General features: G+C 68.9%; 79 protein-coding genes, 3 tRNA genes and 27 pseudogenes (1 of these 109 only partly in view). 58 read left to right on the top strand and 51 right to left on the bottom strand.

Annotation, left to right across the window (positions count from 1 at the left end):
- Positions 1-24: 24 nt before the first annotated feature.
- From ACFJGX_RS10970 to hrcA, 3 genes are all read right to left on the bottom strand, one after another.
- Positions 25-101, bottom strand: a tRNA-Arg gene (locus tag ACFJGX_RS10970).
- Between the two features lie 28 nt (positions 102-129).
- Positions 130-206, bottom strand: a tRNA-Ile gene (locus ACFJGX_RS10965).
- A gap of 21 nt (positions 207-227) precedes the next feature.
- Positions 228-1,247: a heat-inducible transcriptional repressor HrcA gene (gene hrcA / locus ACFJGX_RS10960; protein WP_382155312.1), complete on the bottom strand. Its 1,020-nt coding sequence runs from the start codon at positions 1,245-1,247 to the stop codon at positions 228-230.
- A 94-nt stretch (positions 1,248-1,341) separates the two neighbouring features.
- Here hrcA and ACFJGX_RS10955 point away from each other — a divergent pair, with 94 nt between their 5' ends.
- The 3 genes and pseudogenes from ACFJGX_RS10955 to rapZ all read left to right on the top strand — a co-directional run bounded on the left by ACFJGX_RS10955 (position 1,342) and on the right by rapZ (position 4,905).
- Complete coding sequence (locus ACFJGX_RS10955; RefSeq protein WP_291113963.1) at positions 1,342-2,259, top strand: NAD kinase; 918 nt, start codon at positions 1,342-1,344, stop codon at positions 2,257-2,259.
- Between the two features lie 59 nt (positions 2,260-2,318).
- Positions 2,319-3,963: pseudogene (recN, locus tag ACFJGX_RS10950) on the top strand (DNA repair protein RecN).
- 17 nt (positions 3,964-3,980) lie between these two features.
- Positions 3,981-4,905, top strand: a pseudogene (gene rapZ / locus ACFJGX_RS10945) (RNase adapter RapZ).
- Here the strand turns inward: rapZ and mutY are convergent.
- The 3 genes from mutY to mutM all read right to left on the bottom strand — a co-directional run bounded on the left by mutY (position 4,902) and on the right by mutM (position 8,871).
- Positions 4,902-5,951, bottom strand: a complete 1,050-nt coding sequence (gene mutY, locus ACFJGX_RS10940; protein ID WP_382321380.1) for an A/G-specific adenine glycosylase — start codon at positions 5,949-5,951, stop codon at positions 4,902-4,904. The pseudogene rapZ and the gene mutY overlap by 4 nt on opposite strands.
- A 44-nt stretch (positions 5,952-5,995) precedes the next feature.
- Positions 5,996-7,942, bottom strand: a complete 1,947-nt coding sequence (locus ACFJGX_RS10935) for a dynamin family protein (protein ID WP_382155301.1) — start codon at positions 7,940-7,942, stop codon at positions 5,996-5,998.
- 113 nt (positions 7,943-8,055) lie between these two features.
- Entirely contained in the window at positions 8,056-8,871 is an 816-nt protein-coding gene (gene mutM / locus ACFJGX_RS10930) for a bifunctional DNA-formamidopyrimidine glycosylase/DNA-(apurinic or apyrimidinic site) lyase (protein ID WP_382155298.1), read from the bottom strand.
- Between the two features lie 218 nt (positions 8,872-9,089).
- Here mutM and ACFJGX_RS10925 point away from each other — a divergent pair, with 218 nt between their 5' ends.
- From ACFJGX_RS10925 to pth, 7 genes and pseudogenes are all read left to right on the top strand, one after another.
- Positions 9,090-10,739 carry a tetratricopeptide repeat protein gene (locus tag ACFJGX_RS10925; RefSeq protein ID WP_382321382.1) on the top strand — a complete coding sequence of 550 codons (1,650 nt, stop codon included), beginning with the start codon at positions 9,090-9,092 and terminating at the stop codon, positions 10,737-10,739.
- A 249-nt stretch (positions 10,740-10,988) separates the two neighbouring features.
- Positions 10,989-11,243 (top strand): lipoprotein insertase outer membrane protein LolB, encoded by a 255-nt coding sequence (locus tag ACFJGX_RS10920; protein ID WP_382328370.1) that lies wholly within the window; start codon positions 10,989-10,991, stop codon positions 11,241-11,243.
- A 14-nt stretch (positions 11,244-11,257) separates the two neighbouring features.
- Positions 11,258-12,136: a 4-(cytidine 5'-diphospho)-2-C-methyl-D-erythritol kinase gene (gene ispE / locus ACFJGX_RS10915; protein WP_382325703.1), complete on the top strand. Its 879-nt coding sequence runs from the start codon at positions 11,258-11,260 to the stop codon at positions 12,134-12,136.
- Between the two features lie 90 nt (positions 12,137-12,226).
- A tRNA-Gln gene (locus ACFJGX_RS10910) sits at positions 12,227-12,303 on the top strand.
- Between the two features lie 97 nt (positions 12,304-12,400).
- Positions 12,401-13,376 (top strand): annotated as a pseudogene (locus tag ACFJGX_RS10905) (ribose-phosphate pyrophosphokinase).
- A gap of 99 nt (positions 13,377-13,475) precedes the next feature.
- A pseudogene (locus tag ACFJGX_RS10900) lies at positions 13,476-14,109 on the top strand (50S ribosomal protein L25/general stress protein Ctc).
- Between the two features lie 71 nt (positions 14,110-14,180).
- Positions 14,181-14,850, top strand: a pseudogene (pth, locus tag ACFJGX_RS10895) (aminoacyl-tRNA hydrolase).
- Here pth and ACFJGX_RS10890 read toward each other — a convergent pair.
- The 5 genes and pseudogenes from ACFJGX_RS10890 to ACFJGX_RS10870 all read right to left on the bottom strand — a co-directional run bounded on the left by ACFJGX_RS10890 (position 14,796) and on the right by ACFJGX_RS10870 (position 19,153).
- Complete coding sequence (locus ACFJGX_RS10890) at positions 14,796-15,098, bottom strand: YfhL family 4Fe-4S dicluster ferredoxin (RefSeq protein WP_291113989.1); 303 nt, start codon at positions 15,096-15,098, stop codon at positions 14,796-14,798. The pseudogene pth and the gene ACFJGX_RS10890 overlap by 55 nt on opposite strands.
- A 92-nt stretch (positions 15,099-15,190) precedes the next feature.
- Positions 15,191-15,709, bottom strand: coding sequence for a pantetheine-phosphate adenylyltransferase (gene coaD / locus ACFJGX_RS10885; protein ID WP_382321386.1), 519 nt, complete (start codon positions 15,707-15,709; stop codon positions 15,191-15,193).
- Between the two features lie 36 nt (positions 15,710-15,745).
- Positions 15,746-16,360, bottom strand: a complete 615-nt coding sequence (gene rsmD, locus ACFJGX_RS10880; protein ID WP_382321388.1) for a 16S rRNA (guanine(966)-N(2))-methyltransferase RsmD — start codon at positions 16,358-16,360, stop codon at positions 15,746-15,748.
- A gap of 20 nt (positions 16,361-16,380) precedes the next feature.
- Positions 16,381-17,718, bottom strand: coding sequence for a M16 family metallopeptidase (locus tag ACFJGX_RS10875; protein ID WP_382328368.1), 1,338 nt, complete (start codon positions 17,716-17,718; stop codon positions 16,381-16,383).
- Between the two features lie 17 nt (positions 17,719-17,735).
- Positions 17,736-19,153: pseudogene (locus ACFJGX_RS10870) on the bottom strand (M16 family metallopeptidase).
- Between the two features lie 89 nt (positions 19,154-19,242).
- On the opposite strand from ACFJGX_RS10870, the pseudogene ftsY reads away from it, so the two are divergent.
- The 4 genes and pseudogenes from ftsY to ACFJGX_RS10850 all read left to right on the top strand — a co-directional run bounded on the left by ftsY (position 19,243) and on the right by ACFJGX_RS10850 (position 23,533).
- Positions 19,243-20,270: pseudogene (ftsY, locus tag ACFJGX_RS10865) on the top strand (signal recognition particle-docking protein FtsY).
- A gap of 59 nt (positions 20,271-20,329) precedes the next feature.
- A complete protein-coding gene (gene uppP, locus ACFJGX_RS10860; protein WP_382328367.1) occupies positions 20,330-21,487 on the top strand; it encodes an undecaprenyl-diphosphatase UppP in 1,158 nt (385 codons plus the stop codon).
- Between the two features lie 7 nt (positions 21,488-21,494).
- On the top strand, positions 21,495-22,634 hold the full coding sequence (locus ACFJGX_RS10855; protein WP_382321396.1) for an FAD-dependent oxidoreductase: 1,140 nt from the start codon (positions 21,495-21,497) through the stop codon (positions 22,632-22,634).
- A gap of 110 nt (positions 22,635-22,744) precedes the next feature.
- Positions 22,745-23,533 (top strand): DUF4399 domain-containing protein, encoded by a 789-nt coding sequence (locus ACFJGX_RS10850; RefSeq protein WP_382321398.1) that lies wholly within the window; start codon positions 22,745-22,747, stop codon positions 23,531-23,533.
- A 4-nt stretch (positions 23,534-23,537) separates the two neighbouring features.
- Here ACFJGX_RS10850 and ACFJGX_RS10845 read toward each other — a convergent pair whose 3' ends face one another.
- The 9 genes and pseudogenes from ACFJGX_RS10845 to ACFJGX_RS10805 all read right to left on the bottom strand — a co-directional run bounded on the left by ACFJGX_RS10845 (position 23,538) and on the right by ACFJGX_RS10805 (position 31,739).
- Positions 23,538-24,245 (bottom strand): haloacid dehalogenase type II, encoded by a 708-nt coding sequence (locus ACFJGX_RS10845; RefSeq protein WP_382321400.1) that lies wholly within the window; start codon positions 24,243-24,245, stop codon positions 23,538-23,540.
- 5 nt (positions 24,246-24,250) lie between these two features.
- On the bottom strand, positions 24,251-24,634 hold the full coding sequence (locus ACFJGX_RS10840; protein ID WP_382321402.1) for a RidA family protein: 384 nt from the start codon (positions 24,632-24,634) through the stop codon (positions 24,251-24,253).
- Between the two features lie 21 nt (positions 24,635-24,655).
- Positions 24,656-25,731: pseudogene (gene selD / locus ACFJGX_RS10835) on the bottom strand (selenide, water dikinase SelD).
- 50 nt (positions 25,732-25,781) lie between these two features.
- Positions 25,782-26,783 (bottom strand): L-histidine N(alpha)-methyltransferase, encoded by a 1,002-nt coding sequence (gene egtD / locus ACFJGX_RS10830; RefSeq protein ID WP_382321406.1) that lies wholly within the window; start codon positions 26,781-26,783, stop codon positions 25,782-25,784.
- 10 nt (positions 26,784-26,793) lie between these two features.
- Entirely contained in the window at positions 26,794-28,122 is a 1,329-nt protein-coding gene (gene egtB / locus ACFJGX_RS10825) for an ergothioneine biosynthesis protein EgtB (RefSeq protein ID WP_382321408.1), read from the bottom strand.
- A 4-nt stretch (positions 28,123-28,126) separates the two neighbouring features.
- Positions 28,127-29,260: a PQQ-dependent sugar dehydrogenase gene (locus ACFJGX_RS10820; protein WP_382155238.1), complete on the bottom strand. Its 1,134-nt coding sequence runs from the start codon at positions 29,258-29,260 to the stop codon at positions 28,127-28,129.
- Positions 29,261-29,333: 73 nt separating this feature from the next.
- Positions 29,334-29,921, bottom strand: coding sequence for an NnrU family protein (locus ACFJGX_RS10815; RefSeq protein ID WP_382321410.1), 588 nt, complete (start codon positions 29,919-29,921; stop codon positions 29,334-29,336).
- Positions 29,922-30,003: 82 nt separating this feature from the next.
- Positions 30,004-30,972: a DMT family transporter gene (locus tag ACFJGX_RS10810; RefSeq protein ID WP_382321412.1), complete on the bottom strand. Its 969-nt coding sequence runs from the start codon at positions 30,970-30,972 to the stop codon at positions 30,004-30,006.
- Complete coding sequence (locus ACFJGX_RS10805; RefSeq protein WP_382321414.1) at positions 30,969-31,739, bottom strand: FadR/GntR family transcriptional regulator; 771 nt, start codon at positions 31,737-31,739, stop codon at positions 30,969-30,971. The genes ACFJGX_RS10810 and ACFJGX_RS10805 overlap by 4 nt, the downstream gene beginning before the upstream one ends.
- A gap of 141 nt (positions 31,740-31,880) precedes the next feature.
- Here ACFJGX_RS10805 and ACFJGX_RS10800 point away from each other — a divergent pair, with 141 nt between their 5' ends.
- The 9 genes and pseudogenes from ACFJGX_RS10800 (at position 31,881) to ACFJGX_RS10760 (ending at position 39,477) form a co-directional block, all read left to right on the top strand.
- Positions 31,881-32,690: an NAD-dependent epimerase/dehydratase family protein gene (locus tag ACFJGX_RS10800; RefSeq protein ID WP_382321416.1), complete on the top strand. Its 810-nt coding sequence runs from the start codon at positions 31,881-31,883 to the stop codon at positions 32,688-32,690.
- Between the two features lie 14 nt (positions 32,691-32,704).
- The gene (locus ACFJGX_RS10795) at positions 32,705-33,610 is read left to right on the top strand and encodes an SMP-30/gluconolactonase/LRE family protein (RefSeq protein WP_382321419.1); all 906 of its coding nucleotides are present in this window, start codon (positions 32,705-32,707) and stop codon (positions 33,608-33,610) included.
- A 76-nt stretch (positions 33,611-33,686) separates the two neighbouring features.
- Complete coding sequence (locus tag ACFJGX_RS10790) at positions 33,687-34,649, top strand: TRAP transporter substrate-binding protein (protein ID WP_382321422.1); 963 nt, start codon at positions 33,687-33,689, stop codon at positions 34,647-34,649.
- Between the two features lie 72 nt (positions 34,650-34,721).
- Positions 34,722-35,210, top strand: coding sequence for a TRAP transporter small permease (locus tag ACFJGX_RS10785; protein WP_382321425.1), 489 nt, complete (start codon positions 34,722-34,724; stop codon positions 35,208-35,210).
- Positions 35,201-36,491, top strand: a pseudogene (locus ACFJGX_RS10780) (TRAP transporter large permease). Before ACFJGX_RS10785 ends, ACFJGX_RS10780 begins: the two are co-directional and overlap by 10 nt.
- A gap of 22 nt (positions 36,492-36,513) precedes the next feature.
- Positions 36,514-37,485: a Bug family tripartite tricarboxylate transporter substrate binding protein gene (locus ACFJGX_RS10775; protein WP_382321427.1), complete on the top strand. Its 972-nt coding sequence runs from the start codon at positions 36,514-36,516 to the stop codon at positions 37,483-37,485.
- 8 nt (positions 37,486-37,493) lie between these two features.
- A complete protein-coding gene (kdgD, locus tag ACFJGX_RS10770; protein WP_382321429.1) occupies positions 37,494-38,405 on the top strand; it encodes a 5-dehydro-4-deoxyglucarate dehydratase in 912 nt (303 codons plus the stop codon).
- A gap of 108 nt (positions 38,406-38,513) precedes the next feature.
- Positions 38,514-39,140, top strand: coding sequence for a hypothetical protein (locus ACFJGX_RS10765; RefSeq protein ID WP_382328365.1), 627 nt, complete (start codon positions 38,514-38,516; stop codon positions 39,138-39,140).
- Complete coding sequence (locus tag ACFJGX_RS10760) at positions 39,070-39,477, top strand: hypothetical protein (protein ID WP_382328667.1); 408 nt, start codon at positions 39,070-39,072, stop codon at positions 39,475-39,477. Before ACFJGX_RS10765 ends, ACFJGX_RS10760 begins: the two co-directional genes overlap by 71 nt.
- Here the strand turns inward: ACFJGX_RS10760 and ACFJGX_RS10755 are convergent.
- Positions 39,467-39,955, bottom strand: coding sequence for a hypothetical protein (locus ACFJGX_RS10755; RefSeq protein WP_382321433.1), 489 nt, complete (start codon positions 39,953-39,955; stop codon positions 39,467-39,469). The genes ACFJGX_RS10760 and ACFJGX_RS10755 overlap by 11 nt on opposite strands.
- 64 nt (positions 39,956-40,019) lie before the next feature.
- Positions 40,020-40,898 carry an NUDIX hydrolase gene (locus ACFJGX_RS10750; RefSeq protein WP_382321435.1) on the bottom strand — a complete coding sequence of 293 codons (879 nt, stop codon included), beginning with the start codon at positions 40,896-40,898 and terminating at the stop codon, positions 40,020-40,022.
- A gap of 189 nt (positions 40,899-41,087) precedes the next feature.
- On the opposite strand from ACFJGX_RS10750, the gene rpoH reads away from it, so the two are divergent.
- The 3 genes from rpoH to ACFJGX_RS10735 all read left to right on the top strand — a co-directional run bounded on the left by rpoH (position 41,088) and on the right by ACFJGX_RS10735 (position 43,932).
- Positions 41,088-42,035, top strand: a complete 948-nt coding sequence (gene rpoH, locus ACFJGX_RS10745) for an RNA polymerase sigma factor RpoH (RefSeq protein WP_382328363.1) — start codon at positions 41,088-41,090, stop codon at positions 42,033-42,035.
- A gap of 125 nt (positions 42,036-42,160) precedes the next feature.
- Positions 42,161-42,982 carry a 7TM-DISM domain-containing protein gene (locus ACFJGX_RS10740; protein WP_382328361.1) on the top strand — a complete coding sequence of 274 codons (822 nt, stop codon included), beginning with the start codon at positions 42,161-42,163 and terminating at the stop codon, positions 42,980-42,982.
- Positions 42,901-43,932, top strand: a complete 1,032-nt coding sequence (locus ACFJGX_RS10735) for a 7TM diverse intracellular signaling domain-containing protein (protein ID WP_382321439.1) — start codon at positions 42,901-42,903, stop codon at positions 43,930-43,932. Before ACFJGX_RS10740 ends, ACFJGX_RS10735 begins: the two co-directional genes overlap by 82 nt.
- Here ACFJGX_RS10735 and lysS read toward each other — a convergent pair whose 3' ends face one another.
- The 9 genes and pseudogenes from lysS to ACFJGX_RS10690 form a co-directional block, all read right to left on the bottom strand.
- Positions 43,933-45,498 carry a lysine--tRNA ligase gene (gene lysS, locus ACFJGX_RS10730; protein ID WP_382321441.1) on the bottom strand — a complete coding sequence of 522 codons (1,566 nt, stop codon included), beginning with the start codon at positions 45,496-45,498 and terminating at the stop codon, positions 43,933-43,935.
- Positions 45,499-45,574: 76 nt separating this feature from the next.
- Positions 45,575-46,290: pseudogene (locus tag ACFJGX_RS10725) on the bottom strand (ABC transporter ATP-binding protein).
- A 16-nt stretch (positions 46,291-46,306) separates the two neighbouring features.
- Positions 46,307-47,077: an ABC transporter ATP-binding protein gene (locus tag ACFJGX_RS10720; RefSeq protein WP_291121139.1), complete on the bottom strand. Its 771-nt coding sequence runs from the start codon at positions 47,075-47,077 to the stop codon at positions 46,307-46,309.
- A gap of 13 nt (positions 47,078-47,090) precedes the next feature.
- Entirely contained in the window at positions 47,091-48,176 is a 1,086-nt protein-coding gene (locus tag ACFJGX_RS10715; RefSeq protein WP_291121141.1) for an ABC transporter ATP-binding protein, read from the bottom strand.
- Between the two features lie 18 nt (positions 48,177-48,194).
- A pseudogene (locus ACFJGX_RS10710) lies at positions 48,195-49,125 on the bottom strand (branched-chain amino acid ABC transporter permease).
- Between the two features lie 233 nt (positions 49,126-49,358).
- Complete coding sequence (locus ACFJGX_RS10705; protein WP_382321445.1) at positions 49,359-50,651, bottom strand: replication-associated recombination protein A; 1,293 nt, start codon at positions 50,649-50,651, stop codon at positions 49,359-49,361.
- A 10-nt stretch (positions 50,652-50,661) separates the two neighbouring features.
- The gene (gene lolA, locus ACFJGX_RS10700) at positions 50,662-51,297 is read right to left on the bottom strand and encodes an outer membrane lipoprotein chaperone LolA (protein WP_382163881.1); all 636 of its coding nucleotides are present in this window, start codon (positions 51,295-51,297) and stop codon (positions 50,662-50,664) included.
- A gap of 50 nt (positions 51,298-51,347) precedes the next feature.
- Positions 51,348-53,704 (bottom strand): annotated as a pseudogene (locus ACFJGX_RS10695) (DNA translocase FtsK).
- Positions 53,705-53,784: 80 nt separating this feature from the next.
- Positions 53,785-54,459, bottom strand: coding sequence for a Crp/Fnr family transcriptional regulator (locus ACFJGX_RS10690; RefSeq protein WP_382321449.1), 675 nt, complete (start codon positions 54,457-54,459; stop codon positions 53,785-53,787).
- A 155-nt stretch (positions 54,460-54,614) separates the two neighbouring features.
- Between ACFJGX_RS10690 and trxB the strand changes: the two genes are divergently transcribed.
- The 3 genes from trxB to rpmG all read left to right on the top strand — a co-directional run bounded on the left by trxB (position 54,615) and on the right by rpmG (position 56,181).
- Positions 54,615-55,562: a thioredoxin-disulfide reductase gene (trxB, locus tag ACFJGX_RS10685; protein ID WP_382328359.1), complete on the top strand. Its 948-nt coding sequence runs from the start codon at positions 54,615-54,617 to the stop codon at positions 55,560-55,562.
- A gap of 202 nt (positions 55,563-55,764) precedes the next feature.
- The gene (rpmB, locus tag ACFJGX_RS10680; protein ID WP_056269541.1) at positions 55,765-55,998 is read left to right on the top strand and encodes a 50S ribosomal protein L28; all 234 of its coding nucleotides are present in this window, start codon (positions 55,765-55,767) and stop codon (positions 55,996-55,998) included.
- A gap of 12 nt (positions 55,999-56,010) precedes the next feature.
- The gene (gene rpmG, locus ACFJGX_RS10675; protein WP_056269543.1) at positions 56,011-56,181 is read left to right on the top strand and encodes a 50S ribosomal protein L33; all 171 of its coding nucleotides are present in this window, start codon (positions 56,011-56,013) and stop codon (positions 56,179-56,181) included.
- A gap of 148 nt (positions 56,182-56,329) precedes the next feature.
- Here rpmG and ACFJGX_RS10670 read toward each other — a convergent pair whose 3' ends face one another.
- Both ACFJGX_RS10670 and ACFJGX_RS10665 read right to left on the bottom strand, forming a co-directional pair.
- Positions 56,330-57,556 carry a fatty acid desaturase gene (locus ACFJGX_RS10670; RefSeq protein WP_382321454.1) on the bottom strand — a complete coding sequence of 409 codons (1,227 nt, stop codon included), beginning with the start codon at positions 57,554-57,556 and terminating at the stop codon, positions 56,330-56,332.
- 167 nt (positions 57,557-57,723) lie between these two features.
- Positions 57,724-58,994, bottom strand: a pseudogene (locus ACFJGX_RS10665) (RsmB/NOP family class I SAM-dependent RNA methyltransferase).
- Between the two features lie 34 nt (positions 58,995-59,028).
- On the opposite strand from ACFJGX_RS10665, the gene ACFJGX_RS10660 reads away from it, so the two are divergent.
- Entirely contained in the window at positions 59,029-60,648 is a 1,620-nt protein-coding gene (locus tag ACFJGX_RS10660) for a peptide chain release factor 3 (RefSeq protein ID WP_382328357.1), read from the top strand.
- On the opposite strand, the gene purN is transcribed toward ACFJGX_RS10660, so the two are convergent.
- Complete coding sequence (gene purN, locus ACFJGX_RS10655) at positions 60,649-61,242, bottom strand: phosphoribosylglycinamide formyltransferase (RefSeq protein ID WP_382321456.1); 594 nt, start codon at positions 61,240-61,242, stop codon at positions 60,649-60,651.
- A 14-nt stretch (positions 61,243-61,256) separates the two neighbouring features.
- On the opposite strand from purN, the pseudogene ACFJGX_RS10650 reads away from it, so the two are divergent.
- The 4 genes and pseudogenes from ACFJGX_RS10650 (at position 61,257) to ACFJGX_RS10635 (ending at position 65,820) form a co-directional block, all read left to right on the top strand.
- A pseudogene (locus ACFJGX_RS10650) lies at positions 61,257-61,989 on the top strand (YceH family protein).
- A gap of 79 nt (positions 61,990-62,068) precedes the next feature.
- The gene (locus tag ACFJGX_RS10645) at positions 62,069-63,250 is read left to right on the top strand and encodes an acyl-CoA dehydrogenase family protein (protein ID WP_382321461.1); all 1,182 of its coding nucleotides are present in this window, start codon (positions 62,069-62,071) and stop codon (positions 63,248-63,250) included.
- 10 nt (positions 63,251-63,260) lie between these two features.
- Positions 63,261-64,377, top strand: a pseudogene (locus ACFJGX_RS10640) (acyl-CoA dehydrogenase family protein).
- 66 nt (positions 64,378-64,443) lie between these two features.
- Positions 64,444-65,820 carry an alpha/beta fold hydrolase gene (locus ACFJGX_RS10635; RefSeq protein WP_382321463.1) on the top strand — a complete coding sequence of 459 codons (1,377 nt, stop codon included), beginning with the start codon at positions 64,444-64,446 and terminating at the stop codon, positions 65,818-65,820.
- An 89-nt stretch (positions 65,821-65,909) separates the two neighbouring features.
- Here the strand turns inward: ACFJGX_RS10635 and ACFJGX_RS10630 are convergent, their stop codons facing one another.
- Positions 65,910-66,467, bottom strand: a complete 558-nt coding sequence (locus tag ACFJGX_RS10630; RefSeq protein WP_382155149.1) for an HNH endonuclease — start codon at positions 66,465-66,467, stop codon at positions 65,910-65,912.
- 204 nt (positions 66,468-66,671) lie between these two features.
- Between ACFJGX_RS10630 and ACFJGX_RS10625 the strand changes: the two genes are divergently transcribed.
- The 6 genes and pseudogenes from ACFJGX_RS10625 (at position 66,672) to ACFJGX_RS10600 (ending at position 74,192) form a co-directional block, all read left to right on the top strand.
- On the top strand, positions 66,672-67,736 hold the full coding sequence (locus ACFJGX_RS10625) for a bifunctional riboflavin kinase/FAD synthetase (protein ID WP_382321465.1): 1,065 nt from the start codon (positions 66,672-66,674) through the stop codon (positions 67,734-67,736).
- A gap of 121 nt (positions 67,737-67,857) precedes the next feature.
- A pseudogene (ileS, locus tag ACFJGX_RS10620) lies at positions 67,858-70,406 on the top strand (isoleucine--tRNA ligase); the annotation flags it as partial.
- Positions 70,383-70,718 carry a zinc finger domain-containing protein gene (locus tag ACFJGX_RS10615; RefSeq protein WP_382328665.1) on the top strand — a complete coding sequence of 112 codons (336 nt, stop codon included), beginning with the start codon at positions 70,383-70,385 and terminating at the stop codon, positions 70,716-70,718. The pseudogene ileS and the gene ACFJGX_RS10615, both read left to right, overlap by 24 nt.
- Entirely contained in the window at positions 70,718-71,230 is a 513-nt protein-coding gene (lspA, locus tag ACFJGX_RS10610) for a signal peptidase II (protein ID WP_382321468.1), read from the top strand. Before ACFJGX_RS10615 ends, lspA begins: the two co-directional genes overlap by 1 nt.
- Positions 71,231-71,300: 70 nt before the next feature.
- Positions 71,301-72,966 (top strand): annotated as a pseudogene (locus ACFJGX_RS10605) (Na/Pi cotransporter family protein).
- 76 nt (positions 72,967-73,042) lie between these two features.
- A pseudogene (locus tag ACFJGX_RS10600) lies at positions 73,043-74,192 on the top strand (aminotransferase class V-fold PLP-dependent enzyme).
- 27 nt (positions 74,193-74,219) lie between these two features.
- Here ACFJGX_RS10600 and ACFJGX_RS10595 read toward each other — a convergent pair.
- Positions 74,220-75,215 (bottom strand): quinone oxidoreductase family protein, encoded by a 996-nt coding sequence (locus ACFJGX_RS10595; RefSeq protein WP_382321472.1) that lies wholly within the window; start codon positions 75,213-75,215, stop codon positions 74,220-74,222.
- A 121-nt stretch (positions 75,216-75,336) separates the two neighbouring features.
- Here ACFJGX_RS10595 and ACFJGX_RS10590 point away from each other — a divergent pair.
- Positions 75,337-76,279, top strand: a pseudogene (locus ACFJGX_RS10590) (DMT family transporter).
- Here ACFJGX_RS10590 and ACFJGX_RS10585 read toward each other — a convergent pair.
- From ACFJGX_RS10585 to ACFJGX_RS10545, 9 genes and pseudogenes are all read right to left on the bottom strand, one after another.
- On the bottom strand, positions 76,280-78,208 hold the full coding sequence (locus ACFJGX_RS10585) for a methyl-accepting chemotaxis protein (RefSeq protein WP_382328355.1): 1,929 nt from the start codon (positions 78,206-78,208) through the stop codon (positions 76,280-76,282).
- 202 nt (positions 78,209-78,410) lie between these two features.
- Positions 78,411-79,208: an SDR family oxidoreductase gene (locus ACFJGX_RS10580; protein WP_382328353.1), complete on the bottom strand. Its 798-nt coding sequence runs from the start codon at positions 79,206-79,208 to the stop codon at positions 78,411-78,413.
- A gap of 15 nt (positions 79,209-79,223) precedes the next feature.
- Complete coding sequence (locus ACFJGX_RS10575) at positions 79,224-80,162, bottom strand: DMT family transporter (protein WP_382328351.1); 939 nt, start codon at positions 80,160-80,162, stop codon at positions 79,224-79,226.
- Positions 80,163-80,234: 72 nt separating this feature from the next.
- A pseudogene (locus ACFJGX_RS10570) lies at positions 80,235-81,803 on the bottom strand (tripartite tricarboxylate transporter permease).
- A gap of 21 nt (positions 81,804-81,824) precedes the next feature.
- Positions 81,825-82,331 carry a hypothetical protein gene (locus ACFJGX_RS10565; protein ID WP_382321476.1) on the bottom strand — a complete coding sequence of 169 codons (507 nt, stop codon included), beginning with the start codon at positions 82,329-82,331 and terminating at the stop codon, positions 81,825-81,827.
- A gap of 25 nt (positions 82,332-82,356) precedes the next feature.
- Positions 82,357-84,175, bottom strand: a pseudogene (locus tag ACFJGX_RS10560) (GspE/PulE family protein).
- 7 nt (positions 84,176-84,182) lie between these two features.
- The gene (locus ACFJGX_RS10555) at positions 84,183-84,965 is read right to left on the bottom strand and encodes a spermidine synthase (protein WP_382321478.1); all 783 of its coding nucleotides are present in this window, start codon (positions 84,963-84,965) and stop codon (positions 84,183-84,185) included.
- 393 nt (positions 84,966-85,358) lie between these two features.
- A complete protein-coding gene (locus ACFJGX_RS10550; protein WP_382321480.1) occupies positions 85,359-85,856 on the bottom strand; it encodes a DNA-deoxyinosine glycosylase in 498 nt (165 codons plus the stop codon).
- Positions 85,853-86,686, bottom strand: coding sequence for a TatD family hydrolase (locus tag ACFJGX_RS10545; RefSeq protein ID WP_382321482.1), 834 nt, complete (start codon positions 86,684-86,686; stop codon positions 85,853-85,855). Before ACFJGX_RS10545 ends, ACFJGX_RS10550 begins: the two co-directional genes overlap by 4 nt.
- Before the next feature lie 80 nt (positions 86,687-86,766).
- On the opposite strand from ACFJGX_RS10545, the gene ACFJGX_RS10540 reads away from it, so the two are divergent.
- Positions 86,767-87,192: an META domain-containing protein gene (locus ACFJGX_RS10540; RefSeq protein ID WP_382321485.1), complete on the top strand. Its 426-nt coding sequence runs from the start codon at positions 86,767-86,769 to the stop codon at positions 87,190-87,192.
- On the opposite strand, the gene lolD is transcribed toward ACFJGX_RS10540, so the two are convergent.
- Together lolD and ACFJGX_RS10530 are read right to left on the bottom strand one after the other, a co-directional pair.
- Positions 87,189-87,863, bottom strand: a complete 675-nt coding sequence (gene lolD, locus ACFJGX_RS10535) for a lipoprotein-releasing ABC transporter ATP-binding protein LolD (protein WP_382321488.1) — start codon at positions 87,861-87,863, stop codon at positions 87,189-87,191. The two genes, ACFJGX_RS10540 and lolD, sit on opposite strands and share 4 nt — an antisense overlap.
- Positions 87,856-89,112, bottom strand: a complete 1,257-nt coding sequence (locus ACFJGX_RS10530; protein ID WP_382321490.1) for a lipoprotein-releasing ABC transporter permease subunit — start codon at positions 89,110-89,112, stop codon at positions 87,856-87,858. The genes lolD and ACFJGX_RS10530 overlap by 8 nt, the downstream gene beginning before the upstream one ends.
- Positions 89,113-89,164: 52 nt before the next feature.
- On the opposite strand from ACFJGX_RS10530, the gene ACFJGX_RS10525 reads away from it, so the two are divergent.
- Positions 89,165-90,160 (top strand): phosphoglycerate mutase, encoded by a 996-nt coding sequence (locus ACFJGX_RS10525; protein ID WP_382321492.1) that lies wholly within the window; start codon positions 89,165-89,167, stop codon positions 90,158-90,160.
- Positions 90,157-91,894, top strand: a pseudogene (recJ, locus tag ACFJGX_RS10520) (single-stranded-DNA-specific exonuclease RecJ). The gene ACFJGX_RS10525 and the pseudogene recJ overlap by 4 nt, the downstream one beginning before the upstream one ends.
- A gap of 305 nt (positions 91,895-92,199) precedes the next feature.
- On the opposite strand, the gene ACFJGX_RS10515 reads toward recJ, so the two are convergent.
- Both ACFJGX_RS10515 and ACFJGX_RS10510 read right to left on the bottom strand, forming a co-directional pair.
- Entirely contained in the window at positions 92,200-92,940 is a 741-nt protein-coding gene (locus ACFJGX_RS10515) for a LytTR family DNA-binding domain-containing protein (RefSeq protein ID WP_291121688.1), read from the bottom strand.
- Positions 92,941-92,988: 48 nt separating this feature from the next.
- On the bottom strand, positions 92,989-94,050 hold the full coding sequence (locus ACFJGX_RS10510; protein WP_382155057.1) for a sensor histidine kinase: 1,062 nt from the start codon (positions 94,048-94,050) through the stop codon (positions 92,989-92,991).
- Positions 94,051-94,197: 147 nt separating this feature from the next.
- Here ACFJGX_RS10510 and argH point away from each other — a divergent pair, with 147 nt between their 5' ends.
- The 6 genes and pseudogenes from argH to ACFJGX_RS10480 all read left to right on the top strand — a co-directional run bounded on the left by argH (position 94,198) and on the right by ACFJGX_RS10480 (position 106,998).
- Positions 94,198-95,649 carry an argininosuccinate lyase gene (gene argH, locus ACFJGX_RS10505; RefSeq protein ID WP_382321496.1) on the top strand — a complete coding sequence of 484 codons (1,452 nt, stop codon included), beginning with the start codon at positions 94,198-94,200 and terminating at the stop codon, positions 95,647-95,649.
- Positions 95,650-95,716: 67 nt separating this feature from the next.
- Positions 95,717-101,667 (top strand): annotated as a pseudogene (locus ACFJGX_RS10500) (alpha-2-macroglobulin).
- Between the two features lie 2 nt (positions 101,668-101,669).
- Positions 101,670-103,821, top strand: a pseudogene (gene pbpC, locus ACFJGX_RS10495) (penicillin-binding protein 1C).
- Positions 103,805-104,695, top strand: a complete 891-nt coding sequence (locus ACFJGX_RS10490) for a LysR substrate-binding domain-containing protein (RefSeq protein ID WP_382321498.1) — start codon at positions 103,805-103,807, stop codon at positions 104,693-104,695. The pseudogene pbpC and the gene ACFJGX_RS10490 overlap by 17 nt, the downstream one beginning before the upstream one ends.
- Positions 104,696-104,822: 127 nt before the next feature.
- Positions 104,823-105,977 (top strand): mandelate racemase/muconate lactonizing enzyme family protein, encoded by a 1,155-nt coding sequence (locus ACFJGX_RS10485; protein WP_382321501.1) that lies wholly within the window; start codon positions 104,823-104,825, stop codon positions 105,975-105,977.
- A gap of 34 nt (positions 105,978-106,011) precedes the next feature.
- Positions 106,012-106,998 (top strand): Bug family tripartite tricarboxylate transporter substrate binding protein, encoded by a 987-nt coding sequence (locus ACFJGX_RS10480; protein ID WP_382321503.1) that lies wholly within the window; start codon positions 106,012-106,014, stop codon positions 106,996-106,998.
- 26 nt (positions 106,999-107,024) lie between these two features.
- Here the strand turns inward: ACFJGX_RS10480 and ACFJGX_RS10475 are convergent, their stop codons facing one another.
- On the bottom strand, positions 107,025-107,336 hold the full coding sequence (locus tag ACFJGX_RS10475) for a DUF4124 domain-containing protein (RefSeq protein WP_382321505.1): 312 nt from the start codon (positions 107,334-107,336) through the stop codon (positions 107,025-107,027).
- A gap of 162 nt (positions 107,337-107,498) precedes the next feature.
- Here ACFJGX_RS10475 and ACFJGX_RS10470 point away from each other — a divergent pair, with 162 nt between their 5' ends.
- The 4 genes and pseudogenes from ACFJGX_RS10470 (at position 107,499) to ACFJGX_RS10455 (ending at position 111,213) form a co-directional block, all read left to right on the top strand.
- Positions 107,499-108,650 carry an L-lactate dehydrogenase gene (locus ACFJGX_RS10470; protein ID WP_382321507.1) on the top strand — a complete coding sequence of 384 codons (1,152 nt, stop codon included), beginning with the start codon at positions 107,499-107,501 and terminating at the stop codon, positions 108,648-108,650.
- A 25-nt stretch (positions 108,651-108,675) separates the two neighbouring features.
- A pseudogene (locus ACFJGX_RS10465) lies at positions 108,676-109,918 on the top strand (Y-family DNA polymerase).
- Positions 109,919-110,004: 86 nt separating this feature from the next.
- Positions 110,005-110,283: a hypothetical protein gene (locus ACFJGX_RS10460; RefSeq protein WP_382155032.1), complete on the top strand. Its 279-nt coding sequence runs from the start codon at positions 110,005-110,007 to the stop codon at positions 110,281-110,283.
- A gap of 87 nt (positions 110,284-110,370) precedes the next feature.
- Positions 110,371-111,213, top strand: coding sequence for an enoyl-CoA hydratase-related protein (locus ACFJGX_RS10455; protein ID WP_382321511.1), 843 nt, complete (start codon positions 110,371-110,373; stop codon positions 111,211-111,213).
- On the opposite strand, the gene ACFJGX_RS10450 is transcribed toward ACFJGX_RS10455, so the two are convergent.
- Entirely contained in the window at positions 111,210-111,635 is a 426-nt protein-coding gene (locus ACFJGX_RS10450) for an Lrp/AsnC family transcriptional regulator (protein WP_382321513.1), read from the bottom strand. The two genes, ACFJGX_RS10455 and ACFJGX_RS10450, sit on opposite strands and share 4 nt — an antisense overlap.
- 121 nt (positions 111,636-111,756) lie before the next feature.
- Between ACFJGX_RS10450 and ACFJGX_RS10445 the strand changes: the two are divergent.
- The 4 genes and pseudogenes from ACFJGX_RS10445 to ACFJGX_RS10430 form a co-directional block, all read left to right on the top strand.
- Positions 111,757-112,838: pseudogene (locus tag ACFJGX_RS10445) on the top strand (ornithine cyclodeaminase).
- 47 nt (positions 112,839-112,885) lie between these two features.
- Positions 112,886-113,948 (top strand): annotated as a pseudogene (locus tag ACFJGX_RS10440) (histone deacetylase family protein).
- A gap of 176 nt (positions 113,949-114,124) precedes the next feature.
- Positions 114,125-114,697 carry an RNA polymerase sigma factor gene (locus ACFJGX_RS10435; protein ID WP_382155019.1) on the top strand — a complete coding sequence of 191 codons (573 nt, stop codon included), beginning with the start codon at positions 114,125-114,127 and terminating at the stop codon, positions 114,695-114,697.
- A 10-nt stretch (positions 114,698-114,707) separates the two neighbouring features.
- On the top strand, positions 114,708-115,343 hold the 5' portion of the coding sequence (locus tag ACFJGX_RS10430; protein ID WP_382321515.1) for an anti-sigma factor domain-containing protein. It continues 141 nt past the right edge of the window; 636 of the gene's 777 nt are visible here — the first part of the coding sequence; it begins with the start codon at positions 114,708-114,710; its stop codon lies off the right edge, out of view.

The raw sequence follows: 115,343 nt of genomic DNA, 5'->3' as shown, positions 1-115,343 counted from the left end.
AGCTTTTGGCTGCGGGCTTCCATATGGTGCGGCTGGCAGGAATTGAACCCACGACCCCTTGGTTCGTAGCCAAGTACTCTATCCAACTGAGCTACAGCCGCGAAGCCTCGAATTATAGCAGCATTTTTTTGGTAGGCCGTGTTGGACTTGAACCAACGACCAAAGGATTATGAGTCCTCTGCTCTAACCAACTGAGCTAACGGCCCGCCCAAGGATTGTAGGGGGGCTTATTTGTGGTGGCTGAGCGCGTTACCAACCAGCTTGGCCGTGACATCAACAATCTGGATCATGCGCTCGTACGACATGCGCTGGGGGCCGATCACACCCAGCGTGCCCACCACCTGGCCGTCCACCTCATAAGGGGCAGTCACCACGGACAGGTCTTCGTAGGGCACGACCTGGCTTTCACCACCGATGTAGATGCGCACGCCATCGGCCTGGGCCGACACATCGAGCAAACGGATCAGCTGGGTCTTCTGCTCGAACAGGTCGAACATGCGGCGCAGGTTGCCCATGTCGCTGGAGAACTCGCTGACGGAGAGCAGGTTTCGTTCGCCCGACACCACCACCTCGTCCTGGGCCTCGCTGGCCTCGGCTCCGATATCGACCGCCGCCTTCATGAGATCGGCGATCTCGCCGCGCAGGGCGTCCACCTCGGTCTTGAGGCGCTCGCGCACCGCCTCCATGGTGAGACCGGAGTAATGGGCATTGAGAAAGTTGGCGGCTTCCAGCAGTTGTGGCTGGGTGAAGTTGACCTGCGTGTGGATGATGCGGTTCTGCACGTCGCCCTCGGGCGACACGATGATCACGAGCACGCGCCGTTCGGACAGGCTGAGGAATTCGATGTGGCGGAACACCGAGGCGCGCCGGGGTGCCATGACCACGCCCACGAACTGCGACAGGTTGGACAGCATCTGCGCGGCATTGCTGATGACACGATGCGGCTGCCCCGCCTCGATGCCCGGGGCACCCATGTCGCTCACCGTAGGCAGGCTTTCGCGGCGCACCGTGAGCATGGTGTCCACAAACAGCCGGTAGCCACGGGCCGTGGGAATGCGGCCGGCCGAGGTGTGCGGGCTCGCGATCAGCCCAAGCTCCTCGAGATCGCTCATCACGTTGCGGATGGTGGCCGGCGACAGCTCCATGCCGGCGGCCCTGGCGAGCGTGCGCGAGCCCACGGGCTGGCCGTCGGCGATGTAACGCTCGACGAGGGCTTTGAGCAACAACTTGGCGCGGTCATCCAACATGGCTTCATTCTAAGGACGGATGCCCCCGACGGTACCGCCGACGCACAGGGTTTTATGCCATTCCGCCACAGGAAAGCTGTGTTGTAATTTCCGAATGAGCATGTCAACCGACACCCGGTCCACGACCGCCCGATGGAACCGGCCCCTGCGTTTTGCGCATGTCGTCATTGTGGGCAAGTACCACGCACCCGGTGCGCGCAATGCGGTGGACGAGATCGCGCACTTCCTGCACGACGAAGGCTGCGACGTTTCGCTGGAAAAGGAAACCGCCGCCAACACGGGCTTGCTGCAGTATCCGGCGCTCGACGTGCCGGCCATGGGCAAGGCTTGCGACCTCGCCCTGGTGGTCGGCGGCGACGGCACCATGCTCGGCATCGGGCGCCAGCTCGCGCGTTATGGCGTGCCACTGGTGGGCATCAACCAGGGTCGGCTGGGCTTCATCACCGACATTCCTTTTGACAGCTACCAGGAAAAGCTGCGCCCCATGCTGCGCGGCGAGTTCGAGGAAGACGCGCGCGCGCTGATGGCGGCCACGGTCTGGCGCGATGGCCGTTGCGTGTTCGAGGCCACGGCGCTCAACGACGTGGTGGTCAACCGGGGCGGCGTGGCGAGCATGATCGAGTTGCGCGTGGAGGTGGACGGCCATTTCGTGGCGAACCAGCGCGCCGACGGCCTCATCATCGCGTCGCCCACCGGCTCTACCGCCTATGCCCTGTCGGCCGGTGGCCCCCTGCTCCACCCCGGCATCGGCGGCTGGGTGATGGTGCCGATCGCGCCACACACGCTGTCCAACCGGCCGGTGGTGATTCCTTCGCACAGCGAGATCGCGGTGGAGATCGTCTCGGGTCGCGACGCCAGCGCCAACTTCGACATGCAGACGCTCACCAGCCTGCTGCATGGCGACCGCATCGTGGTGCGCCGCTCCGAACATGCGCTGCGCTTGCTGCACCCGGTGGGCTGGACCTACTTCGACACCTTGCGCAAAAAGCTGCACTGGAACGAAGGGGCCTGAAAGCCCGGTCAGAATAGCGGCTGCGCTCCCATTTCATCAACGCCGCGCCTCTTACACCCATGAGCCTCAGACGCATCGTTTTGCGCGACTTCGTCATCGTGCAGTCCCTCGAACTGGAGCTCGGCTCCGGCTTTGGTGTGCTCACCGGGGAAACGGGCGCCGGCAAGTCCATCCTGATCGACGCCCTGCAACTCGCGCTGGGCGCGCGCGCGGAAAGTGGCGTGGTGCGCGAAGGTGCGGCGCGCTGCGACATCGCGGCCGAGTTCGATGCCCCCGCTTCGCTCACGCCGTGGCTGGAGGAACAGGGATTTCCCGTCGAAGACGGCCTGCTGCTGCGCCGCACCGTGGACACCGAGGGCCGCAGTCGGGCCTGGATCAATGGCAGCGCGGCCACCGTGACCCAGCTCAAGGCCCTGGCCGATGGCCTGGTGGACATTCACGGCCAGCACGCCTGGCAAAGCCTCACGCGCGCCGATGCGGTGCGCGACCTGCTCGACGCCTACGCCGGCATCGACACCGCGCCGGCGGCCCGGGCCTGGGCACAGTGGCGCCAACGCCGCAAGGCGCTGGAAGCCGCCACCGAAAAACAGGCCACGCTGCAGCAGGAAAGCGAACGCCTTGCCTGGCAGATCGCGGAACTCGACAAGCTGAGCCCTCAGCCGGGTGAATGGGAAGAGCTCAATACCCAGCACAGCCGGCTGCGCCAACGCCCAGGGCTTGCTGGACGCAGCCCAGGTCGCCGCGAACGCGCTGGACGAAGACGATACCAACGCCGCCGCCCTGATCCACCGCGCACTCTCGGCCCTTCAGGCACAGGCCCACATCGAACCGCAGTTCGCCAGCGCCATCGAAGCGCTGGAGGCCGCGCTCGCTCAGGTGCAGGACACCGTGCACAGCCTGCACCAGTACAGCCGCCACACCGAACAGGACCCCGCCAGCCTGGAGGCGCTGGACCAGCGCCTGTCGCTCTGGGTCTCGCTGGCGCGGCGCTACCGCCGCACCCCGGAAGAGCTGGCCGAGGTGCACGCGCAATGGAAGGCCGAACTCGCCCAGGTGGATCAGGCGCTGGACATCGAAGCCCTGCAACGCGCCGAGCGCGCCGACTGGAAGACCTTTGGCACCGCCTTGCAGGCCATCAGCAAGGAACGGCAGAAGGCCGCCCCCAAGCTGTCCAAGGCCGTCACCGCCACCATGCAGACGCTGGGCATGCAGGGCGGGGTGTTCGAAGTGGCCTTGCTGCCGCTGGAAGAACCCCAGGCCCAGGGCGCGGAGCAGGTCGAGTTCCGCGTCGCCGGCCACGCGGGCGCCACACCCAAGCCGGTCGGCAAGGTGGCTTCGGGCGGTGAGCTGTCTCGCATCGCTTTGCGCATCTCGGTCGTCACCAGCCGCTTGGGCCAGGCGCCCACGCTGATCTTCGACGAGGTGGACTCGGGCATCGGTGGGGCCGTGGCCCACACCGTGGGCCAGTTGCTGCGCCAACTCGGCAAGGACCGCCAGGTGCTCGCCGTGACCCACCTGCCCCAGGTGGCCGCTTGCGCCGACCACCACCTGCTCGTGAGCAAGCAGGCCGTGGGTCGCCAGACCCAGAGCACCGTGGAGCCCATCGCCACCGACGCGCGCGTGCGCGAACTCGCCCGCATGCTGGGCGGTGGCGAACAGTCCGAAATCTCGCTGGCGCATGCCCGCGAAATGCTGGCCGTGTGAAGAACGCAGCCGCTGCCATGAACCCGATTGACGACACCCCGATCCACCTGGTCCTGATCACCGGCATGTCCGGCTCAGGCAAATCGGTGGCGCTCACCGCGCTCGAAGACGTGGGCTTCTACTGCGTGGACAACCTGCCACCCGAATTGCTCGAGTCCTTCATCGAACTGGAGCAGAGCAACCAGGCACCCCGGGGTGGCGATCGCCATGGATGTGCGCAGTGCCGCCTCGCTGCCGGGCCTGCCCAAACGCCTGGCCCAGCTGCAGCGCCGCGCCCACCGGCCGGTGCACCTCACCACGGTGTTCCTGGACGCCACCACCGACACGCTGGTGCGCCGCTTCTCGGAAACGCGCCGCCTGCACCCCCTCTCGCTCAAGCAGGCCCACGACCAGCACCGCGCGCTGACCGACGCGATCGAACACGAACGCGAGCTGCTGGCCGAATTGCGAGAGCAGGCGCTCGTGCTCGACACCAGCCTGATCCGTCCCACGCGCCTGCGCAGCCAGATCAAGGACCTGCTCGGTGCGACGCAGGCGCCCCTGACGCTGGTGTTCGAGTCCTTCGCGTTCAAGCGCGGCATTCCCATGGACGCCGACTTCGTGTTCGACGTGCGCATGCTGCCCAACCCGCACTACGAACCCGAACTCAAACCCTTGAGCGGGCTCGATGCCCCGGTGGCCGCGTACCTCGCGGCCCAGCCCGAGGTGGGACAGATGGAAGAGCAGATCACCGCCTTCCTGCGCCACTGGCTGCCACAGATGCTGCGCGACCACCGCAGCTACGTGACGGTGGCGATCGGCTGCACCGGCGGCCAGCACCGCTCGGTGTACCTGGTGGAGCGGCTGGCCGACACCTTCGCGCCCGACTGGTTCACGCGCGTGCGCCACCGCGAAGACGACAACTGGCCCGGGCCGGCGAGCCAGGCGGCCGAGCTGAGTTAACTCAAGGCCGACAACAGCTGGCGCACAGGCGTCGGCAGACCGTGGTCGATCAAGGCGCCTGCGGGCACCCATTGGCCTTCGGGCAAACCGTCAGACCCTTGACCTTCCCGCAGATCCAGCAGCAAGGGGTGCAGGCGCAACTCCCGGTGGGTCAGGCTGTGCGACACCGGCTCGAGCGGCTGCAGCCGCCGGGCAAACCCGGATGACAGCGACGCCTGCAAGGCCGGCTCATCGGCGAACACGGGCGGGCAGTACAGCCCGGCCCAGATGCCCGGTGCGGGCCGGCGCTCCAGCCAGAAGGCTTGTTGCCCATCGGCACCGGTGCCCCGCACCAGCAACAGCCACCAGTTCTCGAAACGGCGTGCCACACGGCGGGTCTTGACCGGGAAGCGCGAAATCTGATCCGTCCCGTGCGCGCGGCACACCATCTGCACCGGGCAGCGCCCGCACAGCGGCTTGGTGCGCTGACACACCGTCGCGCCCAGGTCCATCAAACCCTGCGTGTAGGCCGTCATGTCCTCGCGCGTGGGGGCGTCCGGCAACAAGGCCTGGGCGAGCGACCAGAGTTCGCGCTGCGGCCCGGCCTGCGCCAAGTCACCTTCGAAGGCAAGCAGGCGCGACAACACCCGGCGCACATTGCCATCGAGGATGGAGATGCGCTCGCCGTGGCAGAACGCCGCGATCGCCGCGGCGGTGGAGGCACCGATGCCCGGCAGGGTCTCGAGTTGCTCGGCCGTGTCGGGGAACACGCCCTGGTGGTCCTTCACCACCGCCTGCGCGCAGCGGTGCAGGTTGCGCGCCCTGCTGTAGTAGCCCAGGCCGCTCCACAAGGCCATCACGTCATCGGGCAAGGCCGCGGCCAAGGCACGCACGTCCGGGAAACGCTCCAGGAAACGGGGGTAATAGGACAGCACGGTGCTGACCTGGGTTTGCTGCAGCATGACCTCCGACAGCCACACCCGGTAGGGATCGCGGGTGTTCTGCCAGGGCAGGCCACTGCGGCCCGAGTGGCGCTGCCATTCAATGAGCCGGGGCGCAAAAGTCATGGGCAGTGCAGTCCCCACGGGGTTCACCGAAATCGCCTCGGCGCTCATGCCGCGAGCGCTTCGTCGGAGGGTTCTTCTTCGGGTGCGGCCAGCAGGTGGTCGGTGAGCTCGGCCAGTTTGACGTCGAGCTGATTCAGCTCGGCCTGGTGCGATTGCAGCTCCCGGATGCGTTCGTCCAGACCACCAGCGGCCTGCTGGATGCGCGACACGGCCTCGATGCGCCGGCTGAAATTGCGGCGGCGCTCGCGCAACTGCGCGTCGAGCTGGGCGGCGGCGGATTTGTTCCACAGCTCCACCTCGTTGACCGCGGTGTCGTACACCACGCGCAGCCGGCTCATGAGCGCACGCGCCAGGCGCTCGGCAAACTCGGGCTGCGCCAGGCGCAGCGCGTTGCCCAGGCTGAGGTACTGCAGGTGGCTTTTCTCGATCAGGTCGAGGTCCTTCACGTACTGTCCCAGGCGCGGCGGCGTGGGCGCCTGCAGCGAGAAACCGTACTCGGCATTGAGGTTCTTGAAGCTGCCTTCCAGCATGGACTGGATGTCACCCGCCATGCGATCGGCCTTGCCCATGTCGGTGCGCAGGCGGTCGAAGGTGTGGTCGTAGGCGCGGCGCACGCCCAGCTTGATGCCGGGCTGCTTCAAGGCCTTGCCCAGGGTCGCCACCTCGGCCTTGAGATGGGAAGAGCTGAGCATGGCGAACAGGTCCTTGAGCAGGCGCAGGTGCACCGAGCGCACCGCCTGGATCTTGGCACCGCTCGCATCGAAGTCGGCCTGCTCCTGCTCGATGCGCAGGCGCATCTGCTTGATCACACCGGTGTTCTTGCCGCGCAAGCCTTCGAGTTCCTGGATCTGCTCCACCAGATCGCGCGCTCGGGTGTGCACCATGCGGCCGGTTTCCGAGCGAAGCGCCTGGATGCCATTGGCCACGGCCGCGCCCAGGATCTTGCGGCGCTGACCCAGCAGATCCACGCCCAGAGCGGTCTCCAGCTCCATCAGGTTGCTGGCGGCCAGCAGCTTCTTGTCGCGGTGCACCTTGGCCAGCAGGCCCTTCTGCGCCGACACCGCCAGCACCTGGCGCGGCGACAGGCCAAGGATCTCGGCCGAGTCGGTGCGCTGCGAAGCGATCTGCAACTGCACCTGCTCGGGCGAGCTCAGTGCGTCCCACATGGTGTCGATCTTGTTGAGCACCACCAGCCGGGACTCGCGCCCCTCGCCCAACACCGCAAGGTGCTGGCGCCAGATGGTCAGGTCGGACTTGGTCACGCCGGTGTCGGCCGCGAGGATGAACACCACCGCGTGCGCCTGCGGCAGCAGGCTCACGGTGAGCTCCGGTTCGGCGCCGATGGCGTTGAGGCCCGGGGTATCAAGAATCACCAGGCCTTGCTTGAGCAAGGGGTGCGCCATGTTGATCAAGGCATGCCGCCATTTCGGCACCTCGATCAGGCCGTCCGGGCCAGGCAAGGGGTTGTCTTCGGGCACCTCGTCGTGCCAGAACCCCAGCGCCGCCGCTTCCGCCTGCGTCACGCGGCGCACCTCGGCCACCTTCTGGATCGCGCGCGCCAGCTGCTTGGGGTCGTTCACGTCGAGATCGACCCGCTCCCACTTCTCCAGCGCATTGCGCCAGTCCAGCAAAGATTGCGGTTGCAGGCGGGTTTCGATGGGCAGCAGGCGCAGGCACGGCGGCACTTCCGCGTCATAGCCCAGCTCGGTGGGGCACATGGTGGTGCGCCCGGCGCTGGCGGGCATGATGCGACGGCCATAACCGGCGAAGAACACCGCGTTGATCAGCTCGGACTTGCCACGCGAGAACTCGGCCACGAAGGCCACCATGATCTTGTCGTTCTTGACCTGCGCATGCAGCTGGTCGAGGCGCTCTCGCACGCCAGACTCCATGAGGTCGTGGTCGGTCAACCATTCGGACAACAGCTTCAGGCGCAAGGCAAACTGCTTGCGCCACACACCGTGCTGATCGAATTCCTGGTTGAAGCTCATGGGCCTTGTGTCTCTGTCAATAGGTCAATATAGCATCGGCACACAGGAGAAAGCTGACCGGTCGGAAAGACCGACAGCCGGGCGCCCGGGCACAAAACCGCACCGCTGGCGCGTCACTTTTTCTGACACACGGGGCAGAAGAATGTGGACCGTTGGCCCTGCCGCATCGCCTTGACCGGCGTCCCGCAGACCCGGCAGGGCTGGCCCTCGCGGCCATAGACCATGGCATCGAGCTGGAAGTAGCCGCTCTGCCCTTCGGCACTGGAGAAGTCGCGCAAGGTGCTGCCTCCCAACGCCACCGCTCGCTGCAGCACCGACACAATGGCCGCGTGCAGCCGCGCCGCGCGGGGCTTGCTCAGGCGATCGGCGCGCAGCGCGGGGTGAATGCCCGACATGAACAGCGCCTCCGACGCATAGATGTTGCCCACGCCCACGACGATGTCGCCCGCCATCAGCACCTGCTTGATGGCGGAGCGCCGCAGCTTCAGGGCCCGGTGGAAACTCACTGCATCGAAGCCGATCTCCAGGGGCTCGACCCCCAGGCCGCCCAACAGCTTGAGCACCCGGGCGTCCTCCAGAGACGGGGCATAGACCACCGCACCAAAGCGGCGCGGGTCGTGCAGGCGCAGCACCCCGTGGCTGGTCAACAGTTCGAAGTGGTCGTGCACGCCGCGCGGCGGCAGGCTGGGGGCGAACTGCAGGCTGCCCGACATGCCCAGGTGCAACAGCAACACCCCCTCGTCCAGATGCACCAGAAGGTACTTGCCGCGCCGCGCCACCGAGCGCACCTGGCGCCCGGCCAGGCTCGAAGGCTCACAGCCCAGAGGCCAGCGCAGCGGCTTGCCCAGGGACAGCGCACGCACCTGGGCGCCCGCGATGCGGTCGGCAAAGCTGCGGCGCGTGACTTCGACTTCGGGCAATTCGGGCATGGCGGGTGGTTTTTCTGCAGGGGTCCGGAACGCCGGTGCGGTCTTGGGGTCACACCCCCGTGCCCCTGAACCCTTCCCATTATCATGACCCGATGAACACCTTGCACCGCACCGCGACCCTGGTTCTCTTGGGCTTGGCTTTTGGCGCGGCCGCGCAGCCTGCCCCACCGGCCGCGCCACCCGCAGCCGCCGCCCAGCCCCCCGCAAGCGAGCCTGCCGTGGTCAATTCGGCCCTCAACGCGCCCCTCTTCTACCAACTGCTGCTGGGCGAACTCAATGTCAGCGCGGGTGAGCCGGGCACGGGCTATTCGCTCATCCTGGACGCGGCACGCCGCCAGAAGGATCCGGAGCTGTACCGGCGCGCGGTGGATGTGGCCTTGCAGGCCCGTTCGGGCGAGGCCGCGCTGACCGCGGCGCGCGCCTGGGCTCAGGAAATTCCGAACAGCCCGGAAGCCAACCGCTTCGTGCTGCAGATCCTGCTGGCGCTCAACCGCGTGGGCGAGACCGGCCCAGTGCTGCAGGCCATCCTGCAAGCCAGCCCGGTGACCGAGCGCAACGACACCATCAACGCCATTCCGCAAACCTACGGGCGCATTGCCGACAAGGCCCTGGCCGCGACCGTGGTGCGCGAGGCCCTGGCACCCTCGCTCAAACAACCCTTCCATGCCGCGGCGGCCTGGACCACCGTGGGCCGCATGGAGCTGGCGCAGGACCAGTTGCCCCCGGCCCTCGCGGCGGCGCGCGAAGGCCATGCGATCGATCCTGCATCGCCCTACCCGGCCCTGCTCGCGCTGGAATTGATGGAGCGCGGGCAGAACGACGCCGAGGCCATCGTGCGGCAACAGCTGCAGACCGGCAATGCCGCCACGCCGGGCGACACCGCCGTGGCACTGGCCTATGCCCGCATCCTGGTGGATCTGCAACGCAACAGCGAAGCGCGTGCGCAACTCGAAGCGCTCACTGCGCGCCAACCCGACCAGGCCGAACCCTGGTTGCTGCTGGCTTCGCTGCAGGCACAAGACAACGCGTTGGCGCCCGCCACGGCGTCGCTGCAGAAGTACATGGCACTGGCGCGCCAGTCGGGCGACGAGCGCACCGCGCGCGGCCTGACGCAGGCCTACCTGCTGATGGCGCAGATCGCGGAAAAGCAGAACGACTTTCCCGCCGCCAATGCCTGGCTGGACCGCATCGAGAACGCCGACGACATCATGGCCGCCCAGATGCGGCGCGCCTCGCTGCTGGCCCGCCAGGGCCAGTTGCCCCAGGCCCGCGCGCTGTTGCGCGGCCAGCCCGAGCGCCGGCCCGAAGACGTGCGCCTCAAGCTGGTCGCCGAAGCGCAGTTGCTGCGCGACTTCAAGGCCTACCAGCAGTCCTACGAGGTCTACAACGAGGCCGCCACCCGCTTCCCTGAAGACACCGACTTGATCTACGACCAGGCCATGATGGCCGAGAAGGCCGGGAAACTGGCCGACATGGAGCGCCTGCTGCGCCAGCTGATCGCCCTCAAGCCCGACTACCACCACGCCTACAACGCGCTGGGCTATTCGCTGGCCGAGCGCAACATGCGCCTGCCGGAAGCCAAACAACTGATCGAGAAGGCGGTCTCGCTCGCGCCGGGCGATGCCTACATCCAGGACAGCCTGGGCTGGGTCGAGTTCCGCATGGGCAACAACGCGCGCGCGCTGTCCATCCTGCAGGCCGCCTACGGCAAACGGCCCGACCCGGAAATCGCCGCGCACCTGGGTGAGGTGCTGTGGGTGCAAGGCCAGCGCGAGCAGGCGCTGAAGATCTGGCGCGAAGGCCTGCTTCTCGCGGCCGACAACGAAACCCTGCAGGCCACCCTCAAACGCCTGCAAGTCAAACCATGACCGTGCGGGCTTTCCCCTGGCCCAGGCTGCAGGGCCGCTTGGCCGTGCTGGCCTTGGCCGCCGTGCTCTCGGCTTGCGCCACACCGCCTCGCTCGGCACTGCCTGGCGAAACGGTGTGGAGCGGCCGCCTGTCCCTTCAAGTCGACAGCGCGCCACCCCAGTCGTTTTCCGCCGCTTTCGACCTGCGCGGCGCCCCCCGCCGAAGGCGAGCTGCAACTCACCTCGCCCCTGGGCAACACGCTGGCGACCGTGGTGTGGACGCCCCAGAGCGCCGAGTTGCGCCAGGGCGGCCAGGTCACCCGGCGCGGCAACCTGGACGAGCTCACCACCGAACTCAGCGGCACGGCGGTGCCGGTCGCGGCGCTGTTCGGCTGGCTGCGCGGCGAGCAAGGCGATGTGCCCGGTTGGCAGGCCGATCTGTCGCGTCAGGCCGAAGGCCGCATCACGGCACGCCGCTCCACCCCCTTGCCCACCGCCGAACTGCGCGTCGTCTTCCAGCCATGACCTCCCACGCCCCCGTGCGGCGCCTGCTGGACGTGCCTGCGCCCGCCAAGCTCAACCTCTTTCTGCACATCACCGGCCGCCGAGCCGACGGTTACCACCTGTTGCAGTCCATCTTCATGCTGGTGGACTGGTGCGACCACCTGCATTTCGAGCGCCGGGCCGATGGCGCGATCAGCCGCGAGGACCTCACGCCCGGCCACCTGCCGGCCGAAGACCTGTCTGTGCGGGCCGCAAGGGCCCTGCAACAGGCCACCGGCTGTGCTCACGGCGTGCACATCGGCCTGGAAAAACGCCTGCCCGCCGAGGCCGGCATGGGCGGCGGCTCCTCGGACGCGGCCACAACCCTGCTGGCCCTGAACCGGCTCTGGGGGCTGGGGTTGAAGCGGTCGCAGCTGGCGGCGATCGGTTTGCAACTGGGCGCCGACGTGCCGTTTTTCATCGGCGGGCGCAACGCCTGGGTGGAAGGCGTGGGCGAGCAGCTCACCCCCGTGGCCCTGCCGCCCACCCGCTTCCTCGTGGTCAAGCCACCCACGGGCGCCTCCACCCAACGCATCTTTGGCTCGCCTGAGCTCAAACGCGACACAAAAACTGCTACAATCCAAGGCTTTGCTGCAAATGACTCGCGTGAAGGCGCGGTGATCGATCTCCAGAAAGTTCTGGCCTTCGGACACAACGATCTTCAACCCGTGGCGCAGGCGCTCTGTCCCGATGTGGGGCATTGCATTCGATGGCTCGACAGCCATGGATTGCAAGGGCGAATGACCGGATCGGGAACCGCGGTGTTTGCACAGCTGCCGCAGGCAGTGGACCTGACAGACGCCCCCGGCGGCTGGAAGGTTCGAGAATGCGGCAACATGGATGCACATCCATTGCTCGACTGGTGCACCGATTAGAATCGGCAGCGCACAGCCCAGGCAGTGGTTGCGCAACCTGCGACGTTTTTGGTTGGTTGTCCGGCATCACGCCGAACCATCGACCTGCGTAGGGGAGTCGCCAAGTTGGTAAAGGCACTGGATTTTGATTCCAGCATGCGAGGGTTCGAGTCCTTCCTCCCCTGCCACCCTGTTTCAACACATCAAGCACCGGAACGGCCACCCCCGGGTGGCCTTTTTTGACGGCGATCTTCTGGGTCCGTCGTTCAGACAGCTGGGAATACCATGCAAGTTCAGCCCCCGGATTTCATGATCTTCACCGGCAACGCCAACCCGGTGCTGGCCTCCGAAATCGCCCAACACCTGGGCACGCAACTCGGCGCGGCCAATGTGGGTCGCTTCTCCGACGGTGAAGTCACGGTCGAGATCACGCAGAACGTGCGCGCGCGCCACGTGTTCGTGATCCAGTCCACCTGCTCGCCGACCAACGAGAACCTGATGGAGCTGCTCATCATGGTCGACGCGCTCAAGCGCGCCTCGGCCGAGCGCATCTCCGCCGTCATCCCCTATTTCGGCTACGCCCGCCAGGACCGCCGCCCGCGTTCGGCCCGCGTGCCGATCTCGGCCAAGGTCGTGGCGAGACCTGCTGCAGACCGTGGGCGTGAGCCGCGTGCTGACCATGGACCTGCACGCCGACCAGATCCAGGGCTTCTTCGACATTCCGGTCGACAACATCTACGCCTCGCCCGTGCTGCTGGGCGACCTGCGCCAGAAGAACTACCCCGACGTGCTCATCGTCTCGCCCGACGTGGGTGGCGTGGTGCGCGCCCGTGCGCTGGCCAAGCAGCTCAACTGCGACATGGCCATCATCGACAAGCGCCGCCCCAAGGCCAACGTGTCGGAAGTGATGCACGTGATCGGCGACATCGAAGGCCGCAACTGCGTGATCATGGACGACATGATCGACACCGCCGGCACGCTGGTCAAAGCCGCCGAGGTGCTCAAGGAGCGCGGCGCGAAGAACGTGTATGCGTACTGCACGCACCCGATCTTCTCGGGCCCGGCCATCGAACGCATCGCCAAGGGCAGTGCCCTGGACGAGGTGGTGGTGACGAACACCATTCCTCTCTCGCAGGCCGCGCAGGCCTGCTCCAAGATTCGCCAGCTCTCCGTGGCACCGCTGATGGCCGAGACCATCGCGCGCATCGCCTCGGGTGAGTCGGTCATGAGTTTGTTTGCCGATCAGGACAACCTCTTCTAAGAGGCTGAAGGCAGCAAAAAGCGGGTCGTCTCCATGGTGGGGGCGGCTTTTTTGAAACAGAGGCGTTCTGGTCGCGGAACCCCTCCACAGGAGTCAGTCATGCAATTCGTCGCTTTTGAGCGCGCCAAGCAGGGTACGGGTGCGAGCCGCCGTCTGCGCAACACCGGTCGCGCGCCCGGTATCGTTTTCGGCGGTGAAACGCCGGCCGCCACGATCGAACTCGATCACAACGCCCTGTGGCACGCCCTGAAGAAGGAAGCGTTCCACTCGTCCATCCTCGACATGGAACTCGCTGGCAAGGTGCAGAAGGTTCTGCTGCGCGATGTGCAATACCACCCGTACAAGCCGCAAGTGCTGCACGTGGACTTCCAGCGCGTGGACGACAAGACCCGCCTGCGCAAGAAGGTGCCGCTGCACTTCGTGAACGCCGACAACTCGCCGGCCGTCAAGAACGACAAGTGCGTGATCAGCCACGTGCTCAACGACATCGAAATCGAGTGCCTGCGCACCCAGCTGCCCGAGTTCATCGAAGTGGACCTGGGTGAAGTCACCAAGGGTGCCACCGTGCACACCGGCGACATCAAGCTGGCCAAGGGCGTCAAGCTCGTGACGCACGGCCGCAAGAACATCACCGTTGCGCACCGTGGTGGAACCGGTGGAAGAAGTGGTCGCCGCACCGGTGGCCGCTCCCGCCGACGACAAGAAGGCCGCCAAGGGCAAGGGCAAGAAGTAATTCCAGCCCCTGCTGTCAGAAAGGCCCGCACCCGCGGGCCTTTTTGTTTTCCGCCTCGATAATCCGATCCCATGATCAAACTCATCGCCGGCCTGGGCAACCCGGGGCCGGAATACGAACACACGCGCCACAACGCCGGCTTCTGGTGGGTGGACGAGGCCGCGCGCCTGCTCAAGGTGTCCCTGCAGATGGAGCGTGGGCATTTCGGCCTGGTGGCGCGGGCCAACGTGGGTGCGCCAGAGCGTCTGGCTGGTGGAGCCGCAGACCTTCATGAACCTCTCGGGCAAGTCGGTGGCCTCGGTCGCGCGCTTCTTCAAGATCGCGCCCGAAGAGGTGCTGGTGGTGCACGACGAACTGGACCTGGCGCCCGGTGAGGCCAAGCTCAAGAAGGGCGGCGGACACGCGGGCCACAACGGCCTGCGCGACATTCACGCGCAGCTCGGCAGTGCCGACTACTGGCGCCTGCGCGTGGGCATCGGCCACCCGGGCAACAAGAACGAAGTGGCGAACTGGGTGCTGAAGAAGCCCTCGCCCGATGACCGCATCGCGATCGCGCAGGCGCTGGATCGCTCGCTCAAGGCCTTGCCGCAGTTGATCGCGGGCGAAATGGACAAGGCCACGGCCTTGATCCACACCAGCAAGCCGCCGCGGCCCAAGCCACCGCGGCCGGCCACCACGCCAGCGCCTCAGGCCGAGGCGGGTGGCGGGGCTGCCGTGTCACCGGCGGCCGACAAGGGCTGACCGGCTTTCTGCAGGCGCTGGTACTTCTCCCACAGCGTCTCGCGCGACTCGACGTGGTCCGGGTTGATCGGAATGCAGTTCACCGGGCAGACCTGCACACACTGCGGTTCGTCGAAATGCCCCACGCACTCGGTGCAGCGCGCCGGGTCGATTTCGTAGAAGTCCTCGCCCATGGAGATGGCCTGGTTCGGGCACTCGGGCTCGCACACATCGCAGTTGATGCATTCGTCGGTGATCAGCAAGGCCATGGTCAGGCTGCGGCGCAGGGCCGCCCCAAGCAAAGCCGCTCCCCCGCGGGGGGCAGCGAAACAGCGAAGCGTGAAGCGTGGGGGCTCATGTTCTAAGCCTGCAGGGGCTTGGGTGCGAGCCGCGCGGCCACGGCGCCGCTCACCATCTGCGACACATCACCACCCAGCTGCGAGATCTCGCGCACCAGCGTGCTGGAAATGCACTGCAACTCGGCCTGCGGCAGCAGGAACACCGTCTCCACCGCCGCATTCAGCTTGCGGTTCATCGCCGCCATCTGGGCTTCGTAGTCGAAGTCGGTGAGGTTGCGGATGCCACGCACCACGGCGGTCGCGCCATGCTGCCGGCAGAAGTCCATGATCAGGCCTTCGAAGGGCAACACTCGCACCCGCCCCGGCATGCGGGACGCGACCTCGGCGGCCATGTCCAGCCGCTCCTGCAGCGTGAAGCGGGTCTTCTTGTGGTGCGCGATCGCCACCGCGATGACCAGTTCGTCGAACAGCAGCGCGGCGCGGCGCGCCACGTCTTCATGGCCCAGGGTGATGGGGTCGAAGGTACCGCTGTAGACCGCCACGCGGCCACCACCGCCGGTTGAAGCAAGGGCTGAACTCATGCCGAAGATTATGCGCGAGGGGCCCCGCGCCGCGCCTCACTGGGCCGGCAATGGCCGCAACAGGTGAAAGGCCACCGCCCCGGCCTTGCCTTGGCGGTGCACCTGCAGGCCGATCTGGGCCAGTTCGTCCTCGCCCCAGGCCCGTGGGGCCTCCAGGTAGATCAGGCCGTCCCCTTGCACCGCCTGGCGCGCGGCGGCCAGCGCGGCGGCATACAAGGCCTCGTTCTGGCCCTCACCAAAAGGCGGGTCCAGGAACACCACATCCAGCCCTTGCCCGGCCCGCTGGCGCAGCGCCGCCACACCATCGCCCCGCTCCACGCGCACGCCCGTGGCCTTGAGCTGGGTGGTGATGCGGCCCAGGTTGGCGAGCAAGGCGCTGTCTTGCTCCACCAGCACCACCTCCACCGCGCCGCGCGAGGCAGCCTCCAGGCCCAATGCCCCGGTGCCGGCGAAGGCGTCGATGCAGCGCCAGCCGCTCAGGTCCTGCCCGAGCCAGTTGAACAGGGTTTCGCGCACGCGCGAAGGCGTGGGCCGCAGGCCCGGGCGGTCGGCCACGGGCAGTTTGGTGCGTTTCCACTGGCCGCCGATGATGCGCACCTCGTGGGGGGCGCTCGCGGCGGCGCGCGCGGCGCTGGGGGCAGGCTTTTTCATGGCAGCGAGCTTACGCGACCTCAGGGTTGCGCACCCACCACCACGGTGACCATGCGGTCGGGCTGCAGCACGCGCGCGAAGGCCCGCTGGATGTCGGCCACGCTCAGGCGCTCGATCTCCTTCGTCCAGGTGTCGAGATAGTCCAGCGGCAGGTCGTTCCAGGCGATGTTCGCCACGTTGTCCAGCAGCTTGCGGTTGCTGTCGAGCCGCAGGGCTTCGCCGTTGATGAGGTAGTCCTTGGCGGCCTGCAGCTCGGCCTCGGTCGGACCCTTGGCGACGAAGTCGCGCACCACTTCTCGCACCACGTCCACCGCCTGCGCCGCCTGGTCGGGCCGCGTGGTCAGGGCGATCTGGAAGGCGCCGGCCTGGCGCGCCGTCAGGAAGTAGCTGGACACACCGTAGGTCAGCCCGCGCTTCTCGCGCACCTCCGTCATCAGCCGCGAGACGAAGCCACCACCGCCCAGCACGTAGTTGCCCACGTAGAGCGCAAAGAAGTCGGGATCGGCGCGGGCCACGCCGGGCTGGCCGATGAGCACCTGCGCCTGCGCGGCGGCAAAGGGCAGGCGCTGATCCAGGGCCTTCGCCAGCGGCTGCACGGGCGGCAGATCGGGCAAGGCCGAACACCCATGCGGCTGCACGGCCGCCATCAACCGGCCCACGATGCGGTCGGCGGTGGCGCGGTCCACCGCCCCCACCATCGATACCTGGGCGCGGCAGCTCACCACATGGCGGCGGTAGAACGCGCGCATGTCGGCCACCCGGATCGCGTTGAGGGTGCTGGCATCGGCCCGGAACCCATAGGGATGGTCGCCATACACGGCACGGCCGAACGCGCGGCTGGCCTGCGTGCCCGGTCGATTCTCGGCCTCCTTGAGCGCGGCCAGCAGGCGTTCGCGGTCGCGCTGCCACACGCGCTCGGGCCAGGCGGGTGCGGCCAGCTGGCGCGCGGCCAATGCCACCGCGCGGTCGAGCAGATCGGGTTCGGTCAGGGTGCGCAGTGAAACGCTGAAGCGATCCAGGGTGATGCCGGCACCGAATTGAGCGCCCAGGTCGGCCCAGGCCTCGCTGAGCTGGTTCTCGTCGAGCGCGGGCAGTCCGGGCTGCGCGGCCACACCGCCCGAGAGCAGCCCGGCGGTCGCGCTTGCCAGGCCGGCCTGGGCCGCGGGATCGCGGCGCCGGCCGCCATCGAAATCGATCTGCACATCCAGCATGGGGATCGAGGGACTGGCAATGAGGTGCACGCGCGCGCCGCTGGCGTGCGTCCACTGTTCGATGGGGATGGTGGCCCGGGCGGTGCCCAGGATGCTCAGCAAGAGCAGGGCCGGCAGGGTTCGGCGCAGCAGGGTGAACAGGGTCATGGTGTACGCGGCTCGCTTCAGTGGCGCGTCAGCGCGGGCCGAGGACCGGCCGGGGCCGCAGGAGCCGCTTCGCGGCGCGAGGGATCGGGCACCAGCACGCCGGTGCTGAGCTGTTCGTCGGAGAAATAACGCTGTGCCACCGACTGCACCTGGGCCGCCGTGACCGTGCGCAGGCGGGCCATCAGGCGGTCGCCCGCGTCCAGGCCCATGCCGTTGATCCAGTAGCCACCCAGCTCGCGCGCCTGGTTGCGCAGGCGGAGTCGAGCTTGTAGATCTCGCCAGCGGTCCACTGCGTCTTCACACGCTGCAGTTCCGCTTCCTGGATGCCTTCGCGGGCGATGCGCGCCACCTCGGCCTTGAGCGCGGCCGAGGCCATCTCGGTCGTCACGCCGGCCGAAGGCACCGCCGTGAGCATGAAGAGCTGCGGGCCCCGACCCATGAGGCCGTAGGACGAGCCCGCGCTGTCGGCCAGCCGCTTGCCGCCCGTGCCCACGCCCTGCACCAGCGCGCGGTCCAGGCGCGCACCATCGTAACCGTCGAGCACGGCCGAGAGCACGGTCAGGGCGAGGGCATCGCGGTCGGTCTCGTTGTCCACCTCGGCGCCGCGCCACTGCGGCACCTTGTATGCCAGCGCGACCAGGGCCTGGTCGGCCACGGCGCGGTACTCGAGCCGGCGCGGCCCCGCCTGGGCGGGCTCCTCGCGCGGCTTGCGCGCGGGCACGGCCGCGGCGGGCAACGCGCCGAAGTGTTTCTCGGCCAGCGCGCGCACCTGCGCCACGTCCACGTCGCCCGCGATCACCAGGGCGGCGTTCGCCGGCACGTACCAGCGGCGGTAGAACGCGCGCGCGTCGTCGGGCGTCATCGCCTCGATGTCGCTCATCCAGCCGATCACGGGCCGGCGGTACGGATGGGCCTGGTAGACCATGGCGTTGAGCGCCTCGAACATGCGGGCGCGCGGCGACTCTTCGGTGCGCTGGCGCCGCTCTTCCTTGATCACCTCGATCTCGCGCTTGAACTCGTCGTCGTCCCACTGGTTGCGCGCGAAACGATCGGCCTCCAGCTGCATCGCGGTCTCCAGGCGGCGCGCGGGGATCTGCAGGTGGTAGGCGGTGGCGTCGCGCGTGGTGAAGGCGTTGTCCATGCCGCCGAAGGCGGCCACGCGGCGCGAGAACTCGCCCGCCTTGATGTCGGGCGTGCCCTTGAACATCATGTGCTCCAGCGCGTGCGCCACGCCGCTGGTGCCATCGACCTCGTCCATGGCACCCACGCGCACCCACAGCATCTGGACCACGGTGGGTGCGCGGCGGTCGGGCCGCACGATCAGCGTCAGGCCATTGGCCAGCGTGAATTGCTGCGCCAGGGGTGCCTGGGCGGTGCTCGGTGGAGGGGAAACCGGGGTGGCGGGCGACTGGGCCAGCGCGGTGCCGCCCGCCATCGCCAGGACCATCAGGAGTGCAGAACAGCGCTGCTTGGTCAGCGGCATAAGGCGTTTCATAGAATGCAATGGATTCTAGAGTTGGAAAAATGTTCTCGTTCTTTCGCAAAAAAGCCCCCACCCCGCCCACGCCCGCCCTGCCAGAGGCCCCCGCGCCCTCGCCTGCGGCGCCCGCGCCAGCCGCTGCGGCACCCACGCCGGCTGCGCCCGCGGCCGCGCCGCGCCAGGGCTGGCTGGACAACTCAAGGCCGGCCTGCGCAAGACCGGCTCGGGCATCGCCACGGTGTTCACCGGCACCCAGATCGACGATGCCCTTTACGAAGAACTGGAATCGGCCCTGCTGATGGCCGACACCGGCGTGAAGGCCACCACCCACCTGCTCAGCGACCTGAAGCGCCGCGTGAAGGAAAGCAAGACCACCGACCCGGCCGCCGTCAAGGGTCTGCTGGCGGATGCCATCGCCGACCTGCTCGCCCCGCTGCAGAAGCCGCTGGTGATCGGCGAGCACAAACCCACCGTGATCATGGTCGCGGGCGTCAACGGCGCGGGCAAGACCACCTCCATCGGCAAGCTCACGCGCCACCTGGCCGACAGCGGCGCCTCGGTGCTGCTCGCGGCGGCCGACACCTTCCGCGCCGCCGCGCGCGAGCAGCTGGCTGTCTGGGCCGACCGCAACACGGTGGAAATCATCACCCAGCAAGGCGGCGACCCCGCCGCCGTGAGCTTCGACGCCGTGACCGCCGGCAAGGCGCGCGGGCGCGACGTGGTGCTGGTGGACACCGCCGGGCGCCTGCCCACGCAGCTGCACCTGATGGAAGAGCTGCGCAAGATCAAGCGCGTGGTGCAGAAGGCCGATGCCGGCGCGCCGCATGAAGTGCTGCTGGTGATCGACGGCAACACCGGCCAGAACGCGCTCATGCAGGTGAAGGCCTTCGACGAGGCGCTGCAGCTCACCGGCCTGGTCATCACCAAGCTCGACGGCACCGCCAAGGGCGGCGTGCTCTGCGCGATCGCGCGCGAGAAGCCGGTGCCGGTCTACTTCATCGGGGTCGGCGAGAAGCTCGAAGACCTCGAAACCTTCGACGCGCGCGAATTCGCGCAGGCCCTGCTGGCCTGAGCCCCTCGGGCAGCGCATCCCTATACTTCGCGCACCATGCCGCATTGCCTGCCCCACCCATGAGCCCCACCACCGCCTGGCTCGAAGCCGCCTTCCTGGGCCTGATCCAGGGCCTGACCGAATTCCTGCCCATCTCGTCGAGCGCGCACCTGCGCATCATCGGCCCGCTGCTGCCCTCGGGCGGCGACCCGGGCGCGGCCTTCACCGCCATCACCCAGATCGGCACCGAAGCCGCCGTGCTGCTGTACTTCCGGCACGACATCGTGCGCATCTTCCTCGCCTGGTGGGCCTCGCTCACGCAACCGGCGAAGCGCCAGGACCCCGACGCGCGCATGGGCTGGCTGATCATCATCGGCTCGGTGCCCATCGTGGTGCTGGGCCTGCTGTTCAAGGACGCGATCGAAGGCTCGCTGCGCAACCTCTACATCACGGCCACCATGCTGATCGTGTTCGGCATCATCCTGGGCGCGGCCGACCGCTACGGCCGGCGCGAGCGCCCGCTGAACCAGCTCACCTGGGGCCACGGCCTGCTGTTCGGCCTGGCCCAGGCGATGGCGCTGATCCCCGGTGTCTCGCGCTCGGGCGGCACCATCACCGCCGGCCTGCTCATGGGCTACACGCGCGAAGCGGCCGCGCGCTACTCGTTCCTGCTGGCGATTCCCGCCGTGATGGGCTCGGGCTTCTACCAGCTGCTGCGCAGCTGGCAGCACGGCAGCCCGGTCGCGCCCGGCCCCACCGCCCTGGCGCACGCTGATCGCCTTCGGCGTGGGCTATGGCGTGATCGTGGTCTTCCTCAAGCTGGTGTCCACGCGCGGCTACATGGCCTTCGTGTACTACCGCATCGCGCTGGGCCTGCTGGTCTTCGGCCTGCTCGGCGCCGGCATCCTGAGCGCCCATTGAACACCCTCCTGCTCATGACCGGCCCAGCACCCACCACGACCGGGTTCTGGGGCCGGCGTTGGCAGGGCCAGGTCGCCTGGCGCACGCTGTTCTGGCGCGACATGCTCGCCGTGGGCAGCGTCATCAACCTGTGCACGGGCTTCGCGGCGCTGATGCTGGTCTCGCAAGGCCAGCCGATCGCCTGGGCCCTGGCGGTGCACTTCGCTCCCCTGCCGTACAACAGTTTCCTGCTCGCCTCGCTCTGGCGCACGCCCGGGCGCCCCGCGCCGGTGAAGCTCGCCGGCTGCGCCTGGTTCGCGGCCATGCTGGTGGTCTGAGGCAGCCATGCACCACGGCATCAAGAAACTCCTGTTGCTCGGTGCCGGCCAGGCCCATCTGCAGGTGTTGGCGCGCCTGGCGCGGCACCACCCGGGCAACCTGGACGTGATCCTGCTCACACCGTTCGCGCACCACACCGGCCAGGGTTGTCTGCCCGGCTTCATGACTGGCCAGCACACGGCGGACGAAGGGCGCGTCGCGCTCGAGCCGCTGGTGCGCGCGGCCAGCGCGCGCTGGCTGCAGGGCCGCTGCACCGGGCTCGATGTGGCGTCGCGGCAGGTGCAGGTCGCGGCCACGGGCGGCGCGCAAGGCGTGCCGGCCACGCTGGGCTACGACCTGCTGTCCATCGACACCGGCACCGTGCCCGACCGCGCCTGGCTCGACGCCGAGATGCCGGGCGCCAACCACCATGCCCTGCACCTGAGCCCCATGGAGGCCTTCGTGGCGCTGTGGCCCCAGGTGATGGCACTGGCGCAGCAACAGGCCGTCTCGGTGGCCGTCGTGGGCGCCGAGGCCGATGGCATCGAACTCGTGTTCGCGGCCGAACAAGGCATCCGCGAACACGGCTTGCCGGGGGCCCGCTTCACGCTCATCACCGGGGGTAACGAGGTCGGCACCGACCTGCCACCCGGCGTGCGTCAGCGCGTGCTGCGCCAGCTCCGGCGCCGCGGCATCACCGTGCTGCGCGAGGCCTGCGTGGGCATGAGCGAAGGCCAGGTGCACCTGGGCAATGGCGCCCGCCTGGCCTGCGACGTGCCGCTGCTGGCCATGGGCGTGCGCACCCCCACCTGGTTGCCCGCCAGCGGCCTGTCGCTCAACGAAAGCGGGCAGGTGTCGACCGGCCCGACCCTGCAAAGCACCAGCCACCCGCAGGTGTTCGCCACCGGCAGCGTGGCCGCCCGCGTGGATGGGGCGCCTGGCGACATGCACGCCGGCGCGGCATTGGCCCACAACCTGCTGGCCGCGCACGAGGGCACCGCGCTGCGCGCCCTGCCCCCCTCGCGCCCGCGCATGGCCCTGCTCGCCTGCGGCACGGGCCACGCCATCGCGAGCTGGGGGCCGCTGACCCTGGCCGGCGGCTGGGTCTGGGGCTGGAAAGACCGAATCGACCGCGGTTTTCTGGAACAGCACCGCGTGACACGTTGATGACGGCCCCGCCAGGCCCCGGCTCCTGGCCATGCCCACACCCCCCCGGGTATGGGCCGGATTGGATAGACTTCGCGACGGCGTCCCCGCCCACCACCGATCCGCCCGCCATGCGCGCCTCCACCCGACTTGCCTCTCTCCTCCTCGCCGCGGCCGCGTTGCTGCCCGCCCTCGCGCAGACCCCACCCGGCACAACCCACCCCTGGCAAGCCGCGCCGCCGCGCCTGACGGCCGAGGCCTACTTCACCAACCTCAAGGACGGCGACCGCATCGAGACGCCCTACCTGCTCAAGTTCGGCCTGTCGGGCGGCTGGGGCCTGGCGCCCATCGCGCAACCGGGCCGGGCCAAAAGCGGACACCACCACCTGCTCGTCAACCGCGACCTGCCGCTGAACTTCAAGGAAGCGCTGCCGTTCAACGACCAGTACATCCACTTCGGCAAGGGCCAGATGGAAACCGTGCTCACCCTGGAGCCCGGCACCTACACGTTGCGCATGCTGCTGGCCGACCAGAACCACCTGCCCCACTTCGTCTACAGCAAGCCCGCCACCATCACGGTGACCAAGAAGAACCCGACCGATCCCAAGACGCTGTCGGTCAAGGGCGTGGCCCTGCAGTTGGAGGGCCCGGTGGTCAAGCGGCCGTTCCGGGTGCAGTTCCACGCCTCGTCGCTCAACGTGGCCCACCAGTCGCAGCGCCTGCCCGAGACCGGGCACTTCCGCCTGACCATCTCGCCCGCATCGGGCGCCCCGGTCGTGATGGATTTCGTCGAAGGGCAGACCGAGGTCTGGCTCTCGCCGCCACCGGGAAGCTACGGCCTCAAGCTGGAGCTGCTGGACAACATCGCACCCGGCAAGGCGCTCACCGACGCGGTCAGCGCCAGCGTGCGCGTCGAATAAGGCCCTAGCAGCCCAGCTGATCGGCCAGGTGCCCGAAATCGCGGGCGTGCCAGGTGTTGGCCGCCACCGGCGACACGTCCTTGGGCCGCGCGGCGCCGAACTCCAGTGGTCGTTCCACATAGGCCGTGGCCAGGCCGCAGGCGCGCGCGGCGGCCAGGTCGTCTTGGTGCGCCGCCACCAGCATCACCTGCTCGGGCCGCAGGCGAAACACCGCCACGGCCCCCAGGTAGGCGCGCGGGTCGGGCTTGTAGGCGCGGAACACCTCGGCCGACAGCACGCAGTCCCAGGGCAGGCCGGCGCGCTTGGCCATGTTCGTGAGCAAGCCGATATTGCCGTTGGACAGCGTGCAGATGGTGTGGCGTGCCTTCAGCCGCTGCAGCCCAGCCACCGCGTCGGGCCAGGGGTCGAGCCGGTGCCACACGCGGTTGAGGTGATCGCGCTCGGCCTCGCTCAGGTGGGTCAGGCCGAAGCGGGGCAGCAACGCCTCCAGCACCATGCGGTGCAGGTCGTCGATCAGCGTCCAGCCCAGCTCGCCCGAGCGCACGCGCTGCATGGCGGGCTGGTAGCCCGCGCGCCAGGCGGTGGCGAAGGCATCGGCATCAATCTGCGGGTACAGCGCCTGCACCTCGCGCACGATGCTGCCGTGCCAGTCGACCACGGTGCCGAAGACATCGAAAACCAGGACGGGCGTGGTGGTGGACAACGGGGTCATGGTGTTCAGTGCGCCTTGAGGGCCGTGACCTCGACCTCGATCTTCATGCGCGGGTCCAGCAGGCCGGCCGACACCATCATCGCCGCGGGCCGTGCCCGGCCCAGGTGCTTGCGCAGCACCGGCCAGCAGGCCTCGAACAGCGAGGCGTCGGGCAGCACGTAGTTGACACGCACCACGTCGTCCAGGCTCGCCCCGGCCTGCTGCAACGCGGCCTGAATGTTCAGGAAACACTGCTCGGCCTGCTGCACCACGTCGTCCGAGATGCCCATGGTGGTGTAGTCGAAACCCGTGGTGCCCGAGACGAAGACCCAATCGCCCGCGACCACGGCGCGCGAGTAGCCGATCTGTTCCTCGAAGGGCGAACCGGAGCTGATGTGCTGTCGTTGCATGGTGTGAGGTCCCTTGTTCATTCAATCCACCCGCAGGCGCGCGCCGTCGGCGCTCGACGCCACGACCTCGCCGATCTCGGCCGCCGCGCCGAAGCCGTGGCGGTGAAACACGGCCAGCACGTCGGCCACGGCCTCGGGCGCGCAGGCCACGAGCAGGCCGCCGCTGGTCTGCGGGTCGCTCAGCAGCGCCTGGTCCACCGGCTGCAGGCCGGCACCCAGCCGCACCTCATGGCCGTAGGCGGCCCAGTTGCGCCCCGAGGCCCCCGTGACCATGCCGGCCGAGGCCAGGCCGCGCACGCCTTCGATCAGCGGCACGCGGGCCATGTCCACGCGCACCGTGGTGGCCGAGCCGCGCGCCATCTCCAGCGCATGGCCGGCCAGGCCGAAGCCCGTCACATCGGTCAGCGCGTGCACGCCCTCCAGCGCGGCGAGGTCGGGGCCGGCGGTGTTGAGCTTGGTGGTGTGCTCGATCATCTGCGCGTAGCCCACGGCCGGCAGCGCATCCTTCTTGAGCGCGGCCGACAGCACGCCCACGCCCAGCGGTTTGCCCAGCACCAGGCGGTCGCCCACGCGCGCGTCGGCGTTGCGCTTGACGCGTTTCGGGTGCACCAGGCCCAGCGCGACCAGTCCGTAGATGGGCTCGACGGAATCGATGGTGTGCGCACCCGCGATCGGGATGCCGGCGGCCTGGCACACGCTCTGGCGCCCGCCAGGATCCGGCCGATGGTCTCGGTGGAGAGCACGTTGATCGGCATGCCCACCAGCGCCAGCGCCATGATGGGCGTGCCGCCCATGGCGTACACGTCGCTGATGGCGTTGGTGGCGGCGATGCGCCCGAAGTCGAAGGGGTCGTCGACGATGGGCATGAAGAAATCGGTGGTGGCGATCAGCGCCTGCTCATCGTTGAGCTGGTAGACCGCCGCGTCGTCGGCGGTCTCGATGCCGACCAGCAGTTCCTTGGGGATGGGCATCGCGCTGGTGCCCTTGAGGATGTCGCTGAGCACGCCGGGCGCGATCTTGCAGCCGCAGCCACCACCGTGCGAGAGGCTGGTGAGGCGGGGTTCTGCGCGGGGGGATGAGGAGATGGGAGTGGTCATGCCGCCATTGTGCGGCAGCCACCGGCCTCACCGAAACCGAGGCGAACGGATCAGGCCGGCGCCCAGAACACACTGAACCACCCATTGGCGTCCGTCCAGTGCCGGGGCGCGCCGAAGCCGGCTTCGCGCAGCAGCGTCTCGAAATCCTCGGGTATCCACTTGTACGAATTCTCGGTGTGCAGGCGCTCGCCATCGGCGAAGCGGCGCTCGCCGCCGGGCCAGCGCACGGTCTGCGCGCCGATGGATTGCAGGTGCATCTCGATGCGCGATTCGTCCGCGTTGTACAGCCCCACGTGCTGCCACGCGGCGGGCGCGAAGTCGGCGGCGAGCAGGCGGTTCACGTGCCGCAGCAGGTTGCGGTTGAAGGCCGCGGTCACGCCCAGCGCATCGTCGTAAGCAGGTTCGAGCACGGCGCGCGGTTTGACGCGGTCCACGCCGATCAGCAGGCCGCCGCCGGTGCCGCCGGCTTCGCACACCGCGTGCGCCTGGCACAGCAGGGCCAGGGCCTCGTCGGGCAGGAAGTTGCCGATGCTGGAGCCGGGGTAGAACACCACGCGCGGCTGCTGCGCCAATGCGCGTTCGCTCAGCCAGGTGGTGGCGTCGGCGCCCAGCGCGAAGCGCGTGGAGAAGTCCATGCCCAGGCCGAGCATGGGCAGGTCGGCGTGGCGCTGCTGCAGGGCCGCGAGCGTGTCGCGCAGGTAGTCCACCGAGATGTCCACCGGCACATAGGCCGAGGGCTGCAGCACGGGGAACAGGCGCGCGGCCTTGGCGCAGCTGCCTGCGCCCAGATCGACCAGCACCGCGCCCTCGGGCACGTGGCGCGCCATGTCGGCGCCATGCTCGGCGAACACGGCGGCCTCGGTGCGGGTGGGGTAGTACTCGGGCAGTTCGGTGATGGCATCGAACAGGCGCGAGCCCAATGCGTCATAGAAGAACTTGGGCGCGATGCGCGCCGGTGTCGCCAGCAGGCCGGCAATGAGTTCCGGGTGCGTGGCGCCGGGGCGCGGGTGGTGCAGCTGGACAAAGTGCGGCGCCTGGTCGATGTATCGCATGGGAAGTCTCCTAGGCGCTTCGCGCCAGCCGCAGGCCGCTGAACTGCCAGCGCGCGTCGGTGGGGAAGAAATTGCGGTAACTGGCGCGCAGGTGCGACGCCGGCGTGGCGCACGAGCCGCCGCGCAGCACGTACTGGTTGATCATGAATTTGCCGTTGTACTCGCCGACCGCGCCTTCGGCGGGCTGGTAGCCGGGGTAGGCGTTGTAGCTGCTGCTGGTCCACTCCCACACGTCGCCGTACATCTGCAGCAGGCCGTCACCGGCGGCGCGCGCGGGCAAGGGATGCAGCGCACCGCCTTCCTGCAGGTTGCCCTGCACGGGCAGCCCGGCCGCCGCGGCCTCCCATTCGGCCTCGGTGGGCAGGCGGGCGCCCTGCCACTCGGTGTGCGTGGCGACGGCCCAGCGCGCGAAGGCGTCGGCCTCGAAGTGGCTGATGTGCGTGACCGGGGTGTGCGGGTCCAGCGGCGCTTCACCATGCAGCGTGAACACGGTGGGCAAGGCCGCGGAGGCTTGCGACGGCAGCGTCCAGTACAGCGGCGCGCGCAGGCCCTGGGCCCGCACCCAGTCCCAGCCGGCGGCGAGCCACCAGCGCGGCTCGGTGTAGCCACCGTCCTGCACGAAGGCCCACCACTCGCCGTGCGTCACCTGCCGGTTCATGAGGGCGTAAGGCTCCAGCCACTGGCGATGGCGCGGCAGCTCGTTGTCGAATGCGAAGCCCTCGCCCGCGTGGCCGATCTCGACCAGGCCACCGGCTTGCTCGACCCAGCGCGGCGCCACCGTGGTCACGGACACCAGCGGCCAGTGGCGCTGGTAGACCGGGCGCAAGGGGTTGATGGACAGCAGGTGCTTCACGTCGGTGAGCAGCAGTTCCTGGTGCTGCTGCTCGTGGTGCAGGCCGAGTTCGATTAGGCGCAGCGCGTCCGCGCTGTCGGTGTGTTCGATGACGTGGGCGATGCGCGCGTCCACCTGCTCGCGCCACTGCCACACGGTGGCGAGGTCGGGCCGCGTGAGCAGGCCGCGCTGCGGTCGCGAGAAGGGTTCGCCGACGCCTTGGTAGTAGCTGTTGAAGAGCACGCGGAACGCGGGGTCGAACGGCTTGAAGCCCTGCTCGAAGCGTTCGAGCACGAAGGTCTCGAAGAACCACGTGACGTGCGCGAGGTGCCATTTGGTCGGGCTGGCATCGGGCATGGACTGGGCCTGGCAGTCCTCGGGCGAGAGCGGCGCGGCGAGCGCGCGGCTGCGTTCGCGCACCGATGCGTAGTGGCGCGCGAGCCCCGCGCGGTTGGGCCGTGGGTCGGAAGAACGCTGTGGGGCAACCGGTCGGGGCGTGGGGTTCATGGTGTCAGCTTCCGGGCTTGAGCCGCAACAGCTGGCCGTCGCGGTCGTCGGTGAGGAGGTAGATGAAGCCGTCCGGGCCCTGGCGCACGTCGCGCACGCGCTGGGCCAGTTGGGGCAGCAGTTTTTCTTCGCGCGCCACGCGGTCGCCGTCCATCACGAGGCGCACGAGGTACTGGAACTTGAGCGAGCCCACCAGCAGGTTGCCCTGCCAGTCCTTGCCATAGGGGCCGCCTTTCACGAAGGCCATGCCCGAGGGCGCGATGGAAGGTTTCCAGTACAGCAGTGGCTGCTCCAGACCGTCCTTGCTGGTGAGGCCGTCGCCGATCTGACCGCCGCCGTAGTTCTCGCCGTAGGTGATGACGGGCCAGCCGTAGTTCTTGCCGGCGTCGGTGCGGTTGAGTTCGTCGCCGCCCTGCGGGCCGTGTTCGATGGTCCAGAGGCGGCCATCGGGGCCGATCGCCGCGCCCTGCACGTTGCGGTGGCCCAGGCTCCAGATCTCGGGCAGGGCGCCGGCGCGGCCGATGAAGGGGTTGTCGGGGTGCGCGCGGCCATCGGGGCGCACGCGCACCACCTTGCCATGGTGGTTGTCCAGCGTCTGCGCATCGGCCATGCGCTGGAAACGGTCACCAAGGGCCAGGAACAGGCTGCCATCCTCGGCCTGCGCGATGCGGCAACCGAAGTGCAGCCGGCTGCTCACCTTGGGTTGCTGGCTGAAGATGACTTTCACGTTCTCCAGCGACCGGGCATCGGCCGAGAGGCGCGCCGAGGCCAGCGCGGTGGAGTTGCGCATGCCCATCGCGCCGGGCTCGGCGTAGCAGAAGTGCACCGTGCGGTTGCGCGCGAAGTCGCGGTCGGTCACCAGATCGAGCAGGCCGCCCTGCCCCACCGCGTCCACGTCGGGCACGCCCTTCAGGGGCTCACCCACGCGGCCGTCGGTGCCGATCACGCGCATGCGGCCGGGCCGCTCGGTCACCAGCATGCGGCCCTCGCCGATGAAGGCCACCGCCCAGGGGTTGTGCAGGCCGCGCGCGACGACTTCGGTGGTGACAGCGGGCGCTTGTGCATGCGCGGCAGGGGCAAGCAGCGTGCCCAGGAGGGCGCACAGGGGCAGCAGGGGGGCGGTGAAGGGACGGGTCATGGTGGTGTGGAAGGGATGGCGGAAAAAGAGGCGGCAAGGCGGTTGGTGCGCGCGAACCGCTCAGGGTTCCCCGTCAGCCGCCCATGGGGCGCACGCCGAACAGCCAGGCGTGGGCCCAGAACACGAAGAGGAGGTAGACCGCCAACCCGCCGACCAGGGCGATCGCGTCGTTGGCCGTGCTGCCGGGCAGCGCGGGCGGGCTGCGCAACAGGCCGGCCGCCGCGCGGCGCTTGACCGAGATGCGGTCGGCCACGGCCCAGGCCAGAAAACCGCCGAACAGCAGCACATCGGCCAGCGTGCCATTGGCGAGCAGGTGGGCCAGCGCCCAGCACTTCACGGCCAGCAGCATGGGGTGTTTCGCCGCGCGCTGGATGCGCCCGGGCAGGTAGGCCGCGAACAGCAGCACGAACACCGGCAACATCAGCAGCAGCGCCAGGTGGCGCAGGCCGGTGGGCGGCGTGTAGAGCAGCACCGGGGCCTGGCGCGCGAGGCCGTAGCCCCAGACGATCAGCGCCAGGCCGACGAAGGAGACCAGCGCGTACGCGCCCTTGTAGCCGCCTTCGCCCATGCGCCCGGCCAGCGCGTCGCGGCCTTGCGGCGAAACGATGGACACCGAGTGCACACCCAGGAACAACACCAGGCCGATGATCAACCACGTCATGACAACCCCTTTGGCTGGTGCGGCACCAGACCACCCGGCGCCGCGTTGGCGAAAGGGCACTGTAGCGCCGCTGGCGCGGCGGTCAACCCGCCGGGGTGGTGGCGCTGGCCGGTGGGCGCCGGTCGGTGGTGACGAGCCAGATGCCGCCGCACACCAGCAGCAGGGCCACGGCATTGCGCCAGGCCAGGATCTGCTCGCCCAGGAACAGCGCGGAGAGCAGCGCGCCGAACACCGGAATGAGGAAGTTGAACACCGAGACCATGCCGACGCGGTTGTATTTCAGCAGCGCGGCCCACAGCGCGAAGGCCACCGCCGAGAGCACGGCCATGTAGAGCAGCAGCACGGCCGGCGCAAGCGACATGCCGTGCAGTGCGCCGCCGAAGGCGTGGCCCGCCAGCAGCAGCGCCAGGCCGCCGATGGCCAGCTGGTAGCCGGTCATGACCATGGCGTCGATCCGCTGCGACAGGCGCTTGCCGTAGATGCTCGCGGCCGAGAGCACGAAGGCCGCGATGACGATGAAGCCCTCGCCCAGCAGCGTGAAACCCGCGTCCAGCCCCTGGCCGCCGCTCCGCAGGTTCACCGCCATCACGCCCGCGAAGCCCACCAGACAGCCCAGTGCCTTGCGGTGGTCCAGCCGGTCGTTGTGGTAGATGAAGTGCGCCAGGAGCACGCTGAAGAAGGTGCCGGTGGCGTTGAGGATGGACGCCTTGACGCCGGTGGTGTGGGCCAGGCCGACGTAGAAGAACACGTATTGCAGCGAGGTCTGCGCCAGGCCGAGCAAGGCGATGCGCCCGATGCTGGCGCGCGGCAACGCGAACACCGGCCGCCCGATGGCGCGCGCGATGCCGAGCAGCAGCACGCCGGCGAGCAGGAAGCGCCAGCCCGCGAACACGAGTTGCGAGGCCGTGTCGTCGCGGCCGATGGCCAGCAGCGCATAGCCGCTCTTGATGGCCGGGTAGGCGCTGCCCCAGAGCAGGCAGCACAGGGTGGCGAGCAGCACCACGTTGCGTGGCCGGCTGAAGAAGGCCGCGCCGCCGAGGCGGTCCGTCATGCCGGGCTGTCGGGTTGGGCGCGGCGCAGGCGTTCGCGGCTGTTGGAGAGGTGCAGGCGCATGGCCTGGCGAGCGGCCTCGGGCTCGCGCAGGCGGATCGCGTTGTAGATGCTCTGGTGCTCGCCGTGCACGCGCCGCAGGTAGGCCAGGCGGCCTTCGGGCGCGCTGCTGGCGGTGTTGAGGCGGGTGCGCGGAATGATCATCGTGCCCAGGTAGGTCATGAGGTCGGCGAAGTGGCGGTTGCCGGTGGCGCGCGCCACTTCCATGTGGAACTGGAAGTCCGAGGGCACGGCGTCGGAGACGTCGTCGATGGAGGCCTCGAAGGCCGCGAGCGCGGCGGCCATGTTGTGCAAGTGGCCGTCGTCGCGGCGCTGCGCGGCCAGGCTCGCGGCCTCGCTCTCCAGGCTGATGCGCAGCTCCAGCAGCGAGATGACGTCGGCCACGGTGGCGAAGTCCTCCGGCGCGACGCGGAAGTTGCTTTGCTCGGGCGGCGCCATCACGAAGGTGCCGATGCCGTGGCGCGTCTCCACCTGGCCCGAGGCCTGCAGGCGCGAGATGGCCTCGCGCACCACGGTGCGGCTGACCGCGAAACGGGCCATCAGCTCGGATTCGGTGGGCAGCTTGTCGCCCGTCTGAAGGCGGCCTTCGCGCACATCGGCCGTCAGCGTATCGACGATTTCGGGCACCAGGCCGCGCTGCCGGCGGGGGCGCGGTGGCGGCGCTGCCATCGGCATCGCCTCGTCTCCTAGGGTTTTCACGGGGAGCATTGTTTTTTCCTTGACACGCCATTGTGGCGTTCACACAATTCGCCCAAGTTGTCTGACAACCGACAACAGACAACAAGATGGACGGACTGTAGCAAACCCCTCGCGAAAGTCCAAGCCCTTCGAGACAAGACCGCACACACCATGGACGTCATTCTCAAAACCCACCACCGCCTGCTGCTCACCGGCGCCGCCGGCGGCCTGGGCACCGCCCTGCGCAATCGCCTCAAGCGCAATTGCGAAGTGCTGCGCCTCTCGGACCGCGCCGACCTGGGCTCGGCACAGGCCGGCGAGGAAATCGCGCTGGCCGACCTGGCCAACGCGGAAGAGGTCGACGCCATGGTGAGCGGCTGCGACGCCATCGTGCACATGGGCGGCATCTCGGTGGAGGCGCCCTTCGCCGCCATCCTGCAGGCCAACATCCTGGGCGCGTACCACCTGTACGAGGCCGCGCGGCGGCACGGTGTCAAGCGCATCGTGTTCGCCAGCTCCAACCACGTGACCGGCTTCTACAAGCAAAGCGAGACCATCCACGCCGACCACCCGGCCCGGCCCGACGGCTTCTACGGCCTGAGCAAGGCTTTCGGCGAGGACTTGGCGCGCCTGTACTACGACCGCCACGGCATCGAGACCGCCTGCGTGCGCATCGGCTCCTCGTTCGCCGAGCCCAGGGACCGCCGCATGCTCGCCACCTGGCTGAGCTTCGACGACCTGCACCGCCTCATCAGCGCCTGCCTGAGCACGCCGGTGCTGGGCCACAGCATCGTGTTCGGCATGTCCGACAACGCCGTGACCTGGTGGGACAACAGCCGCGCGCGCCACGTGGGCTACGTGCCCCGGGACACCTCGGACGTGTTCCGCGAGGCCGTCTTCGCGCGCACCAGCGCACCCGACCTGAACGACCCCGCCGCGATCTACCAGGGCGGTGGCTTCGTCAAGGCCGGCCCGTTCTGAACGGCACGCCCACCATGACCACGCAGGCCGAACTGGTGCTCGACGCGCGCAACGGCGTGGGCGAGAGCCCGGTGTGGGACGCGCAGCGCCAATCCCTGTTCTGGCTGGACATTCCCGGCCGCGCGCTCTGGTGCTGGAACGCGGCCACCGGGCAATCGCGCCAGTGGGCCACGCCCGAGATGGCCGGTTGCATGGCGTTGGCCGCCGGCAGCGAAGCGACGCCGCACGGCCGCTGGGTGGCCGCCATGGAAACCGGCGTGGCGGTGCTCACGCCGCAGGACGACGGCACGCTCACCCAGGAAGCGCGCGCCCGCGTGCGGCACCCGCAGGGCGGCATGCGCTTCAACGACGGCCGCTGCGACCGCCAGGGCCGGCTGCGCGCCGGCACCATGGTGATGGACATGTCGCTGGCCGCGCCCGCGGGCAGCCTGTACGCCTTCGACGGCGCCGCGCTGCGCGCGCTGCAGGGCGGTTTCATCACGCCCAACGGCATGGCCTTCAGCCCCGATGGCAAGACCATGTACCTCTCGGACTCGCACCCCAGCGTGCAGACCATCTGGGCCTACGAGTACGACACCGACAGCGGCACGCCGCACCACCCGCGCGCCTGGGTCGACATGAAGGCCCTGCCCGGCCGGCCCGATGGCGCGGCGGTGGACGAAGACGGCGGCTACTGGATCTGCGGCAACGACGCCGGCCTGGTGCACCGCTTCACGCCCGACGGCCGGCTCGACCGATCGCTCGCCGTGCCGGTGAAGAAGCCCGCCATGTGCGCCTTCGGCGGCAGCGGGCTCGACACCTTGTTCGTCACCTCCATCCGGCCCGGTGGCGACCTGTCCGACCAACCGCTGGCGGGCGGCGTGTTCGCGCTGCGCCCCGGCGTGCGCGGGCTGCCCGAACCCACCTGCACGATTTTCTGAGCCCTGCATTCCCACAAGAGGCCCCCAGGCCCAAGCCCCTGTTTTCAACCACCCAACCGAAAGCGCTGAGGACGACATGAACATCAAACCCCTCCTGACCATCGTGGCCGCCTGTGCCGCCCTCGCGGCCCAGGCCACCGAGTTCCGCTCGGCCGACACGCACAACGCCGACGACTACCCCACCGTGGCCGCCGTGAAACACATGAGCGAGCTGCTGGAGAAGAAGAGCGGCGGCAAGCACAAGATCAAGGTCTTCAACAAGCAGGCACTGGGCAGCGAGAAGGAAACGATCGACCAGGTGAAGATCGGCGCGCTGGACTTCACGCGCGTCAACGTGGGCCCGATGAACGCCATCTGCCCGCTGACCCAGGTGCCGACCATGCCCTTCCTGTTCAGCTCCATCGCGCACATGCGCAAGTCGCTGGACGGCCCGGTGGGCGACGAGATCCTCAAGAGCTGCGAGTCGGCCGGCTTCATCGGCCTGGCCTTCTACGACAGCGGCGCGCGCTCCATCTACGCCAAGAAGCCGATCAAGACCGTGGCCGATGCCAAGGGCCTGAAGATCCGCGTGCAGCAGTCCGACCTGTGGGTCGCGCTGGTCAGCGCCATGGGCGCCAACGCCACGCCCATGCCGTATGGCGAGGTCTACACCGGCCTGAAGACCGGCCTGATCGACGCCGCCGAGAACAACATCCCCTCGTTCGACACCGCCAAGCACGTCGAGGCCGTGAAGATCTATTCCAAGACCGAGCACTCGATGGCGCCCGAGATCCTGGTGATGTCCAAGGTGGTCTACGACAAGCTGCCCAAGGCCGAGCAGGACATGATCCGCGCCGCCGCCAAGGAGTCGGTCGCGTTCGAGCGCCAGAAGTGGGACGAGCAGGAAGCCAAGTCGCTCGCCAACGTGAAGGCCGCCGGCGCCGAGATCGTCGAGGTCGACAAGAAGTCCTTCCAGGCCGTGATGGGCCCGGTGTACGAGAAGTTCATGACCACGCCGGACATGAAGCGCCTGGTCAAGGCGATCCAGGACACCAAGTAAACGGCGTCCTCTTTTTCCATCCCTCTCCTCCAGCCCTCGTCCGCTCCGGCGGGCGGGGGAGCAAGGTTTCCCATGTTCACCAAATTGTGTGCCGGCTTGTCCAAGCTGTGCCTGATGCTGGCCGTGGCCGGGCTGATCGCGGTCGTCCTGTGCGTGCAGTGGCAGGTGATCGGCCGCTACGTCTTCAACGACACGCCCACCTGGGCCGAGGCCCTGGCGATGCTGCTGGTGCTCTTCGTCACCGCCTTCGGCCTGGCCGTGGGCGTGCGCGACGCGGGCCACATCGGCCTGGAATCGCTGGTGAGCCTGCTGCCCCTGCGCTGGCAGCGCCGCATCGAGTACGTGATCCACGCCCTGGTGGCGGTCTTCGGCGCGCTCATGGTGCAGAGCGGCTGGCTGTGGATGACCGCCAAGTGGGGCGAGAAGAAACCCATGCTGCCGGTGCCCGACGGCATCGACTACCTGCCCATCGTGATCGCCGGCGCGCTCATCGTGCTGTTCTCGATCGAACACATCGTCGCGCTGATCCGCGGCACCCTCGTGGAGCCCGCATGGAACTGACTGTCCTGGGGTTGAGCTTCACCCTGTTCCTGATCCTCGGCGTGCCGGTGGCCTTCGCCATCGGCCTGTCCTCGGTCGCCACCATCCTCGTGGCCGGCCTGCCGGTGGCGGTGGTGTTCCAGAAGATGGTCGGCGGCATGCAGGTGTTCAGCTTCCTGGCGATCCCCTTCTTCGTGTTCGCCGGTGAGCTGATGCTGTACGGCGGCATCGCCGACCGCATCGTGCGCTTCGCCAACAGCCTGGTGGGCCACGTGCGCGGCGGCCTGGGCATGAGCAACGTGGTGGGCTGCACGCTGTTCGGCGGCGTGGCCGGCTCGCCGCTGGCCGACGTCTCGGCCATCGGCTCGGTGATGATCCCGCTGATGAAGAAGGAGGGCTACGACGCGGACTACGCGGTCAACGTCACCACCCACGCCTCGCTGGTCGGCGCCATCATGCCGACCTCGCACAACATGATCATCTTCACGCTGCGCAGCCTCGGGCATCGCCTCGGTGAGCGTGCTCAGCCTGATCCTGGCCGGCCTGATCCCGGCGCTGATCCTCACGATCTGCAACCTGGGCGCGGCCTACTACGTGGCCGTCAAGCGCGGTTACCCCACGCACGGCAAGTTCCCCGGCTGGGGCGAGGTGCTGCGCGCCTTCGGCGCCGCGCTGCCGGGCCTGCTGGTGATCGTGATCATCCTCGCCGGCATTCTCTCGGGCGCGTTCACCGCCACCGAGTCGGCCTCCATCGCGGTGGCCTGGGCATTGGCGATCACCGTGCTGGTGTATCGCACGCTGTCCTGGCACAACTTCCTGAAAGCCTGCGCCAAGGCCTGCAAGACCACCGGCGTGGTGCTGCTGCTGATCGGCATCTCGGCCGCCTTCGGCTACTTCATGGCGCTCTACGAAGTGCCGCAGCTCACCGGCGAACTCATGAAGTCGGTGTCGGACAAGCCCTGGGTGATCTTCCTCATGATCAACCTGCTGCTGTTCGTGCTCGGCACCTTCCTGGACATGGCGGCCACCATCCTGATCTGCACGCCGATCTTCATGCCGATCGCGATGCAGTTCGGCATGGACCCGACGCAGTTCGGCATCGTGATGCTGATCAACTGCGCGCTCGGTCTCAACACCCCGCCCGTGGGTTCGGTGCAGTTCGTGGGCTGCGCCATCGGCGGCATCTCGGTCGGCCAGGTGATGCGCACCATCGCACCGTTCTACGGCGCGCTGGGCATCTGCCTGATGCTGGTCACCTACGTGCCCGCGTTCTCGCTCTGGCTGCCCGGCCTCGTGAAGTAAACCCCTTCAAGGAGAGATCACCATGTCCATCAACCGCCGACAGCTGCTCGCCTCGTCCGCCGCGCTCGCCGTGACCGGCCTGCCCGCCGCGCACGCGCAGGGCTTTCCGAACAAGCCGCTGAAGATCATCGTGCCCTACCCGCCGGGCGGCTCCTCGGACATCATCGCGCGCGCCATCAGCCAGCCGCTGTCCGACAGCCTGGGGCAGCCGGTGATCGTGGAGAACCGGCCTGGCGCCAACGGCAACCTGGGGGCCGATCTGGTGGCGAAATCCGCGCCCGACGGCCACACCGTGCTGCTGTGCGACGTGGGCGCGCTGGCCATCAGCCCGGCGGTCTACACCAAGCTCTCGTTCGACCCGAGCAAGGACCTGCGCGGCGTGACCATGCTGGCGTACTCGCCGCACATGCTGGCCGTGCACCCCTCCGTCAAGGCCAACAACCTCAAGGAACTGGTGGCCCTGTCCAAGACCACCGACCTGAACTTCGCGGTGACGGCCGTGGGCAGCGCGCCGCACGTGGCCGGCGTGGCCGTGGAGCGCGCCACCGGCGCCAAGTGGACCTATGTGCCCTACAAGGGCGGCTCGCAGGCCGTGACCGACACGGTGGCCGGCCAGACCCAGGTCATCATGAACGGGATGCTGGCCACGCTGCCGCACGTGCAGAGCGGCCGGCTCAAGGTGCTGGGCATCTCCAAGAAGACGCGCATGCCGCTGGTGGGCGAGGTGCCGACGCTGGCCGAACAGGGCGTCAAGGACTTCGAGTCCGGCACCTGGCAGGGCGTGCTGGTGGCCAACGGCACACCGGCCGCGCTCATCGCGCGCCTGAACGCCGAGCTGATCAAGGCCATCCGCAGCCCCGACGTGCGCGCCCGCCTGACCGGCCAGGGCGCCGAGGTGGTGACCATGCAGTCGGCCGAGCAGGACCGCTTCTTCGACGCCGAACGCAAGCGCTGGGGCGCGGTCGTCGCCGAGGCCAACATCAAACTGGACTGAGCTGCCCCGTGAACCCCCAGGAACTCCAATCCATCGTCGGCAGCGGCCTGCTGTCCTTCCCCTTGACCGACTTCGATGCGCAGGGCGACTTCAACGCCCGAGGCTATGCCGAGCGCCTGGAGTGGCTCGCGCCCTATGGGGCCAGCGCGCTGTTCGCCGCGGGTGGCACCGGCGAGTACTTCTCGCTCTCGGGCGCCGAGTACAGCGAGGTGGTGGGCACCGCGGTGACCACCTGCCGCGGCAAGGTGCCCATCATCGCGGGCGCGGGCGGGCCCACCCGCACCGCCATCGCGCACGCGCAGGAGGCCGAGCGCCTGGGCGCGCACGGCGTGCTGCTGTTGCCGCACTACCTCACCGAAGCCAGCCAGGCCGGCCTGATCGCCCACGTGGAGCAGGTCTGCAAGAGCGTGGACTTCGGCGTGATCGTCTACAACCGCAACGTCTGCAAGCTCACGCCCGACTCGCTCGCCATCCTGGCCGGGCGCTGCCCCAACCTGATCGGCTTCAAGGACGGCATCGGGGACATCGAGCTCATGATGTCGATCTACCTGAAGATGGGCGATCGTTTCTCCTACCTGGGCGGCCTGCCCACGGCCGAGGTGTACGCGGCGGCCTACAAGGCGCTGGGCACCCCGGTGTACTCGTCGGCGGTGTTCAACTTCATCCCGAAGACGGCGATGGCCTTCTACGAGGCGGTGCGCCGCGACGACCACGCCACGCAGCACCGCCTGCTGAAGTCCTTCTTCATGCCCTACCTCGACATCCGCAACAAGGGCGCTGGCTACGCGGTGAGCATCGTGAAAGCCGGCGCTCAGATCGTGGGCCGCGGCGCCGGCCCGGTGCGCGCGCCGCTCACCGACCTGCAGCCCGCCGAGCGCGAGCGCCTGGGCGAGCTGATTCACGCGCTCGGCCCACAATAGGGCCGATGAACCCTGCCGCATTCCCTTATCTGCTCGACCCGGCGCGCTTCCAAGGCGAAGTGGACGGCCAGCCCACCGCCCTCTTCTTCCTGCGCAACGCGCGCGGGCATGGTGGTGGCGATCACCAACCTCGGGGCCAAGGTGCTGCAGATCGTCGTGCCCGACCGCTCGGGCGCGCTGGACGACGTGGCGCTGGGCTACGACCAGCTGGCCGACGTGATCACCGGCTCACCCTCCATGGGCGCTTTCGTGGGCCGCTACGCCGGGCGCATCGGCGGCGCGCGCTTCACCCTCGATGGGCACGAGCACCACCTCACGCCCAACGCGGGCGCGCACTGCATCCACGGCGGGCCGCGCGGCTCGCGCCACCGCGTGTTCGACGCCACGCAGACCGACGCCCAGACCCTGCAGCTGCACCACCGTTTTCTCACCGCCGAAGACGGTTTCCCTGGCACCCTGGACCTGCAGCTGACCTACCGGCTCGACGACGACAACGCGCTGGTGCTCGAACACACGGCCACCGCGCTCGACGCACCCGGCCCCGCGAGCTTCACCAGCCACATCTACTTCAACCTCGACGGTGTGGGCCAGGGCCAGCGCATCGACGGCCACGTGCTGCAGGTGCCCGGCTCGCGCGAGGTGCTGGCGCACCGGGGCCGACGGCATCGCCACGGGGCCCCAGGTCTCGCTCGACGGCCACCCGCAGGACCTGCGCACGGCTCAGGTGCTGGGTGATTTGCCCGACATCGACCTGAGCTACGTGCTGGAACCCCTGCCCACATCCGCCGCACGCCCGTGCGCGCAACTGCGCAGCGACACCAGCGGCCGCACCCTGGCCGTGTGGACCACCGAACCGCTGCTGCAGGTGTACACCGCCGGCCAGCTCGGGGTGGCGGAGCGCCCCGACCTCGGCAAGTGGGGCGTGCGGCACCGGCCCCGCTCGGCCGTCTGCCTGGAGCCCCAGCATTTTCCCAACGCCCCCAACTGCCCGGCGCTGCCGCAGAACACCGTGGCGCCCGGCCGGCCTTACCGCGCCACCACGGTCTATCGTTTCGGCACGGTCAACGATTGAACACCGGCTCCCGTCGGACGCACTCCGGCGGCTCGCCATAACCCGCTGAGCGCACCACGTTCTCCAGGGAGATCTCGACCTGGAACCAGCGGCAGAACGGGTTCACGAAGCGGTAGCTCCAGACCATGCCCCGCTCCCGCCCCAGCCCTTGCACCTCGCCCGGGCGCCCCAGCCTGGCGCGAACCTCGTCGGCGCTCATGCCGGGGTTGATCTGGGTGAAACGTGCCTCGGTCAGCACCTGCTCCGAGCGGACCACGCGGCCCGAGGCATCGAGGTCCACGAACCAGGTGTGCAAGCCATAAGGGCCACGGGGATATTCCAGCCGGGTGCCCCCGTCGATCTGGCGCGTGGTTTCCGGCGGACCCATCCGCGCCACGACCTGGTCGCGGTTCTGGCCGGCCATGTCGGCCGTCGGTCCGTAGCCGGCGCACGCGCTCAGGAAGGCCGCACCGATCAAACACCACAAGCGCAAACGCATGGACAGCTCCTGTTCGGTGGCTCAAGCCATTTCGATGGTTTTCAGGGAGGCGAGTTCCTGCCGTTCAGCCCAGCAGCGCGGCCAGGCCGTTCTCGGGCTCGAAGCGCTGGTTGCGGTGCAGCAGGCGCGTCGGGCCGGGCCAGACCCGGGTGGCGATGCTGTGCCTCGGGTCGCCGGGATAACAGATCACGCGCCGGCCGTCCTCGTCGAACGGCTCGGGCTCGATCAGCGAGGGCGGGCGGCTGCGCGCCGTGGCCAGCACCTGCGCCACGTCGGCCAGGCGGCTGAGCTCGCTCAGGCTCATGATCTGCGGCGGCGCCAGGTCGATCTCGCCGGCCCAGTAGCGCTCCAGGCCAGTGCGCGGCGAGAGCCACACGGCTTCCGTCGCTTCGTGGGCGCAGTGCTCCACCGTCTGGTCATCGGGTGCCACGGCCACGAAGAAGCGTGTGTCGAAGCGCTTGTTGGTCACCGAAGGCACGCGCGGCGTGACCCAGCGCGACCACGGCAGCACACACGCCGTGGGGATGGGCAGGCCCTGGGCCTGCAGGGCGGCAGCGAACGCGATGCCGGTGGCCGTCTGCTCGCGCACGGGCTGCACGTGCCTGGCGCCGTTCGCCTGGCCCAGCAGCAGGCCGCATTCCTCGAAGGTCTCGCGCAACGCCGCCACGTGCAGGCCCAGGGCCGTGTCCACATCCAGGCCGAGTTCGCCCAGCCCAGCGAGGCAGGTGGTGGCGGGGCGGTCCAGCGCCGCTGGGTCGGTCTGCCGGTCGGCCGCGTCCAGCTTGCCACCCGGGAAGACATGCACGCCACCGAGCACGCCCGAATTGCCGTGCCGGCGCACGAGCAGCACCTCCAGGCCAGCGGGCCCGTCGCGCACCACCATCACGGTGGCAGCGGCCACGGGCGGGGTGAGCACTTCGTCGGAATTGATGGCAATGGGCATGGACCGATTGTCGGTGCACGGGCCAAGGCCTGCAGTCGCCGTGGCGCAACCTCCAAAAATGAATACCTTTTTACGAACTGAATGGCAGTGAATGCAAAACCGCACCCGGCCAAGGGCAAGGAACTTCTGCTTTAGCACTCGCTCCTAGAGAGTGCTAATATTCTTAGCAGACACCTGAGGAGGGTTCACATGTCCCACACGCTTGCTCCTGTTGCCACCGCCACCACCGGCTCGATCGCCGTGGCGAATCCGTGGGCGCTCGTGCCGCCCCTGGGCAACCTGGACGCCTACATTTCCGCGGTCAACCGCCTGCCGCTGCTCACGCTGGAGCAGGAGCAGCAGGCCGCCCGCCGCCTGCGCGACGACAACGACCTGGACGCCGCCGGCCAGCTGGTGATGTCCCACCTGCGCCTGGTGGTGTCGATCTCGCGCCAGTACCTGGGCTACGGCCTGCCCCATGGCGACCTGATCCAGGAAGGCAATGTCGGCCTGATGAAGGCCGTCAAGCGCTTCGACCCCGACCAAGGCGTGCGCCTGGTGAGCTACGCCATGCACTGGATCAAGGCCGAGATCCACGAATACATCCTGAAGAACTGGCGCATGGTCAAGCTGGCCACCACCAAGGCCCAGCGCAAGCTGTTCTTCAACCTGCGCTCGCGCAAGCAGGGCTTCCGTGCCGATGCGGTCGATGGCGACACCCACCGCGAGGTGCTGTCCGACAGCGAAGTGGGCGTGATGGCCCGCGAACTCAACGTGAAACCCGAAGAAGTGCGCGAAATGGAAACGCGCCTCTCCGGCGGCGACGTGGTGCTGGACCCGGCCCCGGGCGACGACGGCGAAGACAGCTTCGGCCCCATCGCTTACCTTGCGGACGCCACCCACGAACCCACCGCGGTGCTCGAATCGGCCCAGCGCGATGCGCTGCGCACCGAAGGCGTGGCGCGCGCCATGAGCGAACTCGACGAACGCTCGCGCCGCATCGTGAGCGAGCGCTGGCTCAAGGTGAACGACGACGGTTCGGGCGGCATGACGCTGCACGAACTGGCGGCCGAGTACGGCGTGAGCGCCGAACGCGTGCGCCAGATCGAGGTGGCGGCCATGAAGAAGATGCGCAAGGCGCTGGCCGCTTACGCCTGATCCACGACCCCCATTGCCACCACGGCCCCGGCGGTTTCGCGACCCCGGGGCTTCTTTTTACGAACGGTGCCCGTCGCCGGACCTGCGTCACGCCCGGCCAATGTCACAGGCGACACAATCGGGGGATGTCTGACGTTTTGTGGAAGGGCGCGACGCCCGGGATCCGTCGCGCTCGCAGGCTGGCCGCCTGGCTGGCGCTGGCCTTCTTCTCCCTTTTTCCTGTCCTGCGCGGAGTGGCCGCCGAGCTGCCGCCTGTGGTGCTCGACGGCACACAACCCAGCGTGCCCCTGGCCCAGCGCAGCCTGTACTGGGTGGATACCGGCGGCCAGCTGACGGTGCAGGAGGTGGAAGCCCAACAGGACCAACTGCCGTTTGCGGTGCGCAGCGCCGAACACCGCCTCCTCCTTCCGGACGGCGGCGCGCTGTGGATTCGCTTCGATGCCCAGGCCCGCGACGACCATTCGCGCTGGGAGCTGGAACTGGCGCGCTCGGGCACCGACCGCATCAGCCTCTACCACCGGCTGTCCAATGGCGAATGGAAAGCGCAACACGCTGGCGACCGCCTCGCGGTGAGCCACTGGGCCTTTCCCGACCGCTACCCGGTGTTCTCGCTCGACCCCCGCACCGACGCTGTAGTGACCTACTGGGTGCGCATCGAACACGCTCGCGTGCCGTTCTCCGGCACGCTGCAGATTCACGACCACCACACCTTGCGCGAGCTGCGCATCCACCAGCAGTTTCTGCTGGGCGCCTACTTCGGCATGGCGTTGCTGCTCACCGCGACCGCGGTCGGCCAATGCGCTGGTGTTCCGGGACACCAGCTTTGCCGCCTATGCCATCTACATCACAGTCCTCGGGCTGCGCGATGGCCGCGTCGCTGGGTGTGGCCGGCCAGTTCCTCTGGCCGAACTCGGCGCAGTGGAACGGATTGGCCGAATTCGTGCTGATGCCGATGGCGGCGGTGTTCGGTCTGCTGTTTGTGCGGCAGGTGGTTCAACCCAGGCGCATCGGTCGCTGGCTGGACCGTTCCGCCCTGGCGCTGCCTGCGGTTCTGGCGGGCCTGATTCTGTGGGACACGCTGTACCCCACCCATGGCAGCCTGCAGGCCGTGACGGCCGCGTCCGCGGCCACGCTCGCGTTGGTCTACGCCATGCTCTGGGCGGCCTGGCGCACGGGGGACCGCTGGGTGCGCTGGATCGCGCTGGGCATGCTGCCGGTGCTGCTGGCCGGGGCGCTGCCGGTGATGCGCAACTTCGGCCTGATCTCATCGGGTTTCCTGTCGCAGTACGGCATGGTGATCGCCGCCGCCCTCGAGGCGCCCTTGCTGATCTACGGCCTGCTGCAACGCTCGTCCCTGCAGCACGAGGCCCAGGCCCGCGCCCGCGCACTGGCCCTGACCGAACCGCTCACCGGCCTCACGAACCGGCACAACTTCATGCTGCGGCTGCACGACAGCGTGGTGCGGGCCCAGCGCTACGGGCACCAGAGCGCGCTGCTGCTGATCGGCCTGGACAACCACGGTTGGTTTGCCGAGCAGCACGGCCGCGAGGTGGCCGACCGCGCGCTGGTGATCACCGGCTCGCTGCTGCGCTCGGTGGCGCGCGACGTGGACACGGCAAGCCGGGTCGACGACAGCACCCTGGCGCTGTTGATGGAAGGGCCGGTGCGCGAGGCGCAGGCCCTGGCCGCGGCCACCAGCATCGTCGCGGGCGGCCTGCGCCCTTCGGTGCAACTGCCCGTGGGCACCACGCTGAAGTTCAAGATCGTCGTGGCGCTGCTGCCCGATCCCACGCCCGAACTTCAGCAGGACGCCCAGGCGCACCTGGACTGGCTGCGCCAGGCGCTGGACGCCCTGCGCAAGGACCCGCGCAAGGCGATCCTGAAACTGAACTTCTGATCAGCCCTCGCGGCGCAGCGCGGGGAAGAGGATCACGTCGCGGATGCTGGGGCTGTCGGTCAGCAGCATCATCAGGCGGTCGATGCCGATGCCACAACCACCGGCGGGCGGCATGCCGTACTCCAGCGCGCGGATGTAGTCCGCGTCGTAGAACATGGCCTCCTCGTCACCCCCGTCCTTGGCCGAGGCCTGCGCCTGGAAGCGCGCGGCCTGGTCCTCCGCATCGTTGAGCTCGGAGAAGGCGTTGCCGAATTCGCGCCCGGTGATGTAGAGCTCGAAGCGCTCGGTGACCGCGGGGTTCGCGTCGTTGGCGCGCGCCAGCGGCGAGATCTCGGTCGGGTGGTCCATGATGAAGGTCGGGTTCCAGAGCTTGTCTTCGACCTTCTCTTCGAAGTACAGCACCTGCAGGCTCGGCAGGCTGCGGCTGGAGAGCTGGTGCTTCTCCTCGCTCAGGCCGAGCTTCTTGAGCTGCGCGAGCAGCCAGGCGGCATCGTCCACGCTGTCGCCCGCCTCGGTGTACTTGACGATGGCTTCGCGGATCGTCAGGCGTTCGAAGGGCGACAGGATGTCCACCGGCTGGCCCTGGTAGGTCAGCGGCTCGTCACCGCGCACCCGGCGCACCACGTGGCGAATGAGTTCCTCGTTGAAGTCCATCAGGTCCTGGTAGTTCCAGTACGCCGCGTAGAACTCCATCATGGTGAACTCGGGGTTGTGGCGGACGCTGATGCCTTCGTTGCGGAAGTTGCGGTTGATCTCGAACACACGGTCGAAACCGCCCACCAGCAGGCGCTTGAGGTAGAGCTCGGGCGCGATGCGCAGGAACATCTCCTGGTCCAGCGCGTTGTGGTGGGTCTTGAACGGCTTGGCGTTGGCACCGCCCGGGATCGGGTGCAGCATGGGCGTTTCCACCTCGAGGAAGCCGTGGCTCACCATGAAGTCGCGGATGCTCGCCAGGGCCTGGCTGCGCGCGACGAAACGCTTGCGGGCGGTTTCGTCGGTCATCAGGTCCACGTAGCGCTGGCGGTACTTGATTTCCTGGTCGGCGATGCCGTGGAACTTGTCGGGCAGCGGGCGCAGGCTCTTGGTGATCAGGCGGATGCGGTCGGCCTGGATGGTGAGTTCGCCGGTGCGCGTGCGCATGAGCACGCCCTCGACCGCGATGATGTCGCCCAGGTCCCAGTGCTTGAAGGCGCTGTGCTGCGCCTCGCCCACGCCGTCGTTGTTCAGGTAGATCTGGATGCGGCCGCCCGAGGGGCCGAAGGACGCGTCCTGCAGCGTGGCGAAGCTGGCCTTGCCCATCACGCGCTTGAGCATCATGCGCCCGGCCACGCTGGCGCGCACCGGCTCGGCTTCCAGCGCTTCCTTGGTGGTCTCGCCATAGCGGGCGAACAGGTCGGCAGCCTTGTCGGCGGGTTTGAAGTCGTTGGGAAACGCCACCCCCTGGCCCTGTTTCTGCGCCTCGCGCAGCGCCTTGAGCTTCTCGCGGCGTTCGGCGATGAGCTGGTTGTCGTCGTGCGCCGCAGGCGCACCGGTCTCGGCGGTGGGGGGGGTTTGGGCTTGGGTCATGAATGAAAAATGGGTTGGGCACCGAGGTGCGCAACCCATGATTGTAGTTTTCGGCCCGATCGGGGCCGAATTCTCGTTATTCGCCGAGGTAGGCGGCGCGCACCTTGGGGTCGTCGAGCATGTCGCGGCCCACGCCGGTCATGATGATTTCGCCCGAATCCATCACGTAGCCGCGGTCGGCGATCTGCAGCGCGCGGCGGGCGTTCTGCTCCACCAGCAGGATGGTCACGCCTTGGGCGGAGACGTCGCGCACGACCTCGAAGATCTTGTCCACCATGATGGGCGACAGGCCCATGGACGGCTCGTCGAGCAGCAGCACCTTGGGCTGACTCATGAGCGCGCGCGCCATGGCCAGCATCTGCTGCTCGCCACCGCTCATGGTGCCGGCCAGCTGGTCCTTGCGTTCGCGCAGGCGCGGGAAGATGCCGAACATCTTCTCGATGTCCTGCGCGATGCCGGCCTTGTCCTTGCGGATGTAGGCACCCATCTGCAGGTTCTCGGTGATGGTCATGCGGGTGAACACGCCACGGCCTTCCGGCACCATGCCAGGCCCTGCTTCACGAGATCCCAGGCGCCCTTGCCCTTGATGCTCTGGCCCAGGTACTCGATGTCGCCGGCCTCGTAGGCGAGCGAACCGGTGACGGCTTTCATGGTGGTGGTCTTGCCGGCGCCGTTGGAGCCGATGAGCGAGATCAGCTCGCCCTCGCGCACCTCGAGATCGATGCCCTTGACGGCCTTGATGCCGCCGTACGCGACCTTCAGACCGCTGACTTTGAGGAGTGTGTTTGCCATTTGCGTCAATCCTTGATCAGTGGCCGCCGGTGCCGAGGTAGGCCTCGATCACCTTGGGGTCCTTCTGCACGTCGGCCGGTGAGCCGGAGGCGAGCTGCTTGCCGTAGTCGAGCACGGTCACGCGGTCGCACAGGCCCATCACCAGTTTCACGTCGTGTTCGATCAGCAGGATGGTTCGGTTGTCCTTGCGGATGCGGTCGATCAGCTCGCGCAGCTGCACCTTTTCGGTGGCGTTCATGCCGGCGGCCGGTTCGTCCAGCGCGATCAGCTGCGGGTCGGTCGCCAGGGCGCGCGCGATTTCCAGGCGGCGCTGGTCGCCGTAGCTCAGCGTGCGTGACTTGTAGTCGGCGAACTTCTCGATGCCCACGTAGGCCAGCAGCTCGCGCGCGCGCGCCGTGATCGCGGCCTCTTCGCGCTTGAAACCGGGCGTGCGCAGCACGGCGCCGATCAGGCCCGAATGGGTGCGCACGTGGCGCCCGACCATGACGTTTTCCAGCGCGGTCATCTCGGCGAACAGCCGGATGTTCTGGAAGGTGCGGGCGATGCCGGCCTTCGCCACCTCGTGCACCGCGCTGGGCGTGTAGGGCTTGCCCGCGAGTTCGAAGGAACCGCTGTCGGGCGTGTACAACCCGGTCAGCACGTTGAAGAAGGTCGTCTTGCCGGCGCCGTTGGGGCCGATCAGGCCATAGACCTGACCGCGCTTGATTTCGATGCCCACATCGCTCAGGGCCTGCAGGCCCCCGAAGCGCTTGGAAACATTCGCCACTTTGAGAATGGTGTCGCTCATGTGAATGCTCCGCTTACTTGGTCAGGGACTTGCCGTGCTCGGGCGAGGGCCACAAGCCTCTGGGGCGCAGCAGCATCACGACCACCATGGCCAGCGCGATGAGCAGTTGGCGCAGGATCTCGGGGCCAAGGCGACCACCCGTCAGTTCGGTCAGCGGGTGTGCCACATGGCGCAACACCTCGGGCAGGCCCGCCAGCAACAGGGCACCCAGCACCACCCCGGGGATGTGCCCGATGCCGCCCAGCACCACCATCGCCACCACCATCACCGACTCCATCAGCGAGAAGGACTCGGGCGAAACGAAGCGCTGGAACGAGGCGAACAACACGCCGGACACGCCACCGAAGGACGCGCCCATACCGAAGGCCAGCAGCTTGAGGTTGCGGGTGTTCAGGCCCATGGCCTTGGCGGCGATCTCGTCTTCACGAATGGCCATCCAGGCGCGGCCGATGCGCGAATCCTGCAAGCGGTAGGAGATGACGATGGCCAGCACCACGAAGAACAGGAACAGGTAGTAGTACAGCGTGACCGGCTGGAAGGTGTAGTCACCGATGGTCAGGCGCTTGCCGAGGTCGAGGCCGAACACCGAGATGGTGTCGATCTGGCTGATGCCCTTGGGACCGTTGGTGATGTTCAACGGGCGGTCCATGTTCAGCAGGAAGATGCGGATGATCTCGCCGAAGCCCAGGGTGATGATGGCGAGGTAGTCGCCACGCAGCTTGAGCGTGGGTGCCCCCAGGATCATGCCAACCACCCCCGCAATCGCCGCCGCCAGGATCATCACCAGCCAGATGTTGTAGTGCAGGCCGTTGGGGAACATGGCCTTGATGGCCGGGAAGGTGTCGGCGAGGTGGGGCGAGCCCAGCAAGGCAAACACATAGGCCCCCACCGCGAAGAACGCGATGTAGCCCAGGTCCAGCAGGCCGGCGTAGCCGACCACGATGTTCAGGCCGAGGGCCAGCAGCACGTACATGAGCGCGATATCGACAATGCGCACCCAGGAGTTGCTGCCGGTGGACTGCAGGATGATGGGCAGCAGCAGCAAAGCCACCGCCGCGATCAGGAAGACGATCAGCTTGCCGGTTTTGGTGTTCATCATGGTGTTTCTCCCGGACGGTCAGGCACGGTCCGCCACACGTTCACCCAGCAGCCCCGAGGGACGCAGCGTGAGCACGATCGCCAGCACGATGAAGGCGAAGATGTCGGTGTACTGGCTGCCCAGCACCCCACCGGTGAGCTTGCCGAGGTAGCCGGCGCCCAGGGATTCGATCAGGCCGAGCGCAATGCCCCCGACCACCGCACCGGCGAGGTTGCCGATGCCGCCCATCACCGCGGCCACGAAGGCCTTGAGGCCGGGCATGAAGCCCATGGCGTGCTGCACGGTGCCGTAGTTGGAGGCCCACATCACGCCGGCAATGGCCGCGAGCATGGCGCCGATGATGAAGGTGGCGGAGATGACCACGTCGGGCTTGATGCCCATGAGCGCGGCCACACGCGGGTTCTCGGCCGTGGCCCGCATGGCTCGGCCCAGATTGGTGCGGTTGACCAACCACATCAGGAAGGCCAGCGTGACCGCCGTGGTGGCCAGGATGACGACCTGCGTCACCGAAATCACCGCGCCACCGAACGCGATCGGTTCGCGCGACAGCATGGAGGGATAGGACTTCGGGTTCGGCGCCCAGATGATCATGGCGAAGGTCTGCAAGAGCAGCGACATGCCGATGGCGGTGATCAGGGGCGCGAGTCGGTTGGAATTGCGCAGCGGCCGGTAGGCCAGTTTCTCGATGGTGAAGTTGAGCGTGGCGCAGACCACCATCGCGATGATGGTGGCGCAGCAGGAGGACCACCCAGGTCGGCAGTCCGGTTGACGCACTGGTCATCCAGCCGATGACCGTCCAGCTGGTGAGGGCCCCCACCATCAGCACGTCGCCGTGCGCAAAGTTGATCAGTCCGATGATGCCGTACACCATGGTGTACCCCAGTGCCACCAGCGCATACATACTGCCCAACACCAGACCGTTGATGATCTGCTGCAGCAAAACTTCCATGAATGTTTCTCCGTGTTTTGTGACAGGCCGGGAAGCGCTTGTGGCGCCGGCCCGTTTCAACCTAGCAAAAAACCCGCCAGACATGACCTTGAAACAGGACCGACTGCGGGTTGGTGGACGGATTGTAATGAGGGGCTTTTGGAGCCCACATGCGTGTAAGCCCTTAGCGGACGCGGGTTTACCCTGGTTTTAGGTGCAACTCCCCAGACCGCATCAGCGCGATTGGCAGTGCATTAGTCTTTTTGATTGTTGAGTTTCTTGAGCTCGCGCAGCTTATCGGCGATGCGCAACTCCAGCCCACGCTCGACCGGGCGGTAGAAGCCCGGGTCGGCCATGCCATCGGGCAGATAGCGTTCACCGGCCGCAAAACCGCCCTCTTCGTCGTGCGCGTAGCGGTAGCCCTTGCCGTAGTCCAGCGACTTCATGAGCTTGGTCGGCGCGTTGCGCAGGTGCATGGGCACGGGGCGGGTGCCGTCCTTCTTCACAAAGGCCTTGGCTTCGTTGAAGGCTTTGTAGACCGCGTTGGACTTGGGCGCCACCGCCAGGTACACCACGCACTCGGCCAGGGCCAGCTCGCCCTCGGGACTGCCCAGGCGTTCGTACACCTCGGCGGCGTCCAGGGCCAGGCGCAAGGCGCGGGGATCGGCCAGGCCGATGTCCTCGCTGGCCATGCGGATGAAGCGGCGGGCCATGTACCGGGGTTCGGCGCCCCCGTCGAGCATGCGCGCGAACCAGTACAGGGCGGCATCGGGGTCGGAACCGCGCACGCTTTTGTGCAGGGCGCTGATGGTGTCGTAGAACTGTTCGCCGCCCTTGTCGTAGCGGCGCATGCGCTCGCCCAGCACCTTGAGCAGCCAGGCATCGCTCACCTCGGCGAGTTTTTCCCGCCCGGCCGCCACCGCCAGGGTCTCCAGCGTGTTGAGCAGGCGGCGCGCATCCCCATCGGCGTAGGCGATGAGTCGGTCCACGGCGGTCGATTCGATGGCCGGCACCGCGTCGATCGCCTGGGCCTTGACCACGATCTGGCGCAGATCGTCTTCCGACAAGGGCCGCAGCACGTAGACGGCCGCCCGCGAGAGCAGCGCCGAATTGACCTCGAACGAGGGGTTTTCGGTGGTGGCACCAATGAAGGTGAACAGGCCGCTTTCCACGTGCGGCAGGAAGGCGTCCTGCTGGCTCTTGTTGAAGCGGTGCACCTCGTCCACGAACAGGATGGTGCGCTGGGGCGAGAGGCCGCTGCGCGCCACCTCGGCCCGCTCCACGGCCTCGCGGATGTCCTTGACGCCGCCCAGCACCGCGCTGATGGTGAGGAACTGCGCGTCGAACGCGTCGGCCATCAGGCGGGCAATGGTGGTCTTGCCCACGCCCGGTGGGCCCCAGAGAATGCAGCTGTGCGGCTGGCCCGATTCGAAGGCCAGGCGCAAGGCCATGCCCTCGCCCAGCATGTGCTGCTGGCCGATCACCTCGGCCAGCGTGCGCGGGCGCAGGCGCTCGGCCAGGGGCACATGGGTACTGGCGGTCGACACGGCGAAACGATCAGGGTTTGACGACAGCGGCACCCGGTGGCGGCTGGAACTTGAAGTCCCCCGCCTTCAGCGGCGCATTGGCCTGCCAGCTGTTGAACGTGAGCACCGAGCGCTGGCCCAGGCTGTCCTCGATGTCCAGCACCGACAGCTGCCCCTGGCGAAAGCCCACGCGCACCACTTGCAGCTGGCCGTTGCGGTCCTTCGGGCGGGCCTCCAGCCACTCCAGGCCATCGCGGGCGGCGGCCGGCTTGAGTTCGAACGCGTCCGAGAGCCCTTTGAGATCGGTCCCGGCCGCGATCAGCGCGGCAGGCGTGCTGCCCAAGGCTTCCTTCTGCGAACGCGATGTCACCTGGTTCAGGTCCACGTCGTAGAGCCACAGGGTCTGGCCGTCGGCCACGATGGTCTGCTCGAACGGCTTGGCGTACACGAAGCGGAAGCGGTTGGGCCGCAGGAATTCGAACGTGCCGCTGGAGGTCTTGCTGCGCGCCACGGTTTCGTTGGCGCGCTTGGGCGAGGTCACGACCTGGGTGAAGCCGGCCTTGCCGCTGTCCACTTCACGCAGGAATCTTTCGAGGTCTTGCAGGCCGTCGGCGTGGGCGGCGAGCGCGGCCAGCGACAACGCGCAGGAAGTGAGGAGTTGCTTGATCATGGACGGTAGGACCCGGTTGCGCCGACTTGGTTGCATGTCGGCGGGCTTCATTCCCCGCCGCGCGAGGGCACCAGGATGTCGCGCTGCCCGCTGGAGGTGAGCGCGCTGACCAGCCCCGCGTTCTCCATGTCCTCCAGCAGACGCGCCGCGCGGTTGTAACCAATCTTCAGCTTGCGCTGCACATAGGAGATGCTGGCCTTGCGGTCCTTGAGCACGATCTCGACGGCCTGGTCGTACAGCGCATCCTTCTCGCCACTGCCACCCTCGCCACCGCCTTCGCCGAACAGGTCGCCCCCTTCGCCGTCGCCCATGCTGCCTTCGAGCACGCCGTCGATGTAGTTGGGTTCGCCGCCCTGCTCTTTCAGGTAGGCCACCACGCGGTGCACCTCGTCGTCGCTGACGAAGGCGCCGTGCACGCGGATCGGGAAACCCGTGCCGGAGGGCATGTACAGCATGTCGCCCATGCCCAGAAGGCTTTCGGCGCCCATCTGGTCGAGGATGGTGCGGCTGTCGATCTTGCTGCTGACCTGGAACGACAGGCGCGTCGGGATGTTGGCCTTGATCAGGCCGGTGATCACGTCCACGCTCGGGCGCTGGGTCGCCAGGATCAGGTGGATGCCGGCCGCGCGCGCCTTCTGCGCCAGGCGGGCGATCAGCTCCTCGATCTTCTTGCCCACCACCATCATCAGGTCGGCGAGTTCGTCGATCACGACCACGATGTAGGGCAGGCGCTCCAGCGGCTCAGGCTGCTCCGGCGTGAGGCTGAATGGGTTGCCGATGATCTCGCCGCGCGCCGTGGCCTCGTCGATCTTGGTGTTGAAGCCCGCGAGGTTGCGCACGCCCATCTTGCTCATGAGCTTGTAGCGCTTCTCCATCTCGGCCACGCACCAGTTCAGGCCGTTGGCCGCGTGCTTCATGTCCGTCACGACCGGCGCGAGCAGGTGCGGAATGCCCTCGTAGACGCTCATCTCCAGCATCTTGGGATCGATCAACAGCAGGCGCACGTCGCGCGCGTCGGCCTTGTAGAGCAGCGACAGGATCATCGCGTTGATGCCCACCGACTTGCCCGAACCGGTGGTACCGGCCACGAGGCAGTGCGGCATCTTGGCGAGGTCGGCCACCACGGGCTGCCCCCCGATGTCCTTGCCCAGGCCCATGGTCAACATGGACTTGGCATCGTTGTAGACCTGTGAGCCCAGGATCTCGCTGAGCTTGATGGTCTGGCGCTTGGCGTTGGGCAGTTCCAGCGCCATCAGGTTCTTGCCGGGGATGGTCTCGATCACGCGGATCGACACCAGCGACAACGAACGGGCCAGGTCACGGCCCAGGTTGACGATCTGCGAGCCCTTCACGCCGGTGGCGGGCTCGATCTCGTAGCGCGTGATCACGGGGCCAGGGGCGGCCGCCACCACACGCACCTCCACGCCGAAGTCCTTGAGCTTCTTCTCGATCAGCCGGCTGGTCATCTCCAGCGTCTGGCTGTCCACCCCGGCCTGGTGCAAGGGGGCGCTGTCGAGCAGGTCCACCTGCGGCAGCTTGCTGTCGGGCAGCTCGGTGAACAGCGGCTTCTGGCGCTCCTTGGCACGCGCTCGCTCTTGGGCACATCGACCAGCGTGGGTTCGATCACCACAGGCACCGGGTGGTGTTCCTCGATCTCGACGCGCTCGACCTTCACCACCTCTTCGCGCTCGCGCGCGGCCTTCTCGCCGATGCGCTGGTCTTCCACCGCCTCGCGCTTCTCGCGCCGGGCCTCGAACCAGCCATCCAGCGTGTGCCCGACTTCCTCGGCCCAGTGGCCCCAGGAGAAGCGGAAGACGGTGGGCAGACACACCAGCAGCACCGCCAGCATCGCCAGCGCCGAACCGGTGAAGCCCAGCCAGCGCATCGCCACAGGCCCCAGCGCATGGCCCAGCACGCCGCCGGCGTGGTCGGGCAACAAGGCCTCCAACCGATAGAGGCGACTCCATTCCAGCACCGTGCTGGCCGCCATCAGGACGACCAAGGCCAGCCAGAACAGCGCGCGGCGCGCCCAGGGGCGGTGCCAGAGGCGATCGCCGGCCACGGCTTCATCGCCCGTGCCTTGGGCGCCGCGGATCCAGCGCGCCAGGGTGGACAACCACGCCCGCACCCCGGCAAGAAACAGCCACCAGACCGAAAAGCCGAGCAGGTAGTAGCTCCAGTCCGACAGCATGGCGCCCAGGCGGCCACCCCAGTTGCTCACCTCGGTGGAGGTGCCCGTGGTGCTCCACGCGGGATCGGCCAGGGAGTGGCTGAGCAGTGCCAGCAGCCAGAACGCGAGCGCCGCAGCGCCCAGCACCAGGCCGATTTCCTGGGCAAACCGGGACACACCCGCCGGCGCCGCGGAATCGCGGTCGGCGTTGAGGGTGTTGAGTGAATAAGTCATAGGCCTCGCTGAAATCCAGCGACAAGCTTACCCCATGACAGCCACCGACCGGGCGATGCCGGCCGGGTGCGAAAGAGCCCTCAACCGAGCGAGTTGAGGCGCTCCTTGATGACGGTGCTGCCCTCTTCGGTCACCTCGATGAAACCCCGGTCTTCCAGGTCCTTCATGACGCGGCTGACCATCTCGCGGGAAGCCCCGATCATCTTGGCCACGTCCTGGCGCGAGACCCGGTCCTTGATGGTCAGGATGCCGTCCTTGTCGGGCTGGGCGAACTCCAGCAGGGCTCGGGCGACACGCCCATACACGTCCATCAGCGCGAGTGACTCGATCTTGCGGTCCGCGTGGCGCAGGCGCTGCACCAGGCCGCGCATGACCGCGTAGGCCATGGAGGTGTTTTCCGGCAGGCAGCGCGCGAATTCGGTGCGCCCCAGGATCAGCACGTCGGTCTGCACCTCGGCGCGCACGGTGGCCGAATGCGGCTGGTTGTCGATCAGGCTCATCTCGCCCACGTAGTCGCCCGGGTTCATGGTGGCCAGGATCACCTCACGTCCCCGGGTGTCGGTGGTGACCACCCGCGCCCGCCCGGTCAGCACGATGGCCAGGCAGTTGGACTTCTTGCCCTGCTCGACGATGCACTCCCCCCGCTTGAAGCGCCGCTTGACCACCGAATCGGCCACCGATTCGGCCTGGGCCTGGGTCAAGGTGGAAAACAAGGGAACCCGGCGGATCAGGTCGAGATTGGACAGGAGAGACATGCGTGTATTCCTTGGTTGGGACGGCGCGCGCGGCGCTCTTTCATACAATGATTCGCACACATTGGGCGCCACGCGGCACTGGATTTGCCCCCGAACGCGCCCATATAACCACCGACTCTAAACCACTTGGCCCCAAATTCGATGGGGCGCTCAACATGAAACACGCGAAAGTCCTCATCCTGGGTTCAGGCCCTGCCGGCTACACCGCGGCCGTCTACGCCGCGCGCGCCAACCTCAACCCCGTGCTCATCACCGGCATCGCCCAGGGCGGCCAGCTCATGACCACGACCGATGTGGACAACTGGCCCGCCGATGCCGAAGGCGTGCAGGGCCCCGACCTGATGCAGCGTTTCCTGGCGCACGCCGAGCGCTTCAAGACCGAGATCATCTTCGACCACATCAACGCGGTCGACTTCTCCAAGCGCCCCTTCGTGCTCAAGGGCGACAGCGGTGAATACAGCTGCGATGCGCTCATCATCGCCACCGGCGCGTCGGCCAAGTACCTCGGCCTGCCCTCCGAGGAAGCCTTCATGGGCAAGGGCGTGTCGGGTTGCGCCACCTGCGACGGCTTCTTCTACCGTGGCCAGGAAGTCAGCGTGGTCGGCGGCGGCAACACGGCCGTGGAAGAGGCGCTGTACCTGTCCAACATCGCCAGCAAGGTCACGCTGGTCCACCGCCGCGACACCTTCAAGGCCGAAGCCATCCTGATCGACAAGCTGATGGACAAGGTCGCCGCCGGCAAGATCGAGCTCAAACTGCACAGCACGCTGGACGAGGTGCTGGGCGACCCGACCGGCGTGACCGGCGTTCGCCTGAAAAGCGTGAAGACCGGTGCGACCGAAGACCTGGATGTCAAAGGCTGCTTCATCGCCATCGGCCACCAGCCCAACACCGACATCTTCAAGGGCCAACTGGACATGAAGGACGGCTACATCACCACCCGTTCGGGCCTGCAGGGCATGCGCCCCATGACCAGCGTGCCCGGCGTGTTCGCCGCCGGCGACGTGCAGGACCACGTGTACCGCCAGGCCATCACCAGCGCCGGCACCGGCTGCATGGCCGCCCTCGACGCCCAGCGTTTCCTGGAGCAGAACGCCGTCTGAGCGCGGGGCTGACGGCCGGCCCTGGCGGCTTGGCCGCCAGTTGGCTATAATTGCGGGCTTTGCTGAGATTTACCGGCTTGCCCGGGCACGAAGCAGATTCGGGTTACCGCCACCCTTTCCTGGCGAGGTGAGGCTGAGGGGCCGACACGGAGACACCTCCGGTTCGCGGTCCGCAGCTGTTTGAAATGATCGGAGTGTCCTCATGGCACGCGTCTGCGACGTCACGGGCAAGAAGCCCATGGTCGGGAACAACGTTTCCCACGCCAACAACAAAACCAAGCGCCGGTTCCTGCCGAACCTGCAATACCGCCGTTTCTGGGTCGAGAGCGAAAACCGCTGGGTGCGTCTGCGCGTCTCCGGTGCCGCCCTGCGCCTGATCGACAAAAACGGCATTGACGCCGTGCTCGCCGACCTGCGCGCACGCGGTCAAGCTTAAGGAGAACCGAACATGGCAACCAAAGGCGCACGCGAGAAGATCAAGCTGGAATCCACCGCTGGAACCGGCCACTTCTACACCACCACCAAGAACAAGAAGACCACGCCCGAGAAGATGCTGATCAAGAAATTTGATCCCAAGGCTCGCAAGCACGTGGACTACAAGGAAATCAAGCTCAAGTAATCGAGCCGATTCCCAACAAAAAACCCGCTGTGAAAACAGCGGGTTTTTTTATTCCTTCCAGGGCGCCACGGATCCGGCTTTGCCGGTCCGTCAGCGCCGCCCCCTTGAGGGGGTGACGCGCCGCAGGCGCGGCGCAGGGGTGGGCCAATCAGGCGTGGGCGGAACGCAGGCGGATCGAGAAGTCGCGCAGTGCGGCGATGCCACTTTCCTCGGCGCGGCGGCACCAGGCCTGCAGGTCCACGGCGAGCTGTTCGCGCGTGGAGTTCGTGCTCGACCACAGGGCACGCAGTTCTTCGCGCATGGTCACCATCTTGTCGAGCACCGGGTGCTCGGCGCGCACCTGGGCCAACTGCGGCTTGACGTTGGCGGGCACCTTGTCGTCGTCGCGGTGCAACCAGCGGCGCGCGGCCTGCAGCACGGTGGCGTCGCCGCGGCGCTGCTTCAGGGCCTCGAGTTCGTGCTTGCAGGCGGCGCGCATTTCGCGCGCATAACCGGCCATCACTTCGTAGCGGTTGGCGATGATCGCCTCCAGCGTCTTCTCGTCGGCCACCGGGCGCACGGCGCCATAGGCCATCTTCGGCGGCACCTTCTTCACCGAGGCCAGGCCCACGGACTTCAGCATGGTGATGTACATCCAGCCGATGTCGAATTCGTAGGGCTTGACCGACAGCTTGGCCGAGGTCGGGTAGGTGTGGTGGTTGTTGTGCAGCTCTTCGCCGCCAATGAGGATGCCCCAGGGCGACACGTTGGTGCTGCCGTCGGCGGCTTCGAAGTTGCGGTAGCCCCACCAGTGGCCGATGCCGTTGATGATGCCGGCGGCGGTGATGGGAATCCAGGCCATCTGCAGCGCCCAGACCGACAGCCCCAGGACCCCGAACAGCGCCACGTTGATGATCAGCATCAGGCTCACGCCCAGGCGCGAGCGGCCGGTGTAGAGGTTCTTTTCAATCCAGTCGTTCGGCGTGTTGTGGCCGTAGCGCTCCATGGTCTCGGCGTTCTTGGCCTCGGCCCGGTAGAGTTCGGCGCCCTCGTAGAAGACCTTCTTGATGCCGAAGATGTGCGGGCTGTGCGGATCACCTTCGTGTTCGCATTTGGCGTGGTGCTTGCGGTGGATGGCCGTCCACTCCTTGGTGACCATGCCGGTGGTCATCCAGAGCCAGAAGCGGAAGAAGTGCGACGCGATCGGGTGCAGATCCAGCGACCGGTGTGCGGAATGGCGGTGCAGGTAGATGGTGACGCTGGCGATCGTGATGTGCGTGAACACCAGGGCCACGATAAGCACCTGCCACCAGGCGGCGCCCGTCAGGCCGCTGGCCAGAAACTGGATCAGGCCATCCCAGACAGCAGAGAAGATTCCGGAATCGGAAGAAAACATGGAGTTCCTAAAAGACCGCCCTGGGTCACGGACATGGAGGGGCGCCAAGCCCATGGGCGGTGTGGGCCAGCGAAGCTTGGATTTTAAGGCCGGGGGTGCAAATCACCAACCCATGGACGGCCAGGGATGAAAACTTAAGCCTTTATTTCAGGCGACTTGAACACAATTCAAACCTTTTTCCGCCAAACGGCAGCGAAAAAGCCGTCTGTTGCATGCCGATGCGGCCATAAACGCAGCCATTTTCCATTTTCGCCCGCGCACAGGGTGGATGCCCCGGAAACGTGCACCCCCTCCAGCAGGCTGACCACCGGCACCGGTTCGAAGTCCGGGTGGGCCGGTTCGAATGCCGCGCACACGGCCTCGTTTTCGGCCTGGAGCAGGCTGCAGGTCGCGTACACCAGCCGGCCGCCGGGCTTGAGCAGGCGGGCGGCGCTGTGCAGGATGGCCTGCTGCAGATCGGCCTGGGCGGCCACGGTCTGCGGCGTCTGGCGCCATTTCAGGTCCGGGCTGCGCCGCAGGGTGCCCAGGCCTGAGCAGGGCGCGTCGACGAGCACGCGGTCGATCTTGCCGGCCAGGCGTTTGATGCGGTCGTCCCGCTCGTGGGCGATCGCCACTGGGTGCACGTTGGACAGGCCACTGCGCGCCAGCCGGGGCTTGAGCGCGTCGAGCCGGTGGCCGGAGGTGTCGAAGGCGTAGAGCCGGCCGCTGTTGCGCATGGCGGCGCCGATCGCCAGGGTCTTGCCCCCGGCACCGGCGCAGAAATCGACCACCATCTCGCCGCGCTTGGCGTCCAGCAGCAAGGCCAGCAGCTGAGAGCCTTCGTCCTGCACCTCCACCTCGCCCTGCACGAAGGCCGGCAGTTTCGCCAGCGAGGGCTTGCCCTGCAGGCGGATGCCCAGGGGCGAATACGGCGTGGCCGCCCCCCGTGAGCCCGGCCTTCTGCAGGCCGGCCAGGGCGGCGTCGCGCTTGGCCTTGAGCACGTTCACCCGCAGGTCCAGGGGCGCGGGCTGGTTCAGGCTGGCGACCAGCGCGTCGAATTCGTCGCCCACCTGCTCGCGCAGGGCGGTGGCGCAGCCACTCGGGCAGGTTGTGGCGGTGCGGCGCCATCAGGTCGGCGTCGGTGACGGCGTCGCAATGGTCGAGCCAGCTTTTTTCGGCGTCCGTCAGGGCGCTCTTGACGAAGTCGCGGTCGCCCGGAAAGGCCAGGATCGCCAGCCGGCGCCATTTGGAGCCGCTGCCGGAGCGGGCCAGCCACTCCAGCTTGAGGCGTTCGCGCAGGATGGTGTAGACGGTGTCGGACAGCGTGGCCCGCTCGCGTGGGCCCAGGGAACGGTTTTCACGGAAATGGCGCGCGACGACCGCGTCGGCGGGGTGCTCGAACTTGAAGACCTGCTCGATCAGGCTGGCGCTTTCGTCCAGAAGGGCTTTGGGGTGCATAAGCCGTATTGTCCACCGGGGATAATCAGAGGCTATGTCCGACATCCCGAACCAGGTGCGCCGCCGGCGCACTTTCGCCATCATCTCCCACCCCGACGCGGGCAAGACCACCCTCACCGAGAAGCTGCTGCTGTTCTCGGGCGCGATCAACATCGCGGGCAGCGTGAAGGCGCGCAAGGCCGCGCGCCACGCCACCAGCGACTGGATGGAAATCGAAAAGCAGCGGGGCATCTCGGTCGCTTCGTCGGTGATGCAGATGGAGTACCGCGACTGCGTGATCAACCTGCTGGACACCCCCGGGCACCAAGACTTCTCGGAAGACACCTACCGCGTGCTCACGGCCGTGGACGCGGCGCTGATGGTGATCGACGCCGGCAACGGCGTGGAGCCCCAGACCCGCCGCCTGCTGCAGGTCTGCCGCGCGCGCAACACGCCCATCCTGACCTTCGTCAACAAGATGGACCGCGAGGTGCAGGCCCCGCTGGACCTGATGGACGAGATCGAGCGCGAGCTGGGCATGACGGTCGTGCCCTTCACCTGGCCGGTGGGCATGGGCAAGACCTTCCGGGGCGTGTTCGACCGCCGCACCGACCAGATGCGTGTGTTCGCCGCCGGTGAAGATCGCCGCGGTGGCGACGAGGACGTGCTGGCCGGCCTGGACAACCCCGAGAGCCTGCAGCGCTTCGGCGCCGAGTTCGCGCAGGCGCGCGACGAGCTGGAGCTGGTGGCCGGCGCCTCGCCCGCGTTCGAGGAGGCCAAGTTCCTCGCCGGCCAGCAGACGCCCATGCTGTTCGGCTCGGCGGTGAACAACTTCGGCGTGCGCGAGGTGCTCGACGCCCTGGTCGATCTGGCGCCGCCCCCGGGCGAACGGCCCGCGATCCAGCGCGTGGTGAAACCCGAGGAGACCAAGTTCAGCGGCGTGGTCTTCAAGATCCAGGCCAACATGGACCCGGCGCACCGCGACCGCATCGCTTTCGTGCGCGTGCGCAGCGGCCATTTCGAGCGCGGCATGAAACTCAAGGTGGTGCGCTCGGGCAAGGACCTGCGGCCCAACACCGTGGTGAGCTTCCTTTCACAGCGCCGCGAACTGCTCGACGAAGCCTTTGCCGGCGACATCATCGGCATCCCCAACCACGGCGTGCTGCAACTGGGCGACACCCTCACCGAGGGCGAAAGCCTGCAGTTCACCGGCCTGCCCTTCTTCGCGCCGGAAATCATCCGCAGCGTGGAAGTGGCCGATCCGTTGCGCAGCAAGCAGCTGCGCGCCGGCCTGACCCAGCTCGGCGAAGAGGGTGCCATCCAGGTGTTCCGCCCCGTGGCGGGTTCGGTGCTGCTGCTGGGTGCGGTGGGTCAGCTGCAGTTCGAGGTGGTCGCGCACCGCCTGGAGCACGAGTACGGCGTGAAAGCCCGCATCATGAACAGCCCCTACCAGGTGGCGCGCTGGGTGACCTGCGCACCCGAGGACGGTGGCGAGGTCGAACTCAAGCGCTTCATCGACGCCAACAGCCACCGCGTGGCGCTGGACGCGGTGGACGCGCCCACGCTGCTGGTGGACCACTCGGCCACCCTGCGCGCCGTGGAGGCCAACTGGCCGAAGATCAAGTTCCACGCCATGCGCGAGCACGCGGGGCTGGTGTTCGCCAAGGGCGTCTGATCAGGCGGCGGCCAGCAGCCGCTCCACCGCGCGGGGGTAGATCACATGCTCCTGCGTGAGCACCCGCGCCGCCAGCGCCTCGGGCGTGTCGCCCGGCAGCACCGGCACCACCGCCTGCGCCAGGATCTCGCCGTGGTCGAGCTCGCTGGTCACGCGGTGCACCGTGGCACCCGCGAAGCGGCAACCCATCTCGATCGCGCGCTGGTGCGTCTTGAGCCCCGGAAAGGCGGGCAACAGGCTGGGGTGGATGTTGACCAGCCGACCTTCGTAGTGCTGCACGAAGCCCGGGGTGAGAATGCGCATGAAGCCCGCCAGCACCACCAGCGCGGGGCCGTGGCGGTCGATCTCGGCCATCAGCGCGGCGTCGAAGGCCTCGCGGCTGGCGTAGGCGGTGTGGTCCAGCGCGGCGGTGGCGATGCCCTGTTCCTTCGCCCAGGCCAGGCCCTGGGCGGCGGCCTTGTTGCTCACCACGGCCGCCACGCGCGCGCCGAACCGGGCCTGCCAGCGTTGCGTCCGGGCGGTCTCCACGATGGCGGCCATGTTGGAGCCGCTGCCGGAGATGAGAATCACGATGTTTTTGTTCACGCCAGACATGGCCGGGAAGTGTAATGACCTCAGACCTGCAAACCCCTTCAGCCGGCCGCCCGCGCGGCCACGATTTCCAGCAACGCCCGCTCTCGCCCGCCGAGGCGCGCGTGCTCGGCACCCTCATGGAGAAGGCGCGCACCGTGCCCGACAGCTACCCCATGACGCTCAACGCTCTGGTGACGGGCTGCAACCAGAAGTCCAGCCGCGACCCGGTGATGAACCTGGCCGACGCCCTGGTGCTGGAGGCGCTGGACGAGCTGCGCAGCCTGCACATGGTGATGGAGGGCAGCGGCAGCCGGGTCACCCGCTACGAACACAATTTCGCGCGCGCCGTGGGCGTGCCCGAACAATCCGCCGTGCTGCTGGGCATGTTGATGCTGCGCGGCCCGCAGACCGCCGGTGAGCTGCGCCTGAACACCGAGCGCTGGTACAAGTTCCTGGACATCGCCTCGGTCGACGGCTTCCTGGAGGAACTGCAGGACCGCAGCGCCGAGAAAGGCGGCCCGCTGGTGGTGAAGCTGCCGCGCGCACCCGGCGCCCGGGAGCAGCGCTGGGCCCACCTGCTCTGCGGCCCGGTGGACACCAGCGCCGTCGCGGCGGCGCCGTCCACCCAGGGCAGCGCGGCCACCGAAGACGAACTGATCGCCCTCACCCGCCGGGTGCGCAGCGCTGGAAAACACCGTGGCCCAGTTGCAGGACCAGCTTCAGAATCTGAACGAGCAGCTCGGCTTGTCGCAGCCCGGACAGCCATAAAACGAACGGTCGTGCGAAACTGGCCGGCGTTGTTCAATTTGCCGGCACACATCCTGTGGCGGCCACCAGGAGACATTCCATGGATTTGGCATTCACGCCCGAAGAACAGGCGTTTCGCGAAGACATCCGGGGCTGGGTCAAGGCCAACCTGCCCGCCGAGATCGCCCACAAAGTGCACAACGCGCTGCGCCTGACGCGCGACGACATGCAGCGCTGGGCCAAGATTCTCGGCAAGAAGGGCTGGCTGGGCTGGGGCTGGCCCAAGGAGTTCGGCGGCCCGGGCTGGACCGCGGTGCAGAAGCACCTGTTCGAGGAAGAATGCGCCCTGGCCGGCGCGCCGCGCGTGGTGCCCTTCGGCCCCGTGATGGTGGCGCCGGTGATCATGGCCTTCGGCAACAAGGAACAGCAGCAGCGTTTCCTGCCCGGCATCGCCAGCGGCGAGGTGTGGTGGAGCCAGGGCTACAGCGAACCCGGCTCGGGCTCGGACCTGGCCTCGGTCAAGACCCGCGCCGAGCGCCAGGGCGACAAATACATCGTCAACGGCCAGAAGACCTGGACCACGCTGGGCCAGTACGGCGAGTGGATCTTCTGCCTGGTGCGCACCAGCACCGAGGGCAAGCCGCAGACCGGCATCTCCTTCCTGCTGATCGACATGGCCTCGCCCGGCGTCACCGTGCGGCCCATCAAGCTGCTGGACGGCGAGAGCGAGGTGAACGAAGTCTGGTTCGACAACGTCGAGGTGCCAGCGGAGAACCTGATCGGCGAGGAGAACAAGGGCTGGACCTACGCCAAGCACCTGCTCAGCCACGAACGCACCAACATCGCCGACGTGAACCGCGCCAAGCGCGAGCTCGAGCGCCTGAAGCGCATCGCCAAGACCGAAGGCGTCTGGGACGACCTGCGCTTCCGCGACCAGATCGCGCTGCTCGAAGTCGACGTGGTGGCGCTGGAGATGCTGGTGCTGCGCGTGCTCTCGGCCGAGAAATCGGGCAAGAACTCGCTCGACATCGCCGGTCTGCTCAAGATCAAGGGCAGCGAGATCCAGCAACGCTACAGCGAACTCATGATGCTGGCGGCCGGCCCCTACAGCCTGCCCTTCATCGAGGAGGCCATGGAAGCCGGCTGGCAGGGCGACTTCCCCGGCGGCGTCACCGCCAACGCGCCGCTGGCGTCCACCTACTTCAACATGCGCAAGACCACCATCTACGGCGGCAGCAACGAAGTGCAGCGCAACATCGTCGCGCAAACCGTTCTGGGCTGAGGAGAAAAACATGGACTTTGATTTCAGCGACGACCAACAGCAACTGCGCGACGCCGTGCGCAAATGGGTCGACAAGGGCTACACCTTCGAGCGCCGCAACGGCATCGTGGCCGCGGGCGGCTTCGACCGCGCCGCCTACGGTGAATTGGCCGAGCTCGGCCTGGCCGGCCTTTACGTGAGCGAGGACGACGGCGGCCTGGGCATGGGCCCCATCGAAGGCATGGTGGTCATGGAAGAGCTGGGGCGCGGCATCGTGCTCGAACCCCTGGCCCAGACCCTCATCACCTCCGGCGTGCTGGGCGGTTACGCGCCGGCCGACCTCAAGGCCGCGTGGTTGCCGCGCATGGCCTCGGGCGAAGCGCTGGTGGTGCTCGCGCACCAGGAGCGCAAGGCCCGCTACAAGCTCGACGTGTGCGCCACCACCGCCACCCAGGCCGGCAGCGGCTGGACGGTCTCGGGCAGCAAGAACGTGGTGCCCGCCGCCGACCAGGCCGACGCCTTCGTCGTGCCCGCCGTGGCCGGCGGCAAGCTCGCCCTGTTCCTGGTGGAGCGCACCGCCGCTGGCGTTGCGCACGCGCGGCTACGGCACGCAGGACGGCGGCCGTGCGGGTGACCTCACGCTCAAGGACGCCCCGGCCCAACTGATCACCACCGATGGCCTGACCGCGCTGGAACACGCCGTGGACATCGGCATCGCCGCCGCCTGCGCCGAAGCCGTGGGCGTGATGGACAAGACCGTGGCCATCACCGTCGAGTACATGAACACGCGCAAGCAGTTCGGCGTGGCCATCGCCAGCTTCCAGGCGCTGCGCCACCGCGTGGCCGACATGAAGATGCAACTGGAGCTGGCGCGCTCCATGAGCTACTACGCCAGCCTCAAGCTCAACGCCCCGGCGCCAGAGCGCCGCGCGGCCATGGCGCGGGCCAAGGTGCAGCTGGGCACGGCCATGCGCTTCGTCGGACAACAGGCGGTGCAGCTGCACGGCGGCATCGGCGTGACCGACGAGTACATCGTGAGCCACTACTTCAAGAAGCTCACGCAGCTGGAAATGACCTACGGCGACACCCTGCACCACCTGGGCGAGGTCTCCGCCCGGATGCAGGACACGGCCGGCGTGTTCGCCTGATCCCCCCAGCGGCCCGCACCCAGCGGGCCGCGGTGTTTTTGCGGCCCCTTCAACAGGAGAGACCCGATGCCCACCCGCCGAACCATTTTCGCCACCATCGCCAGCAGCCTGTTGCTGGCGGCCTGTGCCAGCGCACCCCGGGGTGCGGGGCAGCCACCCATCGTGTTCGTGCACGGCAACGGCGACTCCGCCTCGATCTGGCAGACCACCCTGTGGCGCTTCGAGTCCAACGGCTGGCCGCGCGAGCGCCTGCACGCGATCGACCTGCCCTACCCGCTCGCGCGCGACGACGACGGCAAGGCCCAGCCGGGGCGCTCGTCCACGGCCGAGCACATGGCTTTCCTCAAGGCCGAGGTGGACAAGGTCCTGAGGGCCACCGGCGCGCCGCAGGTGGTGCTGGTGGCGAATTCGCGCGGCGGCTACGCGGTGCGCAACTACATCCAGAATGGCGGCGGCGACAAGACCGTGAGCCACGCGGTGCTGGGCGGCACACCCAACCACGGCGTCTGGGCCATCAAGGGATTCCGGGAGGCCAACGAATTCGCTGGCACCGGCCCCTTCCTGAGCGCGCTGAACGCGCCCAAGAACGCCGCCGGCGACGAAGTGGCCGGCCCAGTGAAGTGGATGACCCTGCGATCCGACAACAACGACAAGTTCGCCCAGCCCGACGGCGTGTGGATCGGCGCCCGGGGCACGCCCACCAACGTCGGTTTCGACGGGCCCGCGCTCAAGGGTGCCCACAACGTGGTGCTGCCCCGCGTGGACCACCGCGAGACGTCCTTCTCACCCGCGGCGTTCGATGCCATGCACCGCTTCATCACCGGCCAGGCGCCACGCACGCTGGCCATCACCGCCCAGACGCCGGTGGTGCTCAACGGCAAGGTCACCGGCCTGGGCGTGTCGCCAACCGACCCGGCCTCGGGCAACGAGACCAACAACCTGCCCGTGCCGGGCGCGCAGCTCACGGTGTACGCCACCGACCCCGCGACGGGCGAGCGCCGGGGCGCGGCCGTGCACAGCAAGACCGTGGGCGCCGATGGCCTCTGGGGCCCGTTCACCGCCCAGCCTGGCGTGGCCCACGAGTTCGTCATCAGCGCGCCGGGCTACGCCACCACACACATCTACCGCAGCCCCTTCCCGCGTGGCAGCGAACTGATCCACCTGCGCGCCGAGCGCATCGCGGCCGCCGACCGCGGCGCGAAGTCCATCGTCACCTTCACCCGGCCGCGCGGCTACTTCGATGCCGCGCGCGACACGATGTCGTTCGATGGCAAGGCCCTGCCCGGTGTGCCGCCCGCGGGCGCGGGCGTGTCCAGCTCGAAACTGGCCCTCGCCACGGAAGGCGCGCGGCCCATCGCGGCCGAATTCAACGGTGAGAAGCTCACCGGCCGGACCTGGCCAGCGGGCGAGAACCACCTCGTGGTGCTGGAACTGACGCACTGACCACCCCCACGCTCCACCGCTTCGCGGGTCGCTGCCCCCAAGGGGGCTGGCCCGGCTTGGGGCGGCCCGGCGCCGGACCACGCCCATCCCTAGGCGTGCAGCCGCGAGGTCTTGGGCAGGTGCGACATCAGGAACTCCATCTGGTCCGCCAGAATGCGGCGGTTGCGCAGGATGAAGTCTTCCCACAGGCTGGGCACGTAGGGCGTGTACAGCAGCCCCATGTGGGCCTGTTCGGGCGTGCGGTTGCCCTTGCGGTGGTTGCAGGACTTGCAGGCCGTCACCACGTTCATCCAGGTGTCGCGACCGTTCTGCCCCAGCGGCACGATGTGCTCTCGCGTGCACACCTCGTCGTGGCAGCTCTCGCCGCAGTAGGCGCACACGTTGCGGTCGCGCGCGAACAGCTTGCTGTTGGTCAGCGTGGGCCGCAGGTCGAAGGGGTTGATGCGCGGCACGCCCTGGGTGCCGATGATGGAGTTGACCGTGATGATGGACTGGCGCCCGGTCACCGCGTTGTGCCCGCCGTGGAACACCGCGACCTCGGCCCCCATTTCCCAGCGCACCTCATCCGCCGCGTAATGCAACACGGCTTCCTCCAGGCTGATCCACGACTGTGGCAGCCCCTGCGCGGAGAGCTTCAAGACCTTCAAGACGGGCTCCTTCCAACGAACATGTCACCGGGGAGGGGCGGCCCTGGGCAAGCCGCCCTGCGGCCGCGGGCAAGGCCTGCGGGCGCATATCATCGTGTGCCAATATAGCAAGCTTTGAAGAATCGGCCGTGACGGCAGGCCTGGAAGCCATGGCTTTCGCCCTCAAATGCCCTTTCGACCCAGCCTCTGACCCCCTCTCACGGCATGAAAATCTATCGCGGCCTGCGCTCCCGCCCCCCCGGCTCCCCGGGCTGCGCATTGACCATCGGCAACTTCGACGGCGTGCACCGGGGCCACCAGGCCATGCTCGCGCTGCTCAACAACGAGGCGCGGCACCGCGGCGTGCCCAGCTGCGTGATGACTTTCGAACCGCACCCGCGCGACTACTTCGCCGCCCTGCACCACAAGCCGGAACTGGCGCCCGCGCGCATCGCCACGTTGCGCGACAAGCTGCAGGAGCTGGACCGCTGCGGCGTGCACGAATGCGTGATCCTGCCGTTCAATGCCCGGCTGGCCAACCAGGCGCCCGAGGCCTTCATCGAGGACACGCTGGTGGGCGCGTTCGGCGTGCAGTACGTGCTGGTGGGCGACGACTTCCGCTTCGGCTCCAAACGGGCCGGCGACTACGCCATGCTCGATGCCGCCGGCGGTCGCCTGGGTTTCGACGTGGCGCGCATGCAAAGCTACGAGGTGCACGGCCTGCGTGTGTCCAGCTCCGCCGTGCGCGAGGCTCTGGGCGCCGGCCGCATGGACGACGTGGCCGCCCTGCTGGGCCGGCCCTACAGCATCAGCGGCCACGTGGTGCACGGGCGCAAGCTCGGCCGCCAGCTGGCCGAGAGCAGCCCCGGGCGCGGCGACGGCTTTCGCACCCTCAACCTGCGCTTTTCGCACTGGAAACCGGCGGCCAGCGGCATCTTCGCGGTGCACGTGCATGGCCTGGGCCCACACGCCGATTCGCCCCCCCTGCCGGGCGTGGCAGACCTGGGGGTGAGGCCCTCGCTGGACCCGGACGACGTCAACGGCGGGCGGGTGCTGCTGGAGACCCATTGCCTCGACTGGCCGCCCGCCTTGGCCGCCAGCCTGCCCGACGGAGAGGCCTACGGTAAAATCGTGCGCGTGGAACTGCTGCACAAACTGCATGACGAGCTGAAGTACGACAGCCTCGACGCCCTGACCCAGGGCATCGCACGGGACTGCGACGACGCACGCGCGTTCTTTGCGTCGCTGCACACCCAGACCCATCGGCAGACCACCCGCGACCGAATTTAGACGACCTGTCTGTCCGGTCGCTGCCCTTCGACAGGCTCAGGGCGAACGGTTTCTGTCTCCAGTCCCCTCGCACTCCCCCGGTTCGGGCTGAGCTTGTCGAAGCCACCATGGAACTCCCGTCATGTCCGACACCCCCACCGACTACCGCAGCACCCTCAACCTGCCCGACACCCCCTTCCCCATGCGCGGCGACCTGCCCAAGCGCGAGCCGGGCTGGGTGAACAGCTGGAACCAGGAAGGCCTCTACAAGCGCCTGCGCGACGCCCGCGAAGGCGCGGCGCTGTTCGTGCTGCACGACGGCCCGCCCTACGCCAACGGCCAGATCCACATGGGCCACGCCGTCAACAAGGTGCTCAAGGACATGATCGTCAAAAGCCGCCAGCTGGCCGGCTTCGACGCCCAGTACATCCCGGGCTGGGACTGCCACGGCCTGCCGATCGAGAACGCGATCGAGAAAAACACGGCCGCAACCTCAGCCGCGACGACATGCAGGCCAAGAGCCGCGCCTATGCCACCGAGCAGATCGGCCTGCAGCGCGAAGACTTCAAGCGCCTGGGCATCCTCGGTGACTGGGAGCGCCCCTACCGCACCATGGACCCGGCCAACGAGGCGGGCGAGATCCGCGCCTTCAAGCGCGTGATCGAGCGCGGTTTCGTCTACCGAGGCCTCAAGCCCGTGTACTGGTGCTTCGACTGCGGCTCCTCGCTGGCCGAGTTCGAGATCGAGTACGCCGACAAGAAGAGCGACACGCTGGACGTGGCCTTCGAAGCCAACGACCCGGCCGCGCTCGCCAAGGCCTTCGGCCTGGCCGCGCTGCCGGCCGGCAAGACCGGCTTCGCCGTCATCTGGACCACCACCGCCTGGACCATCCCGGCCAACCAGGCGCTCAACGCCCACCCGGCCCTGGGCTACGCGCTGGTCGACACGCCGCGCGGCGTGCTGCTGCTGGCCGAGTCGCTGGTCGAGAAATGCCTGGAGCGCTTCCAGCTCGAAGGCCAGGTGATCGCCACCGCCCCCGGCGAGGCCCTGCGCGACCTGAGCTTCCGCCACCCCCTGTACGACGTGGACGCCGGCTACCGCCGCCTCTCGCCGCTGTACCTGGCCGACTACGTGAGCGACAGCGACGGCACCGGCATCGTGCACTCGGCCCCGGCCTACGGCGTGGATGACTTCAACTCCTGCGTGTCGCACGGCCTGGCCTACGACGACATCCTCAACCCGGTGCAGGGCAACGGCACCTACGCGGCCGACTTCCCGCTGTTCGGCGGCCAGCACATCTGGAAGGCCGTGCCGGCCATCCTGGAGGCGCTGAAGAACGCCGGCCGCCTCATGGCGACCCAGCCCATCACCCACAGCTACCCGCACTGCTGGCGCCACAAGACACCGGTGATCTACCGCGCCGCCGCGCAGTGGTTCATCCGCATGGACGAGGGCGAGGGCGTGTTCACCAAGGACAAGGCGCCGCGCACCCTGCGCCAGACCGCGCTGGACGCGATCGAGCACACCCACTTCTTCCCGGAGAACGGCAAGGCGCGCCTGCACGACATGATCGCCAACCGGCCCGACTGGTGCATCTCGCGCCAGCGCAGCTGGGGCGTGCCCATCCCCTTCTTCCTGCACAAGGACTCGGGTGAGCTGCACCCGCGCACCATGGAGATCCTCGACCAGGCGGCCGACATCGTCGAGAAGGGCGGCATCGAGGCCTGGAGCCGCGTGACGGCCGAGGACATCCTGGGCGCGCAGGACGCGCCGAACTACACCAAGAGCCAGGACATCCTGGAGGTCTGGTTCGACTCCGGCTCGACCTTCCAGCACGTGCTGCGCGGCAGCCACGCCAAGGCCTACGTCAATGGCGCCTTCCACTCGCAAGGACCCGAGGCCGATCTGTACCTCGAAGGCCACGACCAGCACCGGGGCTGGTTCCATTCCTCGCTGCTGCTGGGCTGCGCCCTGCACGACCGCGCGCCCTACCGAGGCCTGCTCACCCACGGCTTCACCGTGGACAGCCAGGGCCGCAAGATGAGCAAGTCGCTCGGCAACGGCATCGACCCGCAGGAGGTGACCAAGAAGCTGGGCGCCGAGATCATCCGCCTGTGGGTGGCCGCGAGCGACTACTCGGGCGACATCGCCGGCGACGACAAGATCCTCGCCCGCGTGGTCGACGCCTACCGCCGCATCCGCAACACGCTGCGCTTCCTGCTCGCCAACGTGAGCGACTTCGACCCGGCCACCGACGCCGTGCCGCTGGACCAGATGCTGGAGATCGACCGCTACGCGCTCGCGCGCGCGGCGCAGTTCCAGGCCGAGGTGCTGGCGCACTACGACGTGTACGAGTTCCACCCCGTGGTGGCGAAGCTGCAGGTGTACTGCTCGGAAGACCTGGGCGCGTTCTACCTCGACGTGCTCAAGGACCGGCTCTACACCACCGCACCCAAGAGCCTGGCGCGGCGCAGCGCCCAGACCGCGCTGCACCAGATCACCCACGCCATGCTGCGCTGGATGGCGCCGTTCATGAGCTTCACCGCCGAAGAGGCCTGGCCGGTGCTCGCGGGTGCGCAGAACCAGGGCTCGATCTTCTTCGAGACCTACGCCCAGCTGCCCAACGCCGACGAGGCGCTGCTGGCCAAGTGGACGCGCCTGTGCGAAGTGCGCAACCTGGTGAACAAGGAGATCGAGACCGTGCGCACCGCCGGCCAGGTGGGCTCCTCGCTGCAAGCCAACGTGCGCCTCACCGCCCCGGCCGATGACCATGCCCTGCTGGCCTCGCTGGGCGATGACCTGAGGTTCGCGCTGATCGTCTCGGCCGTGGAACTGCTGGCCGGCGACGAGCTGTCGGTGCAGGTCGTGCCGTCCAGCGCCACCAAGTGCGAGCGCTGCTGGCACTACCGCGACGACGTGGGCACGGACGCCGCGCACCCCACGCTGTGCGGCCGCTGCACCAGCAACCTGTTCGGCGCGGGCGAGCCGCGCACGGTGGCCTGATGTCGAACAACAGCCCCAACAGCCACCTCTGGCCCTGGCTCGGCCTGGCGGCCGCCCTGCTGGTGGCCGACCAGCTCACCAAGCAGTGGATCCTGGCGGTGTACCAGCTGGGCGACAGCACGCACGTCACCAGCTTCTTCAACCTCGTGCGCGTGCACAACACGGGCGCGGCGTTTTCGTTCCTGGCAGGCGCCGGGGGCTGGCAGCGCTGGTTCTTCACCGCCGTGGGCGTGGGCGCGGCGGTCTTCATCGTCTGGATGCTGCGCTCGCACCCGGGCCAGAAGCTGTTCGCGTTCGCGCTGTCGTGCATCCTGGGCGGCGCCCTGGGCAACGTGATCGACCGCCTGTGGCACGGCTACGTGGTGGACTTTCTCGACTTCCACTGGTCCTTCCTGGCCGGCCTGTTCCCGGGCGGACATTTCCCCTCGTTCAACCTCGCGGACATCGCGATTTCGGTCGGTGCCGCGGCCCTGATCCTGGACGAGATCCTGCGCGTGCGCCGCCGCCGCTGACCCCCCGCGCGGCCCCGCGAGTCCGCACCGCCCACGGGGCTTCGCCCCGGGGCGTATAGTTTTGAGGTTCATGAAACATCTGCTGGACCTTCTCGCGGCCATTGCCTTGCTGGTTTGGGGCACCCACCTGGTGCGGGCCGGCGTGCTGCGCGTCTTCGGCAGCAACCTGCGGCAGTTCCTCGCCGCGAGCATGGGCAACCGCTTCACCGCCGCCCTCTCCGGCCTGGGCGTGACCGCCCTGGTGCAATCCAGCACCGCCACCGCGCTGATCACCGCCTCCTTCGTGGGCCGCGGCCTGATCGCGCTGCCCGCCGCCCTGGCGGTGATGTTGGGCGCCGACATCGGCACCAGCCTGATGGCGGTGGTGTTCTCCTTCGACCTGTCCTGGCTCTCGCCGCTGTTCATCTTCCTGGGCGTCACGCTGTTCATCTCGCGCCAAGGCACGCCGGTGGGCGACTTCGGCCGCGTGCTGATCGGCCTGGGCCTGATGCTGCTGGCCCTGCGGCTCATTTCGGCCGCCACCAGCGTGCTGACGCAGAACCCCGCCGTGCAGCTGATGCTGGAATCGCTCACCAGCGACCTGCTGCTGGAGATCCTGCTGGGCGCCGCGCTGGCCGTGGTGGCCTACTCCAGCCTCGCGGTGGTGCTGCTGGCGTCCTCCCTGGCGCTGCAGGTGGTCGGGCTGGACGTGGCCCTGGGCATCGTGCTCGGCGCCAACCTGGGCAGCGGGCTGCTGGCCGTGATCACCACCGCCAAGTCCGGCATCAGCACCCGCCAGGTGCCGCTGGGCAACCTGCTGTTCAAGGTGCTGGGCGTTGCGCATCGCGATCTGGCTCATTCCCCTGTGGCTGCAGGTCATGCAGCCGCTGGTGCAGGACCCGGCCACGCTCACCGTGCTGTTCCACCTGAGCTTCAACCTGATGGTCGGCGCGGTCTTCATCGGCCTGACCAAGCCGGTCGCCCGCATGGTCAACCGCCTGCTGCCGCTGAAGAAGGACAAGAGCCCGCTGGACCGGCCCAACCACCTCGACCCCTCGGCCCTGGCGACGCCCTCGCTGGCCATCTCCTGCGCCGCGCGCGAGGCCATGCACCAGGCCGACGTGGTCGAGACCATGCTGCGCGGCGTGGTCACCGTGATCCGCAACAACGACGCCAAGCTCTCGCAGGACCTGCGCAAGCTCGACGACACCGTCGACAACCTCTACTCCTCGATCAAGTACTACCTCACCAAGATCTCGCGCCAGCAGCTCAGCGAGGCCGAGAGCCGGCGCTGGACCGACATCATCAGCTTCACCATCAACATGGAGCAGATCGGCGACACCGTCGAGCGCGTGCTGCTGGACATCGAGGACAAGAAGATCCGCAAGGGCCGCAGCTTCTCCGAGGCCGGCATGGCCGAGATCACCGAACTGCACGCGCGTCTGCTCGACAACCTGCGCCTGGGCATGAGCGTGTTCCTCAACGGCAACGTGCGCGACGCGCAGAAGCTGGTGGAAGAGAAGGTGCGCTTTCGCGACATGGAACGCGAGTACGCCGCCACCCACCTGGACCGGCTCTCCGGCATGACCCCGCAGAGCATGGACACCAGCTCGCTGCACCTGGACCTGATCAGCGACTTGAAACGCATCAACTCGCACATCTGCTCGATCGCCTACCCCATCCTGGACAGCGCCGGCGTGCTGGCCCCCAGCCGCCTGCGCGAACCCACCCCACCGTCGCACGCCAGCCGGCTCTGAGCATCCGTACGGGTGCAAGCCTGGGAGGGCTGTGCTACGCTGGCTCTCCGTTTTTGCGCCCGACACAGGAGACAACATGCCCGGACTGCTGCCCCACATCGACCCCGACGGTCTGCTCGAGTTCTCGGTCGTCTACACCGATCGCGCGCTCAACCACATGTCCAAGCGTTTCCAGGGCGTGATGACCGACATCTCGGCCATGCTCAAGCGCGTCTACGGCGCGCACTCGGCCGTGCTGGTGCCCGGCAGCGGCACCTTCGGCATGGAATCGGTGGCGCGCCAGTTCGCGCACGGCAAACATGTGCTGGTGATCCGCAACGGCTGGTTCAGCTACCGCTGGACGCAGATCTTCGACATGGGCGGCATCCCCGCCAGCCACACCGTGATGAAGGCACGGCGCACCGGCGACGGCGCGCAGGCCCCCTGGGCGCCCGCGCCGATCGACGAGGTGGTGGCGCACCATCGCGCGCGAAAAACCGGCCCTGGTGTTCGCCCCGCACGTGGAAACCGCCGCCGGCATGATCCTGCCCGACGACTACCTCGAGGCCGTGGCCGATGCGGTGCACGCCGTGGGCGGCCTGTTCGTGCTCGACTGCATCGCCTCCGGCGCGATGTGGGTGGACATGAAGGCCACCGGCGTCGACCTCCTCATCTCGGCCCCGCAGAAGGGCTGGAGCAGCTCGCCCTGCTGCGCCATGGTGATGCTCAGCGAACGCGCCCGCAGCGCCATCGACGCCACGCAGAGCACCACCTTCGCGATGGACCTCAAGAAGTGGCTGCAGATCATGGAAACCTACGAAGGCGGCGGCCACGCGTACCACACCACCCTGCCCACCGACGCGCTCACCCGCCTGCGCGAGACCATGAAGGAAACCGAGGCCTACGGCTTCGAGCGCGTGCGGCAGGAGCAGGTGGCGCTGGGCGCGCAGGTGCGCGCGCTGCTGGTGCGCCACGGCTTCCCCAGCGTGGCCGCGGCCGGCTTCCAGGCGCCGGGCGTGGTGGTGAGCCACACCACCGACCCCGACATCCAGTCGAGCAAGAAATTCCTCGCGCAAGGCCTGCAGACCGCGGCCGGCGTGCCGCTGCAGTGCGACGAAGGCCCGGACTTCAAGACCTTCCGCATCGGCCTGTTCGGCCTGGACAAATGGCACGACGTGCCGGCCACGCTCCAGCACCTGGAACGGGCCCTGGCCGAGGTCGCGCCCAAGGTGGCGCAACCGGCCTGACGAAAAAAGCGGCCCAGGCCGCTTTTTTTACGGCAGCAGCACCGTGCAGCCGGTGGTGGCGCGCGCCTCCAGGCTCTTGTGCGCGGCCTGCACATCGGTCAACTCGAAGCGCTGGTCGATGCGCACCTTCACCTTGCCACCCTCCACCACCGCGAACAGGTCGTCGGCCATGGCCTGGGTGCGCTCGCGGCTGGTGATGTGGGCGAACAGGGTCTGGCGCGTCACGTAGAGCGAGCCCTTGGCCGCCAGGAGGCCGGGCGCGAACGGCGGCACCGGGCCCGAGGCGTTGCCGAAGCTCACCATCAGGCCGAAGGGGCGCAGGCAGTCCAGCGATTTTTCAAAGGTGTCCTTGCCCACCGAGTCGTAGACCACCTTCACGCCCTGGCCGTTGGTGATGTCCTTGACGCGCGCCGCGAAATCCTCGGTGCGGTAGTTGATGGCGTGGGCCGCGCCGTGCGCCAGGGCCAGCGCGCACTTCTCGTCGGACCCCGCGGTGCCGATCAGCTGCAGGCCGAGCGACTTCGCCCACTGGCTCGCGATCAGGCCCACGCCACCGGCGGCGGCATGGAACAGCACGAAATCACCCGCCTCCAGCCCCTCGACGGGGCGGCAGCGCTTGAGCAGGTACTGCGCGGTCAGGCCCTTGAGCATCATGGCCGCGCCGGTCTCGAAGTCGATCGCATCGGGCAGCCGGCAGACGTTCATGGCCGGCATCACGCGCACATCGCTGTAGCTGCCGGGCGGGTTGGCGGCATAGGCCGCGCGGTCCCCCGCTTTCAGGTGCGTCACGCCCTCGCCCACCGCCTCGACCACGCCCGCGCCTTCCATGCCCAGCGCCAGCGGCAGGGGGAAGGGGTACAGGCCGGTGCGCTGGTACACGTCGATGAAGTTCAGGCCGATGGCGTGGTGCCGGATGCGCACCTGGCCAGGCCCGGGTTCGCCCACGCTCACGGTGTCGATCACCAGTTGCTCGGGGCCGCCCACGGCATGGATGCGCACGGCGCGGCTGGTCTGTTCGCTCATCTCGGTTTCTCCTCGGGGTTCGAAAGCGGCCATGCTGCCACGAAACGCCCGCCCTGCCGATGCCGCTTCGCATCACCCCCAGGCCCTCGCCGGTCATGGGCTCGCGGGTACAGTGCGGGCCATGTCCCAGAACGCCAGTGCCCGTCTCAGCCCCACCACCCTTCTGCTGCTCGTCATTCCGCCCTTGATGTGGGCGGGCAATGCGGTGGTCGGCCGCATGATGCAGGGTGTGGTGCCGCCGGTCACGCTGAACTTCCTGCGCTGGACCCTGGCCTTCCTGCTGTTGCTGCCGTTCGCCGGCCGGGTTCTGCGCCCGGGCCCCGACGGCCTGTGGCCGCACTGGCGGCGCTTCGCCCTGCTGGGCCTGCTGGGCGTGGGCTGCTACAACGCCTTCCAGTACGTGGCCCTGAAGACCTCCACCCCGATGAACGTGACGCTCGTCGCGGCCAGCATGCCGGTGTGGATGCTGCTGCTGGGCCGGATCTTCTATGGCGCTGGCCATCTCCCGGCGCGCGGCCCTGGGTGCCCTGCTCTCGCTGTCCGGCGTGGCGGTGGTGCTCTCGCACGGCGAGCTCGACCACCTGCTGGCGGTGAAGCTGGTGCCGGGCGACGGCTGGATGCTGCTGGCCTCATTGCTCTGGGCCTGGTACAGCTGGCTGCTGGTGCGCCCCAAGCCCGGCACGGAGCCTGCCCACATCAAGGCCGACTGGGCCGCCTTCCTGCTCGCGCAGATCGTCATGGGCGTGCTGTGGTCGGGCCTGTTCGCCGCGGGCGAGTGGCTCACGCTGCCCCCGCTGGCCGAAGGGCAGCACCCCATCCAGTGGGGCTGGCCGCTGGCCGCCGCGCTGGTGTACGTGGCCGTGGGCCCTTCGCTGGTGGCCTACCGCTGCTGGGGCGCGGGCGTGGCGCGCGTAGGCCCGGCCCTGGCCGCGTTCTTCAACAACCTCACGCCGCTGTTCGCCGCCCTGCTCTCGGCCACCCTGCTGGGCGAGCCGCCCCGGCTCTACCACGCGCTCGGTTTCGTGCTGATCGTGGGCGGCATCCTGGTCTCGTCGAGAAAGTGATCAGGCGAGTCTGAACGCCGCCACCGCCTGCACCAGCTGATCGGCCTGCGACTTCAGGCTCTGCGCCGCCGCGGCGCTTTCCTCCACCAGCGCGGCGTTCTGCTGCGTGGCCTGGTCCATCTGCGTCACCGCCTCGCCGACCTGCGACACGCCGTCGCTCTGCTCGCGGCTGGCCGCGCTGATCTCGCCCACGATGTCGGTCACGCGGCGGATCGAACCCACCACCTCGCTCATGGTGCTGCCGGCCTGGTCCACCAGCGCCGTGCCCTGCTCCACGCGGTCCACGCTCACTTCGATCAGGCCCTTGATCTCCTTGGCCGCGGCGGCGCTGCGCTGCGCCAGGCTGCGCACCTCGGCCGCCACCACCGCGAAGCCCCGGCCCTGCTCGCCCGCACGCGCGGCCTCCACCGCGGCGTTGAGCGCGAGGATGTTGGTCTGGAAGGCGATGCCGTCGATCACGCTGATGATGTCGGCGATCTGGCGCGAGCTGTCGTTGATGCCCTTCATCATGTCGACCACCCGGCTCACGGCGTCACCGCCCTGCGTGCGCACTTCGGAGGCGCTGATCGCCAGCCGGTTGGCCTGCTGCGCGTTCTCGGCGTTGAGCTTCACGGTGGAGCTCAGCTCTTCCATCGAGGCGGCGGTTTCCTCCAGCGCCGAGGCCTGCTGCTCGGTGCGCGCCGACAGGTCGTGGTTGCCCTGGGCGATCTGCGAGCTGGCCGCGGCCACGCCCTCGGCGTTGCCGCGCACGCTGCCCACCACGCGGGTGAGCTCGGCCTGCATGGTCGACATGGCCCGGAGCAACTGGCCCATCTCGTCGCCACCACCCGATGGCACGGCCTGGCTCAGGTCGCCGGCGGCCACGCGGGCCGCCACCGTGCGGGCCAGCTCGGCCGGGCGCGTGATCGAGCGGCCGATGACGATCGCGAAGGCCACGCCCGCGCCCAGCAGCGCCGCGATGGTGCCCAGCACCCAGCCCAGTTCGCCGCGCTGTTCGGTGTAACGACTTTCGATCTCCACACCCAGTTCCTTCGTCGCGCGGTCGCTCAGGCCGTACATGCCGTCGATCGCGGTGGTCGTGGCCTTGAAGTAGTCGGCCGAGGCGTACTGCAGCACCGGCGCCTCGACGATCTGCTCGCGCGCCAGCTTGAGCGCGCCTTCGAATTCGCTGCGCGCCTGCGCATGCGAGGCGGCCAGGCGGGTCTTGAGCGTGGGGTCGTGTTCGAACGCCTTCTCCAGGCTGATGTCGAGCTCGCGCACACCGACGCGCGCGCGCTCGACCAGGCTGGCGATCTGCGCCTTCTCTTCCGGCGTGGCCGACTGGCGCACCAGCAGCGCGGACCCACGCGCCCGCGCCTGGCCCAGCATCTCGGTCAGGCGCGGCATCTGCTGCAGCGTGCCGATGATCAGGAAGTAGGTGGACTTGTCCGGGTCGGAGGTCAGGCCGAAGTGGTCCGACACGCGGTCGTTGAGTTCGATCAGGCCCGCGATCATCGCGGTGTGGCGCGCGAAGCTCTCCGGCCCCGTGACACCGCGCGCGGCCACCGCCTGCGACAGCGACTGCCACTGCTCCACGATGCCCCGCCAGTCGCGGCGGATGCGCGCGTCGTCCACGTCGCTGGCCAGCAGCGCCTCGAAGCGCTGCACCGCCTGCTGCACCTCGGCCGCGCGGGTCTGGCGCTGGGGCTCGGCATCGGCCTTGCCGCCCAGCACGGTGGCCGTCATGCCGCGGTGGATCTGCGCCAGGCGCACCACCTCCAGCAGCGAGCGCGAAGGCGCCAGGCCCTGGCGCTCGGCCTCGATGGCGGCGAGTCCACCCAGCGCGTCGCGCACATAGGCCGTCAGGGGGACGGCCACCAGCAAGGCGGCGATGAGTCCGAGCAGGACGAGCTTGTGGACCAGGCGCAGGTTTCGGATCAGGGACGGCATGAGGGGCGATCGAGGAGGGTTGAACGTGGTCCAACTATCGACGGGCACCCCCACAAGTTGAGGCATCAACGCACGACTTTTCCGCGGCGGTTTTCATTCGGAAAAACCGCATGGAAGTGGTGCGGAAAATGCGCCTCGGCGGTGCGTTTTCACCGCTTTTCGACACCCTCGCACAAGCCTGGTGCAGGGGTGCCGCGCGGCCTCAGAACGTGCCTGGGTAGGCGCCGCCGTCGGCCAGCACGTTCTGGCCCGTCATGTAGCCCGCGTGCACGCTGCACAGGAAGGCGCAGATCGCGCCGAACTCCTGCGGGTGCGCAAAGCGCTTGGCCGGGATGGTGCTGCGGCGCGCGTCCATCACGGCGTCCAGCGGCTGGCCCGCCTTGCTGGCAGCACCGGCCATGGTGGTCTTGAGGCGGTCGGTCTCGAACGCGCCCGGCAGCAGGTTGTTGATGGTCACGCCCTGCGCGGCCAGCGGGCTGCGCGCGGCACCGGCCACGAAACCCGTGAGGCCGCTGCGCGCGCCGTTGGACAGGCCCAGGATGCCGATCGGGGCCTTCACCGCGCCCGAGGTGATGTTGACGATGCGGCCGAAGCCGCGTTGCGCCATGCCGTCCACCACGGCCTTGATGAGTTCGATCGGCGTGAGCATGTTGGCGTCCAGCGCCTGGATCCAGTCGTCGCGCTCCCACGAGCGGAAATCGCCCGGCGGCGGACCGCCCGCGTTGTTGACCAGGATGTCGAAGGCCTTGCCCGGCCCGCCCGCCACCGACAGCGCGGCCGCGCGGCCTTCGGTCGTGGTGATGTCGGCCGCCACGCCCAGCACGTTGACGCCGGGTGCCGCAGCGCGCAGCGCGCTCACCGCCGCGTCGAGGTCGGCCGCGCCGCGCGCGACCAGCACCACGTTGACGCCCTCGGCCACGAGCGCCTGCGCGCAGCCCAGGCCCAGGCCCTTGCTCGCGCCGCACACCAGCGCCCATTTGCCCTTGATGCCCAAATCCATGTGAATCTCCAGAGGTTATTTTTTCGGTGCCGAGCCAAAGCGCGTCACCAGGAAGACGCCGCCGAGCACCAGCACCGTGCCCGCGACGATCCAGCGGTTGAAAGGTTCATCGAGGATCAGCACGCCCATCACGATGGTGGACATGGGGCCGATCATCCCGGTCTGCGCCGACAGGCCGGCGCCGATGCGCTCGATCGCCATCATCACCATCACCACCGGCGCGAAGGTGCACAGCGTGGCGTTGAGCAGCGAGAGCCAGATCACCTCGGGTGCCACGGCGGCCGCACTCATCGGCCGCAGCAGCACGAACTGCAGCAGGCACAGCACGCAGGCCACGCTGGTGGCCAGGCCCACCAGGCGCATCGAGCCCAGCCGCTTGACGAGTTCGCCGCTGTACACGAGGTAGATGGCGTAGCTCACGGCGCTGCCGAACACCAGCACCGTGCCCAGCACCGCATCCGGCCCCTGAAAGCCGGCCTCGTGGCCGAACACCAGCATCACGCCGGCATAGCTCACGGCCATGGCGATAGCCTGCAGGCCGGTGACGCGCCGCTTGTAGACCACCCAGCCCAGCAACAGCACCAGCGTGGGGTTGAGGTACAGGATCAGGCGCTCCAGGCTCGCGCTGATGTACTGCAGGCCCCAGAAGTCCAGGAAACTCGCGAGGTAATAACCGGTGAAGCCCAGGCCGAGCACGCCCAGCCAGTCGCGCCGCGTGAGCGGGGCCGGTTTCTCGCCGCCGGGCCGGTGGCTGGCCCACCAGGCCAGCGCCAGGAACAGCGGCAGCGCGAACAGCATGCGGTACATGATGAGCGTGACCGCATCGACCCCATGGCGGTAGGCCAGCTTGACGATGATGGCCTTCCCGCTGAAGGCAATGGAGCCCGCGCTGGCCAGCAACAGGCCGGTGGCGAGGTGGGGCGAGGGGTGGGAAGCGGAAGGCGCGGCGGGCATCCAGCCGATTATCCGGGCGCGGCGAAGGGCCCGTGGCGCGCGGGGCTTCGTCTTTGGCGATGGCAGGCTGCGTCAGTCCGGCGCGCGCCGGCGCGGCTGCAGCACCACGACCAGCAGCAGCAGGATCGCCGACCATCAGCAGCAGGGCGGAGACCGGCCGCTCCAGGAACACGAACCAGTCGCCGCGCGAGAGCCGCAGCGTGCGGCGCAGTTGCTCTTCCAGGCCCGGGGCGAGCACGAAGCCCAGCAACAGCGCCACGCCCTCGCAGCCCAGGCGCTGCAGCACGAAGCCCAGCAGGCCCAGCCCGATGACCAGCCACACGCCCCAGCCGTGCGGGCCGAGCGCCAGCGCGCCCAGGCCGGCGGCCACCAGCAGACCGGCCAGCAGCGCGCGGCGCGGGCACGCGCAACACGCCCAGCAGCACAGGCGCCCACCAGCGCGCCAGCGGCAGGTTGAGCAGCAGCAACAGCAGGTTGCCCACCCACATGGACACCAGCAGGCCCCAGAACAGCGAAGGCTGCACGCCCATGACCGAGGGACCGGGCTCGATGGCGTGCAGGCCGAGCGCCCCCAGCAGCAGCGCCATCACGGTGTTGGGCGGCAGACCCAGGGCCAGCATGGGCAGGTAGGCGGTCTGCGCGCCCGCGTTGTTGGCGGCCTCGGGCGCGGCCACGCCGCGCAGGTTGCCCTGGCCCAGCGGCGGCGTGCGGTGGCGCGAGACCACGACCTCCAGCCGGTACGCCGCCAGCGAGGACAGCAACGCGCCGCCGCCCGGCACCACGCCGAGCACCGCACCCAGGCCGGTGCCGCGCAGCAGGGCCGGCAGCGCGTCCTTGAGTTCCTCGCGCGTGGGCCGCGTCGCCATGCCCGAGACCACCGGTGTGCCCGGGGGCGTTTCGCGCACAGGCGCCGCAGGCGCCAGGGCGGAGAGGCCCGCCAGTTCGGCCGCCACCGGCGCGACCACGAAAAAGCCCAGCGCCAGCGCGATGAAGCCCACGCCTTCGGTCAGACCGTGGTGGCGCCCCATCCAGGGCTCCAGGCCTTCGGGCACGAAGCGCGCGGTGCCGGTGTGCACGTCCCAGCCCATCAGGCCGAGCAACAGGCCCAGCACCGTCATGCGCCAGCGCCTTGAGGAACGAGCCCGAGGCCAGCACCGTCGCGCCCACCAGCCCGACGACCAGCAGCAGGAAACGCTCGGCCGCGCCGAACTGCAGGCCCAGTGACACCACCGCCGGCGCGAGCAGGACCACCAGCGCGATGGCCAGGCAACCGGCGGCGAACGAACTGATCGTCGCCATGGACAGCGCCACGCCCGCCCGGCCCTGCAAGGCCATCGGATGCCCGTCGTGGCTGGTCATCACCGACGAGGCCTCGCCAGGCTGGTCGAGCACGATGGCCGGCAGCGAGCCCCCGTACTGCGCGCCGTAGTAGACGCCTGCCAGCACCAGCAGCGCGGGCAACGAGGGCAGGCCCAGCGTGGCCGGCAGCAGCAGCGCGATGGCGGCCACCGGCCCCAGGCCCGGCAGCACGCCGAACACGCTGCCCACCAGCACACCGAGCGCGATCAGGCCCAGCGCCTGCCAGCCCCACACCGCGGCCAGGCCCTGCGCCAGCGAGTCCCACCAGGAAAAGTCCACCATGCCCGTGCGTCCCCGCGGTATTCAGCGCAAGGCGCGCGTGGGCCACAGCGGCAGATCCAGCCCCAGGGGGCCGATCCACAGCGCACACACCACCGCCGCCAGCGCGATGGCCCACAGCCACACGCGCCCGCTGGCGCCACCGGGCTCACCCGGCACCACCGCCAGCACCAGACCCGACACCCCCGCCGCCAGGCCCAGCGTGGGCCAGCCAGTGAACCAGGCCCCGATCCAGGGCCACTGCGCCGGCCCGCTGCACAAGGCCAGCCACAAGAGACCACCGAGCAGGCGCAGCAAGGGGCCCCAGCCCCAGTGCCGCACGCGCCCGCCGCCCAGGGCCTCGAAGGTCAGCGCCTTGAACAGGATGAGCAGGCCCAGCAGCCCCAGCACGAGGCCCAGCAGCAGGGGCACATACCCCGGGCCCATCTGCGCCGCCGAGCCCAGCGCATGGCGCGAGGCGGCCCAGCCGAAACCCACGCCCAGGGCCAGGAACAGCAGCCCGGCCAGAAAGTCCTGCAGGTTCTTGATCATGCGTCGTGGTGACCGCGCGGACGGCTCACTGCACGGGCGGCGTGCAGGCCAGCACCTCGTCCATGGTGGTCAGGCCCTCGGCCACGCGCGCCGCGCCCGCCAGGCGCAGCGGCCGCATGCCATCCTGCACGGCCTGCCGGCGCAGCGCGTCGAGCACGGGCTCGCGGCTGACCTTGTCCTTGAAGGCCTCGGTGACCACCAGCAGTTCGTACAGGCCCATGCGGCCTCGGAAGCCGGTCATGCGGCAGTCCACGCAGCCCACCGGCTGGTAGGGCCGGTAGCTGCCGCTGACCTGCCAGGGCTTGACCAGCTCGGTCAGCGTCGCCCGCGAGGCCGCGGTCTCGTCCTGGTCCTGTGGCTTGCGGCAGGCCGGGCACATCGTGCGCACCAGGCGCTGGGCGAGCACGCCCAGCACGGTGGCGTTGATCAGGTAGGCGGAATGCCCAGCTCCATCAGCCGCATGATGGCCGAGGGCGCGTCGTTGGTGTGCAGCGTGGTGAACACCAGGTGGCCGGTGAGCGCGGCCTGCACCGCCATCTCGGCGGTCGGCCAGGTCGCGCACCTCGCCGACCATGATGATGTCCGGGTCCTGCCGCATCAGCGAGCGCAGGCCCTGCGCGAAGTCGAGGTCCAGGTGAGGTTGCACCTGGGTCTGGTTGAAAGCCGGCTCGATCATCTCGATCGGGTCTTCCACCGTGCTCACATTGACCTCTTCCGTGCGCCAGGCGCTTGAGCGTGGCGTACAGCGTGGTGGTCTTGCCCGAGCCGGTGGGGCCGGTCACCAGCACGATGCCGTGCGGTTGCCGGGTCAGGCTTTCCCAGCGCTGGGCGTCGTGCGCGGCGAAGCCCAGGGCGCTGAGGTCCTTCACGGTCGACTCGGGGTCGAAGATGCGCATGACCAGCTTTTCGCCGAACGCGGTGGGCAGGGTGGACAGGCGCATTTCCACCTCGTCGCCGCGCGCGCCGCCCACGCCCGGGCGCAGGGTCTTGATGCGGCCGTCCTGTGGGCGGCGCCGCTCGACCACGTCCATGCGGCCCAGCAGCTTGATGCGCGCGGTCATCGCGTTCATCACGCCGATGGGCATCTGGTAGACGGGGTGCAGCACGCCGTCGATGCGGAAGCGGATCACACCCTGCTCGCGCCGGGGTTCGAGGTGGATGTCGCTGGCGCGCTGGTCGAAGGCGTATTGCCAGAGCCAGTCCACCACCTGCACCACGCCCTGGTCGTTGGCGTCGAGCTGCTTGTTCGCCTTGCCCAGCTCCACCAGCTGTTCGAAGCTGCCGAAGCCGCCCGGCGCGCCGCTCTTGTTGGCCGCGCGCACCGACTTGGCCAGCGCGAAGAACTCCCCGGTGAAGCTCTTGATGGACTGCGGGCTGGAGAGCACCAGGCGCACGCTGCGCCGGGTCTGGCGCTCCACCTCGGGCACCCAGTCGCGGATGAAGGGCTCGGCCGTGGCCACCACCACCTCGTTCGGGCTCACCAGCACCGGCAGCACCTTGTGGCGTTCGGCGTAGGCGGCGCTCATCACGTCGGCCACCTTGCCCACATCCACCTTCAGCGGGTCGATGCGCATGTACTCCAGGCCGCTGCGTTGGGCCAGCCATTGCGTGAGCATCTCCACGTCGAGCACGTGCTGGTCGGCCTTGCGCGACATGCCCACCACCGCCAGGCGCTGCAGCGGGTGCTGCGAACTGTGCGCCGAGGCGCAGCGCGTGGTGGTGCGCTCGGCCTCCTCGGCGGAGATGATGCCGTCCTCGCGCAGCCAGCCCACGAGGCTGCGCCAGTCGAGCGGGCCATCGAATGTCTTCTGTTGCTGCTGCGGTGGCGTCGGCGAGGTCTTCATGCGTCGATCAGGATACCGGTTTGAACAGGCGCAGCCACTTCACAGCGGGTAAACCCCAGCGCGCCTGCACCGCTTCCGCGCGCGCCAGCAGGGCCATGCGGGTGGGCCGCTCGGCGGTGCGTTGGGCCAGCACCACGGTGTTGCCTTCGCGCGTGGGCTTGAAGGCCCAGACCGCGTCGGACACGAAGGCGGCGCAGATGCTTTGCAGCGAGCGCTCGTAGCTCGCGTCGCGGCCGAAGAGGTTGACGGTGAGGCAGCCGTCGTCGGTGAGCGCGGCGCGGCAATCGGCGTAGAAGTCGGGGCTGTCGAGCACGGGGGCGGCGGCTTCGTGGTCGTAGAGGTCCACCTGCAGCGCGTCGTAGGCGCCGACGTGGTCGGCGCGGCGGATCTCTTCACCGGCGTCGGCGAGCAGCACGCGCAGGCGCGGCCCGTCGGCGGGCAGTTTGAACCACTGCCGGCACACCGCGACCACCTGCGGGTTGATCTCGATCGCGGTGGTGTCCATGCGCAGTTTCTTGAAGCAGAACTTGGTGAGTGCGGCGGAGCCCAGGCCCAGCTGCAGTGCGCGGCGTTTGGGCACCGAGTCCGGATCGACGAAGAGCAGCCAGGCCATCATGCGCTGGACGTAGTCGAGTTCGATGTCGAACGGCGACTCCAGCAGCATCGAGCCCTGGATCCATTCGGTGCCCAGGTGCAGGAAGCGCACTTCGCTGTCTTCGGAGATGGTCACGTCCGGCAGGGTCTGGACCGCGCGCCGTGCGCGCGCGGCGGCATTGGCGCCGGCCTTCATGCCTTGCCCTCGCTGTCACGCGGGGAATGTTCGGAGGGGTGGGGGGAGTGCTGCATCTGGGTGTCTGGCCTTGGGAGGACGATTATGAACACAGTGTCGGGTTGGGTTTTTCTCCGGCGGCGCCCTGCGGTTCACCGGGGGTGGCCGACTCCGCTCATGTCCCCCGGGGCGGCTTCGCCGCCCCTCCTCCTTTACTTCGCTGCGTCGGCCACCCCCGGTGAACCGCAGGGTTGGTATGCGGGAGAGTCGAGTGCCTGCAAATGGGTAGCTCGGAGTGATAGGGCGTTCTGCGCAGCGGGGTAAAGGAGGAGGCGGCACCAGCCGCCGGGGGACACCCGCGGAGCAGAGCGCCCTATCGCTCCGAGCCCGCGAGGTCTCAACCCAACAAGGAACTCACCCCCCCACCCCATGCCGCCGCAACACCTCAGCCCAAGCCGCCAGCTTGCGATCAAAACTCCAACTCGCATTCGCCGGACTCGTGGAAGGCAACCGGTACACCGGCACCCCCAGCTTCTCCGTGTGCCGCGAATGCCGGAAACTCTCGCCCCCGTTGTGGGCGATCGCCTCCAGCATCGGGCACTCACGCAGCACCATCGAAAAATCGTTCAACTCCGCATTCAGGATGTTGGCGTCCAGACTCCCCTCACGCTCGCAGGCCCCGTACACATCCCACACCCCCAGCCCGTGCTCGCGCAACGCCGCCACCCGCCCCGCGTAATCCATCGCAGGCAAAGGCAAGGCCCACAAAGCCCCCAGGATCTTCCAGAAATGGTTCTGTGGATGGCCGTAATACTGCTGCGCCCGCAACGACGCCACCCCCGGAAAACTGCCCAGCACCAACACCCGCGTGTTCGCGCTCAACACCGGTGCCAGACCCTGCAACCGGCTCATGCCAAAGCCCCCAAGCGCGGCAACGCCACCAGGGCATTCACGGTGCTCGCCACCATCAGATCCTCCACCGGCATGCCCCGCAAACCCGCCACCACCGCCCCGATGCGCGGCAGCTCCGCCGGGCTGTTGAGGCCCTGCGCGCGCCCGGCCTCGCGCTCGGCCGCCGTCACGTACAGCCACTGCGGCGGAATGTCCGGCGCATCGGTCTCCATCACCAACGCCGACAAGGGCAATTCGGCCGCGAGCCGGCGCAGCTGCCGCGCGGGCTCGAAGGTGCTCGCGCCACCGAAGCCCAGCTTGAAACCCAGATCGATGAAGGCCTGCGCCTGCTGTTCGCTGCCGTTGAAGGCGTGCGCGATGCCGGCCACCGGCAGTTCACGCAAATGCTTGAGCAACAGGTCGGCACTGCGGCGCACGTGCACGATCACCGGCAGGCCGTGCTTTCGCGCCAGCCGAAGCTGCGCGCGGTAGAAGGCGGTCTGCCGCTCGCGCATCTCGGGCGTGCAGAGTTCGGGCACGAAAAAATCCAGGCCGATCTCACCCACCGCGACGAGGCGGGGATCGTCGCGGTGATCGGTGAGCGCCGCGTCCAGGGCCGTGAGGTCGTCTTCCGTCGCCTTGGGCACGCACAGCGGGTGGATGCCCAGCGCATAGGCGTCGCCCAGGCGGTGCGCGAGCAGGCGCACGGTGTCGAAATTGAAGCGCGCCACAGCGGGAATGACGCACCGGCCCACGCCGCGCGCGGCCGCGACTTCACGCAGGCTGATCGCGAGAGCGTGGTCGGCGCCGAACTCGGGCGCATCCAGATGGCAGTGTGTGTCGATCCACATGGCGGTATAACGGCCATTGTGCCGGCAAGCGCCAGCGCACCGGCCCGCTCACAAGAATGCCAGCAAGAAAGGAAATCACCATGTCACACACCACCCGCCTCGCCTCGCTCGCCGTGCCCGCCCTGCTGGCCCTCAGCGCCTGCGCCCTGCCCGGCGTCCCCGCGCCCGCCCCGCTGGTGGGCAGCGAATGGCTGTTGGAAGACCTGGGCGGGCGCGGCGTGCTGGACCGCGTGCAGGCCACGCTCGCCTTCCCCGAAGCCGGGCGCGTGGCCGGCAACAGCTCGTGCAACCGCTTCTTCGGCTCGTACACCCTGATGCAGGACCGCGTGGCCATCGGCCAGCTCGGCGGCACGCGCATGGCCTGCCCCGAAGCGGTGAACGACCAGGAAACGCGCTACCTGGACGCGCTGCAGAAGGCCCAGCGACTGGAGGTGCAGGGACGGACGATGCTGATGCACGTGCAGGGCCTCGACAAACCCCTGCGCTTTAGCAGAACCAAGCCCTAAGTCAGAACGCCTGCGGTCAACCGCAGCACGCGTGCACAACGCGCAGCCAGCGCCTCGTCGTGCGTGACGACGATAAAGGCCGTGCCCTGGTCGCGGGCCAGTTCCAGCATGAGCTGGAACACGCCCTCGGCGGTGCTGCGGTCCAGGTTGCCGGTGGGTTCGTCGGCCAGCACGCAGGCCGGTTGCGTCACCAGCGCGCGCGCGATTGCCACGCGCTGGCGCTCGCCACCCGACAGCTCGGCCGGCCGGTGGTGCAGGCGCTCGCCCAGGCCCACGCGCGCGAGCATCTGCTCGGCCTGCTGCGCCGCCTCGGCGCGCGGCAGGCGGCGGATCCACAGCGGCATCGCCACGTTGTCGCGCGCGCTGAATTCGGGCAGCAGGTGGTGGAACTGGTAGACGAAGCCCAGGTGCCGGTTGCGCAGCGTGCCTTGTTGCGTGGCGCTCAGGCCCGAGAGGGTCTGCCCCATCAGCTGCACGCTGCCGCTGGTGGGCGCGTCCAGCCCGCCGAGCAGGTGCAGCAAGGTGCTCTTGCCCGAGCCCGAGGCGCCGACGATGGCCACGGTTTCGCCCGCGCGCACCGCGAGGTCCACGCCCTTGAGCACGGTGACGTCGAGCCGGCCTTCGTGGAAGCGCTTGGTGAGGCCCTGGGCCTGGAGAACGGTGTCACTCATAGCGCAAGGCCTCGGCGGGGTTCACGCGGCTGGCGCGCCAGCTCGGGTAGATCGTGCGCAGGAAGGCCAGCACCAGCGAAATCAGCGCGACCGGCAGGATGTCGGTCTGCTGCGGATCGCTGGGCATGCGGCTGATGAGGTAGATGTCCTGCGGCAGGAAACTCGCGCCCAGCAGGCGTTCGAGCGCGGGCACCAGGGTGTCGATGTTGAAGGCCACGCCCAGGCCGAGCAGCAGGCCCGCGCCGGTGCCGATGATGCCCACCATGGCGCCCTGCACCATGAACACGCCCATGATGCTCTGCGGGCTCGCGCCCAGCGTGCGCAGGATGGCGATGTCGGCGCGCTTGTCGGTCACCGTCATCACCAGCGTGGACACGAGGTTGAACGCGGCCACGGCCACGATCAGCGTGAGGATGATGAACATCATGCGTTTCTCGAGCTGCACGGCCGCGAACCAGGTGCGGTTCTGGCGCGTCCAGTCGCGCACCAGCAGGCCGGGGTCGAGGTCGGAGGCGATGGACAGGGCCACCTCGCGCGCCTGGTGCAGGTTCTTGATCTTCACGCGCACGCCGGTCGGGCCCTCCACGCGGAAGATGCGCGCGGCGTCGTCCTGGTGCAGCAGGGCCAGGGCCGAGTCGTACTCGAAGTGGCCCGAATCGAAGGTGCCCACCACCGTCATCTGGCGGATGCGCGGCACCACGCCTGCCGGCGTCACCTGGCCGTTGGGCGCGATCAGCGTGACGCTGTCGCCCGCGATCACGCCCAGGCTGCGCGCCAGCTCACCGCCGAGGATGACGCCGAACTCGCCGGGCACCAGGCGCGGCAGCATGGTGTCGGCCAGTTCCGCCGCCAGGTCGGTCACCTTGGGTTCGAGCGCGGGGTCGATGCCGCGCACCAATGCGCCCTTCATGTCCTCGCCGCGCGCGATCAGCGCCTGCGCGCCCACGAACGGCGCGGCGCCCACCACCTCGGGATGGCGCTCGATGCGGGCCAGCGTGTCGGCCAGGTTGGGGATCGCCTGGCCGCTGGGCTCGAACACCTCGATGTGCGAGAGCACGCCCAGCATGCGGTCGCGCACCTCCTTCTGGAAGCCGTTCATCACCGAGAGCACGATGATGAGCGCGGCCACGCCCAGCGCGATGCCCAGCATGGACACGCCCGAGATGAAGGAGATGAAACCGTTGCGCCGGGTGGCGCGGCCGGCGCGGGTGTAGCGCCAGCCCAGGATGAGTTCGTAAGGGGTTTGCATGCAGTTGGTGGTGGGATGCAGCGGGCATTGTGGCATCCCCGACAATCACGGCATGCCCGCCCCCTACCCGGCCTCTGAGCCTCGCCTGCACCTGCTGGTTCCTTTCGCCAGCGCGAGCGACCCCGCCTGCCGCGCCGCGCTCCCGGGTTTGCCCTTGCCCCAGCTCACCGCGCTGCTGGCCGAACTGGTGCCTGTCTACGCCGACGCGGGCGACGACCACAGCCTGAGCCCGCCGCACGAACGCGCCTTGGCGCAGGCGCTGGGCCTGGTGCGCGCCGACGGCTGCCCCTTCGGCGACGGCCTGATTCCCTGGGCCGCGATGGAAGACGCGCAACCCGACACGCCCCAGGCCTGGTTCACGCCCTGCCACTTTCAGGTCGGCATGGAACAGGTGACGCTGTTGCCCGGTGATCAATTGGGCCTGAGCGACGACCACTCGCGCGCGCTGTTCGACGCCCTGGCGCCCTATTGCGCTGAAGACGGCATCACCCTCACCTACCAGTCGGCCACGCGCTGGCACGCGCGCGGGGAGCCGCTGCGCGGCATCGCCTGCGCCAGCCTGGACCGCGTGAGCGGCCGCTCGGTGGAGGCCTGGATGGCCGAAAGCACGGCCAACCCGGCCGGGGGCCTGCTGCTCAAGCGCCTGCAGAGCGAGGCGCAGATGCTGTTCTACACCCACGCCGTGCACGATGCGCGCGAGGCCGCGCGGCTGCACCCGGTCAACGGGTTCTGGGTCAGCGGGGCCGGCGCGCTGGACCGCCCCATCACGCCGCAGCCCCCACCGGCCCAGCCCGATGCGTTGCGCCGCGCCGCGCTGCAGGCCGACTGGGCCGCGTGGCGGCAGGCCTGGGCCGCGCTCGATGCCGGCCCCATCGCCGAATGGCGCGAACGCGCGCAACGCGGCGAAGCGGTCACCCTCACCCTGTGCGGCGAACGCGCCGCACAGCGCTTCACGAACGCCCCCCGAGGCGCCGGCGCACGCCTCGGCCGCCTCATCAAGAACCTGCTGGGCCCCACCCCGGCCTGGAAGACCCTGGACACCCTATGAAGATCATCACCCGCGACGTGCCTCCCCGTGCCGCCTGGGCGCTGGAGCAAAGCGGCCTGCATCCCCTGCTGGCGCGCCTGTTCGCCGCGCGCGGCATCACCAGCAAGGACGAGCTCGACGACGCGCTCGCGCGCCTGCTGCCGCCGTCCTCGATGCTCGGTGCCCAGGAGGCCGCGCGCGCCTTGGCCGACGCGATGGCCGCAGGCAAATCCATCTGCATCGTGGCCGACTACGACTGCGACGGTGCCACCGCCTGCGCGGTCGGCCTGCGCGGCCTGCGCCTGCTGGGCGCGCCCCTGGGTTTCGACCGCGTGAACTACCTGGTGCCCGACCGCGTGACGGACGGCTATGGCCTCACGCCCTCGATCGCGAAGCGCGTGAAGGCCCAGGGCGCCGACGTGCTGGTGACGGTGGACAACGGCATCGCCAGCGTGGACGGTGTGCGCGCCGCGCGCGAGCTGGGCCTGGACGTGATCGTGACCGACCACCACCTGCCCGCGCTGAAGGACGGCGAGATCGCCCTGCCGGTGGACTGCATCATCGTCAACCCCAACCAGCCGGGCTGCGCCTTCGAGAGCAAGTCGATCGCGGGGGTGGGCGTGATGTTCTACGTGCTGCTGGCGCTGCGGGCCGAGCTGCGCGAGCGCGGTGTGTTCACCGCGCAGAACCAGCCCAAGATCGACACCCTGCTGCCGCTGGTGGCGCTGGGGACCGTGGCCGACGTGGTCAAGCTCGACGCCAACAACCGCCGCCTGGTGGCGCAGGGCTTGAAGCGGGTGCGCGCGGGTGCGATGCCGCCGGGCATGACGGCGCTGTTCAACGCCGCCGCGCGCAAGCCGGCCGCCGCCACCGGTTTCGACTTCGGCTTCGCCCTGGGCCCACGCCTGAACGCGGCGGGCCGCCTGGCCGACATGACGCTGGGCATCGAGTGCCTGACCACCGAGGACGCGCTGCGCGCCGACGAGCTGGCGCGCACGCTGGACGGCATCAACCGCGAGCGCAAGGCGATCGAGGGCGACATGCGCGAGCAGGCCTTGCAGATGGCCGAGGAGATGTTCGACGAATCCGAGGAGCCGCCACCGGCGCTGGTGGTGTTCGATCCCGACTTCCACGAGGGCGTGGTGGGCATCGTGGCCTCGCGGCTGAAGGACAAGCTGCACCGCCCCACCTTCGTGTTCGCGGCCAGCGGTGCCGAGGGCAAGGAGCACGAGCTCAAGGGCTCGGGGCGCTCGATCGCGGGTTTTCATCTGCGCGATGCGCTCGACCTGGTCGCCAAGCGGCATCCGGGGGTGTTGTTGCGGTTTGGTGCGCGATGCGATGGCGGCGGGCTGCACGATCGATGAGGAGCAGCTGGAGACGTTCGAGGCGGCCTTGCAGCAGGTGGCGCACGAGTGGCTGGACGCCGCGACGTTGCAGCGCCGCATGGAGGCGGACGGCCCGCTGGACACGAAGTACCGTCGCGCGGATCTGGTGGACACGTTGCACCAGGAGGTGTGGGGTCAGGGGTTCGCGCCACCGGTGTTCTGCGAGGAGGTGGTGGTGGTGTCGCAGCGTCTCGTGGGCGAGAAGCACCTGGCGCTGAAGCTCAAGCACCAGGGTGAACCGGTGGACGGCATCTGGTTCGGCCACACGGAGCCGCTGCCACAGCGGGTGAAGATCGCTTTCCGGTTGGATGCGGATGAGTGGCAGGGGCAGCGGCGGGTCCGGTTTCTGGTGGAGGCGGCGGAGGTCTGAGGCTCCCTTGGTTCGTTGTACCTCGCGGGCCGCGAGGGTGTGGGCGCTCTGCTCCGCGGGTGTCCCCCGCCCCGGCTTCGCCGGGGCTCCTCCTTTACCCCGCTGCGCAGAGCGCCCACACCCTCGCGCCAGTGACGTCAAAGAGAGCAGACATCCACCGCTCCGCTCGCCGGGGAGGTCGCCGGTGGCTGGGGTGATCGCCGCAGCGAAGTAAAGGAGGAGAACCGGCGAAGCCGGTTCGGGGGACATTCGCGGAGGCGATCACCCCAGCCGCTGGCGACCGGAGCAACGCCAACGAAAGAAGCTCAGCTCATGAGCGCTTCACGAACCGCCGCCAGTTGACGGCGAGAAACGGCCAGGCGTTCCTCGACCCCATCGAGCCGCACCATCCAGCCCTCGCCCTCGACCGGATCGTTGTGCTTCTCAACCGCGCGAACCGCCCGGCGCGACACCAGCGCGTTGCGGTGCACCCGCACGAACAGGTGGGCATAGCGTTGTTCCAGATCGCTCAAAGCGCCGTCGAAGATGTGTTCCTTGTCCGCCGTGCGCACGGTGATGTATTTCAACTCGGCCTTGAGGTAGATCACATCGGCCAGCGCCACCCGCTCGCTGCGGCCCCGCTCCTGAATGATCAGGCTCTCGGGCAAACCCCCGTCCTGCACACCCTCGCCCGCGCTGCGCTGCTTCATCACCTTCTGCAACGCCTGCTGCAGACGCTCGCGCCGCACCGGCTTGGTCAGGTAATCCACCGCCTCCAGCTCGAACGCATGCACCGCATGCTCAGCATAAGCCGTCACGAACACAATCGCCGGCGGCGCCGCCATCTGGCGCAGCGTGCTCGCCAGCGCCATGCCGTCCACGCCCGGCATGTGGATGTCCAGCATCACCAGGTCACAACCCGTGCGCTGGATCTGCTCCATCGCCTGCACCGCGTTCGACGCCTCACCCACCACATCGGCCCGTGGCTCGGTGCATTCGCCCAACAGCGTGCGCAGCCGGGATCGCGCCAGCGCTTCATCGTCAACGATCAGTACCTTCAGTGCCATGTCACGCTCCGTTGCCAGATCCGGTTCGGGGGTTCATTCAAACCCCGCTTATACCGGTATTTCAAGTCTCACCTGAAACACGCCATTCACCAAGGCGCTCTGAAAGCGCCCTTGTACATCATGCAGCAGTGTCAGGCGCTGGCGCACATTGTCCAATGCCAGACCATTGCCTCGCCGCCCACTGCCTGCCGGCACGGTGTTGGTGACCTTGATCACCACCACACTGCCCCGGCGCTGGGTGCTGATGCGCACCACCGCCCCGCTGGCACTGGGCTCCACCCCGTGCTTGACCGCATTCTCCACCAGCGGCTGCAGGATGAGGGGAGGCAATTTGGCCTTGGACGCCGTGTCGTCCACGCTCCACTCCACCTTCAGCCGCTCGCCGAAGCGCACCTGCTCGATGGCCAGGTAGTGCTCGGCCAGCTCCAGCTCCTGCCACAGCGGCACGGCCTCCTTGGCGTCGGCCAGCGCGTGGCGGAACAGCTCGCTCAGGTCCTCAAGCAAGTTTTCGGCCTTCGCCGGCTCCTCGCGCACCAGCGCGATCGCGCTGTTGAGCGTGTTGAACAGGAAATGCGGCCGGATGCGCGCCTGCAGCTCGGCCAGGCGGGCCGTGGCGCCGGCCGGTCCGCGCGCCTTGGAACGCCACATCAGCGCGGCCACCAGCACCGCCGACACCAGCGCCCCCGAGGCGGCGCTGGCCAGCCAGGGCGAGGGCTCCACCAGGCCCATCCAGACCAGCAGGCCGCAACCGTAGAGCCCCGAAAGCGCACCAAACCCGACCGCCGCCGCCCATTGGCCCGGAATCGGCAGCAGGCCCAGCTGGCGTTTGAGGCCGCACACGGTCAGCAGCCAGGCCAGCACGGCGGGCAAGGCCGCGCCGGTGTAGATGGCCAGTTGCGTGACCCAGGCAATGAAGGTCTGGGCGCCGAACAGGGCCGCCACCGCCACGATGGCCTGCACGAACAGCACCGCGCGCAGCACCGTGCCGACCTGGCAGGTGTCGAACACCTGCACCCGCGCGCGCAGGTCCTCGGGCATGTCCGCGATCGGGCGCGCACCCGCGGCATGCGCCAGTTCCTGGAAGCTCGATAAAATTCTGGAATCTTTCATGGGAAGCACATCCGTCTTCGGGTCGGCCCCGTGAGGGCCTCTACAGGGGTCTGCCGCGCCGCCAACCGGCCCAGGGCCCACTGCCCCAAGCCCCATCCCTGGCGCACTCGCGCTCCTTCCTTTTTCCATCCAGCCGCTGGTAACACCATGTCCACCAACCAACTCGACAAAAAATCCGAAGCCTGGTCCGCCCTATTCTCGGAGCCCATGAGCGAGTTGGTCAAGCGCTACACCGCCAGCGTCTTCTTTGACAAACGCCTGTGGCAAGCCGACATCACCGGCAGCCTCGCCCACGCCGAGATGCTGGCGCACCAGGCCATCATCGGTGCCGCCGACCTCGAGGCCATCCAGCGCGGCATGGCCCAGATCACGGCCGAGATCGAGTCCGGCGAGTTCGAGTGGAAGCTCGACCTGGAGGACGTGCACCTCAACATCGAGGCCCGCCTGACCCAGCTCGTGGGCGACGCCGGCAAGCGCCTGCACACCGGCCGCAGCCGCAACGACCAGGTCGCCACCGACGTGCGCCTGTGGCTGCGCGGCGAGATCGACCTCATCGTCCCGCTGCTCGACGAGCTGCAGACCGCGCTGGTGGCGGTGGCCGAGAAGAACGTGGACGTGATCCTGCCCGGCTTCACCCACCTGCAGGTGGCGCAGCCGGTGAGCTTCGCGCACCACCTGCTGGCCTACGTGGAAATGTTCTCGCGCGATGCCGAGCGTTTCGCCGACGTGCGCCGCCGCACCAACCGCCTGCCGCTGGGCAGCGCCGCGCTGGCCGGCACCACCTACCCGCTGGACCGCGAGCGCGTGGCGCGCACCCTGGGCATGGTGGACGAGCGCGGCGAGCCGCAGGTGTGCCAGAACAGCCTGGACGGCGTGAGCGACCGCGACTTCGCGATCGAGTTCACCGCCGCGGCCAGCCTGTGCATGGTGCACATCAGCCGCTTCAGCGAGGAACTCATTCTCTGGATGAGCCAGAACTTCGGTTTCGTGAAGATCGCCGACCGCTTCACGACCGGCAGTTCCATCATGCCGCAGAAGAAAAACCCCGACGTGCCCGAGCTCGCGCGCGGCAAGACCGGCCGCGTGGTCGGCCACCTCATGGGACTGATCACGCTCATGAAGGGCCAGCCGCTGGCCTACAACAAGGACAACCAGGAAGACAAGGAGCCGCTGTTCGACACCGTGGACACGCTCAAGGACACGCTGCGCATCTTCGGCGAGATGGTGGGCGGCCAGCTGAACCCGGCCACGGGCACCAAGGAAGGCGGCATCACCGTCAACGCCGTGGCGATGGAAGAAGCCGCCAAGAAGGGCTACGCCACGGCGACCGACCTGGCCGACTACCTGGTGAAGAAGGGCCTGCCCTTCCGCGACGCGCACGAAACGGTGGCACACACCGTCAAGGCCGCCGTCTCGCACAACTGCGACCTGTCCGAGCTGCCGCTGACCGTGCTGCAAGGCTTCAACGCCTCGATCGAGAAAGACGTGTACGAGTGCCTGAGCCTGCGCGGCAGCCTGAACGCGCGCAACACCCTGGGCGGTACCGCGCCGGCCCAGGTGCTGGCGCAGATCGCGCGCCACCGCAAGCGCCTGGGCTGAAACCCCTCGGCCCGCCACGGCGGGCACACGGGCGGCGGCGGGCTTTCAGCTACCCTTGGCGTCTGCCATGGAGGAAGCCTTGAAAAACAACATCCCGCTCCGCTTTGCCGCCACCGCGTGGCTGGCCATCGCCCTGCCCGCGTCCGCGCTGCAGATCACCAGCGTTTCACCCCAGGGCGAAGTGGCCCGGGTGCGCCAAGTGGTCGTCAAGTTCAACGACAGCGCCGTCAACTTCGGCGACGCCAAAGCCCCCGCTCCCGTGTCGCTCAGTTGCAGCGACGCCCAGGCCACCCGGGGCAACGGCCGCTGGACCAGCGACCGCGAATGGGCCTTCGAGTTCGAGAACGACCTGCCGCCCGGCGTGAACTGCACAGTGCAGGTGAAAAGCGGCTTCAAGTCGCCCAAGGGCTTGGAACTGCCCGTGACCCGCACCGGCTTCAACACCGGCGGCCCGTTCGTGCAGCAGGTGCGCCCGGGCCCCTCGTCGCGCATCGACGAAGAACAGTATTTCGTGCTGCGGCTCAACGGCGCGGCGACGGCGGCCAGCCTGCAGTCCCAGGTGTGGTGCGCGGTCGAGGGCCTGGGCGAGCGGGTGCCGATCCGGCTCATCGAAGGCAAGGACCGCGGCGAGCTGCTGAAAGCCAACGGCTGGGACAAGCTGGCGGACAAGGAGCCGCAGCGTTATGTGACGCTCTCGTGCAACCGCCGCTTCACGCCCGACACCAAGGTCTCCCTCGTGTACGGCAAGGGCGTTGCGCAGCACCCTCGGGCATTGCGAACACCGTGGAGAAGCGCTTCGACTTCCAGGTGCGCGAGGCCCTGACGGTCGGCTTCAGCTGCGAGCGCGAGAACGCTCAGGCCGCCTGCCTGCCGATCCGGCCGATGACGCTCAACTTCAGCGCGCCCGTGCCGCGCAAGCAGGCCGAGGGCATCCGCCTGAAGTCGGCCCAGCAGACGCACAAGCCGGTGTTCGAAGAAGAGAACGCCGACGGCGACAGCGTGGTCACCGAGCTGACGTTCAAGCCGCCTTTCGCCGAGCAGACCGCGTTCACCATCGAACTGCCCAAGAACTTCAAGGACGACGCGGGCCGCACGCCGGCCAACGCCGACAGTTTTCCGCTGCCGGTGCGCACGGGCGCCATGCCCCCGCTGGCCAAGTTCGCCGCCTCGCCCTTCGGCATCGTCGAGCGTTTCGCCGAACCCGGCGGCACCCCGCTGCTGCCCGTGACCCTGCGCAACGTCGAGGCCGCGCTGCAGGTGCAAGGCCTCAGCCCCGGCCAGGTGAACGACCTGCAGCCCAAAACCGACGCGGAGATCATTGCCTGGTTCCGCAAGCTGCAGCGCTACGACCAGTTCAACGTCTCGCGCAAACAGGCGCAGGCCGACACGGTGGGCCCGCTGCCCAAGGTGCTGGAAGACCGGGACAAGCGCTGGGTCGAGTCGCGCGCCGTGTCGCTGCTCAAGGGCCAGGCCGGCGTGAAGGCGATGAGCCTGCCCCAACCCGCCGCCAGCGACCCGCGCCCCTTCGAGGTGGTCGGCATCCCACTCACGCCGGGCTTCCACGTCGTGGAGATCGCCTCGCCTGCCCTGGGTGGCGCCCTGCTGGACGCACGCTATGGCGGCTCGCGCACGATGTACGTGCGCACCTCCGCCTTGGTGACCAACCTGGGCGTGCACTTCAAGCTGGGCCGCGAAAACGCGCTGGCCTGGGTGACGACGCTGGACAAGGGCAAACCCGCCGCGGGCGCCCTGGTGCGCGTGTCCGACTGCGTCGGCAAGGAAGTGGCCACGGCCACCACCAACGCCCAGGGTGTGGCCGAGCTCAAGGGCGTGCCGCCGCAAGCACCGCGCTGCAACAGCGGGGACGGTGAAAGCACGCAGGCCTATTTCGTCAGCGCGCGGCTCAAGGATGGCGCCACGGAGGACATGGCCTTCACCTGGAGCGACTGGTACCGGGGCATCGAGCCCTGGCGCTTCAACGTGCCGACCAGCCGCGATCCGCGCCCGGACGCGCGCGCCCACACGGTGTTCGACCGCACGCTGCTGCGCGCCGGCGAGACGGTGTCGATGAAGCACCTGATCCGCACCGAAACCAGCCAGGGCTTCGGCCTGCCGGAAACCCTGCCCGACACCCTGGTGATCACGCACACCGGCAGCGGCCAGCAGTTCACGCAGCCCGTGGCCTGGCGCAAGACGGCCACGGGCGGCCAGAGCGCGGAAAACAGCTTTGCCGTGCCGGCCGGTGCCAAGCTGGGCAACTACGAGGTCGTGCTCAAAAGCGCCGACGAGCGCCAGCGCCAATACAGCAGCGGCGAGTTCCGCGTGGAGGAGTTCCGGCTGCCGGTGCTCGAAGGCCGCATCGCGCCGCAGGCGAACCAGGCGCTGGTCAACGTGAAGACCGTGCCGACCCAGCTGCAGGTCAGCTACGTCTCGGGCGGCGGCGCGGCCAACCTGCCGGTGCGCGTATCGGCCCTGGTGCGCGACAAGGCCCTGAGCTTCCGCGACTTCGACGGCTTCAGCTTCCAGCCGCCCCGCGCGGACGGCGCGCCGGGGCATGAAGACGGCGAGGAAGAAGCCGCCGCCTCGCAGGACCAGCGCGTCATCGCGGACAAACTGCCCGTCACGCTGGACCGCAACGGCGCGGGCGCGCTCACCATCGAGCAGGTGCCCACCGCCCCTCAGCCGCAGGAACTGCTGCTGGAGGCCACCTACGCTGACCCGAACGGCGAGGTGCAGACGCTGCGCAGCGTCTCCACCGTGTGGCCGGCGAACGTGGTGGCGGGCATCAAGACCGAAGGCTGGGTGTCGGCCAGCCAGAAAATCAAGTTCCAGGCGCTGGCGCTGGACCTGGCGGGCAAGCCCGCGGCCAAGGTCGCGCTGAGCGTGAAGGCCGTGGCCCACATCACCACCACCAGCCGCAAGCGCATGGTGGGCGGCTTCTACACCTACGACAACCAGACGCAGACCAAGGACCTCGGTACGGTCTGCAGCGGCCAGAGCGACGCGCGCGGCCTGCTGCTGTGCGAAACCAAGCTCGGCGAACCGGGCGAGGTGGAACTCATCGTGACCGCGCAGGACGCGGCGGGCCTGAGCATCCAGGCCGCCAGCTCGGTGTGGGTCACGCGCCAGGGCGAGCTCTGGTTCGGCGGCGAGAACCACGACCGCATCGACCTGCTGCCCGAGAAGAAGAGCTACCAGCCCGGCGAGACCGCGAAGTTCCAGGTGCGCATGCCGTTCCGCTTCGCCACCGCGCTGCTGACGGTGGAGCGCGAAGGCATCCTCGAATCGCAGGTGGTCCAGCTCAACGGGCAGGACCCGACGGTGCAACTGAAGATCCAGGAAGGCTGGGGCCCCAACGTGTACGTGAGCGTGCTGGCCCTGCGCGGTCGGCTGCGCGAGGTGCCGTGGTACTCGTTCTTCACCTGGGGCTACAAAGCCCCGCGCGAGTGGTGGACCTCGTTCTGGTACGAGGGCCGCGAGTACGTGGCGCCGACCGCGCTGGTGGACCTGAGCAAGCCGGCGTTCCGCCTGGGCCTGGCCGAGATCCGCGTCGGCACGCGGGCGCACCAGCTCGATGTGAGCGTCAAGGCCGACCAGGAGACCTACCCGGTGCGCGGTCAGGCGAAGGTGACCATCAGCGCGAAACTGCCCAACGGCCAGCCGGCGGCAAACGCGGAAGTGGCGCTCGCGGCGGTGGACCAGGCCCTGCTGGAACTCATGCCCAACCGCAGCTGGAACCTGCTCGACGCCATGCTGCAGCAACGCGCCTGGGGCGTGGAGACGTCCACCGCGCAGATGGAGATCATCGGCCGGCGGCACTACGGCCGCAAGGCGGTGCCGGCCGGTGGCGGCGGCGGCAAGAGCGGCGCGCGCGAACTGCTCGACACCCTGCTGCTCTGGAACCCCAGGGTGACGCTGGACGCGAAGGGCCAGGCCGTCGTCACGGTGCCGCTCAACGACGCGCTCACCACCTTCCAGATCGTCGCCGTGGCCGACCTGGGCACCGGCCTCTTCGGCACCGGTCAGACCAGCGTGCGCGCCACGCAGGACCTGCAGATCATCAGCGGCCTGCCGCCGCTGGTGCGCGAGGACGACCAGTTCCGCGCGCAGCTCACCCTGCGCAACACCACCCAGAAGGCGATGAAGGTGGCCGTGTCGCCGCGCGCCACGCTGCTCGAGCTCGCGCCGCAGACGGTGGACATCCCGGCCGGTGAGGCGCGCGAGGTCGCCTGGACGGTGACCGCGCCCGCACAGCTCACGCAGACGCGCGCCGAAGCCATCCTGTGGGAGATCGAGGCGAGGGACACGCTGGGTGGCGCGAAGGACGCGCTCAAGGCCCGGCAGCGCATCGTGCCCGCCGTGCCGCTGACGGTGCAGCAGGCCACGCTGGTGCAGGTCGATGGCGCGTTCAACCTCGACGTGGCGCCGCCAGCCGGCGCGCTGCCGGGCCGGGGCGGCCTGAAGCTCGCGCTGCAGCCCAAGCTGGCCGAGGGCCTGCCCGGCGTGCGCGACTGGTTCGCCAACTACCCCTTCGTCTGCCTGGAGCAGAAGACCAGCAAGGCCGTGGGCCTGCGAGACGCCAGGCTCTGGCAGGGCGTGGTGGCGCAGTTGCCCAACTACCTCGACGCCGACGGCCTGGCCAACTACTTCCCGCCGCGCGAAGGCGACGCCAACCGCGGCAGCGACATCCTCACAGCCTACCTGCTGGCGGCCACGCACGAGGCGGCCACCCTCGACCCGGCCTTCGGCCTGCCGGACGAGGTCCGCGCGCCGATGGAGCGCGGCCTGATCGCGTTTGTCGAAGGCCGCATCTCGCGCGAGTTCTGGAGCCCGCGCAAGGACCTGGACGTGCGCAAACTCGCCGCCATCGAGGCCCTCTCGCGCTACGGCAAGGCGCGCGGCCGCATGCTGGGCAGCGTCACCCTCGCGCCCAACCAGTGGCCCACCAGCGCGGTGATCGACTGGGTCAACATCCTCCAGCGCGTGAGCGACGTGCCGCAGCGCGAGCAGCGCCTGGCCGAGGCCATGCAGGTGCTGCGCGCGCGCCTGAGCTTCCAGGGCACGAAGCTGGTGTTCAGCACCGAGCAGGACGACTACTGGTGGTGGCTCATGGCGAACGGCGACGTGAACACCGCGCGCCTGATGCTCACCGTCATGAACGACCCGGCCTGGCAGGACGACATGGGCCGGCTGGCCAGCGGCTTCATCGGCCGCCAGCAAAGCGGCGCCTGGCACACGACGACCGCCAACCTCTGGGGCGGCCTGGCGCTGGAGAAGTTCTCGGCCAGGTTCGAAGCCACTCCCGTCGCGGGCACGACGCGCGCCACCCTGGGCACGGGTGCCGCCGCGATCGACTGGGCCAAGGTCGATCGGGTGAAGACCAGCGATGCGCTCGGTGCACCGAACCAGACGACCTGGTTCGGCGCCCCCGCCGGCCCGGGCAATCTGAAGAACAACACCGGTTTCCTGCCCTGGCTGGCCGACGGTGGCAAGGGCACCCTGAGCGTGGCCCACCAGGGCAGCGGCAAGCCCTGGCTCACGCTGCAGTCCCTCGCCGCCGTCCCGCTCAAGGCGCCGTTCAGCGCGGGCTACACGATCAAGAAGAGCATCACGCCGGTGGAACAGGCCGTGAGCGGCACGCACACGCGCGGCGACGTGTGGCGCGTGGCGCTGGAGGTCAACGCCTCCGCCGACATGACCTGGGTGGTGGTCACCGACCCGATCCCGGGCGGCGCGACCATCCTCGGCGGCGGGCTGGGCCGCGATTCGCAGATCGCGACTTCGGGCCAGAAGAGCCCGGCCGGCAACGCCTGGCCGGCCTTCGAGGAACGCAGCTTCGAGGCCTACCGCAGCTATTACGAGTACGTGCCCAAGGGCGTGTTCAAGATGGAATACACCGTGCGCCTGAACAACGTCGGCGAGTTCTCGCTGCCGCCCAGCCGCGTGGAGGCGATGTACGCGCCCGAGATGTTCGGCGAAACGCCGAACGCCCGCGTGAAGGTGGAGGCCGTGCGGTGAACCTGCGCCACGCGCTCGCGGCGACCGCGCTCGGCCTGGGCCTGGCGCTGCCGGCACAGGCCTTGCCAAGCTTCGCCGAGGTGCACGCCGGCTGGCGCTCGTCCGAGGCGCGGGTGCTCGATCGCCAGGGCGAGCTGCTGCAGCGCGTGCGCATCGACCACCAGGAGCGCCGGGGCGAGTGGATCGCGCTGGCCGACGTGTCGCCCGCGCTGCGCACGGCCCTGGTGCTCAGCGAGGACAAGCGCTTCCACGAACACAGCGGCGTGGACTGGCGCGCCGTCTCGGCCGCGGCCTGGGGCAACCTCTGGAACAGCCGCACGCGCGGCGCCTCGACCATCACCATGCAGCTGGCGGCCCTGCTCGACGAGCCCGATGGCGAGCTGCAGCGCGGCGCGGGCGGCCGCCGCCTGACGCAGAAGCTCGGCCAGGCGGTGGCCGCGCAGCAGCTGGAGCGGCGCTGGCGCAAGGACCAGATCCTGGAGGCCTACCTCAACCTCGTGCCGTTCCGGGGCGAACTGGTCGGCATCGATGCGCTCTCGCGCACGCTGTTCGGCAAGGCCGCCCACGGTCTGGACGAGCGCGAAGCCGCCGTGGCCGCCGCCCTGGTGCGCGCACCCAACGCGAAACCCGCGCAGGTCGCGCAGCGCGCCTGCGGCGTGCTCCAGCTCATGCAGGCCGGCACGCCGGTGGACTGCGGCGAAATGAAGATCCTGACCACCATTGCCCTGCAAGGCCGCGAATTCACCGCCAGCGAAGGCATCGCGCCCCACCACGCCCGGCGCGTGCTGGCGGCCGGGCCCGCGCAGACGGTGCGCTCCACCGTGTCCGCCCCGCTGCAGCGCTTCGCCGTGCAGACGCTGCAGCGCCACCTGCGCGAGCTCAAGGGCCGCCACGTGCAGGACGGCGCGCTGGTCGTGCTCGACAACGCCAGCGGCGAGGTGCTGGCCTGGGTCGGCTCCTCGGGCGAGCTGAGCGCCGCGTCGGAGGTGGACGGCGTGACGGCGCCGCGCCAGCCCGGCTCCACGCTCAAGCCCTTCCTCTACGCCCAGGCCATCGCCGAGCGGCGCATGACGGCCGCGTCCCTGCTGGAGGACTCGCCCGCCGCAATCCCCACCACCAGCGGCCTCTACATCCCGCAGAACTACGACCGCCGCTTCAAAGGCTGGGTGTCCGCGCGCACCGCGCTGGCATCGTCGCTCAACGTGCCGGCGGTGCGCGCGCTGGTCATGGTCTCGCCCGACGCGTTTCACCACCAGCTCGGCGCGCTCGGCCTGCCCCTGCGCGAGCCCGCCGGCTACTACGGCTACAGCCTGGCCCTGGGCAGCGCCGAGGTGCCGCTGCTCGCGCTGACGAACGCCTTCCGCACGCTGCGCCAACGGCGGGCGCCACGGCCCCGTGGGTTCGCCGCCGCAGGCCGCGCCGGCCATCGACCCGCGCGCCGCCTTCATCGTGGGCGACATCCTGAGCGACAGCAACGCGCGCGCGCGCACCTTCGGCACGGACAGCATCCTGGCCACGCGCTTCTGGGCCGCCGTGAAGACCGGCACCAGCAAGGACATGCGCGACAACTGGGCGGTGGGCTGGTCCGAGCGCTTCACCGTCGGCGTGTGGGTGGGCAACGCCAGCGGCGCGCCGATGTGGGATGTGAGTGGCACCAGCGGCGCGGCACCCGTCTGGGCCACCGTCATGCAGCACCTGCACGCCCACACGCCCAGCCGCGCGCCGCGGCCACCGGCCGGCCTGGTGCAGGCGCGCGCCTCGTTCGAAGGCACGGATGGCGCGCGGCCACTGGAAGCGGCGCGCAGCGAATGGTTCCTCGTCGGCACCGAGCAGGCCCGCTTCGCGATGGACACGCCGGCCCCGGCGAGGGCGCCGGGCAGCGCGCTGCGCATCCGCAGCCCGGCTCCGGGCACCATCGTCGCCCTGGACCCGGACATCCCGCCCAACCGCCAGCGCCTGAGCTTCGTGGCCAGTGGCGCGGGCGGCCGCTGGCGCCTGGACGGCAAGCCCCTGGGCCAGGGCACCCGGCTGCAGTGGCTGCCCTGGCCGGGCCGGCATGTGATGCAACTCACCGATGCGCGCGGCACGGTGCTGGACGAGGTGCGTTTCGAGGTGCGCGGCGCGGGAGTGAAAGAGCATGCAAGAAGCCATTGACCTGAGCACCCTGCGCGTCGTGGTGGCGGCGGCCGACCTCGGCTCCATCAGCGCCGCCAGCGAACGCCTGCAGCTGGCGGTGGCCGCCGCCAGCTCGCGCATCACGGCGCTCGAGGAGTCGCTGGGCTTCCGCGTGTTCGAGCGCTCATCGCGCGGCGTGCAGCTCACGCCGGCGGGCCAGATGCTGGTGCAGCGCAGCCGCGCGCTGCTGACCGACGCCGACCGGCTGGCCCAGCACCTGCGCGGCTACAGCGAGGGCCTGCAAGGCCATGTGCGCGTGCTGGCCAACACCTCGGCCCTGCTCGAGGTGCTGCCGCAGCGGCTGGCGCAGTTCATGAAGGCGCACCCGCTGATCCGCATCGACCTGGAGGAGCGCGGCAGCCCCGAGATCCCGCTCGCGCTGATCGAAGGCCGCGCCGACTTCGGCGTGGTGGACCTGCCCGTGCCGCCCGCCGGCCTGGCCTTCACGCCCTTCTTCAGCGACACCCTGGTGCTGCTCACGCCGCGCGCGCACCGCCTGGCGACGCGCCGCCGGCTGCGGCTGGCCGACGCGCTGGACGAGCCCTTCATCACGCTCACCGACGGCACCGCCCTGTCCAACCGCCTGCTCGCCTCGGCCGCCGACGCGGGCCAGCCGCTGCACGTGCGCATGCGCATGCGCGGCTTCGACGCCGTGTGCCGCATGGTGGCCGCCGGCCTGGGCGTGGGCGTGCTGCCGCTGGAGGCGATCGCGCCCCAGCTGGCGCACCTGCCGCTGGCGGCGGTGCCGTTGTCCGACCCCTGGGCGCGGCGCACCCACCACATCGCCACCCGCACCGACGCGCCGCCGGCACCGGCCGCGCTCACGCTGATCCGCGCGCTGACCTCCCGCTGATCGGGCTTTCGCGAAACGCGAAAGCAGCCTTTGCCGCACGCCATTGCGGCCCACACGGGGCCGTTCCTACACTGGCCCCCAGACCCCACAACACAAGCGCCGCCGCCCCGGCCGCGCCGGAGACTTCATGAAAATCGCCCGCGTCAGCGCCACGCCGCTGAACCTGCCCGTCACCGTGCAATCCCCCAGCCGCAGCCAGACCACCAGCCTCTCGGTCTGCCTCGTCACCATCGAAACCGACACCGGCCTCATCGGCACCGGCATGACCGCCATCACCGAGGAAGAGGTGATCGGCAGCATCGTCAACGACATCGCCGCGCACCACCTGGTGGGCATGGATCCGATGCGCCACGAGCAGGTCTGGGAGCGCCTCTACTGGCTGCTCACGCCGCGCGGCCAGTCGGGTTACGCCAGCCACGCCATCGCCGCCATCGACCTCGCGCTGTGGGACATCAAGGGCCAGGCGCTGGGCGAGCCCTGCTGGCGCCTGCTCGGCGGCGCGCGCGCCGAGGTGCCGGTGTACGCCACCTTCGGCTTCAACTTCTTCGACCGCGACGAGCTCGCCGCCGCTGCGCGCGAGTGGGTGGGCCGGGGCTTCTCGCGCCTGAAGATGACGGTGGGCCACCACGCGCTGCAGCGGCGCGACGAACCCCGCCCGCTGGACCAGGTGATCGCCGAAGACGTGCAGCGCATCCGCGCGGTGCGCGAGGCGGTGGGGCCGGACGTGCAGATCTACATCGACGCCAACTGCAGCCTGGACTACTTCCACGCGCTGTCGCTGGCCAGGAAGGTGGAGCCCTACGACATCAGCTTCTTCGAGGAGCCGGTGTCGCAGAACGACATTCCCAACCTCGCGCGCCTGCGCGCCAAGACGTCCATCCCGCTGGCCGCCGGACAGAACGAAGGCCTGGCCTCGCGCTTTCGCGACATGCTGGTCGCGCAGGCGGTGGACGTGGTGCAGCCCAACGCCTGCATCAGCGGCGGCTTCACGCAGTGCAGCCGCATCGCGGGCATGACAGCGGCCTTCAACACGCGCTTCGCCAACGGCGGCGCCTGGCCGCACCACAACATGCACCTGCACGCCGGCCTGGCCAACGGCTCGCTGGTGGAATACCACTCGGTGGCCGTGCAGTGCTGCGAGCTGGTCTTCGACGACCTGCCCAAACCCGAGCGCGGCGTGCTGCGCCTGCCCGAGACACCGGGCCTGGGCTTCAAGCCCAACCCCGAGCGGCTGGCGGAACTCGCCAGGCGCCCGGGCTCGCGCGGTGCCGGCAAGGCCTGAAAAAGATTCCCCACGATAAAAACGGAGACAAGACATGCAGAACCTCAACAACCGCTTCTCCCTGGGCCGGCGCTCCGCGCTGGTCCTGGCCCTGGCCGCGACCCTCGGCACCAGCGCCTGGGCGCAGGCCTGGCCCAGCAAGCCGGTGCGCCTGCTGGTCGGCTACTCGGCGGGCGGCGGCGTCGATGCCATGGCGCGGCTGATCGCGCCGCGCCTGTCCACGCTGCTCGGCCAGCAGGTGGTGGTGGACAACCGCACCGGCGCGGCCGGCCTGATTGCGGGCGACGCGGTGGCGCGCGCCGCGCCGGATGGCTACACCCTGATGCTGGGCGACAGCTCGCTGCTGATCGCGCAGCACCTGCAGCCGCGCATGAGCTTCGACCCCATCAAGGCCTTCACGCCGGTGGCGGGTGTGTTCACCCTGCCGCTGGTGATCGTGGCGAACAACGAGGTGCCCGCCAAGACGCCGGCCGAGTTCGTGAAGCTGCTCAAGGACAACCCCGGCCGCTACTCCTACGCCACCTCGGGCGTGGGCACGGTGCACCACCTGGGTTTCGAGATGCTCAAGGGCCAGGCGCGCACGTTCGTCGTGCACATCCCTTACCGGGGCGCGTCGCAGATCGTGCCCGACGTGATGAGCGGCCAGGTGCCCTTCGGTGTGGTGAGCGCGACCTCGGCCATCGCCCAGGCCAAGGCAGGCAAGCTGCGCGCCGTGGCCGTGATGAACCCGGTGAAGCTGGCCGGCGCCGAAGACATCGCGCCGCTTTCCGACGCCCTGCCCGGCTTCTCCGCCGTGCCGCGCCTGTACGTGCTGGCACCGGCCGGCACGCCGGCCGCCATCGTGGAGCGCCTGAGCGACTCGCTGCGCACCGTGATGGAAGCGCCGGACATCGCGCAGATCGCCGCGCAGCAGGGCGCCGTGCCGGCCTACATGCCGGCCGGACCCCTGGCCGCCGACATCGTGCGCGAGTCCGCCGAGTGGGGCAAGGTCATCCGCGAGCAGAAGATCACCGCGCAGTGAACCCGTGGCCCGACTCGGGCTCGCGCTCAGGTGCAGGGATCGGGCTGGGGCACCTCGGTGCAGCGCCGGTAGGCCTCGGGTTTGAGGCCGCCGCCGACCACGCGGTACTGGTCGAAGCACGCGGCGCTGGCCAGGTAGCGGTGCCAGCGCGCCTCGCACGCGCTGGTGCCGGGCGGCAGCGGCGCATCGGCCGGCACGGCCCGGGCCCGGTGCTGCGGCGGCACCTGGGTGCCGTAGACGGTCTGGCCGCGCTCGTCCACCCAGCGGAAGACATCGGCGGCCAGGGCCGCGCCGGGCAGCGCCAGGGCGACGACAAGGGTCAGGGCGTTCAGCTTCATGGCGGTGGGACTCCCGCGACCCGGGGGCGGTTCCGCCGTCCGTCCCCCCAGCGCTGCGGCACCGCAGCAAAAATTTCAAAGCCGCGCCACCCGCTTTCACAAGCGAGGGCCGGGGCGCGCGGCTAACATGCCACGACACCCAAAACACCGGAGACTTTCGAGATGACCGTGATCACCAACGTGGAGGACCTGCGCGTCCTGGCCCAGCGGCGCGTGCCCCGCATGTTCTACGACTACGCCGACAGCGGCTCGTGGACCGAGGGCACCTACCGCGCCAACAACGCCGACTTCCAGAAGATCAAGCTGCGCCAGCGCGTGGCGGTGAACATGGAGAACCGCAGCACGCGCAGCACCATGGTGGGCCAGGAGGTGGCGATGCCGGTGGCGATCGCGCCCACCGGCCTCACCGGCATGCAGCATGCCGACGGCGAGATCCTGGCCGCGCGCGCGGCGCGCAAGTTCGGCATCCCGTTCACGCTCTCCACCATGAGCATCTGCTCGATCGAGGACGTGGCGCAGCACGCGGGCGAAGGCTTCTGGTTCCAGCTCTACGTGATGCGCGACCGCGCTTTCATCGAGCGCCTGATCGACCGCGCCAAGGCCGCGAAGTGCAGCGCGCTGGTGCTGACGCTGGACCTGCAGATCATCGGCCAGCGCCACAAGGACCTGAAGAACGGCCTGACCGCGCCGCCCAAGATGACCCTGGCCAACATCCTCGACATCGCCTGCAAGCCGCGCTGGGCGCTGGGGATGCTGGGCACCAAGCGCAAGCAGTTCGGCAACATCGTCGGACACGTGAGCGGCGTGGAGAACATGGGCAGCCTGGGCGAGTGGACCGCCAGGCAGTTCGACCCCTCGCTCAACTGGGGCGATGTGGAATGGATCAAGAAGCGCTGGGGCGGCAAGCTGATCCTCAAGGGCATCCAGGACGTGGAGGACGCCAAGCTGTGCGTGGCCTCGGGCGCGGACGCGCTGATCGTGAGCAACCACGGCGGCCGCCAGCTCGACGGCGCGCAAAGCAGCATCGAGGCGCTGCCGGCGATCGTGGATGCGGTGGGCAGCCAGATCGAGGTGCACATGGACGGCGGCATCCGCAGCGGGCAGGACGTGCTCAAGGCGCGCGCGCTCGGTGCCCGGGGCGTCTACATCGGCCGGCCCATGCTGTACGGCCTGGGGGCCATGGGCGAGGCCGGCGTGAGCAAGTGCCTGGAGATCCTGCACAAGGAGCTCGACCTCACCATGGCCTTCTGCGGCCACACGCAGATCGAGAAGGTCGATAAAGGCATCCTGCTGCCGGGCACGTACCCGACCTGACCGTGAGGGCGGCACCACTGCCGCTATGCTCACCGCCGTGACCTCTCCCACGGCCCGCATCCGGCGCATCGCGCACCTCGACATGGACGCCTTCTTCGCGTCCGTCGAGCTGTTGCGCTACCCGCAGCTCAAGGGCCTGCCGGTGGTGATCGGCGGCGGGCGGCGGCGCGAGGACGACATGTTCGCGCGGCTGCGCGAGACCTACCCCGAACGCGAATGGACCGGCGAGGACCTGGCCCACATCCCGATCGAGTTCTTTCCCCTGCTGGAACACTACGTCGGCCGCGGCGTCGCCGACCACCGCCACCTACGCGGCGCGCCAGTTCGGCGTGGGCTCGGCCATGGGCCTGATGAAAGCGGCCAAGCTCTGCCCGCAGGCCATCCTGCTGCCGGTGGACTTCGACGAGGTGCGCCGCATCTCGCGCCTGTTCAAGCACACCATCCGCGAGATCGCGCCGGTGATGGAAGACCGGGGCGTGGACGAGGTCTACATCGACTTCACCGACGTGCCCGGTGGCCAGCGCGAGGGCGGGCGCGTGCTGGCGCGCCTGATCCAGAAGAGCATCTTCCAGGCCACCGGCCTGACCTGCTCCCTCGGCGTGGCACCGAACAAGCTGATCGCCAAGATGGCGAGCGAATTCCAGAAGCCCAATGGCATCAGCATCGTGCACATGGACGACCTGCAGACGCTGATCTGGCCCCTGCCCTGCCGCAAGATCAACGGCGTGGGCCCCAAGGCCGATGCCAAGCTGCAGGGCCACGGCATCCACACCATCGGCGACCTCGCGCAGCGCGAACGGCCCTGGCTGGTCGAGCACTTCGGCAAGAGCTATGGCGCCTGGCTGCACGAGGTGTCCTGGGGCCGCGACGAGCGCGCGGTGCAGACCGAGAGCGAGCCCGTGAGCATGAGCCGCGAGACCACCTTCGACCGCGACCTGCACGCCGTGCGCGACCGCGCCGAGCTCGGCGCCATCTTCACCCAGCTGTGCGAGCAGGTGGCCGACGACCTGCAGCGCAAGGGCTACGTGGGCAAGACCATCGGCGTGAAACTGCGCTACGACAACTTCCAGATCGTCACGCGCGACAGCACGATCGCCCATTTCACCAGCGACGCGACCAGCATCCGCCGCCACGCCGGCCTGTGCCTCAAGCGGGTGGACCTCACGCGCCGCATCCGCCTGCTGGGCGTGCGCGTGGGCTCGCTGGCCAAGCTCGGCGAGGTGCCGCCCGAGCCCGAGCGCCCCCCGGAGCCGGCCCAATTGTTCTGAGGCCGCGCGGCCGCCATTGACGGAAGCTGACGCCAAACTTACAGTGTCAGAGACTGGATGTCAGCCGCATTCCCGAGGGGTCTGCCATGAATCTCTGTCTCAGGCTTGACGAGTTGGAGCGCATCAAACGCTGGCACGTGGCGCACCGCCGGGACCACCCGCTGGAATACCAGCTGTGGGACGGCATGCTCACGTTCTGGGTGATGGGCTGGGTGGGTTGCGTGCCGGCCTTTTTCTCGGAGGCCCTGTGGCTGCTGCCCTTCTGCGTGATGGGCATCTGGGCGCCCGGGCTGTACGTGCGCTGGCGCCGCAAGGTGCACCGGTCGCACCGCCTGCGCTGCGACTGGCTGGGGCCGTACAACTGAGCGGCGGGCCGTCCGGGCCGGGACAGTCCCCGTGGCGCGCGCGGACTACAGTGGTCCGTTGCCCACCACCACCGAGACCAGCCCGCCATGACCGCACCGACCTGCTTCACCCTCAGCACGACCGACCACATTGCCCACCTGGTGCTGAACCGGCCCGCCGAGCTCAACACCATGCACCCGACCTTCTGGCGCGAGCTCGACGAGCTGCTCACGCGGATCCACCACGAGGGCCAGGCGCGCGCGCTGGTCATCAGCAGCACGGGCAAGCACTTCAGCGCCGGCATGGCGCTGGAGACCTTCGGCGGCGCGATCCAGATGGACGACCAGAGCCCCGAAGGCCGCGCGGCCATCTACGACCTGCTCACCGACATGCAGGCCACCTTCACCAAGATCGAAAACCTGCGCATCCCGGTGATCTGCGCCATCCAGGGCGGATGCATCGGTGGCGCGGTGGACATGGTCACGGCGGCCTGCATCCGCTACGCGAGCGCCGACGCCTTCTTCTGCATCCAGGAGATCAACATCGGCATGGTGGCCGACGTGGGCACGCTGCAGCGCCTGCCCAAGCTGATCCCCTTCGGCGTCGTGAAGGAGCTGGCTTACACCGGCCGCCGCCTGCCCGCGGGCAAGGCGCTGGGCCACGGCCTGGTCAACGAGGTGTTCGACACCGCCGAAGCCACGGTGGCCGCCGCGCTGCAGTGCGCGAAGGAAATCGCCGCCAAGCCCCCGGTGGCGATCTGGGGCACCAAACAGGCCGTGACCTACGCGCGCGACCACTCGGTGGAAGACAGCCTGCGCCAGATGGGCTGGCTGCAGGGCACGGTGTGGAGCAACGCCCACGTGCGCGAGGCCATCAGCGCGATGAAGGACAAGCGCGCCGGCCAGTTCACGCCGCTGGCCGAGCTGCCATCGTTCAAGGCCCTGGGCTAGGACAGACGGTACGTCGCCAGGTGCAGGCTGGTCTCGGTGCTGCTGATGCCGCGGATGAGGCGGATGCGCTCCAGCACCTGGGACAGCTCCGCCAGGCTGCTCGCGCGCAGCTCGGCGAGCAGGTCCCAGCGGCCATTGGTGTCGTGCAGCTCGGCCACGCCGGGCTCGCCCAGCAGGCTGGCGATCACCGCGCGCGTCTGGTTGCCTTCCACCGCCACGCTCATCCAGGCGCTGATCTCGTCGGGCTTGGCATCGGGCCGCAGGCGCACCGTGTAGCCCACGATGACCCCGCTGTCCTCCAGCCGCGCGATGCGGTTGGTGACCGTGCCGCGCGACACGCCCAGCTTCTTGGCCAGCGCGGCCACGTTGGTGCGCGCGTCCTTGCGCAAAAGGCCGATCAGTTGCTGGTCCAGGGCGTCCATTCGGGCATTATGCGATCCGAGGCTGACTTTTTGACAATTTTCTGTCGAAATTCAAGCACAGTTGACGATTTACATTGAGCGAGCGCTTGGCGACACTGAGGACATCACCCAAGGATTCCCCATGAAAGCCGCCACCTCGTCCTCCCTGCCCACCCTGTTCCTCAGCGCCCAGGATGCTGCGCACCCTCGTCCACCGCCTGGGCCTGCCCGCCGCGCTGGACCGCCTGGCCGGCACCCTGCACGCCGACTACCTGCGCTGGCCCTCGTTCGACAAGTCGGCGCGCGTGCGCCAGCCACTCCACCGACGGCGTGATCGAGCTGATGCCGATCGCCGACGACACCACCTACGCCTTCAAGTACGTCAACGGCCACCCCAAGAACACCCAGAGCGGCCTGCCCACGGTGATGGCCTTCGGCGTGCTGGCCGAGGTGCGCACCGGCGTGCCCGTGCTGCTGAGCGAACTCACGCTCACCACCGCGCTGCGCACCGCCGCCATGTCGGTGGTGGCCGCGCGCGCGCTGGCCCGCCCCAACAGCCGCCGCATGGCGCTGATCGGCAACGGCGCGCAGAGCGAGTTCCAGGCCCTGGCCTTCCACCACCTCATGGGCATCGACGAGATCCGTCTGTACGACACCGACCCCGCCGCCACGCGCAAGCTGATGGACAACCTCGCGGGCCAGCCCGGCCTGAGGCTGCTCGCCTGCGACAGCATCGCCCAGGCGGTGCGCGGCGCCGACATCGTGACCACCGTCACCGCCGACAAGACCAACGCCACTATCCTCACGCCCGACCTGATCGAGCCCGGCATGCACATCAACGGCGTGGGCGGCGACTGCCCGGGCAAGACCGAGCTGCACCCCGACGTGCTGCGCATGGCCTCGGTCTTCGTCGAGTACGAGCCGCAGACCCGCATCGAAGGCGACCTGCAGCACCTGCCCGCCGACTTCGCCGTGACCGAACTCTGGCACGTGCTCGAGGGCAACGCCCCCGGCCGCGCCAGCGCGGCGCAGGTCACGCTGTTCGACTCGGTCGGCTTCGCGCTGGAAGACTATTCGGCCCTGCGCTTCCTGCGCGAGGTCGCGGGCGAGCTCGGCCTGGGCCAGGCGCTGCCGCTGATCCCCGCGCTGGCCGACCCGAAGGACCTGTTCGGCCTGCTGCGCCGGTCCGAGCCCCGGCAGGTGGAGCTGGCGCTGGCGGCCTGAGGCGGCCGCTTTCGCTACGATGGGCGTCCCCCATCGTTCGCCAGCGCATGAAAACCTTTCACAACCCCCACCACGCCGGCCACGCCGGCCAGCAGGAAATGTTTCGCGGCCGCATGGTGCCCTGCCATGAGGTGCCCGCGCGGCTGGACTTCGTGCTCGCCGAACTGCAGCGCCGCCCGCTGGGGACCCTCACCCCGCCGGCCGTGGACGCCGCCGCGCTGGACACCGCCATCGCCCGCGTGCACGACGCGCGCTACCTGGCTTTCCTGCGCCACCGCCTGGGACGACTGGGTGCGCATGGACCCGGCCAACGCGCAGCGCGACGCCCTGCCCTCGGTGTGGCCGCTGGCCAACCGGCACGGCTTTCGCAACGACGTGTTGCCGCACAACTTCGCGGCGCGCCTGGGCCTGTTCTCCTTCGACTCCGGCTCACCCCTGACCGCCGGCACCTGGGCCGCCGCGCGCGGCGGCGCGGCCTGCGCGCTCGCGGCGGCGCAGGCCGTGGCGGGTGGTGATCGCAGCGCCTTCGCGCTCTCGCGCCCGCCCGGCCACCACGCGGGGCCTGATTTTCTGGGCGGCTACTGCTTCCTGAACAACGCCGCGATCGCCGCGCAGGCGCTGCGCGACGCCGGCCACGCCAAGGTGGCGGTGCTGGACGTGGACTACCACCACGGCAACGGCACGCAGACCATCTTCTACGAACGCGCCGACGTGCTCACGGTCTCCCTCCACGGCGACCCGGCGACCGAGTACCCCTTCTTCCTCGGCCACGCGGACGAGCGCGGCGCGGGCGCGGGCACCGGTTTCAACCTCAACCTGCCGCTGCCGCGCGGCACCGGCGTGCAGGCCTGGCGCGCGGCACTCGACACCGCCCTGCGCGCGGTGAGCGATTTCGGTGCGGATGCGCTGGTGGCGCCCCTGGGCCTGGACACCTTCGAGGGCGATCCGATCTCCGGCTTCACGCTCCAGACCGGCGACTACGCCGCCGTCGGCGCGGCGCTGGCCAGCGCGGGCCTGCCCACGGTGTTCACCTTCGAGGGCGGTTACGCGGTGGACGAGGTCGGCACCAACGCCGTCAACCTGCTCGAAGGCTTCCAGCGGGCGGCCTGAGCACCCGGCTGAATCCAGGCGCGCCCCGGGTGCGTATCCAGAGGGCCATGAAGCCCTCACCACCCCCTCAACGCCCCGACATTCCCCGCCCCACCGCGCGCGGTTCCCGCCCCGTGCTGGTGTGGAGCCGGCCCGGCAATGCCCCGCAGGAGCCCCCGCAGCCCCACAATGCGCGCATGAGCGACCAACCCGACGACACCCTCATCGCCCTGCTCGACCGCATCGCCCAGCGCGACGAGGCCGCGCTCAAGGGCCTCTACGACCTGGTGTCGTCCAAGCTCTACGGGTTGTCACTGCGCGTGGTGAACAAGCACGAATGGGCCGAGGACGTGCTGCAGGAAACCTTCCTGCAGATCTGGCGCTCGGCCGGCGACTACCGCGCCAGCCTGAGCCCGCCCATGGCCTGGCTCGGCCTGATCGTGCGCAGCCGCTCACTCGATGCCCTGCGCCGGCGCAGCGCCGAGCGCGCCCACCTCACCGACGAAATCGACGACGTGATGGCCGACACGATGGAGGGCACGTCTCCCAACCCCATGGACGTGAGCCTGGCGAGCCAGCAGGCCTGGGCGCTGCACCAGTGCCTGGGCCAGCTGGAAAGCCGCCAGCGCGAGGTGGTCAGCCTGGCCTACCTGCGCGACCTGAGCCACAGCGAGCTGGCCGAGCAGCTCAAGCTGCCGCTGGGCACGGTCAAGACCTGGATCCGCCGGGGGCTGGACCAGCTGCGCACCTGCATGGCGCGCTTCGCGTGAGGACCTCGCCATGAACCTCATGAAACACCCCGAACTGCTGGACCAACTGGCCGCGGCCCACGCGCTGGGCACGCTGCGCGGCGGCGCGCGCCGCCGCTTCGAAGCCATGGCGCGCGAACAGGCGCCGGTGCGCGCCGCCGCCCTGGTGTGGCAGAGCCGCGTGGCCAGCATGAACGAACTGCAGGCCCCGAGCGAGCCGGCCCCGGCGGTCTGGACGCGCATCGAGAACCTGGTGCGCGCCGACAACGACCAGCAGGCCATGGCCGCCGCGCGTGCCACCCCACCCAACGGCCGGGGCGGCTGGCTGCGCAGCCTGGCGCTGTGGCGCGGCGCCACCGCGGCCGGCGCCCTGGCCACCGTGCTGGCCGTGGTCACGGCCGTCGGCCTGCGCGACAACCTGGGCACGCGAATCAGCGAGCTGCAAGCCCAACTCGAAGCAACGCCGCAGGTGGAGTACGTGGCCGTGCTGCACGACGACCAGGCCAGCGCGTCCATGCTGGTCACCTTCGATCCCAAGAGCAGGAAGCTCACGCTGCAGCGCGTGAGCGGCTTCCAGGAAGCGAGCGACAAGTCGCTGCAGCTCTGGGCGCTGCCGCCGTCCGGCGGCCCGCGCTCGCTCGGCGTGCTGGGTCAGGAGCGCCTGCTG

Source organism: Hydrogenophaga sp. UC242_50 (assembly GCF_042697355.1).
Taxonomy (GTDB): domain Bacteria; phylum Pseudomonadota; class Gammaproteobacteria; order Burkholderiales; family Burkholderiaceae_C; genus Hydrogenophaga.
The sequence above is the reverse complement of the archived record's forward strand: the minus strand, read 5'-3'. Positions and strand labels throughout refer to the sequence as shown.

Coding starts and splice junctions, on each gene's coding strand:
- ACFJGX_RS10565 (WP_382321476.1), bottom strand. CDS start 82,331: ATGATCAAGAACCTGCAGGACTTTCTGGCCGGGCTGCTGTTCCTGGCC.
- ACFJGX_RS10850 (WP_382321398.1), top strand. CDS start 22,745: ATGCGCGCCTCCACCCGACTTGCCTCTCTCCTCCTCGCCGCGGCCGCG.
- ACFJGX_RS10955 (WP_291113963.1), top strand. CDS start 1,342: ATGAGCATGTCAACCGACACCCGGTCCACGACCGCCCGATGGAACCGG.
- hrcA (WP_382155312.1), bottom strand. CDS start 1,247: ATGTTGGATGACCGCGCCAAGTTGTTGCTCAAAGCCCTCGTCGAGCGT.
- rsmD (WP_382321388.1), bottom strand. CDS start 16,360: ATGAAAAAGCCTGCCCCCAGCGCCGCGCGCGCCGCCGCGAGCGCCCCC.
- ACFJGX_RS10795 (WP_382321419.1), top strand. CDS start 32,705: ATGACCACGCAGGCCGAACTGGTGCTCGACGCGCGCAACGGCGTGGGC.
- lspA (WP_382321468.1), top strand. CDS start 70,718: ATGTCGAACAACAGCCCCAACAGCCACCTCTGGCCCTGGCTCGGCCTG.
- ACFJGX_RS10750 (WP_382321435.1), bottom strand. CDS start 40,898: ATGCCCATTGCCATCAATTCCGACGAAGTGCTCACCCCGCCCGTGGCC.
- ACFJGX_RS10530 (WP_382321490.1), bottom strand. CDS start 89,112: ATGCAAACCCCTTACGAACTCATCCTGGGCTGGCGCTACACCCGCGCC.
- ACFJGX_RS10470 (WP_382321507.1), top strand. CDS start 107,499: ATGACCGTGATCACCAACGTGGAGGACCTGCGCGTCCTGGCCCAGCGG.
- ACFJGX_RS10785 (WP_382321425.1), top strand. CDS start 34,722: ATGTTCACCAAATTGTGTGCCGGCTTGTCCAAGCTGTGCCTGATGCTG.
- ACFJGX_RS10555 (WP_382321478.1), bottom strand. CDS start 84,965: ATGAAGGCCGGCGCCAATGCCGCCGCGCGCGCACGGCGCGCGGTCCAG.
- ACFJGX_RS10510 (WP_382155057.1), bottom strand. CDS start 94,050: ATGAAAGATTCCAGAATTTTATCGAGCTTCCAGGAACTGGCGCATGCC.
- ACFJGX_RS10820 (WP_382155238.1), bottom strand. CDS start 29,260: ATGACCCGTCCCTTCACCGCCCCCCTGCTGCCCCTGTGCGCCCTCCTG.
- ACFJGX_RS10490 (WP_382321498.1), top strand. CDS start 103,805: ATGCAAGAAGCCATTGACCTGAGCACCCTGCGCGTCGTGGTGGCGGCG.
- ACFJGX_RS10515 (WP_291121688.1), bottom strand. CDS start 92,940: ATGGCACTGAAGGTACTGATCGTTGACGATGAAGCGCTGGCGCGATCC.
- ACFJGX_RS10890 (WP_291113989.1), bottom strand. CDS start 15,098: ATGGCCTTGCTGATCACCGACGAATGCATCAACTGCGATGTGTGCGAG.
- uppP (WP_382328367.1), top strand. CDS start 20,330: ATGAGCCCCACCACCGCCTGGCTCGAAGCCGCCTTCCTGGGCCTGATC.
- ACFJGX_RS10575 (WP_382328351.1), bottom strand. CDS start 80,162: ATGCCCGCCGCGCCTTCCGCTTCCCACCCCTCGCCCCACCTCGCCACC.
- ACFJGX_RS10775 (WP_382321427.1), top strand. CDS start 36,514: ATGTCCATCAACCGCCGACAGCTGCTCGCCTCGTCCGCCGCGCTCGCC.
- rpmG (WP_056269543.1), top strand. CDS start 56,011: ATGGCAACCAAAGGCGCACGCGAGAAGATCAAGCTGGAATCCACCGCT.
- egtD (WP_382321406.1), bottom strand. CDS start 26,783: ATGCGATACATCGACCAGGCGCCGCACTTTGTCCAGCTGCACCACCCG.
- mutY (WP_382321380.1), bottom strand. CDS start 5,951: ATGACTTTTGCGCCCCGGCTCATTGAATGGCAGCGCCACTCGGGCCGC.
- purN (WP_382321456.1), bottom strand. CDS start 61,242: ATGTCTGGCGTGAACAAAAACATCGTGATTCTCATCTCCGGCAGCGGC.
- ACFJGX_RS10485 (WP_382321501.1), top strand. CDS start 104,823: ATGAAAATCGCCCGCGTCAGCGCCACGCCGCTGAACCTGCCCGTCACC.
- ACFJGX_RS10715 (WP_291121141.1), bottom strand. CDS start 48,176: ATGATGAACACCAAAACCGGCAAGCTGATCGTCTTCCTGATCGCGGCG.
- lolD (WP_382321488.1), bottom strand. CDS start 87,863: ATGAGTGACACCGTTCTCCAGGCCCAGGGCCTCACCAAGCGCTTCCAC.
- ACFJGX_RS10460 (WP_382155032.1), top strand. CDS start 110,005: ATGAATCTCTGTCTCAGGCTTGACGAGTTGGAGCGCATCAAACGCTGG.
- ACFJGX_RS10525 (WP_382321492.1), top strand. CDS start 89,165: ATGCCCGCCCCCTACCCGGCCTCTGAGCCTCGCCTGCACCTGCTGGTT.
- ACFJGX_RS10840 (WP_382321402.1), bottom strand. CDS start 24,634: ATGCAACGACAGCACATCAGCTCCGGTTCGCCCTTCGAGGAACAGATC.
- ACFJGX_RS10935 (WP_382155301.1), bottom strand. CDS start 7,942: ATGAGCTTCAACCAGGAATTCGATCAGCACGGTGTGTGGCGCAAGCAG.
- ACFJGX_RS10550 (WP_382321480.1), bottom strand. CDS start 85,856: ATGAGCCGGTTGCAGGGTCTGGCACCGGTGTTGAGCGCGAACACGCGG.
- ACFJGX_RS10580 (WP_382328353.1), bottom strand. CDS start 79,208: ATGGATTTGGGCATCAAGGGCAAATGGGCGCTGGTGTGCGGCGCGAGC.
- ACFJGX_RS10875 (WP_382328368.1), bottom strand. CDS start 17,718: ATGACCCTGTTCACCCTGCTGCGCCGAACCCTGCCGGCCCTGCTCTTG.
- egtB (WP_382321408.1), bottom strand. CDS start 28,122: ATGAACCCCACGCCCCGACCGGTTGCCCCACAGCGTTCTTCCGACCCA.
- ACFJGX_RS10810 (WP_382321412.1), bottom strand. CDS start 30,972: ATGACGGACCGCCTCGGCGGCGCGGCCTTCTTCAGCCGGCCACGCAAC.
- ACFJGX_RS10435 (WP_382155019.1), top strand. CDS start 114,125: ATGAGCGACCAACCCGACGACACCCTCATCGCCCTGCTCGACCGCATC.
- ACFJGX_RS10815 (WP_382321410.1), bottom strand. CDS start 29,921: ATGACGTGGTTGATCATCGGCCTGGTGTTGTTCCTGGGTGTGCACTCG.
- ACFJGX_RS10625 (WP_382321465.1), top strand. CDS start 66,672: ATGAAAATCTATCGCGGCCTGCGCTCCCGCCCCCCCGGCTCCCCGGGC.
- ACFJGX_RS10690 (WP_382321449.1), bottom strand. CDS start 54,459: ATGTCTCTCCTGTCCAATCTCGACCTGATCCGCCGGGTTCCCTTGTTT.
- ACFJGX_RS10455 (WP_382321511.1), top strand. CDS start 110,371: ATGACCGCACCGACCTGCTTCACCCTCAGCACGACCGACCACATTGCC.
- rpmB (WP_056269541.1), top strand. CDS start 55,765: ATGGCACGCGTCTGCGACGTCACGGGCAAGAAGCCCATGGTCGGGAAC.
- ACFJGX_RS10765 (WP_382328365.1), top strand. CDS start 38,514: ATGGTGGTGGCGATCACCAACCTCGGGGCCAAGGTGCTGCAGATCGTC.
- ACFJGX_RS10755 (WP_382321433.1), bottom strand. CDS start 39,955: ATGCGTTTGCGCTTGTGGTGTTTGATCGGTGCGGCCTTCCTGAGCGCG.
- ACFJGX_RS10450 (WP_382321513.1), bottom strand. CDS start 111,635: ATGGACGCCCTGGACCAGCAACTGATCGGCCTTTTGCGCAAGGACGCG.
- ACFJGX_RS10480 (WP_382321503.1), top strand. CDS start 106,012: ATGCAGAACCTCAACAACCGCTTCTCCCTGGGCCGGCGCTCCGCGCTG.
- lysS (WP_382321441.1), bottom strand. CDS start 45,498: ATGACCCAAGCCCAAACCCCCCCCACCGCCGAGACCGGTGCGCCTGCG.
- ACFJGX_RS10735 (WP_382321439.1), top strand. CDS start 42,901: ATGGCCGCGTCGCTGGGTGTGGCCGGCCAGTTCCTCTGGCCGAACTCG.
- ACFJGX_RS10540 (WP_382321485.1), top strand. CDS start 86,767: ATGTCACACACCACCCGCCTCGCCTCGCTCGCCGTGCCCGCCCTGCTG.
- ACFJGX_RS10855 (WP_382321396.1), top strand. CDS start 21,495: ATGCACCACGGCATCAAGAAACTCCTGTTGCTCGGTGCCGGCCAGGCC.
- ACFJGX_RS10475 (WP_382321505.1), bottom strand. CDS start 107,336: ATGAAGCTGAACGCCCTGACCCTTGTCGTCGCCCTGGCGCTGCCCGGC.
- ACFJGX_RS10805 (WP_382321414.1), bottom strand. CDS start 31,739: ATGCTCCCCGTGAAAACCCTAGGAGACGAGGCGATGCCGATGGCAGCG.
- ACFJGX_RS10800 (WP_382321416.1), top strand. CDS start 31,881: ATGGACGTCATTCTCAAAACCCACCACCGCCTGCTGCTCACCGGCGCC.
- ACFJGX_RS10845 (WP_382321400.1), bottom strand. CDS start 24,245: ATGACCCCGTTGTCCACCACCACGCCCGTCCTGGTTTTCGATGTCTTC.
- ACFJGX_RS10720 (WP_291121139.1), bottom strand. CDS start 47,077: ATGAGCGACACCATTCTCAAAGTGGCGAATGTTTCCAAGCGCTTCGGG.
- ACFJGX_RS10545 (WP_382321482.1), bottom strand. CDS start 86,686: ATGTGGATCGACACACACTGCCATCTGGATGCGCCCGAGTTCGGCGCC.
- rpoH (WP_382328363.1), top strand. CDS start 41,088: ATGTCCCACACGCTTGCTCCTGTTGCCACCGCCACCACCGGCTCGATC.
- ACFJGX_RS10645 (WP_382321461.1), top strand. CDS start 62,069: ATGGATTTGGCATTCACGCCCGAAGAACAGGCGTTTCGCGAAGACATC.
- coaD (WP_382321386.1), bottom strand. CDS start 15,709: ATGAGTTCAGCCCTTGCTTCAACCGGCGGTGGTGGCCGCGTGGCGGTC.
- mutM (WP_382155298.1), bottom strand. CDS start 8,871: ATGCCCGAATTGCCCGAAGTCGAAGTCACGCGCCGCAGCTTTGCCGAC.
- argH (WP_382321496.1), top strand. CDS start 94,198: ATGTCCACCAACCAACTCGACAAAAAATCCGAAGCCTGGTCCGCCCTA.
- trxB (WP_382328359.1), top strand. CDS start 54,615: ATGAAACACGCGAAAGTCCTCATCCTGGGTTCAGGCCCTGCCGGCTAC.
- ACFJGX_RS10635 (WP_382321463.1), top strand. CDS start 64,444: ATGCCCACCCGCCGAACCATTTTCGCCACCATCGCCAGCAGCCTGTTG.
- ACFJGX_RS10585 (WP_382328355.1), bottom strand. CDS start 78,208: ATGCCGTCCCTGATCCGAAACCTGCGCCTGGTCCACAAGCTCGTCCTG.
- ACFJGX_RS10595 (WP_382321472.1), bottom strand. CDS start 75,215: ATGAGCGAACAGACCAGCCGCGCCGTGCGCATCCATGCCGTGGGCGGC.
- ACFJGX_RS10670 (WP_382321454.1), bottom strand. CDS start 57,556: ATGTTTTCTTCCGATTCCGGAATCTTCTCTGCTGTCTGGGATGGCCTG.
- ACFJGX_RS10660 (WP_382328357.1), top strand. CDS start 59,029: ATGTCCGACATCCCGAACCAGGTGCGCCGCCGGCGCACTTTCGCCATC.
- ACFJGX_RS10740 (WP_382328361.1), top strand. CDS start 42,161: ATGTCTGACGTTTTGTGGAAGGGCGCGACGCCCGGGATCCGTCGCGCT.
- ACFJGX_RS10790 (WP_382321422.1), top strand. CDS start 33,687: ATGAACATCAAACCCCTCCTGACCATCGTGGCCGCCTGTGCCGCCCTC.